The organism is Vibrio barjaei, from assembly GCF_001639065.2.
Lineage (GTDB): Bacteria > Pseudomonadota > Gammaproteobacteria > Enterobacterales > Vibrionaceae > Vibrio > Vibrio barjaei.
Genome location: NZ_LQXO02000005.1, coordinates 287576 through 387279, shown reverse-complemented (window position 1 = coordinate 387279; position 99704 = coordinate 287576). Strand labels below are relative to the sequence as shown.

Annotated in this window: 84 protein-coding genes (1 of these 84 cut by a window edge); 40 read left to right on the top strand and 44 right to left on the bottom strand. The window is 42.9% G+C overall.

Going from position 1 to position 99704, the window contains the following annotated elements; translation table 11 throughout:
- The first annotated feature begins 346 nt into the window (after positions 1-346).
- Complete coding sequence (locus tag AWH66_RS02665) at positions 347-1288, top strand: substrate-binding domain-containing protein (protein ID WP_063605138.1); 942 nt, start codon at positions 347-349, stop codon at positions 1286-1288.
- Positions 1289-1350: 62 nt separating this feature from the next.
- Positions 1351-4104, top strand: coding sequence for a bifunctional diguanylate cyclase/phosphodiesterase (locus AWH66_RS02660; RefSeq protein WP_063605137.1), 2754 nt, complete (start codon positions 1351-1353; stop codon positions 4102-4104).
- A 346-nt stretch (positions 4105-4450) separates the two neighbouring features.
- Here AWH66_RS02660 and AWH66_RS02655 read toward each other — a convergent pair whose 3' ends face one another.
- Together AWH66_RS02655 and AWH66_RS02650 are read right to left on the bottom strand one after the other, a co-directional pair.
- On the bottom strand, positions 4451-6622 hold the full coding sequence (locus AWH66_RS02655; RefSeq protein ID WP_063605136.1) for an immunoglobulin-like domain-containing protein: 2172 nt from the start codon (positions 6620-6622) through the stop codon (positions 4451-4453).
- Positions 6623-6956: 334 nt separating this feature from the next.
- Positions 6957-7439 (bottom strand): Lrp/AsnC family transcriptional regulator, encoded by a 483-nt coding sequence (locus AWH66_RS02650; RefSeq protein ID WP_063605135.1) that lies wholly within the window; start codon positions 7437-7439, stop codon positions 6957-6959.
- A gap of 119 nt (positions 7440-7558) precedes the next feature.
- Here AWH66_RS02650 and AWH66_RS02645 point away from each other — a divergent pair, with 119 nt between their 5' ends.
- Positions 7559-8158, top strand: a complete 600-nt coding sequence (locus tag AWH66_RS02645) for a LysE family translocator (protein ID WP_063605134.1) — start codon at positions 7559-7561, stop codon at positions 8156-8158.
- A 64-nt stretch (positions 8159-8222) separates the two neighbouring features.
- On the opposite strand, the gene AWH66_RS02640 is transcribed toward AWH66_RS02645, so the two are convergent.
- From AWH66_RS02640 to AWH66_RS02625, 4 genes are all read right to left on the bottom strand, one after another.
- Positions 8223-9053: a hypothetical protein gene (locus tag AWH66_RS02640; RefSeq protein ID WP_063605133.1), complete on the bottom strand. Its 831-nt coding sequence runs from the start codon at positions 9051-9053 to the stop codon at positions 8223-8225.
- Positions 9053-9910 carry an ABC transporter ATP-binding protein gene (locus AWH66_RS02635; RefSeq protein WP_063605132.1) on the bottom strand — a complete coding sequence of 286 codons (858 nt, stop codon included), beginning with the start codon at positions 9908-9910 and terminating at the stop codon, positions 9053-9055. The genes AWH66_RS02640 and AWH66_RS02635 overlap by 1 nt, the downstream gene beginning before the upstream one ends.
- Complete coding sequence (locus tag AWH66_RS02630; RefSeq protein WP_006069497.1) at positions 9907-10278, bottom strand: GntR family transcriptional regulator; 372 nt, start codon at positions 10276-10278, stop codon at positions 9907-9909. Before AWH66_RS02630 ends, AWH66_RS02635 begins: the two co-directional genes overlap by 4 nt.
- A 148-nt stretch (positions 10279-10426) precedes the next feature.
- Entirely contained in the window at positions 10427-10948 is a 522-nt protein-coding gene (locus tag AWH66_RS02625; protein ID WP_063605131.1) for an RNA methyltransferase, read from the bottom strand.
- Positions 10949-11273: 325 nt separating this feature from the next.
- Here AWH66_RS02625 and AWH66_RS02620 point away from each other — a divergent pair, with 325 nt between their 5' ends.
- The 3 genes from AWH66_RS02620 to AWH66_RS02610 all read left to right on the top strand — a co-directional run bounded on the left by AWH66_RS02620 (position 11274) and on the right by AWH66_RS02610 (position 13061).
- Entirely contained in the window at positions 11274-11807 is a 534-nt protein-coding gene (locus tag AWH66_RS02620; protein WP_038227067.1) for a YbhB/YbcL family Raf kinase inhibitor-like protein, read from the top strand.
- A gap of 18 nt (positions 11808-11825) precedes the next feature.
- Positions 11826-12605, top strand: coding sequence for a helix-turn-helix transcriptional regulator (locus tag AWH66_RS02615; RefSeq protein ID WP_063605130.1), 780 nt, complete (start codon positions 11826-11828; stop codon positions 12603-12605).
- Positions 12606-12704: 99 nt separating this feature from the next.
- Entirely contained in the window at positions 12705-13061 is a 357-nt protein-coding gene (locus AWH66_RS02610) for a DsrE/DsrF/TusD sulfur relay family protein (RefSeq protein ID WP_038227068.1), read from the top strand.
- A 104-nt stretch (positions 13062-13165) separates the two neighbouring features.
- Here the strand turns inward: AWH66_RS02610 and AWH66_RS02605 are convergent, their stop codons facing one another.
- Both AWH66_RS02605 and AWH66_RS02600 read right to left on the bottom strand, forming a co-directional pair.
- The gene (locus AWH66_RS02605; protein ID WP_006069492.1) at positions 13166-13633 is read right to left on the bottom strand and encodes a hypothetical protein; all 468 of its coding nucleotides are present in this window, start codon (positions 13631-13633) and stop codon (positions 13166-13168) included.
- Positions 13634-13753: 120 nt separating this feature from the next.
- Positions 13754-14179, bottom strand: a complete 426-nt coding sequence (locus AWH66_RS02600) for a MarR family winged helix-turn-helix transcriptional regulator (RefSeq protein ID WP_006069491.1) — start codon at positions 14177-14179, stop codon at positions 13754-13756.
- A 97-nt stretch (positions 14180-14276) separates the two neighbouring features.
- Here AWH66_RS02600 and AWH66_RS02595 point away from each other — a divergent pair, with 97 nt between their 5' ends.
- Together AWH66_RS02595 and AWH66_RS02590 are read left to right on the top strand one after the other, a co-directional pair.
- Positions 14277-14768 carry a DUF2798 domain-containing protein gene (locus AWH66_RS02595; RefSeq protein ID WP_006069490.1) on the top strand — a complete coding sequence of 164 codons (492 nt, stop codon included), beginning with the start codon at positions 14277-14279 and terminating at the stop codon, positions 14766-14768.
- 35 nt (positions 14769-14803) lie between these two features.
- A complete protein-coding gene (locus AWH66_RS02590) occupies positions 14804-15109 on the top strand; it encodes a DUF3861 domain-containing protein (RefSeq protein WP_063605129.1) in 306 nt (101 codons plus the stop codon).
- On the opposite strand, the gene AWH66_RS02585 is transcribed toward AWH66_RS02590, so the two are convergent.
- From AWH66_RS02585 to AWH66_RS02575, 3 genes are read right to left on the bottom strand one after another with little or no spacing between them, the layout of a single operon-like run.
- Complete coding sequence (locus AWH66_RS02585; RefSeq protein ID WP_063605128.1) at positions 15106-15579, bottom strand: hypothetical protein; 474 nt, start codon at positions 15577-15579, stop codon at positions 15106-15108. The genes AWH66_RS02590 and AWH66_RS02585 overlap by 4 nt on opposite strands.
- Entirely contained in the window at positions 15576-16391 is an 816-nt protein-coding gene (locus AWH66_RS02580; protein WP_083399932.1) for a hypothetical protein, read from the bottom strand. Before AWH66_RS02580 ends, AWH66_RS02585 begins: the two co-directional genes overlap by 4 nt.
- The gene (locus tag AWH66_RS02575) at positions 16378-16620 is read right to left on the bottom strand and encodes a hypothetical protein (protein WP_063605127.1); all 243 of its coding nucleotides are present in this window, start codon (positions 16618-16620) and stop codon (positions 16378-16380) included. Before AWH66_RS02575 ends, AWH66_RS02580 begins: the two co-directional genes overlap by 14 nt.
- 229 nt (positions 16621-16849) lie before the next feature.
- Here AWH66_RS02575 and AWH66_RS02570 point away from each other — a divergent pair, with 229 nt between their 5' ends.
- Positions 16850-17116 (top strand): DUF5062 family protein, encoded by a 267-nt coding sequence (locus AWH66_RS02570; RefSeq protein ID WP_062462198.1) that lies wholly within the window; start codon positions 16850-16852, stop codon positions 17114-17116.
- A gap of 55 nt (positions 17117-17171) precedes the next feature.
- Here AWH66_RS02570 and AWH66_RS02565 read toward each other — a convergent pair whose 3' ends face one another.
- A complete protein-coding gene (locus tag AWH66_RS02565) occupies positions 17172-18920 on the bottom strand; it encodes an SgrR family transcriptional regulator (protein ID WP_063605126.1) in 1749 nt (582 codons plus the stop codon).
- 278 nt (positions 18921-19198) lie between these two features.
- Between AWH66_RS02565 and AWH66_RS02560 the strand changes: the two genes are divergently transcribed.
- A complete protein-coding gene (locus tag AWH66_RS02560) occupies positions 19199-20590 on the top strand; it encodes a glycoside hydrolase family 1 protein (RefSeq protein ID WP_063605125.1) in 1392 nt (463 codons plus the stop codon).
- 50 nt (positions 20591-20640) lie between these two features.
- On the opposite strand, the gene AWH66_RS02555 is transcribed toward AWH66_RS02560, so the two are convergent.
- The 4 genes from AWH66_RS02555 to AWH66_RS02540 all read right to left on the bottom strand — a co-directional run bounded on the left by AWH66_RS02555 (position 20641) and on the right by AWH66_RS02540 (position 26816).
- The gene (locus AWH66_RS02555) at positions 20641-22986 is read right to left on the bottom strand and encodes an exo-alpha-sialidase (protein ID WP_063605124.1); all 2346 of its coding nucleotides are present in this window, start codon (positions 22984-22986) and stop codon (positions 20641-20643) included.
- A 281-nt stretch (positions 22987-23267) separates the two neighbouring features.
- Positions 23268-24269 carry a LacI family DNA-binding transcriptional regulator gene (locus tag AWH66_RS02550; RefSeq protein ID WP_063605123.1) on the bottom strand — a complete coding sequence of 334 codons (1002 nt, stop codon included), beginning with the start codon at positions 24267-24269 and terminating at the stop codon, positions 23268-23270.
- Positions 24266-25312 carry a substrate-binding domain-containing protein gene (locus AWH66_RS02545; protein WP_063605170.1) on the bottom strand — a complete coding sequence of 349 codons (1047 nt, stop codon included), beginning with the start codon at positions 25310-25312 and terminating at the stop codon, positions 24266-24268. Before AWH66_RS02545 ends, AWH66_RS02550 begins: the two co-directional genes overlap by 4 nt.
- An 88-nt stretch (positions 25313-25400) precedes the next feature.
- A complete protein-coding gene (locus tag AWH66_RS02540) occupies positions 25401-26816 on the bottom strand; it encodes a GH1 family beta-glucosidase (RefSeq protein WP_063605122.1) in 1416 nt (471 codons plus the stop codon).
- A gap of 394 nt (positions 26817-27210) precedes the next feature.
- Here AWH66_RS02540 and AWH66_RS02535 point away from each other — a divergent pair, with 394 nt between their 5' ends.
- The 6 genes from AWH66_RS02535 to AWH66_RS25855 all read left to right on the top strand — a co-directional run bounded on the left by AWH66_RS02535 (position 27211) and on the right by AWH66_RS25855 (position 34044).
- On the top strand, positions 27211-29319 hold the full coding sequence (locus AWH66_RS02535) for an ADP-ribosylglycohydrolase family protein (RefSeq protein ID WP_063605121.1): 2109 nt from the start codon (positions 27211-27213) through the stop codon (positions 29317-29319).
- Positions 29320-29437: 118 nt separating this feature from the next.
- Positions 29438-30688 carry an ABC transporter substrate-binding protein gene (locus tag AWH66_RS02530; protein ID WP_063605120.1) on the top strand — a complete coding sequence of 417 codons (1251 nt, stop codon included), beginning with the start codon at positions 29438-29440 and terminating at the stop codon, positions 30686-30688.
- Between the two features lie 76 nt (positions 30689-30764).
- On the top strand, positions 30765-31850 hold the full coding sequence (locus tag AWH66_RS02525; protein ID WP_063605119.1) for an ABC transporter ATP-binding protein: 1086 nt from the start codon (positions 30765-30767) through the stop codon (positions 31848-31850).
- A 26-nt stretch (positions 31851-31876) separates the two neighbouring features.
- Positions 31877-32881, top strand: coding sequence for a carbohydrate ABC transporter permease (locus tag AWH66_RS02520; RefSeq protein WP_063605118.1), 1005 nt, complete (start codon positions 31877-31879; stop codon positions 32879-32881).
- The gene (locus AWH66_RS02515; protein ID WP_006069476.1) at positions 32871-33707 is read left to right on the top strand and encodes a carbohydrate ABC transporter permease; all 837 of its coding nucleotides are present in this window, start codon (positions 32871-32873) and stop codon (positions 33705-33707) included. Before AWH66_RS02520 ends, AWH66_RS02515 begins: the two co-directional genes overlap by 11 nt.
- A 163-nt stretch (positions 33708-33870) precedes the next feature.
- Positions 33871-34044, top strand: a complete 174-nt coding sequence (locus AWH66_RS25855) for a hypothetical protein (RefSeq protein WP_167360924.1) — start codon at positions 33871-33873, stop codon at positions 34042-34044.
- A 41-nt stretch (positions 34045-34085) separates the two neighbouring features.
- Here AWH66_RS25855 and AWH66_RS02510 read toward each other — a convergent pair whose 3' ends face one another.
- Both AWH66_RS02510 and cra read right to left on the bottom strand, forming a co-directional pair.
- Positions 34086-35753: a glycoside hydrolase family 9 protein gene (locus AWH66_RS02510; protein WP_063605117.1), complete on the bottom strand. Its 1668-nt coding sequence runs from the start codon at positions 35751-35753 to the stop codon at positions 34086-34088.
- A 152-nt stretch (positions 35754-35905) separates the two neighbouring features.
- The gene (gene cra / locus AWH66_RS02505; protein ID WP_063605116.1) at positions 35906-36883 is read right to left on the bottom strand and encodes a catabolite repressor/activator; all 978 of its coding nucleotides are present in this window, start codon (positions 36881-36883) and stop codon (positions 35906-35908) included.
- A gap of 311 nt (positions 36884-37194) precedes the next feature.
- Between cra and fruB the strand changes: the two genes are divergently transcribed.
- The 4 genes from fruB to AWH66_RS02485 all read left to right on the top strand — a co-directional run bounded on the left by fruB (position 37195) and on the right by AWH66_RS02485 (position 41833).
- Positions 37195-38328, top strand: a complete 1134-nt coding sequence (gene fruB / locus AWH66_RS02500) for a fused PTS fructose transporter subunit IIA/HPr protein (protein WP_063605115.1) — start codon at positions 37195-37197, stop codon at positions 38326-38328.
- A gap of 10 nt (positions 38329-38338) precedes the next feature.
- Positions 38339-39289, top strand: coding sequence for a 1-phosphofructokinase (gene pfkB, locus AWH66_RS02495; RefSeq protein ID WP_063605114.1), 951 nt, complete (start codon positions 38339-38341; stop codon positions 39287-39289).
- 57 nt (positions 39290-39346) lie between these two features.
- Positions 39347-41083: a PTS fructose transporter subunit IIBC gene (gene fruA / locus AWH66_RS02490; RefSeq protein ID WP_063605113.1), complete on the top strand. Its 1737-nt coding sequence runs from the start codon at positions 39347-39349 to the stop codon at positions 41081-41083.
- 168 nt (positions 41084-41251) lie between these two features.
- The gene (locus tag AWH66_RS02485) at positions 41252-41833 is read left to right on the top strand and encodes a mechanosensitive ion channel family protein (RefSeq protein WP_063605112.1); all 582 of its coding nucleotides are present in this window, start codon (positions 41252-41254) and stop codon (positions 41831-41833) included.
- A gap of 1 nt (position 41834) precedes the next feature.
- On the opposite strand, the gene AWH66_RS02480 is transcribed toward AWH66_RS02485, so the two are convergent.
- From AWH66_RS02480 to AWH66_RS02465, 4 genes are all read right to left on the bottom strand, one after another.
- Complete coding sequence (locus AWH66_RS02480; RefSeq protein WP_063605111.1) at positions 41835-42890, bottom strand: S1 family peptidase; 1056 nt, start codon at positions 42888-42890, stop codon at positions 41835-41837.
- 126 nt (positions 42891-43016) lie between these two features.
- Complete coding sequence (locus AWH66_RS02475) at positions 43017-44090, bottom strand: S1 family peptidase (protein ID WP_063605110.1); 1074 nt, start codon at positions 44088-44090, stop codon at positions 43017-43019.
- A 245-nt stretch (positions 44091-44335) separates the two neighbouring features.
- On the bottom strand, positions 44336-45469 hold the full coding sequence (gcvT, locus tag AWH66_RS02470) for a glycine cleavage system aminomethyltransferase GcvT (RefSeq protein ID WP_063605109.1): 1134 nt from the start codon (positions 45467-45469) through the stop codon (positions 44336-44338).
- A 391-nt stretch (positions 45470-45860) separates the two neighbouring features.
- The gene (locus AWH66_RS02465; RefSeq protein ID WP_006069464.1) at positions 45861-46481 is read right to left on the bottom strand and encodes a helix-turn-helix domain-containing protein; all 621 of its coding nucleotides are present in this window, start codon (positions 46479-46481) and stop codon (positions 45861-45863) included.
- Between the two features lie 394 nt (positions 46482-46875).
- Between AWH66_RS02465 and AWH66_RS02460 the strand changes: the two genes are divergently transcribed.
- The 3 genes from AWH66_RS02460 to gcvP all read left to right on the top strand — a co-directional run bounded on the left by AWH66_RS02460 (position 46876) and on the right by gcvP (position 51692).
- Entirely contained in the window at positions 46876-48183 is a 1308-nt protein-coding gene (locus AWH66_RS02460) for a serine hydroxymethyltransferase (protein WP_063605108.1), read from the top strand.
- A 34-nt stretch (positions 48184-48217) separates the two neighbouring features.
- A complete protein-coding gene (gene gcvH, locus AWH66_RS02455) occupies positions 48218-48598 on the top strand; it encodes a glycine cleavage system protein GcvH (protein WP_006069462.1) in 381 nt (126 codons plus the stop codon).
- Between the two features lie 229 nt (positions 48599-48827).
- Positions 48828-51692, top strand: coding sequence for an aminomethyl-transferring glycine dehydrogenase (gene gcvP, locus AWH66_RS02450; protein ID WP_063605107.1), 2865 nt, complete (start codon positions 48828-48830; stop codon positions 51690-51692).
- A 183-nt stretch (positions 51693-51875) separates the two neighbouring features.
- Here gcvP and AWH66_RS02445 read toward each other — a convergent pair whose 3' ends face one another.
- The 3 genes from AWH66_RS02445 to AWH66_RS02435 all read right to left on the bottom strand — a co-directional run bounded on the left by AWH66_RS02445 (position 51876) and on the right by AWH66_RS02435 (position 56297).
- On the bottom strand, positions 51876-53624 hold the full coding sequence (locus AWH66_RS02445; RefSeq protein WP_063605106.1) for a UvrD-helicase domain-containing protein: 1749 nt from the start codon (positions 53622-53624) through the stop codon (positions 51876-51878).
- Complete coding sequence (locus tag AWH66_RS02440) at positions 53624-55744, bottom strand: ATP-dependent nuclease (RefSeq protein WP_063605105.1); 2121 nt, start codon at positions 55742-55744, stop codon at positions 53624-53626. The genes AWH66_RS02445 and AWH66_RS02440 overlap by 1 nt, the downstream gene beginning before the upstream one ends.
- A 151-nt stretch (positions 55745-55895) precedes the next feature.
- Positions 55896-56297: a hypothetical protein gene (locus AWH66_RS02435; RefSeq protein WP_063605104.1), complete on the bottom strand. Its 402-nt coding sequence runs from the start codon at positions 56295-56297 to the stop codon at positions 55896-55898.
- Between the two features lie 450 nt (positions 56298-56747).
- Here AWH66_RS02435 and AWH66_RS02430 point away from each other — a divergent pair, with 450 nt between their 5' ends.
- The 11 genes from AWH66_RS02430 to AWH66_RS02380 all read left to right on the top strand — a co-directional run bounded on the left by AWH66_RS02430 (position 56748) and on the right by AWH66_RS02380 (position 70078).
- A complete protein-coding gene (locus AWH66_RS02430; RefSeq protein WP_063605103.1) occupies positions 56748-57611 on the top strand; it encodes a heteromeric transposase endonuclease subunit TnsA in 864 nt (287 codons plus the stop codon).
- Positions 57601-59778, top strand: a complete 2178-nt coding sequence (locus AWH66_RS02425; protein ID WP_009696734.1) for a Mu transposase C-terminal domain-containing protein — start codon at positions 57601-57603, stop codon at positions 59776-59778. Before AWH66_RS02430 ends, AWH66_RS02425 begins: the two co-directional genes overlap by 11 nt.
- The gene (locus tag AWH66_RS02420; protein WP_063605169.1) at positions 59768-61162 is read left to right on the top strand and encodes an ATP-binding protein; all 1395 of its coding nucleotides are present in this window, start codon (positions 59768-59770) and stop codon (positions 61160-61162) included. The genes AWH66_RS02425 and AWH66_RS02420 overlap by 11 nt, the downstream gene beginning before the upstream one ends.
- The gene (locus AWH66_RS02415) at positions 61155-62069 is read left to right on the top strand and encodes a TniQ family protein (RefSeq protein WP_063605102.1); all 915 of its coding nucleotides are present in this window, start codon (positions 61155-61157) and stop codon (positions 62067-62069) included. Before AWH66_RS02420 ends, AWH66_RS02415 begins: the two co-directional genes overlap by 8 nt.
- A 4-nt stretch (positions 62070-62073) precedes the next feature.
- On the top strand, positions 62074-63657 hold the full coding sequence (locus tag AWH66_RS02410) for a TnsD family Tn7-like transposition protein (RefSeq protein ID WP_063605101.1): 1584 nt from the start codon (positions 62074-62076) through the stop codon (positions 63655-63657).
- A gap of 11 nt (positions 63658-63668) precedes the next feature.
- Entirely contained in the window at positions 63669-64262 is a 594-nt protein-coding gene (locus AWH66_RS02405; RefSeq protein ID WP_063605100.1) for a hypothetical protein, read from the top strand.
- A gap of 41 nt (positions 64263-64303) precedes the next feature.
- Positions 64304-64792, top strand: a complete 489-nt coding sequence (locus tag AWH66_RS26110) for a hypothetical protein (protein ID WP_240495588.1) — start codon at positions 64304-64306, stop codon at positions 64790-64792.
- A gap of 187 nt (positions 64793-64979) precedes the next feature.
- Entirely contained in the window at positions 64980-66338 is a 1359-nt protein-coding gene (locus AWH66_RS26105) for an SNIPE associated domain-containing protein (protein WP_063605099.1), read from the top strand.
- Between the two features lie 9 nt (positions 66339-66347).
- Positions 66348-67583 carry an SNIPE associated domain-containing protein gene (locus tag AWH66_RS02390; protein WP_063605098.1) on the top strand — a complete coding sequence of 412 codons (1236 nt, stop codon included), beginning with the start codon at positions 66348-66350 and terminating at the stop codon, positions 67581-67583.
- Between the two features lie 359 nt (positions 67584-67942).
- Positions 67943-69811, top strand: a complete 1869-nt coding sequence (locus AWH66_RS02385) for a hypothetical protein (RefSeq protein ID WP_063605097.1) — start codon at positions 67943-67945, stop codon at positions 69809-69811.
- A 57-nt stretch (positions 69812-69868) separates the two neighbouring features.
- Positions 69869-70078, top strand: coding sequence for a hypothetical protein (locus AWH66_RS02380; RefSeq protein WP_047103481.1), 210 nt, complete (start codon positions 69869-69871; stop codon positions 70076-70078).
- Positions 70079-70268: 190 nt separating this feature from the next.
- Here the strand turns inward: AWH66_RS02380 and AWH66_RS02375 are convergent, their stop codons facing one another.
- The 4 genes from AWH66_RS02375 to AWH66_RS02360 form a co-directional block, all read right to left on the bottom strand.
- The gene (locus AWH66_RS02375) at positions 70269-70898 is read right to left on the bottom strand and encodes a DUF7281 domain-containing protein (RefSeq protein WP_063605096.1); all 630 of its coding nucleotides are present in this window, start codon (positions 70896-70898) and stop codon (positions 70269-70271) included.
- Between the two features lie 227 nt (positions 70899-71125).
- Positions 71126-72367 carry a hypothetical protein gene (locus tag AWH66_RS02370; protein WP_060989096.1) on the bottom strand — a complete coding sequence of 414 codons (1242 nt, stop codon included), beginning with the start codon at positions 72365-72367 and terminating at the stop codon, positions 71126-71128.
- Entirely contained in the window at positions 72368-73009 is a 642-nt protein-coding gene (locus AWH66_RS02365) for a condensin complex protein MksE (protein WP_063605095.1), read from the bottom strand.
- Positions 73006-76764 carry an ATP-binding protein gene (locus AWH66_RS02360; RefSeq protein WP_167360923.1) on the bottom strand — a complete coding sequence of 1253 codons (3759 nt, stop codon included), beginning with the start codon at positions 76762-76764 and terminating at the stop codon, positions 73006-73008. Before AWH66_RS02360 ends, AWH66_RS02365 begins: the two co-directional genes overlap by 4 nt.
- 284 nt (positions 76765-77048) lie before the next feature.
- On the opposite strand from AWH66_RS02360, the gene AWH66_RS02355 reads away from it, so the two are divergent.
- The 4 genes from AWH66_RS02355 (at position 77049) to AWH66_RS02340 (ending at position 82981) form a co-directional block, all read left to right on the top strand.
- Positions 77049-77915, top strand: coding sequence for a BrxR family helix-turn-helix transcriptional regulator (locus tag AWH66_RS02355; protein ID WP_042766510.1), 867 nt, complete (start codon positions 77049-77051; stop codon positions 77913-77915).
- 74 nt (positions 77916-77989) lie between these two features.
- Positions 77990-79645, top strand: coding sequence for a hypothetical protein (locus tag AWH66_RS02350; RefSeq protein ID WP_042766511.1), 1656 nt, complete (start codon positions 77990-77992; stop codon positions 79643-79645).
- Positions 79642-82125 (top strand): phospholipase D-like domain-containing protein, encoded by a 2484-nt coding sequence (locus AWH66_RS02345; protein WP_063605093.1) that lies wholly within the window; start codon positions 79642-79644, stop codon positions 82123-82125. Before AWH66_RS02350 ends, AWH66_RS02345 begins: the two co-directional genes overlap by 4 nt.
- Positions 82126-82642: 517 nt before the next feature.
- The gene (locus AWH66_RS02340; protein ID WP_063605092.1) at positions 82643-82981 is read left to right on the top strand and encodes a HopJ type III effector protein; all 339 of its coding nucleotides are present in this window, start codon (positions 82643-82645) and stop codon (positions 82979-82981) included.
- A 63-nt stretch (positions 82982-83044) separates the two neighbouring features.
- Here AWH66_RS02340 and AWH66_RS02335 read toward each other — a convergent pair whose 3' ends face one another.
- From AWH66_RS02335 to accD, 5 genes are all read right to left on the bottom strand, one after another.
- Positions 83045-83872, bottom strand: a complete 828-nt coding sequence (locus AWH66_RS02335) for a CPBP family intramembrane glutamic endopeptidase (RefSeq protein ID WP_063605091.1) — start codon at positions 83870-83872, stop codon at positions 83045-83047.
- Between the two features lie 206 nt (positions 83873-84078).
- Entirely contained in the window at positions 84079-84582 is a 504-nt protein-coding gene (gene tpx, locus AWH66_RS02330) for a thiol peroxidase (RefSeq protein ID WP_063605090.1), read from the bottom strand.
- 316 nt (positions 84583-84898) lie between these two features.
- Entirely contained in the window at positions 84899-85375 is a 477-nt protein-coding gene (locus tag AWH66_RS02325) for a hypothetical protein (RefSeq protein ID WP_240495587.1), read from the bottom strand.
- A gap of 163 nt (positions 85376-85538) precedes the next feature.
- On the bottom strand, positions 85539-86858 hold the full coding sequence (locus AWH66_RS02320) for a ferredoxin reductase family protein (protein ID WP_063605088.1): 1320 nt from the start codon (positions 86856-86858) through the stop codon (positions 85539-85541).
- A 78-nt stretch (positions 86859-86936) separates the two neighbouring features.
- On the bottom strand, positions 86937-87806 hold the full coding sequence (gene accD, locus AWH66_RS02315; protein WP_063605087.1) for an acetyl-CoA carboxylase, carboxyltransferase subunit beta: 870 nt from the start codon (positions 87804-87806) through the stop codon (positions 86937-86939).
- A gap of 110 nt (positions 87807-87916) precedes the next feature.
- On the opposite strand from accD, the gene AWH66_RS02310 reads away from it, so the two are divergent.
- Together AWH66_RS02310 and bla are read left to right on the top strand one after the other, a co-directional pair.
- Positions 87917-88816, top strand: coding sequence for a LysR family transcriptional regulator (locus AWH66_RS02310; RefSeq protein WP_063605086.1), 900 nt, complete (start codon positions 87917-87919; stop codon positions 88814-88816).
- A gap of 64 nt (positions 88817-88880) precedes the next feature.
- Positions 88881-89732 carry a class A beta-lactamase gene (gene bla / locus AWH66_RS02305; protein WP_063605085.1) on the top strand — a complete coding sequence of 284 codons (852 nt, stop codon included), beginning with the start codon at positions 88881-88883 and terminating at the stop codon, positions 89730-89732.
- A gap of 111 nt (positions 89733-89843) precedes the next feature.
- Here the strand turns inward: bla and AWH66_RS02300 are convergent, their stop codons facing one another.
- The 10 genes from AWH66_RS02300 to AWH66_RS02255 form a co-directional block, all read right to left on the bottom strand.
- Positions 89844-90536, bottom strand: a complete 693-nt coding sequence (locus AWH66_RS02300) for an ABC transporter ATP-binding protein (RefSeq protein ID WP_063605167.1) — start codon at positions 90534-90536, stop codon at positions 89844-89846.
- Positions 90537-90555: 19 nt separating this feature from the next.
- The gene (locus AWH66_RS02295) at positions 90556-91839 is read right to left on the bottom strand and encodes an ABC transporter permease (RefSeq protein WP_063605084.1); all 1284 of its coding nucleotides are present in this window, start codon (positions 91837-91839) and stop codon (positions 90556-90558) included.
- A gap of 2 nt (positions 91840-91841) precedes the next feature.
- The gene (locus AWH66_RS02290; RefSeq protein ID WP_063605083.1) at positions 91842-93056 is read right to left on the bottom strand and encodes an ABC transporter permease; all 1215 of its coding nucleotides are present in this window, start codon (positions 93054-93056) and stop codon (positions 91842-91844) included.
- Positions 93053-94324: a TolC family protein gene (locus AWH66_RS02285; protein ID WP_063605082.1), complete on the bottom strand. Its 1272-nt coding sequence runs from the start codon at positions 94322-94324 to the stop codon at positions 93053-93055. Before AWH66_RS02285 ends, AWH66_RS02290 begins: the two co-directional genes overlap by 4 nt.
- On the bottom strand, positions 94317-95453 hold the full coding sequence (locus AWH66_RS02280; protein ID WP_063605081.1) for an efflux RND transporter periplasmic adaptor subunit: 1137 nt from the start codon (positions 95451-95453) through the stop codon (positions 94317-94319). The genes AWH66_RS02285 and AWH66_RS02280 overlap by 8 nt, the downstream gene beginning before the upstream one ends.
- Before the next feature lie 198 nt (positions 95454-95651).
- Complete coding sequence (locus AWH66_RS02275) at positions 95652-96089, bottom strand: hypothetical protein (protein WP_063605080.1); 438 nt, start codon at positions 96087-96089, stop codon at positions 95652-95654.
- Complete coding sequence (locus AWH66_RS02270) at positions 96079-96921, bottom strand: winged helix-turn-helix domain-containing protein (protein ID WP_240495586.1); 843 nt, start codon at positions 96919-96921, stop codon at positions 96079-96081. The genes AWH66_RS02275 and AWH66_RS02270 overlap by 11 nt, the downstream gene beginning before the upstream one ends.
- Before the next feature lie 52 nt (positions 96922-96973).
- The gene (locus tag AWH66_RS02265) at positions 96974-97654 is read right to left on the bottom strand and encodes a hypothetical protein (RefSeq protein ID WP_063605078.1); all 681 of its coding nucleotides are present in this window, start codon (positions 97652-97654) and stop codon (positions 96974-96976) included.
- Positions 97655-97670: 16 nt separating this feature from the next.
- On the bottom strand, positions 97671-98027 hold the full coding sequence (locus tag AWH66_RS02260; RefSeq protein WP_063605077.1) for an antibiotic biosynthesis monooxygenase family protein: 357 nt from the start codon (positions 98025-98027) through the stop codon (positions 97671-97673).
- A 1041-nt stretch (positions 98028-99068) separates the two neighbouring features.
- A protein-coding gene (locus AWH66_RS02255; RefSeq protein ID WP_063605076.1) for a hypothetical protein crosses the window boundary here: on the bottom strand, positions 99069-99704 show its 3' portion. Its footprint extends 1860 nt past the window's final position; 636 of the gene's 2496 nt are visible here — the last part of the coding sequence; its start codon lies off the right edge, out of view; it ends in the stop codon at positions 99069-99071.

Sequence of the window (99704 nt, the reverse complement as noted above, 5' to 3'; positions counted from 1 at the left end):
TGTGAAAAATCATACCAATTTCATACTTTTTGGTGTGTGTCCTTTAATTCTTGTTCGGGATGAACAAGCAGTAGACTTTAAGTTCATTTCGAAAGAGTGGGCTGACTTTTTGCTAGAAAAGTGGAGATAGTACTTCTTTGCAAATGTTCTGCGTGATAAGGAGGCAGAAGCTGATTAGGATCGACCTCGGTAGCGCAATATGGTGATCACTTCAAGGGATGGGGAGTTTCTTTTGTTATTAAGACAGTAAAGACATTACATTAATTTATACTAATATAATGTTAGTTCTATGTTGCTAAGTCCAGCGTTACATGTGTTGCTAACTAGAGTTTGGTAGGAGACCATTATGAAAAAGATGATCGTGTTATGCTTGCTCTTTCTCTCTATGGATGGAGAAACGTCTGAAAAGCAACTGGTTTATCTTGTTTCAGATTTGAGAATACCCTTTTGGGAAATTATGAGTAGAGGAGTTACTTCGAAAGCAAACGTCTATGATTACGACGTGCTTGTCCTCTCTGCCAACAATGATGCTAAACAAGAATTAGAAAATCTTGTAGTGGCCATCGATATGAAGGCTGATGCCATTATCATGTCTCCTACGAATTCTTCTGCCGCGGTGACCTTGCTTAATTTGGCAAAACAAGCCCAGATCCCTGTTGTCATTGCCGATATTGGAGCAGAGAGTGGCGACTACTTGTCCTACATAAAATCAAACAATCTCCAAGGAGCCTATGATTTAGGAAAAATGCTTGCAGCTAAGATGGAGCGTAGCTCAAGTGTTGACGGCACCGTCGGTATTATCGCAATTCCCCAGATGAGAGTGAATGGTCAACAGAGAACACAAGGTTTCATTGCTGCTCTTGATGAAAGTGGTATTGACGTTAATGGCCTTTATCAGCAAGTGGATTTTAGCCATCAGGAAACATTTGATTATACAATCGAAATCTTAACAAAAAATCCTAGAACGCGTGCTATTTGGCTACAAGGTTCGAACAGGTATCAAGCTGCTCTTGATGGTATAGCGAAAATGGGTAAAGAGAAGGAGGTTTTGTTGATTTGTTTTGATGCAGAGCCAGAGTTTCTGGAGCTGCTCAGAACGGATGTTATTGTTGGATCTGCTATGCAACAACCTTTTAAAATAGGAGAGCGTTCAGTCGAGACTGTTTATGAGTTTTGGCAGGGCGCGAAGATTGAATCCACACAAGAGCTTAAGGTGCTTGCTGTGGACAAAAATACCCTTGATAGCCAAGAAGAAGAAATTAAAAGAAATGTCCTCGGTTTGGATTAGAAAGGAACCTGATGGGGAAAATGAACGCTTCTTCCAAGTCCGTCGCTCTCATAAGAGTGACCATGTTAGTTATCATGCTCAGCATCAGTCTCGTGATAGCTATCTATACAACGATTACTCTTTCAATTGAAAAACAAGCACTCTCAAAGCACATCAATAAACAAGTTGAAATGAGCTTAATTACACTGAGTAATAATATTGCTCCTTTGATGCAAGCGTATGCTATTAATGAATATAAAAAAATCATCTTAAATGAAGCAAGAGAAAGAAATTACCAAGCTATTGTGGTTTATGACAATCAGTTCGCCAAAATTCTTAATCGAGATAACTATGTTTCGGGTGTAACAAAAGTCAATGGTGAAATTTCAGAGTGTGACGAGGAAAAGGGCTATTTGTTTGGTGATGAGTTTGTCATAACAAGCATGCCTATTGAATCACCAAACGGTGAGGAGATTGGCAAAGTAAAGATCAGTGTTTCTGATAGCATTATTAAGGATAAGATGTATGAGTCGCTTTTTCATGCCGTACTCTCAGGTCTAATACTTAACGCTGTTATCTTATCGATATTATATTTTCTTTTACAACGGTTTGTATCGAAACCCTTAGCGAGTTTAAAGCTTCAGTTAGAAGTTGATGAAGTCAATGCCATTCCCAATCGGGAATTGAAGCTCAGTGGGTATAATGAAATTGATGGTTTTATTCGGGTTGTCAACCAGATGTTTTCAACAATCAAAGCAACGCGAATGAAGCTGCTGGAAGAACAGAGAGATTTGAATAGTGTTATTGCAGCAACCAAAATTGGCACTTGGTACTGGAATATAAAGTCGGGTGAAGTTAAATTTAATGAAAGATGGGCAGAGATGCTCGGCTATCGCTTAGCAGAGCTTGAACCACTCACTTTCAAGACTTGGGAAAAGCTCTGTCATCCAGAAGATTTTGTTCAATCAGAAGAACAATTAAAGCGCCACTTTGAAGGTTCTCTTGAAGTTTATGAATGTCAATGTCGTGTTCAACACAAATCTGGACAATGGCTTTGGATACTCGCTCGAGGACAGGTGGTGAAATGGGAAAAGACTGGTGAACCGATAGAGATGTTTGGGACACATCTTGACGTAACGGAAAAGAGCCATGCAGAAGAAGAATTGAGAATGTCAGCGAGTGTTTTTGACAACACGAGAGAAGGTATTTTAATTCTTGATAATTTGGGGTTAGTTCGAAGAGTTAATGAAGCATTTATTTCAGCTAATGACTACAGTAGAGAAGAACTATTGGGTCACTCTTTAGAGTCAATGATAGATGAAAGTGAATCTCAGGTTCGCTATGCCGAACTGAAACAAAAAGTGTTAAGTAATGGGTTTTGGCGTGGTGAATTATGGCTCGTAAGAAAAGATGGTCAAGCTTATCCTGAACTTGTCAGCATAACGGCTGTTAGGGACTCTCAAAATAGGCTATCTAATGTTGTTGCTCTGTTTACCGATATATCACGCCTTAAAGAGCAAGAGAAGCAACTAGAGTTACTTGCACTCTATGACCCCCTCACGAAACTGCCTAATCGTAACCTATTGGTGACCAAAGTCAGTGAGTTACTAAAATTCAATGAATTCGGTCGATATATGGCAGTTCTTTTTATTGACCTCGATGACTTTAAAAAGATTAACGATTCTTTTGGACATGAAGTTGGCGATGAGGCGCTAAAATTACTCGCTTCTACCTTGAGTAAAAACATTCCTTCAAACGATATTCTAGTAAGGTGGGGGGGAGATGAATTTATTATTATCCTTAATAATGTTCGGAATGAAACTAAAGTAAAATCGTACGCTTCAAAGCTACTCAATATAATTTCTACAATGAGATTTAAAACAGATCTGATTCACCCACAGTCCTTCTCTGCGAGTATTGGTGTAACTATGACGGAGGCGGATAGTGTCACAGATATAGAGCACCTTATTCGACAAGCTGACCTAGCTATGTATGAATCGAAACTGCAGGGGGGGAATAGTATGGCATTCTTTAACCCTGAGCATGATAGAAGTAAGCGAAAACAACATGCTAAAAAGCGACAGTTGGAACAAGCCGTTTCTGAAAATGAGCTGGAACTATACTTTCAGCCAAAAATGAACCTGAGAAGCAATGAGGTGGTAGGAGCAGAAGCCCTTCTTCGTTGGAATCACCCCGACAAAGGAGTGTTAACCCCCGAGCAATTTTTGTTTGATATAGAGACTCCCTCGCTGCAATGTGAGATTGGTGACTGGGTAATGACTCAAGCCGTTCATCAAGTGTCCGAGTGGATGAAATGTGGCATGGATATACAATTGTCTATTAACGTATCCAGCTATCAATTGGATGATATCAATTTTACCAGTCGCCTAAGAGCGCTATTGTCTCAATATAAGGTTCCTCCAAGCTATGTGCAGATAGAAATTCTTGAATCGAGTGCTCTAGAACTGGTAGAAAGAGCTCAGGCGGTGATCGAGCGTTGTCAGTCGTTTGGGGTGAGTGTGGCAATTGATGATTTCGGAACTGGCTATTCAACCCTCTCTTATTTAAGAGATCTTCCCGCTGACGTGTTGAAAGTCGATAAGAGCTTTATTATTGGTTTGCAAAAAGATAGTAAGAATTGGGGGCTTTTGAAGGCTGTGATGAGTTTGGCCTCAACCTTCGACAAAACGGTTGTGGCAGAAGGTTTAGAAGATTGGGACGCAAAGGAGTTGTTATTGGAAGTAGGATGTGAAATTGCCCAAGGTTATGCGATAGCGCGGCCAATGAAGATAGAGCAATTTAACCGTTGGTATCGACAAGAACAGGTAGCGGTATGAGAAAGAAGAGCCATTGTTACGTATGACTAAATGGAGAAATGATTTCGAGTTGCCTTTCTGCACCCTATTTCGCAATTTTCCTTACTTTAGATATTTTGAAAATATCCATTTTGATTTGGTGCTCTAACTGGCTTCTGTCCTGAAATGAGTCATAAATTGCTCAATCTTTGTTGTTAGTTCCACAATGTTACCTACAGCGATGCACCTCAAAAATGATCAGACTTTCACTTTTATAATCTACGAACCACTTAAAAAAGCACATTTCCGCTCAAAGTTCACTCTTCTCCAACAAAAAAGCCCCTCTGATATTCAGAGAGGCTTATCTTTGGAACTCAGAAGTTAATTATTAGAGTTTGTCCCAAGCGTCTGACCAATGCACCGTTTCACCCGGTGCATACGATGGGTTTGAGCACCAACCTGTATAAGGCCATGGTTTACATTGATATAAACCGCCATCAGAGCCAGTGACGATATCCCCTTCGGCATAGGTCGCGTTAGGATCGTAAGCAGGATGTTCTCCCGGAGGAGGTGTTACTGATTCATCCACCACTTTAAATCCATGAGTCACCAACTCCGAGTTACCGTCACCGTCTGTCGCGGTGGCTCTGAATACAAAGTTACCGGCTTCAATAGCTGACAATGTCACAGTTAACGTCGATTCACCATCCACCTGATGGGTTTGCTCGTATATCTTAGCGCTAGAGCTGTCTTCAACTGTAACGGCGACAGAAGCAGATTCACTGGTTTTTATGACTGGGTTTAAAGTAACACTACCACCAGTCAAAGTGTACTGAGAGCTCAATCCATCGATAGTGAGGTCAAAACCCGGCGCTGGCGTTCCGCAACCATTATCATCCACTTTTCGCCATACTCCCCACTCTCCGGTAGTGCCTGGTTCATCACCACGAGTCCACCATTCAGCACGCCACGTTGAGCCATTATGAGAAACGAGATCTCCTTTAGAGTATGTAGCGCTAACATCCCATGCGTTAGCACAAGAACTGCCATCAGCGACCGTTACCACACGATTTGCCGTAGTAGTTTGATTAGCACTGTCTGTTACTCGGTAAACTAAGTCATATTTACCTAGTTTGTTTACATCCACGCTGCCTTCTACATGCACTTGAGAGGTTAAGTCACCATCTTCTGCGTCAATGGCTTTTACCCCTTGCATTGGATCAAAGCTATCGCCCAATTTGATGGTGACGTCGGCGACGCCTTCAAACTCTGGAGCTAAGCTATACACTTCCACATTCCGGCTCTGTTTGGTCTCGTTGCCATCACTGTCTGTCACACTATAAATCAATACATAAGTACCGATGGTGTTCGTGTCGACCGAGCCTTCAACAGAAATGCTATTGGTTAAATCTCCATCTTCTTTGTCTTTTGCGGTCACGCCTGCATAAGGGTCGAACGCGTTACCATGACGAACACGAACATCAGATACACCACTAAATACAGGCTTACCTTCACTTGGTGGTGGCGGTGTCTGACCATGTACAAACGCACCGTAGTCGTTAATAAACTGTTCACCGTAAGCCTGACCTGAAGCGTTGGTGCCCATGTCCCAGTTTACTGACCATGTCATCACACCTCTCAGCGCCTGACCTTGAGCCTTTAGTTGGTTAAACGCGTTATAGAGGTCTTGAGGATCTTGGACAAAACCAGTCGCCGCAGCGTCAATATTGGCAGGAATACCAAATACCAATTTATCATGTGGAATCTTGTGGAACCCTCGTGTTCCGTTAGCCAGAGAATCCGAGATGTAATAAATAAACTCTTGTTTCAAAGCGTCGTTGTTCTGAGCAATCCAGCCAACGCCGTCCACCCATATCCCATCCCCACCCTGGTTATAAAACTGTGGGTTTATCCAATCGTAGTAGCCTTCTAGTCCGGTGATATAAGGAACGTATTTGCCACCTTCCGTTAGGTAAGGAAACTCTGGGGCCATCGTGATTAGGAAGTTCTTACCTTGCTGCTGGTAGTGCTCTTTTACAATACGTAGCGCAGCAGGAATGACAGTTTGGTTGTCAGAAGCGGTTACCGCCGACTGTTCTAAGTCGATGTCCAAACCATCAAAACCGAACTTGTCAGTCAGTCGAATGATCTCTTGTGCGAATGCTTGTTCATCACCTGTCTTTAATTCGACATGAGCATCAGCACCACCTAACGCGATCAACACTGCTCGGTTTTGCTGATTAAGCTTCTCAATTTGTGCGATAAATTCCGGTTCAGAAAGGCCAATAGCAGGGTCTAGTTTAAAAGTGGGAATACGGCCTTCGCTGGTGTTAAACACCTTCATAAATGAAACGTTGACAACGTTGTACATAGGGTCAACATCATCCAACGTAATACAAGGCGAATTACCACCTTTATAGCCAGCGCCATCACACCAGTTATGCCAATAACCAACTACAACACCAGCTTCCGGGTTCACCATCTCATTCGCTGATGCTGCACTCGCAATACTGCCTAAACCTAGAGCCACAGCAAGATAGAGCGTTTTTTGCTTCATCATATTACCTCTTATTCATTCAATTTTATTACGGGATTCACTCAGCATTTAGATACAGCAACGCATTGAGTTCCATAGGAATTATATGATTGAAGTAAGAAATTAATCACATGATATACAGATACTTTTTGTATAGATTTTCGATATCGTGATCTTAATTCACGATGAAAAATCAATTAGTGAATAATTCTAGACCAAGGTAGTAAAATGAGGCATATAGGCGAAATCTGCTTATATTTCTATCAAAGAGTAGGAAATTTCCACCAAGCAACCTATTGATAGTTTTCTCTAGAAATTAAGTGGCAATGGTCAACGTTTGAGCTGAAATTGATCGTGTTCAGCCAATCGGTAAGTGGGAGGTACTCTTTATTTCTTTTATCGACATATTCGACTGTAGCGCCGTGACACCTTTGACACGTCGCAACTCGCTAAGCCTGTCGTAGTATTGCTCAAGGCTTTGGGCAACTATTTGGACAATGTAATCGGCGCTGCCAGCAATGCAGCTACACATAACCACCCACTCTACTAAACCCACAAACTCTTCAAACGGCTCTGTACTTTCAACATCGTGATTACCTAGCGTTACCAATGTAAAGCCTGACACTTGTAGGTTGAGTTTCTGTCGATTGAGAACCGTTGTGTAGTTGTCGATATAACCCGCTTCTTCAAGTCGTTTCCAACGCCTCCAACATGGCGTTTCACTCAAATTCACTCGTTCAGCAAGTTTATTATTACTAATTCGACCTTCACGTTGAATGATCCTCAGTATGGAAATATCTATATCATCCAACTCATATGTAGCGCTTTCTTTCTTATTCATGGTTAATTTGGAAATTTTCTGCTCAATATGGATTCGATATTAACGTAAATGGCAATTCTATTTCTAGTGGTTTCGATAAGCTAAATAGAGACTGCAACATTACACTATCAGGGGATTTTATGAGTGCACAATTGCTCTTTGCGTTTATCGTTTTTTCATTTTCTATATCGATAGCACCTGGCGCTGGTAATATCGCGCTACTTAGTTTGTCGAGTCGGTATGGCTTTGTTGCTGTATTACCTTTCATCGCAGGCAGTGCTTTAGGTGTGTCGATTATTCTTGTTGGCTCAAGTCTCGGACTGACAAACCTTTTGAGCTCCGAACCAATGTTATACACAGCGCTAAAAGTACTAGGGACCTGTTACCTACTTTATCTCGCCTGGTCGATTTCAACCCTCAAACTCAGCGATAGTGAGACGGACAAACAAACTGGCTTTTTCAGTGGTACGCTGGTTCAAATTCTGAACCCCAAGGCTTGGGTTGCGTCTTTAACTCTACTGACGCAGTTTCTGCCTGGTCAAAACAGAGTTCTATCGGATGACGCGGTGATTATGGCTATTTTCATTGCAATTGGAGTGTCGTCTATGTGCATTTGGGCATACTGTGGCTCAGCACTCAATAAGCTACTGACATCGCCTAAATACTTCTTGTGGGTCAACCGCGGCCTTGGAGCAAGCTTAGGAGTTGTTGCCATTTTGATGGCTGGACAATCTATTTAACCTCAATACAAAACAGCCGTCCCTTGTTCAAGCAGGAGACGGCTGTCAGTTAGAGTGATATCGATTAGCTAACGGTTTTACTAAACCTCAAACTCAATGTCCAAGCAGCGAGCCCGATAATTGCGTACACACTAACATTCATCCAACCGGCGGCTGGAATCGCACTCAACGGATTTGGTGCCAAGATCGCATGTAATGGCAGATAGAAAATGTCCGAAAAGAACTGGTCGACACCGTAAAATCCAAACATGGCTATCGGCATCCATCGAAGTACATAGATTGCAATAAGCATAATCAATAATGGAGAGTTTACTTTTTGCGATATTGCCATAGCGCTAAGGGCCAATGGGAGCAAGAGTACACCGGCCATCACCATTCTCAAGTAGAAGCCTACCCAACTAAACATAACTGCTAGTAAAGAAGACTGTTTATGTAACAATGCCAATTGATGATCGGTTGAAGTATTGAGTAGCCACAACAGAAAATCGGCAAAAAACACCAGTATTGAACACACCAGTGGAATCACTAGCAATCCAAAGGCTAACTTAACTAGGTGCGTTTTCACATCACTCACTGGCATACTACGCCAAAACATAATGCTGCCTTCAGTACGTTCTTTACGCAGTGTTCGCGGAAAATACTGAGTACCCAGCAGTATTGATAAAAGCCCCGCACCACCTGCAATCAGCATGTTGACGTCGTCAGCCATTTCTTTATGGATGTCGCTCACATCACCACTAAAGTTTATATGAAAAAACATATTGTGTTGCAAGGTCGAACTGCTCATTAAGCTAATAAACAAAAGTAAACCACAAGCAAATAGGAATAACGGAACTCGCGTTACAAGCGGGTTTTCTATCCACTCTTTACGTAGCATTGCCATAATAGAACGCATTACACCGCCTCCTTTTGCAAAGCCAAAAATAAGTCTGCCAATTTCACGCCGTATACCGCCCCTAGCGTTTCTGCCTGTTCTGAAAAGTGTGAGTGCAGTAACCACTTGGTGCTGCCTAGTCCTTTCTGAGAAGAGAGCGGCTTCATAGCTTCAATTTCAGCGCGATATTCATCGCTAGCATCCAGAATGAAGTAATCTTCGCTGATGGCTTCCATTGAGCTTTGTAGCACTGTACGCCCTTGTTTAAGAATCAACACATCGGTAAGTAGATGCTCGATTTCACTCACCTCGTGGCTGGCGATAATTAGTACTCGATCACCATCATGGAACCACTCTAGAAGGTGGCGGTAGAAAGTATCTCGATAAACCAAGTCGAGTCCTAATGTCGGTTCATCTAAAATCAGTATTTGGGTATTGGTCGCGATGACTACCGCTAGGTGCAATTGCACTTTCATACCTTTAGACAAAGCTTTGATTCGAGCACGTGGTTTGATATCAGTTTGACGCAGTAGTTCATCCGCTTTACTGCGGTCAAACCCTGTGTGCACCCCTTCGGTGTAATCCAATAACTGCGCCACGGTCATCCACCCAGGAAGCACATTAACATCCGAAATGTACGACAAGCTTTGCATGATCTTGTCACGCTGAGTTATCGGTTCGAATCCATTGATACGGATGGTTCCATTGTAATCGTGTGCGCCGAGTAAGGCGTTAATGAGTGTCGATTTACCTGCACCGTTGTGTCCAAGCAAACCTAGTACCTGACCAGCCTGTAACTCAAAACTGATATCGTGCAAGCCTTCACCTTGCTTACTATATTGCTTGGATGCATTTTGCACACTGACTAAAGCGCTCATTGGTCACCTTTAATATGGGGTTTAATTTGCTGGACAAACTCGTCTAATGACATATCCAGACGCTGCAAAGTTACAGCAATTTGAGGGATTTGCTGCTCAAGAAAACGGGCTTTTTCATCAGCCAATAATTTGTTTTTAGCCCCTATCGCCACAAACATGCCTTGGCCACGCTTCTTTTCTACTAGCCCTTCATCTACCAACAACTGATAACCTTTCATTACCGTTAAATGGTTAATCTTCATGTCTGCAGAGACATTACGAACTGACGGTAACGGCTCGCCTTCTTGCCATATACCTTGGAGTATTTGTTGAGTAATTTGATCAGCCAACTGACGGAAAATCGGTTGACGATCATGCCAATGCGTCATTAGCGCCCCTTGACTGAAATGGTGTTATATATATGTATAACACCTAAGCTAACAGATTGGAAGGTAATTGTTTTTCACATAGGATTAGTGAAAACAAAGCCCACCTTAGAAAGTGGGCTTTACTCAACTATTTGAGGTCTTGAAGTCGTCACACGGCGACTGTTTTCACCTTTAGACGATTCTTATTATCTCGATTGCTAATGACTTGTTGATGATCGTCGATCGGTCCTAACGACTTGGCCAAACGGTCATACAAGACAACATTGACGGTTGCCGCAAGATTCATGCAGCCATGGGTAGGCACATAAACCACATGGTCGGCTTTATCTACTAGTTCTTGTGGTAATGAGCCATCTTCAGGGCCAAATACATAAACGGCATTGTCTGGATGATTAAATGAAGGAAGCGACGTCGCGCCGACGGCGAACTCGACACAAACAACTGAAACGTTATCTGAGACGTCAGCCGTTAAGTCATTCATCTCAACCAGCTCAATCCGTTCATGGGTGTTTTGCGTGTCCGTTTGAAATCTCACAGCTCGACTATAACGGGTTCCGCTATAACGAACTTGGGTTGCGTTATAACACCCTGCTGCTCGCATTACGGCACCGACATTCGTTGGGCTCTTCGGATTGTGTAATCCGATAATGACGGTAGATTCTGTTGTCATTGATAGGGTTCTACTTGGTTTGTCAGATAATAAAAAGCGTACTTTGATGGCGCAGGATTATGCCATAGAAACGTTATTCGTGCTGTTTTTGGTGCGCGTCAATATCTAGTCACCGTTCAGAGTTAGGGGTCTTCCTACTACAGCAATATCTTTCCTATACAACAAAAGTGGCACCCCAATTCGTTTAAACCTCTATTGAGGTGTTTGCCTTTATCATTAAGTATCATAAAATTATTAATTACCGTTAACTTTGATACTTTTTGACAGCCTGAAGTATGGATGAAGGAATACACTTAACTTCGAACTCACACAAAGGGACACCACAATGAAAGTATTTACTCAGTCAGTATTAGCGCTAAGCCTGCTAGCCATGGGATCAGCACACGCCTTTGAATTAAAAAGTAATGATATTCAAGAAGGCCATCCAATGGCTAAAACCTTTGAATATAACAGTTGGGGTTGTGATGGTGGCAACCAGTCACCGCAACTGACATGGAGCGACGTTCCAGAGGGAACAAAGAGCTTTGCAATCACCGCCTATGACCCAGATGCCCCAACCGGCAGTGGTTTCTGGCATTGGGTCGCCTTTAATATTCCAGCTTCTGTGACCGAGTTACCGCGAGGTGTGGACATCAAAAAACTAGGGGGCCAAGAGTCTCGAATCGATTATGGTAGTGTTGGATTTGGTGGTGCTTGCCCACCGAAGGCCGATGGTATGCATCGTTACCAATTTACCGTCTGGGCGTTGCCAACAGAGAAGCTCGATCTTAATCAGGACACACCATCTGCGGTTATCGGCTTTACGCTTAATAATATGGCGATAGGCAAAGCAAAACTGACTGCTACTTATACACGCTAACTTATTCAAGGGGGAATGATGAACCATCCATACCAAGTAACGTTATTTCGAGCCGAACAACTTCAACGACTCAGAAATGTGCGGATTCATTCCCCGAGTATTATTCAAATCATTTCTGGCAGTAAGCGACTTTTTTGGAAAGACAATGCCATGGATGTGTCGCACTCTCAATTGCTGCTTTGCGAAGCCTCCGCATCACTCAGCTTTGAAAACCTACCACAGAAAGGACGATTTCTTTCCAGAGTATTCAGTTTCCACTGCTTACCTACACAATCCATGTTAGAGACAAGCAGAAATCGTAGCCAAGAAGACGACCTACCAATCTTAGAAGCGACAAACGCATTACAAGACATACTCAATGCTTTGTTCTCATTTGAACAACACCACATGAGTAACGCAACCCAGACTTTCTGGGTGATGGGGCTTTACCAACAATTAGCGGAATACGGTGCGTTGCATCAGTTGTTCTCTGACTCAGAGACTCGATTTAGTCAAAAACTGAGTCGCTATCTTTCTCATTCCCCAAGCGAAGAACATGCCCTAGAAACCGTCGCACAACATTTCGCTATGAGTCGTGCTACTCTGATTCGTCGCTTAAAACAAGAAGGTACACAGTATCGAGAAGTGCTGGCAGAAGTGCGTTTAAACCATGCTCTGTTTTTAATCCAAAACGGCTCTTATAACGTCGCACTATTAGCCCAATCGTGTGGATATCAATCCGAGGGTCGATTCAGCCAACGCTTCAAAGGAAAATTTGGTTTATCGCCTCGAGACTATATTAAGACAGTGGCAGTCTAAGCTTGCGAACAGAACCTATAACGTGATCCCATTAACCCTTTAATTTGTGAGGTAATGTTACCCTTCTTACGGTTATTTTTTGCGAGAGGGAAAATTCAAATGCAGCAGGTCCTGATTATCGTCAATGATGCACCTTATGGTTCCGAGAAGCTCTTTAATGCCTTGCGACTCGCCATTCAACTCAATGAGCAAGACAGTCAGAACGTTAAGGTGAATCTATTTTTGCTTTCCGATGCTGTCACTGCAGTCTTACCAAGACAATCCCCGAACGAAGGCTACAACATACAACAAATGCTAGAGATAGTGATTGCCCAAGATAGTGAGGTCAAATTCTGCGGCTCTTGTATTCAGGCGCGTGGATTATCAGGACTTGATGTTATTGAAGGCTGTGAACTCGCCACAATGGATGATTTGGCAAATTGGGTATTAATGGCGGACAAAACAGTCAGTTTTTAGCTAGGTAATCATTCGGCTCTGAGCGATAGCTCTACCTAGCTATGCATTGAGAAGGCGCGACCACCTTCTCAATTCATATATAACTAAACTCTATATGCCAGCAATTATTCGGCGTCTTGTTGCGGATTCTGTTCAGCGTTTATCTTCGCGTACGTGTGCAGCAGCTCAGTGAGTATTTTGACCCAGCCAAACGCATCTTGTGGCGGATCAATCAGCAGTTTTTCGACCTGTTCACAGTGCACCTCTAGGGTAATTGCCTGCTCTAAATTGAATGAGATGGCATAGAAATGCCACAAAACAAGTCGTGTCATTCGCTCACTGTTCTGTTTTGCATTTTCAGAATCATCAAATGCCTGTTGAATCTCGCTCAGAGCAATTGCCGTCATTCGCAACGTTGCGTCAAGACGGGCCGACATCATGCGCTCTTCGCTGTCCACTTCTTCTTGTTCAAAGGTAAACAGCTCACTCATAACATCTTCTGGCACCATTCGGCTAATCATTCGAAGGCTGAATTCTTCCAGTTCATGACGAGGCATGGTCACAAGGCAGTTAAAGGTGTAATCACGAAGCATAGTAAGTTGCTCTGGTTAACGATCAAATTGAACCGCGCATTCTAATCAGATTGCAGCAATTTTCCAATTTTTCCTATATTGCGGACCGTTTAGGTAACCCACACTATCAGGACTGCTACGCTAGTTTGTTAGGTTATCCGTCATCGCGTCCGCAACGGCAGCAAACTTGGCCAAGTCTTGCTTATCAATACCCGCGGTCATTTGAAGCAACATCGCTTTATCAATCTCAGCCACTTTACTCATGATGGTTTCACCTGCGGGCGTCAATATCAGGAAGTGGCTTCGCTTGTCTTCAGGGTTTGGAGCTTTCTCCAACAACCCTTCTGAAATCAAAGTATTAATAAGCCTTGTAACCTGAGCTTTATCTCTGCTTAGCAGGTTTGCAATATCAATTGATGTACAAGGTGCTCGCTTAGTAATGATCTTCATTACTCTGATATGCATCGGTGCTACATCGCAATCAAGGCTTTCAATTTGTTCACTCATTTGACGCTTCAGCGTATGGACGAGGCGGAAAATCGATTCAAGTGAGGTGTTTTCAGACATAGTGATCCTTAAAAATATAGTTGACATTATCAACCATTATATTTATAGTTGACATTATCAACTTAATTCTAAGCAATTTCAAGACCGGAGAACCTAAATGACGACACAAACAATGCCTGCTTCCCCTGTCACCAATGATGCAAGCACCCCTATCCTATATAAGGTGCTTGTCATTGTCAGTTTGATGACAGTGATTGGAGGAACTCTGACAGGTGTGATGACTTACATGAATGTCGGTTTAGGTGAAACCTTTTACAGCGATTGGTTATCTTCATTTGCCCTAGCCGCTATCGTAATGATGCCTTTCGGGATGGTGATGATGACTTTACTTACTAAGCTCGCCAATCGACTGCTACCGTCAATAAGCGCGACATTTCGTAACCTCATCGTTGGGATAAGTATGGCGGTCGTAATGGAATCGCTATTGGCTTTCGTTACCGCAGCCAACAACATTGGATTTGCTGATATGACAGTATTCACCAATGAATGGTTCAAAGGCTTTATTGCCGCACTACCTGTTGGCTTAACGATCATGGTCGTTATGTCAATGACAGTGAAACCTAAAATCGAAACCTTCTTAAAAAGCTAGACTTTAGAATAATGATCCCCCTACAGGAGCGCACAATGAATTCCCTCACAAGTAAACACAACACTTATCGAATCACTATCGAAGAAACTAATACTAAGGCGGTTCGCGAGTTTCAAACCATAACGTTTGAAATTGAGGATAGAGAAGATATGTTTGCCATTGTCGAAAAAATGAAGCAATCGAGTGGACTGGATGAGCAAGCGGCGACTCGTCTTGGAGTCAGTATTCGTCTATTGGGTCCTTTGATGATGCAAGATCGTAAGCACCCACTGTTCGCAGATTTTATGCCGCACTTCAAAACGTTCATGCAGAACCTAAAGAAACGAATCAAACAGAGCTAGTATAAACGACAAGCTTCGGTATCGATTGGTCCATAAACAGAGAGAGGAAGTGGCAACTGTATCTTAGTCGAAAACATTCTTAGTACGTTCGTCACTGCCGTCATGGCGTATAAAAGCGGACTAAATAAATAGTCGACTTTATTGCCATTGATTAGAAAGACAACCTCATCACTCCCCATATATTGGGACAGTTGATATTTATCACTAGCATCCTTGCCGAGGATGCTGACCAACACATCCTTTGGACAGGTAGAGCTTTGAAGTACATAAACAAAGCTCGCTTGATTGGTATTTAAGGGTACTTTGAGTTTAACTTCCCAGCCGTTTTCCCGTGTCACTTCAAACAGTTGCTGTTCCAGTAAAACATTCTTTGGCGTAGACACTTCCATGGAATAACGTTGTATTTTTAATGAGAGGCTGACGGTTGCCAGTACGACAAACATTAAACCTGTAAACAATACTGTTTTCATACATCGCCCTTAATATTGAAAAACGACAATATCAGAGGCGAAGCGGAGACTAAGATTAAAAAAGTGTTGTAGACGGTAGCACCCACGCCTTCATGAACAAGTAAATAAGTCTGATAATCAATCGACATCAAGCCAATACGAACGATATTGGTAACAATCAAAACGGCTAGAATACATACAAACCACAAAACGTTCATTTTGCGATACCCTAGTAGATAGTAAATAGACATCCAACCCAGAATCACCAACGACAAGTTACAGAATACTGAACAACCCACCCCAATCGAGAGGTTATGGGCTTCACTAAGTAATAAGTGATTTTTATAGACCGATAACTCGGGAAAAAAAGGAGATAACGTCACTCCAATTAGCCAAGTCTCGGCGTTTAATATAAAACCACTGGTTATTTTAAACAGGCTATCACGCCACAAAAAGCTCAACGCCAACATCACCAGTAACATGACCTCACCATTGAAACTTCCCGTTTGTTTTCTGTAGGCTAGCGCCGCAAACAATATCCCTACCCATGAAAACAATGAACTGGGTACTAGAACACAGATGACCAAAATAGCAATAGGCACAAAGAGAGAGTGAGGCGTCGTTTTTTCAGAGGTGTGAACAACAACAATTGAAAAGAGCGCTAACAGAATGATTGGAGTTAATGGAAACGGACCTGCGTCTGCTGACCAAGCAATGAAGTTGTTGGTTAGCCCATTGGCAACGGACAACATCGAAAGAACAATAAACGAAGTGCCATTTAAGGCACCTCGCCACCACTTTAGGTTTGTGGTTTTTTGGTTAATGATTGTCAAAACCTTGATTCCGTCTTCTCAATATCAAACCTACCCCACCAGCGACAACAAGCATCCCTGCACCCAACCAACCGGAGGCAAAATCGCCAATGGGTGCTGCCGAAGAGCTGTTACAATGAGGGTTTCCGACTGCATTACCGTTACCGCAAACTGCATCGGGTAAAGCAAAGCTATAAGTCGAAAAGGCTAAAGCTAGAAAAGCTACGGACGAACGTAGTGCTATCTTCATCTTCATCTCCTTGAAAATAAATAGTCATTCCTGATTTGACTTTCACATTGAGACAAATTCGCAATATGGCTAAATAAATGAACTCCTTATCAACAAAACCGTCTCACTGGGAGATACCTGCAATATTCAAACCACCTTATCAAAAACAGGGATATCGCTCCGTTACTAAGGCATACTCTTGTATGAGTGCTATATACTAGATCCATAACACTGGCTTTCAGGAAGACTTATGACAAAAACAATCAAGATTCAAAATGAAGAGAAATTGTTCAAAAAAGCGTTGGAGGTCGGCTGTAAAATGGCGGCAATGCAAGGTTACCCGGTTCAAGACCTATCAGCGACACCAGCAACGAAAGCAAAAGCTCTCTATCACTTTCTCGTAGAAGTAAAACAAATCGTCCCTCTACCGGAAGACAAAGAAGATGGACCTCACATCAAAAAACGACTCGCTATTTGGCTCCACAGTGCCTTACCCGACAATGACCCTCTGAAATAACGAATACGTCATGGAGCACTCTCTTTTTAAACGCTCCATGGCATCTTCTCTATTGCTATTGCTCTAACTCATCTTCTATCCAAACATTTCTAAAATCTGGCCACGACCAATCCGTAATGGATACTCCCTGCAACACCCCTTTCCAACGCAGTGTCTGTCTGTGATGAAACATCGGCGTGAGCCAGTTCTGATAATGCATCGTTGTAGCAATAGACTCTAGCTTCGCTAAATACTGAGTTACTTGGCTACTTTCACGAAGGTTGCTCATTTCTGCCCTTAGCCACGCAGAGGCATCGTCCGATAAGCCTTGGTGTAAGATAGAATCTGACATCAACCATCGATACACAGAAATCGGCAAGTTGTCATCTACATTAAAACTTGCAATCACTAAAGGCTCACTGAGCTGACGGTGTTGCGACAACTTATACATTTCTTCTAGCGAGTAGACATTGATGGTGCAGTCGATACCCATTTGATTCAAAGTATGTTTCATCACCTGAGCGCAATCTTTTATTACCAGATGGTCGTAGACTGCTATATCCAGACAACTTGGAAGCGATGCTGGCTCTGGTTGACAAGGTTTAATCTGTGTCCAACTAGGAAGAAAGTTGTGAGCTGGAATCGACGCCATTAACAGTTCTGACAATTGATCATGCTGTAATATCGTTTCAGGTGAGAGCACACTCGCCAACCAACGCCGCTGTGCGAGCGTTAACTGTTGCTGACTGGCTGTATTGAACAACATATACAGGCAACCATTTTCGATTCTGGTCTGGGTACTTTCCCGAACATCACTACGGTTTTCTATTAAATAGTCAGGCCGATCTAGAAGATTAGGCTGATCATAATGACCTAACTGAATGCGTTCACTTGGTGTATTGGCTAATTGCCAAATCGTCACAGTGTCGGTCAAAGAACGCAGACCAAAATAAAAGTCGTTCGCTTGTAACCTTAAACGCTCGTCCGATTGCTCAACGACTTGGAATGCTCCAGAGCCGTCTATGGTTGCTACTATGGGAGAACTGATTTGCTTAGGAGGTTGAATGGAATAGCGCAAGTCAGAGAGCAATGCTGCAAAGCCTAGATCTGGACTACTAAGTTCAAACGTCACACTTTGCTTTGTAAAGGAGATAGCCACCACATGCGACAGTTCTTCGCGGTATTCTGGAAGCCCGCACAACTGCTCAAATAGCTCTTTGATGAGTGCGGCGGTGATAACCTGACCGGAGTGAAATTTAAGTTGCGGGCGAATATAAAAGCGCCAAATGGTAGCATCTTCATTGCTGGTCCACGCGTGAGAGAGCTGAGGGGTTAACTGCCCTTCTTTGTCACACCCCGTCAAACAAGCATAAACCTGCCTTACTAAGAATCGCTCGCTGTTTCTCAATGGAGTGTGAGGCAACAGTTCATCGAATACTCGCTGATACGTGAGTTGAATATGCAGCTGCTCTTCACGCACGATCGCACCTGAAGTTTGGCGCAGTAAAGCGGCAAACTGCTGTTGGTCATCTTCGAGGAACGTCATCGCATTTTCATAGTATCCAGCTTCAATCTGCACTCGAGCTAATACTTGGCGAATTTCGGCACGTTCAAAAGCAAGGTGTATTACCGAACGTTGATTTCTACCTACTTTAGGCTGCCAAGTAAGCCATTGTCGCTGTTGAAGCTCTTGCAACAAAGTGCGGCTATGGCGGGTTGTAGTGCAGAGTTTTTCCGCCACTTCAGACAGAGAAACCGACACATCCCGTTTGGCTCCTAGAGGCAGTAAACGTTCATAATAATGCAGTGCGCGTTGGTCTTTCATTTCATCCCTCAATTACCGAAGAATACTGGTTTCGAAGCACAATCAGGAAAATTACCATACATTTTATTCCTCATATAAATCCCACAACCCCTATTTAGCACTAACCATCGCTCAAAAACACATATTGAGGAAGATTATACAAAAACATTCACTCTTTTTTCATTCCTCATATTAATCAATACTAGGTCTATAGTAGTTTTACTTACGGATTGTTGCTTGCAGCAAGCTCATTAGCGACAAATCCAAATCAATAAAGCAAATAAGCTTAGAGGTTTCATATGACTCAATTTCCGGATAACTTTCTGTGGGGTGGTGCCATTGCCGCCAACCAAGTTGAAGGTTCTTATAACCTTGATGGCAAAGGGCTCTCGACCTCAGACATGCTGCCTTCAGGCATTTTGAGTCCTCACCAAACTCGCGATGAACGCACACCGGGTATCAAAGATCTTGCTATCGACTTCTACAACCGTTATCCAGAAGACATTGCGCTTTTTGATGAGATGGGCTTTAACTGCTTAAGACTTTCAATCGCTTGGACTCGCATTTTTCCAAATGGTGACGACGCGCAGCCAAACGAAGCGGGACTCGCTTACTACGACCGTCTATTTGATGAGTTAGCGAAGTACAACATGACACCATTCGTGACGTTGTCTCACTACGAAATGCCTTACGCATTAGTAGAAAACTATGGTGGCTGGGGTAACCGAAAACTGATTGAGATGTTTGAACGTTACGTTACAACGGTGTTTGAACGTTACAAAAACAAAGTAAAACTGTGGCTGACATTCAACGAAATCAACATGTCATTGCACGCACCTTTTACGGGTGTAGGTTTGCAAGAAGATGCTACAGAACAAGAAATATATCAGGCTATCCATCATCAGTTGGTCGCCAATGCCAAAGCGGTAAAACTGTGCCAAAAGATCGTTCCGGATGGCAAAATCGGTAACATGCTGTTAGGCGCGTTAAACTACCCATACACGTGTAACCCTGATGACGTTATCGCTGCGATGCACGAAAACAACAAATGGCTGTTCTTTGGAGATGTACAAACTCGTGGTCAATACCCTGGCTATATGCTGCGTTACTTCCGTGAAAACCAAATTGAACTCGATATTCACGATGGTGACCTAGAGACCATCGCACAAGCGTCTGTCGACTTCATTTCGTTTAGCTATTACGCCAGCGGCTGTGCAAGTGCCGATCCAAAGCAAAAAGAAGTAGGTAATATCGTTGACAGTGTGCCAAACCCATACCTTGAAAAAAGTCAGTGGGGTTGGTTGATCGATCCCAAAGGACTGCGCATTTTGCTTAACTTCCTGCACGACCGATACCAAAAGCCGTTGTTTATTGTAGAAAATGGTTTAGGAGCAAGAGACGAAATTGATGCGAATGGCAACATTGAAGATGACTACCGCATCAAGTACCTAAATGACCATTTAGTGCAAGCGAGAGAAGCGATTGAAGATGGTGTTGAACTAATGGGATTCACGAGTTGGGGTCCTATCGATCTTGTAGCGAACTCCACCGCAGAAATGAGTAAGCGTTACGGTTTCATTTATGTCGACCGTCATGATGACGGCAACGGCACGCTAGAACGTAAGCGTAAAAAAAGCTTCCATTGGTATCAAGAAGTGATTAAAACCCAAGGTAAATCATTAAGCGAATAACCCAAAAGAAAAAAGCCAGACAACACGTCTGGCTTTTGTTTGCGCGCTTTTTAAGGCAGCGCCAGCGCCTTTTGTTTTAGCAAAGTGACAGGCACTCGCAGTATACGCATATTGGAACTATTGGTTTCGACAATAATAATTGCTGTCTCAGCATCAAGTTGATAAATATCGGAATAAGCCGATGCGCCTTCGACCAATTGAATTGGCCCTTTCCAGCTGTCACCTTCGTCAAAGCTAAACCATAAACCTAAGTCTTGACGATTGCTCGCTCCAGACGGACTACCCTGAGGATTGGTGAACAGCAAATATCGACTACCATCAGCTTCTTCGAAGCGAGCAATTGAAGCATCAACGGTTCCGGAGCTTATACCAGGGAAAACATCGGCATTGTTACCGCTAAGCATCGCCCATGTTTTGCCTCCATCTTCACTCAAGAACTGTTGGCGCGGGCCGTGATTTACACCACTGACGGTCTTGTTAAAATCAAGGCGTGCAGTCAAGAGCAAATGACCATTATCTAACTCAACGAGATCCGATTCACTCGGCTCAAGCGTTTCCAAACTGCTCGCACTCTTCCAACGATAGGGAAGCGGTAAGCTTGCCCCTGTTTGCCAGTTTTGACCACCGTCGTCACTGTACACAGACATGACGTTTAAGAAGTATCGGTCTAGTGTAATTGCTGGATATATTAGGCGTCCATTATGACTACCGGCAATCGCTTGCTGTCGCTCAAGCTGGATCCCGTGACCGGGCCCAGGGTTCACACTGGCATGTCCGTAAAAGCTCATGGTATTGCCGGACTTCTGTTTGCTCCAACCTAATTGTTCTAGGTCAGTCGTCGTATTCGCTGGATCTTGTTGAGCTAAATAAGCCGCATCTAGGCTAACCAAAGTCACGCCTGATTGCTCAAGAGCGATATCCTGTAGATGAATTCGGCCATCAACACTGCTATCTGCGTTACCAAACTCCACAAGGTTGCTACTCGACGTTTCACCTGACCAGCTAGCCAGCGTATTGCCATCAACCAATAGAGACGCTTGATTATTCACGGCTGAATAGGCAATTTGGTAATTATGAAAACCATACACATCACCACTACTTAGCGCGACAACAACAGGCGAAGACTCACCATTTAATTGCGCGGTGAGCTGTCCTGAAGGGTCAACAGCAAATGTCACTACAAAAGCGCGAGAGCCATCTGCCGCCTGTATTCGGTTCGCAGCACCGTCAAAGATTCGTAGTGTGGCATTCAACTGCCAGTCCTGATTACTGTTTAGGGTTGCTGATTTACTATAGAGCTCTGAACCTCCCCACCCTGCAATTTGGTAGCTGTGCTCCTTCACTTGATGAGTCACATCCACCGGAGCCAGCCAGTTTGAAGCGGCAATATCATAGGTACTGTAGAAGACACCACTTGGCATCCATGACTTGATCTTATCGCCATTCTGCGCGGCGTCTGTAGGCCAACGGACATAAGAAACAATGACACTGTCAGACGCCGAATCGTATATAGGACGAGGATCCGAGAAATCATAGTCATCGTTAGCGTTGATCTGCTCGGTTAAATTCAGCTCTGTATTCCATGTCACACCTGAATCGGTGGATACGCGAGTAATAATATCATTGGTGTTGGCTGTTGAACCTGGGTCACCTCCCCCTACTCGCTTCTCAGCAAACGCAGTCACCACACCCGGAGATTCTGTGCTCGCAACCAAAGATGGAATGCGATCGGGACCATGGAAAATCACATCACCTTGTACTTCGAACTCAATATTCTTGTACGCTGAAACGCCATCTGTATAGGTAGAGCCATTCCCCCACACCAACATATTCTGTGACGTTGGTGAAGGGGAGATCTGATCGAGAATTAGTTGGCCATCAAAGTAAAAGCTCGCTTTAGGGGCATCTCCCGGATGAAAGACCAGTTCGTACTTATGGTAATCCGTTGCCGCCGCGCCTGTCGCCAGTACAGTAGTGCCACTTCGGCCTTCAAACTCCACTACCAGTTCGCCTGCACTGTTTATTGACAAAATAGGCAACACACGCTGGCTGCCATCGGCATAATAGTTAGTAATCATACCGCCGCTTACCACGCGCATTTCAGTCGATAACCTCCAGCCATAAGCCGCAGCTTGACTCTTTAACGCGTCAGGTAACACCGCTTTCCACTGCGCTCGTCCGCCTTCACCTTGAGCGACCCATGCTGTCACGCCATCTACTGTTGATAGCACACCACTGCCACTTTGACTATGGTCTGCAATCCAACCTTGTTCACTTGGCTGGTCTTTTGCTGGATCAGTTGTTGCCGTATAGTCAAACAACTCCGCATTTGCTAGCGGAGCTACACCAATTGCCATTGCAAGCCAAACTGCCTGTCGGTTTTTCCTAAAAACCATATTTGTTCCCTTCTGTCTAAATCCAAACTAACTTATGGTGTTACTTTGCGACAACGACTCGACTACGCCCTGAATCACAGCAAAGCAGGCCCAAACTGAATACTGAGTGACGCCAATCTGTCACTACCGTGTCATTCAGCCTAGCTTACTTTTGCATTAATAAAAATTTACTTCATAGATCAAGATCGCAAAAAAATATATTTTCACTTAATAACTAAAAGGACAATAGCAACGTTTAGAAGGTAACGAAAATGCGCCCAGATCCACTAAGGGCGCATCAATTAACTGTGTGCTTGGGTGCTGTCTCGAATGATGACTTGCACTGGAGGGATGTCGTAGTTTGGTTTATTGCCACTAATGAGGTCGAGTAGGTACCTGACGCCGATCTCTCCCATTTCCGCAAATGGTTGGCGTACTGTAGTTAGACGGGGAATGTAGTATTCATCAATAGGAAGATCATCAAAACCAATTACCGAAACGTCTTCAGGGACTCGCAAACCGTACTGATGCAATGCTTGAATTGCGCCAAATGCACTATGATCATTAGCTGCAAATATTGCAGTGGGTTTGGCACCACTTTTTAAGGCAGTCGTCAGATTTTGGAAAGCATTTCTTGATTCAAAGTGACCGTCGATAACCATACCTGGTTCTGCGACCAGTCCAGCATTTTTGAGCGAGCGCAAATAACCGGCCACACGATTTTCAGAGTCAATATTGCCACTTGGGCCCGTCAAATGCATGATTTTCTTATGACCTAGCTGCACCAAATGGTTAGTGGCAAGGTAACCACCCATTTCATTATCAACGTTTATAAGAGGTAGAATTCCCTTACCTCTACGACACATCAATAACGTTGGGATTTTCCCTGTTAGTGCTGCGATATCTTCTTCAGCCAAATCACCACCGACAACGATAATGCCATCCACTTGTCGTGAAACCAGATCTTGAAGCTCGTGACGTTCACGGCTCTGTTCCCAGTTCGTGGTTTCGATAATAATGTCGTAACTGTGGTTACGCATTCTTCGGTCCATGCCATATAGAATACGACTTACATAGGGGGTATCAAAAGAAGGTGCGACGACACCGATCTTCATGTTCCGTTTTGTCTTAGGCTGGGCTTTACGACCTTTAGGTTTAAAACCAAGATCAAAGATAGCCTTTTCAATGGTATCGACTTTATCTTTAGCAATGAAAGTCGTTCGATTTAAATAACGTGAGACGGTACTTGGCGAAACGCCAGCCTTTCTAGCGACGTCGTATATGGTAGTTTTTTTCTCTTTCATATGGCCGATTTCACCGCATTCCTTTGTGTACTATTTCGGACAATTACCTCCACAGGAGGGACTTGATAGTTTGGCTTAATTCCACTAATCAAATCAAGAGCATAACGTATCGCAATAGATCCCATGATTTCGAGTGGCTGTTTAACCGTGGTGAGTTGTGGAATTAGGTAGCTGGAAAATGGCAGATCATCAAAACCTATGAGTGAGATGTCATTCGGAACAGAATAGCCCTTTTGGTCTAACGCCTGAATCGCCCCATAGGCGCTCTCATCATTAGATGCGAAGATAGCCGTAAACTCAATCCCTTGCTCAATTGTCTCTTTAACCACTTCAAGCGACTGCTCCGACTTAAATTCACCTTCAACAATTAACTCATCCAGTACTTCGATTCCCGCTTTTTCTAAGCTCCGTTTATACCCCACTACCCGTTCATCAGAATCATTATTACCAATGGCTCCGCGAAGATGAAGGATTCTGGTGTGACCTAACTGAATCAAATGATTAGTCGCTAAATAGCCACCAAGCTCATTATCGACTAAGACTTGAGGAATACCAGTAATGCTATCTGTAGGAGCAAGGTAGACTGGGCTTCCCAATAGCAATACCGGCGTTTTGCCAAGGATCGTTTTTACTTCAGCATCATTGAGATAGCTACCAATTAACACAATAGCATCGGCATTTCGCTGTTTAAACTGTTTGAGGATCTCAGTTTCGCGCGCTTTATTCCAATGGCTCGTTTCAACAATGATCTGGTACGAATGGTTGAGCACAGTGCTGTCCATGCCCTTTAATATTCTCGCGATATGTGGACTATCAAATGATGCAGCGACGACACCAATCGACATACTGCGCTTGCTGATAGGTTGCGATTTTCGAGGTTTACTTTTGAACCCAGACTCAAACATCGCTTCTTCGATAGCACGCACTTTATCTTTGGCAATGAAGCTGGTTCGATTTAAGTAACGAGAAACAGTACTAGGAGAGACACCCGCTCGTCTTGCTACCTCGGTTAAGGTAACTTTGCTTTCCTTTTCTTTTTTCATAGTCCTACCGACATCAGCGCCCATAAAAAAGCGCCTAAACATAGACGCTTTATAACTTACTCGAAACGGCGGGGTCAAACCGAGAGCGTTAACAAGTATTTCGGTTAAAGTCGCTCGGTTTCATCCAGCCTTGCAACGCACTCGCCTCTCCCAATGACTTGCCATTTGATTCGATCACTGACTTATACCAAAGTGCAGAGTCCTTCGGCGTTCTCTTCATCGTTTCATAATCAACGTGAACCAGACCAAAGCGCTGCTTGTAACCTTCCGCCCATTCAAAGTTATCGAGTATTGACCACTGGAAGTATCCCATGATGTCGACACCATTCGCGGCCGCTTCTTTCAAACCTAATAAGTAACGATGCAAGAAGTCGATGCGAGTCGTATCATGTACTCTACCGTCTAAACTGACCCAATCATTGGTGCTAAGTCCATTTTCGGTGACAATAATCGGCTTGTTATAACGCTCATATAAAAATTCAGTGCCCCACTTGAGTGCTTCAGGCGTAATCGGCCAATCGAAATGGGTCTTCGGATAGTTATTCGGATACTCCACAACTTCCGGTGTCCCATCAGCTGCTGCCCGTACCATTTCCGAGCTGTAGACATTAATGCCAACAAAATCCAAAGGCTGACAAATGGTTTCCATATCACTGGGTTTGATAATAGGTGCATCAGCGCCAAATAATGCCAATCCATCCTCTGGATATTCACCTTTAAATGCAGGGTCCATCCACCAACTCGCGTTAAACATTTGTTTATTAACAACATTAAAGGTATGCGCTCTTGCAGCAGCAATATCTTCTGGGCTGTTGGACATAGGTACGGCGGTTCGGAAACAAGGTGCTGCCCCGACCTTAGCTGGGCGTTTCGAATTCGATCGAATCACTTGTGTCGCTTTACCATGGGCAAGTAGTGCATTGTGCCATGCACGATTTACTTCCTTCACTGGGAGTTCAAGACCTGGAGCATGCATTCCGGTTTGGTGGCCAAGCCCAATGAAACATGCTTGCTCATTTAACGTAAACCAGTTTTCCACTCGGTCTGATAAACGGTCAACAATCACTCGGGTATATTCAGCAAACCAGTCGCTAGAATCGTCGTTTAACCATCCTCCTTTGTGGAACAGCGCCATTGGATAGTCCCAATGAAATAACGTCACCCACGGTGAAATACCTTTAGCTAGCAATTCATCAACCAAACGGTCGTAAAAATCCAACCCTTGAGTATTCACTTTGCCTGTTCCCTCTGGCATAACCCTTGGCCACATAATGCTCAATCGATACGCCTGTAGAGCGATTGACTGCATGATTTTTACATCTTCTTCATAACGATTGTAGTGGTCGCAAGCCATAAATCCGGTGTTTCCACCTTTTACAAAACCATCACGGCGAGAGCACATGTCCCAGACTGAATCTGCACAGCCATCAATACCTTGGGTATTGCCCTCAATTTGATAGCTGGCAGCAGCTGCTCCCCAAATAAAATCATCTTTAAACGCCATTGTCTCTCCTTAATCTCATCTGCTTTGGTTTGTGTGACTTACTACACTTCACGCTTGCTTTGTAATCACTCAAGGCTAAACAAATTAGTGCATTAATTGAGTGATGTTGGTCTCACTACTTTTGCCGCACGTTTTATTTGTATCGAAACCATGAACAATATTTGGAAATACAACAACGCCATGAAATATATTTTAAATGATAGATTTAAATACAAGTATATCAATTACTTATCATGAAAAATATTTCACATTAAGTTAGGTTTATAAGTTATACATGGTGGATTAGATCACAAAAAATCTCATTATTGTCCGCTAGCATAAATTTAGAAATTCACTCGCTGCATGTTTGTCATGTCCATATTCAGTCGGATTTATAGAGAGACCTTAAGCAACAATGAAATTAGATGATACGTATTACGAAAAGCTGTACGCTGGTATCTTAGGCAAGATAATTGGAGTGTATGCAGGAAGACCTTTTGAAGGTTGGGTTAACGAACATATCGTTGACCAATTCGGTGAGATAAACCGCTACGTCAACGAACAAGTTAATCATCCTCTTATCGTCAGTGATGACGACATTACCGGCACCTTTATGTTCACCCACGCTTTGGAAGATCATGAGTATCGCTCTGACTTTTCTAGTCGGCACCTTGGTCAATCTTGGCTTGATAATTTAATCGAGGGTAAAACCATTCTTTGGTGGGGCGGTTATGGGCAATCGACCGAGCACACCGCTTGGCTCAATTTAAGAAATGGCTTTGAAGCACCACATAGCGGCTCAATAGAGACCAACGGTAAAACCGTCGCAGAGCAAATAGGCGCGCAGATTTTTATTGATGGCTGGGCGCTCATCAACCCTGCAATGCCTGATAAAGCCGCGCATATGGCAACTGAAGCAGCTAAGGTTAGCCACGACGGTGAAGCCGTTCATGCCGCAGTTCTACTTGCCGTTATGGAGTCTCAAGCGTTTATTGAAACCGACTTGCACGCTCTCATCGACCTCGGCTTGAGTTATATCCCCAAAGAATCGAAAATTGCTGAAGTCATTAACGCTGTTCGTGGCTGGCATGAAGAGAATCCACGTGATTGGAATTGGGCATTTTCGCAGCTTAAAACTCACTATGGTTACGACAAGTTTGACGGCACTTGTCATGTAATTCCCAACCATGGATTAATCATTTTATCTCTTCTTTACGGAGGTGAAAGCTTCCACGAATCAATGAAAATTGTGAATACATTAGGTTGGGATACCGACTGTAACGCGGCGAACGTAGGTTGCCTCAACGGAATTCGATTAGGCTTAGCCGCTCTTGATGATGGCTTTGATTGGCGCACACCGGTAGCGGATAGAATCCTTCTTCCAAGTGCCAATATTCAAGATCATATTTTCGATGCCGTTCAGGAAGCCGATAAGCTCTACGCGATCGCTCATCAGTTACACTATAATGAGCGCCTACCCAAACGTCCTAGATTCCACTTTACACCTAAAGGGTCATTGCAAGGTTTTGCTATTAACCCTAACTTGAACTATAACCAAAACGCACGCCTTAGCAACTATGAACAAGCGCTGCGCCTAGACTTCTCGCATTTGGTATGTGGTGTCCCGTTGCAAGTGAGTACCGCAACACATACGCCACTTGACAGTAAAGTAAACGAATCGTCATATCACATTGTCGGCAGTCCTACACTCTACCCGTCTCAAACTATCGAGGCGAGCGTGTCAGGCGCAACCGATTATGACCACGCCAGTGTCAGTTTCTACGTCGAAACTTACGACAGCCAAATGAACGTTGAGCGTATTTTTAGTGAACCATTCACTTTGTCAGCGCAGCCACAAACTCATCAGTGGACACTACCAAAACTCGATAACGTAATGATTGCCACCATTGGGCTGCAAATTAGTAACCCACATTCAGGAAACGATGCTGGATATATAAAGCTGCATTCATTGGACTGGCAAGGCACACCATCGCAAACCATAGGCATTGATAGCAACCCTATCCATGAAATATGGGAAAGCAGCTTTATCAATACTATGGATACCTGCATCAAGTTCGACAATCAAGATATCTACCGCTTAGTCAATAACGACGCGTCTCACCCTGGGCTCTACATATACGGCAGTAAAGACTGGCACGACTACTCTTTATCTATCGCGCTTAAGCCTCAGATAAAACAAGCTTTTGGTCCTATAGTTCGCTACCAAGGGTTGGAACGTTACTACCGAGTCGAGCTCAATACGGATGATCAGATTTCATTGATACGTAGAGAGTTTGGCAAAGACGTCGTTATCGCCATCGAGCCATTCCAATGGCAACCACACAAGCGCTATCACTTCGACATATCAGTGAACGGCAATTTGTTTGCTTGCTCGATTAACGGTAAACAAGTTCTGACGTCAATTGATGAAACCATGCCTGAGACCTATCAGTCTGGCGGCGTAGGTTTTTATAACCAATTGGGCCCGGTGCACTTCACGGACATGACGGTAGTCGCACTCTAGAACAAACTAACGCTTACCTGACCTAGCGGCCATATTGGTCGCTAGCATCAACCGCAAAGTGACTCAGCACTGAAGAACAAAAACTGAGCGCTTACCCTAACAAGAAAGAGATAGAGCAATGAAAACAGCATTAAAATACTCCAAACTTGTCTCTGCTATCGCGCTAGCAACACTGTCTGGCACGGCATGGGCGCAAACAACGCTAAATGTGGCAGCATTTGCAAACTACGACCAGGCAATTCGTATGGCGATCCCGATGTTTGAAAAAGAGAATCCAGACATCAAAATCAACCTAACCTCCTTGGCATTCGATGATCACCACACAGCGATGACAACCTCACTGTCGACGGGTGCGAACGTACCCGATGTAATGGCAATTGAAGTGGGCTATATCGGACGATTCGCCAACGCAGGCGGCTTGGAAGATCTTAATCAACCACCTTACAACGCAGGCGCATTTGCTGATACTTTCTCACCATTTACAGTACCTCTAGGCCAAAACAACAAAGGCGAGCAATCAAGCTTACCGGTTGATATCGGTCCGGGTGCGATTTTCTATCACAGTGAAGTATTGGCCAAAGCTGGTGTGACCCAAGAAGAACTGCTGCGTGACTGGGACTCATTCATTGAGTCTGGCAAGAAAATCAAAGAGAAAACAGGCTCCTACCTTGTTGCAGACGCAGTGGACATTAAAGATATCGTTATCCGCTCTGGCCTCAAAGACGGCGAATCTATCTACTTCGATCAAGACAACAAAATCATGGTCGAGTCAGATCGTTTTAAAGAAGCTTTCAAACTCGCAAAACAAGTGCGTGATGCTCATCTCGATGCGCAGGTAAAAGCATGGAGCACGGAGTGGACCGAAGGTCTGCGTCGCGGTGATATTGCCAGCCAGATGATGGGCTCTTGGCTTGGTGGTCACTTTAACGGCTGGATTTCTCCGGGAGAAAACGTCTGGCGCACCGCAGACCTTCCTGCCAATACATTTGCAAGCTGGGGTGGCTCATTCTTGGCAATTCCAAAGCGCGCGGAGCACAAAGATGAAGCGTGGAAGTTCATTGAGTTCATGAGCCAACGTGTTGATATTCAGATGGAAGTGTTCGAGCAGCTTAATATCTTCCCTTCTCTTATCGAAGCGCAAAATTCCGAATTTATGGAACAACCTGTTGAATACTTAGGTGGTACTCAAGCTCGCATGCAATGGAAACTGGCCGCTGCCAACATCCCAGCAATTAAGGCACATCGACATGACCCTATCGCCGAGCAGATCGTCGATGACGCGCTTCAATCGGTACTGACTCGTAATGTAGAGATCGATAAGGCGCTATCAGATGCCGCGCGTCAAATTAAGCGCCGCGCTCGTCGTTAATCCCGTTCCATCAATTTTTAAGACATACTCCTAGCGGTTGCTAGGAGTGATGCTCGATTTAGGTAAGTAGAAAACTATGGCTTCTGTAACATTTAAGAACTTAAAAAAGCGCTACGGCAAAACTGAAGTCGTTAAGCAGTTTGATCTGCATATTAACGATGGTGAGTTTGTCGTATTTCTAGGGCCATCTGGCTGCGGCAAATCCACGACGCTACGCATGTTGGCAGGATTAGAGGAGATTTCTGAGGGCGAGATCTATATCGGAGACCGCTTAGTCAACGACCTTCACCCAACAGATCGTGATACCGCTATGGTGTTTCAAAGCTATGCCCTATACCCACATATGACGGTAGAGCAGAACATTGCTTTTCCTCTTAAAATGGCTGGTCGCAGCAAAGATGATATCAAACAACAAGTTGCTGCCGTAGCGGACTCCTTGGAACTCACTCCGTTACTCAAACGTTATCCTAAAGCCTTATCTGGTGGCCAAAGACAGCGCGTAGCAATGGGACGAGCGATGGTACGTGTCCCTTCCGTATTTCTGTTTGATGAACCACTATCAAACCTAGATACCAAATTAAGAGGCAGCATGCGCGCTGAAATCAAAGCGATGCATCAGAAGTTAAAAACAACCACGCTATACGTTACCCATGACCAAGTGGAAGCCATGAGCCTCGCCGATAGAGTCGTGATTTTAAAAGATGGCTACGTGGCACAAATTGGCACACCTAAAGAGATTTTCGACGCACCATCGTGTCGTTTTGTCGCAACCTTTATCGGTAGCCCTGAAATGAACATGATTCCCGCGACTATGCCTCACTCACGTGGACTGAATATCAGCAATCAAGTTGTTGAACTTGACCGCTGTTTGCACAATTCACATGAAGGCATCGAGTATGGAGTACGTCCAAGCGATTTGTATCTTAATAAACAAGCCATTGAATCAGATAGCATAGCCAGCGTTAAAGTACGCTTGATTCACGCTGAACTTCTTGGATCTATGTATCACTTACACTGCCAGTTAGGTGACAACAAAATTCTTGCCGAAATCGATTCGTCAGACTCCCTCACTCGACTTGAAGGTGAAGACATCGAACTGTTTTTCGATGTTAAACGAACGCATGTATTTAATGCCGAAGGCAAAGTTTTACATGCAGCCTAATCGAGTATCGTTACAGGAAGTCCAACATGTCTGTTAGCATAACCTCTACCAATAAACCCAGTGAAAATACTGGTACTTGGCATCAATGGCGAGCCAAGAGTCATAAATGGGTACCCTACCTGTTTATTAGTCCATTTTTCATTATTTTCTTAGCATTTGGTGTATTCCCAATGCTGTTCTCTCTCTACCTTTCCTTTCATTATTGGGAGCCAGCGGCTGGTCTCAGTGCGATGGAATGGGTGGGCTGGGAAAACTACCAATTTGCGCTTACCGACGATTGGTTTCACAAATCACTCTACAACACATTCTGGATGGCACTGGCGTCAGGCGTTCCGCAACACCTAGTCGCTATTCCGCTGGCTTTCTTCATCCATACCAGTTTTAAGCGTGCCAGAAATGGAGTCATTGGCGTTTACTTTTTGCCTTACATTACTTCAACTGTTGCCGTGGCGATGATCTTTACTACGCTATTTTCACGAGATTACGGCTTAGTAAATATGGTACTTACCTCTATAGGTACGATCTCCATTGGCGGCATAGAGCCGTTTGCGTGGATCTTCCCAACGCAAAACATTGACTGGAATCAGCCCGAATATACTAAAGGCATGATTTCATTCGTGGTGTTTTGGCGCTATGTGGGTTGGAATACCATTCTCTATCTCTCAGCGATGCAAACCATTCCAAAAGACCTGTATGAAGCTGCCACCATCGATGGTGCAAGCAAAATAAAGCAGTTCTTCTACATTACGCTGCCAATGCTTAAACCGATGATGTTCTTTGCGATTACGCTGTCGATCATTGGTAGTCTACAGATTTTCGAAGAACCCTTCATCATTACTAATGGGACGGGCGGTATAGACCAAGCCGGTAAATCTGCGGCTATGCATATGTACATTACTGCATTCCAAGAAGGTGATTTTGGTACTGCCTCCGCGATCTCTTGGATTCTATTTATGATTATTGCCGCTCTATCTTGGGGCAACAACAAACTGTTCTCTGAGAAAAACCGAGGAGCAAACGATGAAGACTAATTTCTCTGCAGGACAAATCACCGCCTACAGTTTCGTCGCCTTTGGCGCGATCGTTATGTTAGCTCCGTTTTACTTTATGTTCGTTTTTGCGACTCACGATAATACGGCCATTATGTCCGTGCCGCCTCCACTATGGTTTGGTGACGAGTTAGGCAACAACTTGACCGCGCTCATTGATTACTTACCCTACTTTTGGAAAAACTTAGGTTGGAGTTTCTACATTGCCGCCATTACAACAGCCTTGAATCTGCTGTTTTGTTCACTTGCTGGCTATGCATTTGCTATGTTTGAGTTTCGATATAAAAAGATGCTGTTCGTGTTCATTATGGGCACACTCATGCTACCCGCGTTTTTGAGCATGATTCCGACCGCATTGATCATGTCGATTCTCGGTTGGATGAATACGCCGAAAGCGCTCTATGTCCCTATGGCATGTGGGGCGATGGGCATCTTCTTGATGAGACAATATATCGGCAGTGCTATTCCAAGAGAGCTGATTGAAGCGGCAAGAATGGACGGCTGTAGCGAGTTCGGAATTTACTGGCGCATTGTCGTGCCATTGATCAAACCTGCGTTGGGTACGCTGGGTCTTGTGGTATTCATTGGTCAATGGAACAACTTCATGGGTCCACTGGTTGTTATGAATGATATGGAAATGTACACCGTTCCGCTCGCGTTGCGCGCGTTGCAAGGCAGTACAGGTCTGGTTCCATACGGCGCAATTTTCAGTGGTGTCGCCATCGCCGTGCTACCGCTCATGGTGATGTTTGTGATCAGCTCTCGTAAGCTCATCGACGGCTTAACCGCAGGAGCCGTGAAAGGTTAATCCTACCTAGCTGGGCGCTTAATACCTAAGCGCCCTTTGTTCTGTCCTCCGCCGCTCAATTCACCAGCAACCAAATTTCATATGGTTGTATAGCCATCTCTTTCAATCTATAGTGTTTGCCTATAACTACAATATAAATGACCCAAGGATTAGGAGTGGTAACATGAAAAAGTATCAAGCATTATTGGCAATGAGCGCTCTTATAGTGATTGCAGGTTGTGCACCATCAAATGAATATCGCAATAACCAAGAAATTGGAAACAAAATGGAGCAAGACGCTCAGCGTGAAAAAGAGATTTGCACCGCACTAGGCGATATTAACTGTGCTCAACAGTAACCAATTCTACCCTCTTACGCGTGGTAAGAGGGTGACTTCTCTTACTCTTCCTGATAGTAGTCAATTACGGCTAGCAAACCGATTAATGCCGCATTGTAGTCAATGGCAAACTCATTCACGGCGTATGACTTTTCATCATCAACATAACTCAGCATTCCCAAGTCTTTAGGCGCGATGCCTGCTTGCCCTTTTATATTTGGTCCTCCTACCAAGAAACCCGGTAGACTTACGCCTGTACCAATTCGATACAAATGATGGAGATGTCTCACTGCATGCGTCCCAAAGTGGGTCACGTAACTCATATTAAAACCATTCGCACCAAGCAAGTAATCTAGCTGCGCTTGAACCAACCACTGGTAATCCCGTTTACCAGAGATAATATCGCTCCAAGCAAGCAAGATACCAATCTCGGCAACCATTTTGTTGGAACCCCAAATGAACTTTCGGTTGGCAACATGGAAGGGTGATTGCTGAGCGCTCTTAGCATAATCACGCGCGACACTATCGAGATCCCTTTTCATAGATTCAACCAACTTGGTGTTGGTTTCAGTCATAATGTGCCATACCCCCATAAGCGCTGGATTTTTCCATTCAAAAAAATCGAGCATTGGGCGTCCGGTGGCAACAAGCTGGGAATAATGCGACTCAACATAGGACAGATAACTCTCTTTGTTAGCTGTGATATAGAGTTCTGCTGCCGCCCAAATTCTATCGTCGACGTCGGTCTCCAGCGCAATTTCTTTATCAAACTGGTTGTAAATGTAAGGGCCAGAACCACTGTCGTCCTCTTTTTGCCAATCGATATATTGCTCAGGTTGAGTCTCTAAATAACGCCATGCCAATTCTGCCGCAGCGAGCATTTGCTTTGACAAGGTTTTATCAAATGGTTGATAGATGCGCGATGCGAACGCTAGTGTAGCGGCTAACTTTGCGGTATCTGGCGTACTGACGCCATAGATATATCGAGTTTGGGTATCCAACCAAGGTGGAATTTTAGCAGGCCACGTCGCACCAGATAGCTTGCGATACACTGCTCCGTCTTTGCGCTGCATCTTCATCATCCAGTTCAGCTCATATAGCGCTTCAACTAAGATTGGGGGCATTTCTCCGTTAGGAGAATCAAACTGATTCGGTGACTGTCGATAAGCTTCAAGCATTCTCGCTACGGTAATTGTCGCCGTGGCGATATATTTACCAAAGTCACCAGCATCATACCAACCACCACTGGCATCAATAACTGTCCCTTTAGGATTAAACTCATCACCACGAAAAATCTCACCATCTTTGATATGACTTGGCGGCCTTGCCATGCCTGTCACGGGCGAATACACGGCCTCACCAGAGCGCTGCAAAAACAACGCGTGAACTAAAGCAGTTTGCAATCCTTGATAAACATTGGGTTTTATTTCGAAGGGAACCGAACGCTTCTCTATTGATTTTAGGACATACCAGCCAGGTTCGGTGACAACAGAAAAATCAGCAACATAAACCGGTTTGCCGTTGGGTAAATGGCTATTGTAGGTCAGAGGAAACCGAGCGACCTTAGCGTCCTTGGGAAGGGCGAGCAGATCAAGGTGCTTGTTTTCTGGATCGACCCAATACGCCCGTTTATTTGCGGTAGGCTCATAACCTAATTGGTTAACGACAATCTCGTTGGCGTACGTCACCCAAGACAGCATCACAGTAGCCCAGACCAAAAAACCTTTCATCGCGACTCCTATGCTGTTTTCCACCGAGAATATCGTTTGAAAGCAGTCTAGTAGTCGGTTGATTGGTTTCCAGTAAACCCGCGATCAATTGCTTTAAATATTGCGGGAAGTCAAGGGAGGCAATGACTTCAGATAAAAACGGCTACGCTGACCTATCTCATCTTTAGTTTTCTTGGGATAAGTTCAACTCCGTGCTTGTAACGTTTCGCAGACGCATTTAAAGCAAGCTCCAAAGCACTATCGCAAATTAGCTCAAACTGCTGAGGCAAAGAATTTACTTTGGTCGGAAGAAAATCCAATAAACGGTTGTCACCAAATGTGGCGAGTTTAATCTTGTTCATTAATTCAGGCTGTTCAATAAGGACATCCAACACACCCTCAAGCAAGGTATAAGACGTTGTGACAATAGCATCAGGAATAGAGTTCGACTCAACCCAGTCACTAAACACACGCTTACCTTCGTCGTTGTTAAAGTGCTCACCATAAGTTACGTAACACTCGATACCCGCATCTTTCGCCGCAGACTCAAAGCCCAACTGACGTTCACGAGAAATATTCAGTTCAGGCAGTGCTCCGATAAGTCCAACCGATTGAGTGCTGCTATCGATAACCGAGTTAGTGAGTTCAAACGCTGCACCAAAATCTTCACTGATCACGCAACTAAAGTGTTCATCATCCAACGAACGGTCAATCGCAATCACAGGGGTACCACGATTTTGGATCGTAAGATAAAAGTCACTTGCTTCTGTAATAGCACTGGCAACAAACAACGCATCAATTCGACGAGAAACTAAGGCATCCGCTACAAGTTTCTCCGTTTCTGGATCATCATCTGAGCAACCGATTAGAATTTGGAAACCTGCTTTACGAGAGTTTTGTTCGAGCAGTTTTGCAATGCGTGCGTAACTGGTGTTTTCCAAATCAGGAATGATTAGGCCAAACGAACGGCTATGACCTGCACGTAATGATGACGCAGCATGATCTGGACGGTAATTATGCTGTTCGACGACTGCCATTACCTTTTTTTGGGTTTTTTCAGAAATTCGATATTTCTGTGCTTTACCGTTGATTACATAGCTTGCTGTGGTCTTTGAGACCCCCGCTAACTTCGCTATTTCATCTAAAGTCATAACTCGATCCTTTTTGTGCGATGGATCATATAAATGAATTCCAACCTAACTGACAAGTTGAATTATAAGCTGAATCGGTTCAGTATAAAAGCTGAAAGGATTCAGCAAAGTTCACAGTTTTGAAAACTGACCTATATTTACAGTGACGTAGTCAGAGAAAAATGTCAGTAAACATAGGAACTAGCGCGGCAAAGTCGGTACAGCAAATACGCTTTGCTGAATTTTTTTAAAATTTTGCTGAATCGATTCAGTTGAGCTTAAAGCAGAACAAAGAGTCGATTCAAGAACAAGAATAACGTGGGTGAGCGAACATGCTTGAACTAAACAGTAACAACATCAAATTAAATCAATCGTCGGACGACAAACTAAGCGCAATCAAGGTGATTGCTGCTGATCTAACAGAAAAGGGCTTAGTTCAAGAAGGTTATGTCGACGGTATGCTCAATCGTGAAGGCCAAAACTCTACCTTTTTGGGCAATGGTATTGCCATTCCACATGGCACAACAGACACACGCGACCTTGTAAAACAAACTGGCGTTGCTATTCATCACTTCCCTAACGGTGTTGATTGGGGCGACGGCAACACAGCATACATAGCGATTGGTATTGCAGCAAAATCAGATGAGCACTTAGGCATCCTAAAACAGCTCACCAAAGTGTTGTCTGCAGATGGCGTTGAACAAAAGCTTAAACAAGCAAAGTCAGCAAACGAAATCATCGCACTACTTAATGGTGACGTTCAGCTTGAGGCAGATTTTGACGCATCACTTATCCAGCTGAACTTCCCTGCAAGCGACATGGTTCAAATGGCAGCAGTCGCAGGCGGTCTGCTAAAAAATACTGGCGGTGCTGGAAAAGAATTCGTTGCGGACCTTGTGACTAAATCCCCTACTCATCTAGGTAAAGGCTTGTGGCTAGTGAGCAGCGATAAGGCGGTGACTCGCACAGGTATGGCGTTTGTTTCAACCATCAATCAATGTGAGTTAGACGGCACGCCAGTACACGCTCTGATCGCATTCGCAGCTTGCAACAACGCTCACCAATCTATGCTTAACAAAATCACGGAAGTGGTATTTAAGCAAGAGCAAGAAAAGTTACTGTCACTATCCGCGGAACAGGTGCTGGGTTTCTTCACTGGTGAAGAGGTAGCAAGTGCCGATGCGACTGACGGAAACGTTGCCGTATTTAAGATTAAGAATGCACATGGTTTGCACGCTCGTCCTGGTGCAATGCTAGTGGCAGAAGCGAAGAAATTCGAATCAGCCATTACGGTTTCTAACCTAAACGGTGAAGGTAAAGCGGTTAACGCGAAGAGCCTAATGAAAGTGATTGCTCTAGGTGTGAAACATGGTCACGAATTGCAGTTCTCTGCTGAAGGCCCAGATGCAGCAGAGGCATTAGAAGCCATTGGTAAAGCGATCGCTTCCGGCCTTGGTGAAGGTTAAGGAGCTCGTCATGACAGCACAAACTAATAAAGTGGTAACCATCACACTTAACCCCGCTCTCGATCTAACAGGTAGCTTAGATACCTTAAACACGGGCTCAGTCAGTCTGGTTAATCAAGGTTCTCTGCACGCTGCGGGAAAAGGTGTCAACGTAGCAAAAGTGCTTAGTGATTTAGGCGCAGACGTTACTGTGACTGGTTTTCTAGGCAGTGACAACCAAGAGTTGTTCTGCCAACTGTTCGAACAAATGGGTGCCAAAGACCATTTTATTCGAGTCTCAGGTTCCACTCGTATCAACGTGAAATTGGTCGAGCAAAACGGCGCGGTAAGCGACATTAACTTCCCTGGTGTAGAAGTCAACGAAGCGGCAATCCGTCAATTTGAAGCCACGCTTGATGAGTTAATGCAAGAGCACGATTACTTTGTCTTCGCGGGCAGTTTACCTCGCGGTATTAGTAGCGAGCAATGTGCAAATTGGATTGAACGATTAGAGCAAAAAGGTAAACGCGTACTGTTCGACAGCAGCCGCGATGCACTCGCCAAAGGTCTAGATTCTAAACCATGGCTAATCAAGCCTAACGACGAAGAACTGTCTCAGTTCGTTGGTCGTCATTTAGACACTCAAGAACAATGTTTAGAAGCAGCAGAGTCGCTTTCAGACAAAGGCATTGCCAACATTGTTGTTTCTATGGGTGCCGATGGCGTGCTTTGGCTTGAAAACAACCAATGGCTACAAGCAAAACCACCAAGAATGAATGTCGTTAGCACCGTTGGTGCGGGCGACACTCTGGTTGCAGGACTATGTTGGGGTCACATGCAATCATTCGCTAAAGAAGAATTACTCTCTTTTGCAACTGCACTATCTGCTTTGGCGGTAAGTCAAGTGGGTGTTGGAGTGCCAAGCATTGAAGAAGTTAAATCACTACAACAACAAATACTGTTACAAGAGCTGAGCCGCTAATCGATCCGAATCTTTGATTCTGATTTTGTGGCACTTATGGACACAAAGGTCAAACCTATGAAAATTTCAATTATTACAGCCTGCCCTAGTGGGGTAGCAAATAGCATTATCGCAGCCGGATTGCTCGATCAAGCGGCTAAAGCACTTGGACACGATGCGACTATCGAATGTCACTCAAGTGTTGTTGAAACACAAACACTAACTGACGCGCAAATTGCTGACTCGGAAGTGGTGATTGTTGCTGCAAACGCGCCTGTGGATACACAGCGCCTAGTTGGTAAGAAAGTCTACCAAGCGAACATTTCCGAGTGCACAACGGATCCTAAAGCGTTCCTAGCTAACGCAATCGAAAAAGCAACTGAGCTAACCAAAGGTACATCAGTTACTCCAGTTGCAGTTGAACAAACTGGTGGCGCGAAGAAAATCGTTGCTATCACGGCCTGTCCAACAGGTGTTGCACACACCTTCATGGCAGCAGAAGCACTAGAAGAACACGGTAAACGTCTAGGTCACACAATTAAAGTGGAAACTCGCGGCTCAGTAGGCGCTAAAAACCAGCTGACTGCTCAAGAGATCGCTGATGCTGACTTGGTCATCATTGCCGCTGATATTGAAGTGCCGCTTGATCGCTTTGACGGCAAGCTTTTGTACAAAACCAGTACAGGTCTAGCACTTAAGAAAACTGAACAAGAAATCGATAAGGCCTTCGCTTCAGCGACTACTTACACTCACTCTGGTGCAAGCAACCAAGCAGGCGCAACGGAAGAGAAAAAAGGCGTTTATAAGCACCTTATGACTGGCGTATCTCACATGCTACCTGTTGTTGTAGCCGGTGGTTTGATCATCGCTCTGTCGTTCGTATTCGGTATTGAGGCATTTAAAGAAGAAGGCACACTAGCGGCTGCGCTTATGACCATCGGTGGTGGCAGTGCATTCGCTCTAATGATCCCTGTATTAGCGGGTTTCATTGCTTTCTCAATCGCAGACCGTCCGGGTCTTGCTCCGGGTTTAATCGGCGGTATGCTTGCAAGCTCTACAGGTGCAGGTTTCCTAGGTGGTATCGCAGCAGGTTTCATTGCGGGTTACTCAGCGAAGTTGATTGCTGACAAAGTGTCTCTGCCACAGTCAATGGAAGCGCTTAAACCTATATTGATCATCCCATTCCTAGCAAGTTTGTTCACTGGTTTGGTCATGATCTACATCGTTGGTGGTCCAGTTGCTGGCATCATGGCAGCAATGACTGACTTCCTAAACAATATGGGCAGCGCTAACGCAGTACTTCTAGGTATTATCCTTGGTGCTATGATGTGTTTCGACCTTGGTGGTCCAGTTAATAAGGCAGCATACACCTTTGGTGTTGGTCTACTAGCTTCTCAAACGTACGCTCCAATGGCAGCAATCATGGCTGCAGGTATGGTTCCTGCGTTAGGTATGGGCTTGGCAACGTTCCTCGCTAAAGACAAGTTCGAAGCAGGTGAGCGTGAAGCGGGTAAAGCATCTTTTGTACTAGGTATGTGCTTCATCTCTGAAGGTGCAATTCCATTCGCAGCCAAAGACCCAATGCGCGTTATCCCATCTTGTATGATTGGTGGTGCGTTAACTGGTGCTCTATCTATGTTAGTCGGTGCAAAACTAATGGCACCACACGGTGGTCTGTTTGTCTTACTGATTCCAGGTGCGATCTCACCAGTGCTTATGTACTTAGTGGCTATCGCGGCAGGTACTGCAGTAACTGGTTTCACCTACGCTTTCCTAAAACGCCGTGAAGAAAGCAAAGAAGTGGCGACTGCCTAACCATTTAAAAGTCCAAGTGAGCCCGCTCACTTGGCACAATGCCACCCCCCAAAATAGGCATTTTCAGCGCTGCTCCTCGCAGCGCTTTTTTGTTTCTTTACCAATTACTTGTATTCCCACCCTCTTGACTCCATATTTCTAATAGCTTTTTAACTAACTATAAATTCCATGGAACACCTACTGCGTTTAGCCAACTCAATTCCGCATACCCTCTCGGTCCAAATCCTGCTTGCGATCGTACTATTTCTTGGTTATTACCTGTTTACTAAGTTGGTAAATAGCTGGATTAAACGGTTAGCAGAAACCAAGAAAGTATCTGCCGCTAGAAGCAGTTTTATCCTGAGAACTTTCAATATCGCCTTTGCTTTCATATTTATCGCCATCTTCTCTATCACGGTGGGCGTTGGATATGGCGACTTATCACTGTTCTTCTCTTCAGTATTTGCTGTACTGGGTGTCGCTCTCGTTGCACAGTGGTCAATGCTGAGCAACATAACCGCGAGTTTCTTGATATTTTTCGTCTTTCCCTATCGAGTCGGTGATCGTATCAAGGTGGTTGATAGAGACGAAGATATTTCTGGCATTATTCAAGACATACGAATGTTCCACGTCTTAATTAAGCACGACAGTGGCAACTTAATTACCTATCCAAATAGCCTAATGCTACAGAAAAGTGTTATTAAACTTGCACCCAAGAAAAAGCCGAGTACAACGACTCGACTTTACACAAGAATTAGAAAAGACTCATAAATTAGCTAAGGCGACGTCGGTATGCCGCGATGACAATTAACGCAAGCGATGCGAGCCAAGTGAGAGCCCCTCCACCACCGCCACCAGAGGACGTGTTGGTGGAAATCGTGCCACCAGTGTAGATGACCTGACCATTAACTGATAAATAATCCAATCGCGCTTGTTCATCGGAAACAATAAACGGTGTTTCCGATCCAGCTAACACACTATCAATCCACGTCGCATAATCCGCTATTTCTGTATAGGCCGCCGTAACCAAAGATTGAGGATCACCACACGTCGCTGGACCAAAACTCGTAATACCAACTTGCTGGTAACTACCATTATTGTTCCAGTAAATAGGGCCACCTGAATCTCCTTGACACGTCCCCGCTTTCAGCCCGGTTGATTGACTAACATCGCCACTGAAACAAACCTGCTTATCTGTTAAATTGTTGCCATTCTGAAAGTTTGAAGCACAAACAGCATTGCTTACCCAGAACAGATTCGCCTTTTGCAAAATCGGTGTACCATCTACCCCTGAACGTGTGTTGCCATGCCCTACAGCTACAAAGGTTTCATTAACGTTTCGATAGCTTTGCGTCGTAACACGATTGACATTACTCCCTGAAGAAGCTGGCGATTCCAGTTTCAAAATAGCGATATCGTTAGGGAGTAGTAAGGTAATGTTGTTGTTAAAATCAGGATGAATATATACTTCGGTGACACGGCGTCGGTCCGCGTTCAAGAAATCTCGTTCACTTTCCAACATGGCAACAGCGGATGTGAACAGTAACGCCCCCATATCACCTTCGAGACAATGAGCCGCCGTCATCACATATTCCGACGTTAAGAAGGTTCCCCCGCAATAGGCTCCCCCTGAGTAACGACCATCGTAATCCGTAGAATCAATGTATAAACTGGCAAAAGAGTCAAAATCGTTGATTGAAGCATCTTCACCACCAACAATCATCGGTGCGATATCAATTTCAGCCGCGTTAGATGGCAACGTCACAACACTTAGTGAGCTTAAAAGGGCAAGTACAGCACCGGAATGGTTGGCGAACCATGATTTCATAAAAAACTCCCTTTGCAACCCAACTTATCGACGACGCTATCGGAGCAGTCGTTCATAAATAAGTATAGAGCTCAACTAAGGGAGTTCGAGAAATTGTTGTTAAGTAAGCAGTATCGAAAGTAAGACTCAGACTAGAATTGTCTTTCGGCGTCTCACCCAGCCCAAACTAACCAGTAACGCAACAAAAGAAAAATGCACCGCTCCACCGCCACCAGAGTCCGAAGAAGAACTTGAAGAAGAACCACTATTGCCAGATGAACCAATGTTATAGCCTTTACTGATCAGATAATTACGTCTCGTAGTATCGTTAGACACAAACTTAGCTACTTCTTGCCCATTAAGGACACGGTTAATCCAATCAGAATAATCCCCTATTTCGGTAAACACCGCAGTTACAGAGCGTTTTTTGTCGCCACAAGGTACAGGCCCAAAGCTTGTAATACCAACCTGAACTTGTTGACCATTGTTATCCCAATAAATAGGACCGCCTGAGTCGCCTTGGCAAGTACCTGCTAACAAGTTCGTCGCGCTGCTGTAATCACCTGTGAAGCAAATTTGCTTTGGCGTTAGGTAACTACCATCCGAGAACGCACCTGCACAAACAGTATTGTCCACATAGGTTAGATTCACTTTCTGCAGTACATCAAACGCATCGTGACCATAACTTGTATTGCCATGGCCAACAGCAGTAAACACGCTCGCAGGATTGCGATAGCTTTCATTATTTGGACGGTTTATTGCCGTCCCCACTCCTAATGCAGATTCTAGTTTAAGTATCGCGATGTCGTTGGGTACTAATTTATTAATATCATCAACATAGTCGGATGGATAAAATACCTCAACCACTCGTCTTTTTTCCGAGTTAACGTAATCTGACTCATACTGCAAGTTAGGTGCAACCATTGTAAGTAACTGCGAATCGCGATTGCTATAAACACAATGCGCCGCCGTCAAAACATATTCAGAATTAAGAAGTGTTCCCCCACAATAAGGAGAGGAAGAATAGCCCACCCCATACTCTTGACCGTCCAAATACAAACTGACAAACGACGGATAGTCGGCGACATTCGCGGTATTGCCGTTGACAATATAAGGAGCAGCTTCGACCTGCGCATTGGTTGATGGTGCAAAAGCAAACGCTAACGCGGTATAAGCGAGCGTTGTATAAGCTGACCGTTTAAATGGTAATAATAGAATCACTAGACAGTTACTCCTTGTACACTATCGACGAACTGAGATTCATTCTCTTTTGATATCACTCTCGCAAAAAACATGCAAACAAGATATAGCTTTTGTGTGGGGTTACCTCACTAATTATCTAACACCATACGGTTTTTTCATTTTGTGGCCTTTTCTATCGTTAATAGAAACAATGTCCTAAAACGAAAAAAAGCACCGCTAATGCGATGCTTATTATAATCTAGTTCTGTGTTGTAGAACTGTGTTTAGCCACGGTAGTAGCGTTGAGGAACGAATGGCATTTTCTCTACAGTCATAGCCAACTTCTTGCCACGAACATCAGCAAACACTTCGGTACCGATTGCCGAAAATTCAGTCGCTACATAAGCCATTGATACTGGTTTGCCCGCTGTAGGACCTGCTGTACCACTTGTCACGATGCCGATTTCGTTATCATTAGCATCAAACAGCTTCGCACCTTCACGAACCGGCGCTTTGGTTTGACCAACAAGCCCAACACGTTTGCGTGCCACATCTTTAGTTTCGATTTGCTTAAGGATAATGTCTGCACCAGGGAAGCCACCAGCACGCTCACCATCAGCACGGCGAACCTTTTGAATGCCCCATAGCAGGCTAGCTTCAACTGGTGTCGTTGTCGTATCCAGATCATGACCATATAGACACAAGCCACATTCCAGACGAAGTGAGTCACGGGCGCCAAGACCAATCCACTCTACTTCTTCAAAGTCTGTTAGTGATTTCGCCAGTGCTTCTGCATTTGCAGATGGAACTGAAATTTCATAACCATCTTCACCAGTGTAACCTGAACGGCTAACAATGCACTCAACACCATTGATATCGAGTTTTCTCACGTCCATAAACAGCATATCTGCTACTTCAGGTTGTACACGAGCCAATACTTCAGCGGCTTTTGGCCCTTGAAGCGCAAGTAGCGCACGATCTTCAATCACTTCCATCTCTACGCCATCAGTAAGGTGCGCTTCTAAGTGAGTGATATCTTGTTCTTTACATGCAGCATTTACGACTACAAACAAGTGGTCGCCTAGATTCGCAACCATCAAGTCGTCCATGATGCCACCTTCTTCATTAGTAAAGAAAGCATAACGCTGCTTACCTTCCGGTAAATCGATAATATCAACTGGCACCAATGACTCTAGAATCTTCGCTGCGTTTTCTCCGTATAGACGCACTTGTCCCATGTGAGACACATCGAACAGGCCAGCCGCATCGCGACAATGCAAGTGCTCTTTCTTCACACCAAGTGGGTACTGAACTGGCATATCATAGCCAGCAAAAGGAACCATCTTCGCCCCCACTTCCACGTGTAATGCATGCAGTGGTGTTTTCAACAAATCTTGGGTTGCTTGTTCTTGAGCCATTGTATTCTCCATTGGGTTGGGCTGTATTTACGAGCCCTGCTCCTAAATCGGGGATGTCTAAATTCCGCTATTCCTTATTTATCTGCTTTGCAGTAGGAATGGCAGAGCATGAGTTATCGCACCTTACGTCTTGTTGTTGACGCCTATACGAAGTTAGATTTTCGTCATTTGGAAACCTTGTTTCCTATAATAAACAAGAATGCGCCCATTTTTCACCTTTAACAAGATATGAACACTCAAAAATGTGACATTTAACATTCCATTCACAGAATGACAGGCATGAAAAAAGCGTGGTTTCGACGACATTTTCGTCAAAACCACGCTCGTTCACAACTTTTAAGCACCAGAGCAAACGTTTGCCTTTATTATAGGAAACTGTCTCCTTTGACGATTATTTCGCCGTCACCCACAAAATATGGGCGTCTTCTTCACTGACGGATATCAACATATGACCCATATTTGCGTCGTAATACACACTATCTCCGGCCGACATAATCATCGGCTCATAAAACTCAGAAAAGAACTTCACTTCTCCTGAGAGAATCAGTAAAAACTCCTCACCATCATGTCGTACCCAGTCACCATACTCTTCGAAGGTTCGAGCCCTCACAGTGCTCTTAAAAGGCATCATCTTTTTGTTTGATAACTGAGTGGCAAGTAACTCATGCTCATAGGTAGGTGTTGGGTGAGGTTTACCTTCACCTCGACGAGTAAAATCACGGCGACCTGTTGCCACCTTTTTCTTAGGTGGTTCAAATAGTTGCGGCATATCTATATGCAAGCCCAATGCAAGTTTTTGCATGGCTTGAAACGTTGGCGATATCTGTTCGTTTTCAATCTTACTTAACGTAGAACGTGCAAGACCAGTTCTTTGACTCGCCTCTTCTAACGTCAGTCCTAGTTTGGCGCGAATATCTTTAATTCTTTCGCCTAGTTTTAGAGGCTCAATGTTCTCATCACCTTCCTTCGCTAAAGTCAGCGATGGGTATTCATCATAGATGTCTTCTGACATGCTTTCCCTCTTCTACTAGTAACTTCCTGTGACTCATTTTCATTGTTGCATGAAGCTGTGTCTTTATTAAAGACCATGTACAAAAATAAAGCGTGCTCTCCGTAACAGTTTTGGAAACTGTGTTTCCTATAGGAAATTTTTGATTGATTGTTGGTGCCGAGCGAGGTATGTTATCGGCTTGTTAGATGAAGAGATGCATTAGCGAGTACAGGTCCGTTGCGTTGTTAACCTCAACCTGTGCCGTTTTTATGAATGATTTAGTCCTACTTTTTGGGACATTCTCGCGCTGCAACATTGGACTTATGTTTCGTCCAAGCAGTACTAAGACAAGCCTCAGTCAGTACCAACAATAGGTAATATAAGGCACTGATTGAACAATGGAAGGTTCACCGCCATGAATGCTCAGTACTTGAAAAGCTACCAAAATCACAGCCTAGAAAGCTTCTTCTCAACCAACCTGTCTGCTACAGACGACGCAGTATTCACCGGAATACAAGCCGAGTTCGTCCGTCAAAATGAACAAATCGAGCTTATCGCTTCAGAGAACATCGTTTCTAAAGCGGTAATGCAAGCACAAGGCACCTGCCTAACCAACAAATATGCAGAAGGTTACCCAAATCGTCGCTACTACGGTGGTTGTGAGCACGTAGATACTGTCGAAGCTATTGCTATTGAACGTGCGAAAACCCTTTTTAAGTGTGAATACGCAAACGTTCAACCTCACTCTGGCGCACAAGCAAACGGCGCCGTTAAGCTAGCCCTTTTGCAACCGGGCGACACCATTATGGGTATGTCGCTTGATGCGGGTGGTCACCTAACTCACGGTGCACGTCCAGCACTGTCTGGTAAATGGTTCAATGCTGTTCAATACGGCGTTGATAAAGATACATTAGAAATCAACTACGACGACGTTCGTGCCCTAGCCGTTGAACACAAACCAAAAATGATTATCGCAGGTGGTAGTGCCATTCCACGTGTTATTGATTTCGCGAAGTTCCGTGAAATCGCTGACGAAGTGGGCGCAATCCTGATGGTTGATATGGCACACATCGCAGGTCTTATTGCGACAGGTGCTCACCCTAGCCCACTACAACATGCGCATGTTGTCACTACGACAACGCACAAAACACTTCGCGGCCCTCGCGGCGGCATGATCCTGACTAACCACGAAGACATCATCAAGAAGATCAACTCCGCGGTATTCCCGGGTCTTCAAGGTGGTCCACTAATGCACGTCATCGCGGCAAAAGCTGTGGCATTTGGCGAAGCTTTAGGTCCTCAGTTCTCAACTTATATCGATTCAGTGATCGCAAACGCAAAAGTTCTAGCCGAAGTGTTGCAAACTCGCGGTTGTGACATTGTGACTGGCGGTACAGATACGCACCTTATGCTTGTTGACTTACGACCTAAGGGTCTGAAAGGCAACAAAACAGAAGAAGCGTTGGAGCGTGCGGGGATCACATGTAACAAAAATGGCATCCCGTTCGATACAGAAAAACCTATGATTACTTCTGGTATTCGCTTAGGGACGCCAGCTGGAACCACTCGTGGTTTCGGTACTGAAGAATTTAAACTCATCGGTGAGTGGATTGGCGATGTTCTTGACGGTCTGGTAGAAAACCCTGAGGGTAACCCAGAAGTCGAACAACGTGTTCGTAAAGAAGTGAAGGCACTGTGTGCTCGCTTCCCACTTTACACTTAAAGAATAAAACATCCTTAATATTGGAGATAAAGCAATGGATAACACTTTGAAGTTTTCTGACAGCCACGAATGGGTACGCGACAACGGTGACGGTACTGTGACTATCGGTATTTCAGAGCACGCTCAAGAGATGTTAGGTGACGTAGTATTCGTTGACCTACCAGAAGTAGAAGACGAAATCGAAGCGGGCGAAAGCTTCTCTCTAGTAGAGTCAGTGAAAGCAGCTTCTGACATTTACGCGCCAGTTTCAGGTGAAATCGTTGAAATCAACGAAGAGCTTGAAGACAGCCCAGAGCTTATCAACGAAGAGTCGTACGAAGGCGGCTGGATTGTTAAGGTGAAAATGTCTGACGCCTCTGAGCTAGAAAACCTTAAGAGCGCAGAAGAGTACCAAGCTTCTATCGAAGACGAGTAAGCAACATACAGACGTTGCTCGTCTGTTTTAGTGTCGCCTAACTTGAACCGACGCATCCGTAAAGAGCGTTATCATCCCTGCGTAGGCAGGGATCTTGTTTTAGTTGGGCACATGCTTTTGGTAGATTCCTGCCTGCGCAGGAATGACATAAAAAAGCGGGTATGACGTAAAAAATTCGAGCAACGATTTTAAAGATCTCGCAGAGGATCTTTGAGAAGGTAAAGGAATCATGACTGAATTACTTCAAAGCCTAAGCACACAAAATGAATTTGTTGCACGCCACAATGGGCCAAACAAATCTGACCAACAAAAGATGCTGGACGCGATTAACGTACTAAATCTAGATACGCTAATTGAAGAAACTGTCCCAGCGCAAATCCGCCTTGAAACGCCAATGACGCTAGACGCTCCAATGAGCGAAGCGGACATGCTGGTTGAAATGAAAAAGTTCGCGGATTTGAACCAAGTTAAACGCACATTCATCGGTCAGGGTTACTACAACACCTTCACGCCAAACGTGATTCTGCGAAATGTTCTGGAAAACCCAGGCTGGTACACAGCCTACACACCTTATCAGCCTGAAATCTCTCAAGGCCGCCTTGAGTCACTTCTAAACTACCAACAAATGGTCATGGACCTAACTGGTATGGAAATCGCTAACGCGTCGCTACTTGATGAAGCAACCGCAGCGGCAGAAGCGATGACCCTATGTAAGCGTGCTGGTAAGAGTAAGAGCAAAGTCTTCTTTGTCGCTGACGATGTACACCCACAAACACTAGAAGTCGTGAAAACTCGTGCTGAGTTCATCGGATTCGAGGTTCAAGTCGGTTCACTAGAATCACTACCTGAACAAGATGTGTTTGGTGCACTAGTACAGTACCCTGGCACAACCGGTGAAGTACGTGACCTAACTGACATCATTGCTAAAGCACAAGCAAACAAAACACTAGTGACGGTAGCCACCGACCTTCTTGCCTCTGCCCTACTTAAGCCTGCGGGCGAAATGGGTGCAGACGTAGTTATCGGTTCTGCACAACGCTTTGGTGTACCAATGGGTTACGGCGGTCCACACGCAGCGTTTATGGCAACAAAAGATAAGCATAAGCGTACTATGCCGGGTCGTGTTATCGGTGTTTCGATCGATACTAACGGTAACCAAGCACTTCGTATGGCGATGCAAACTCGTGAGCAGCACATCCGCCGCGAGAAAGCGACATCGAACATCTGTACTGCGCAGGCACTGCTTGCCAACATGGCTGCGTTTTACGCGGTTTACCACGGTGAAGAGGGCCTTAAAACCATCGCTCGCCGTACACACCACATGACGGCTATCCTAGCAGCAGGTCTGACTAAATCTGGCTACGAACTGGCCCACAACAGCTTCTTCGATACCATCACAGTCAACACTGGTGACAACACAGATAAACTGCTTCAAAAAGCCATGGCGTCTGACATCAACCTACGTCAACTAGATGGTCAAATCGGTATCAGCTTCGATGAGACAACGACGATTGAAGATATCAACGTCCTGTTTGCAGTCTTCGGAGTTAAAGAGAAAGTAGAAGCCCTATCTGCTGAAATCGCAGGTAATGAGTTTGCTGCTATTCCAGAGAACTGCCGCCGTACTTCTCGCTACCTAACTCACTCTGTGTTCAACACGCAACACAGCGAAACACAGATGATGCGCTACCTAAAGCAGCTTGAGAACAAAGACTTCTCACTGACGCACGGTATGATTCCACTCGGTAGCTGCACCATGAAGCTAAACGCAGCAGCTGAAATGATTCCTGTGACTTGGCCAGAGTTTGGCTCTATTCACCCATTCGCACCAATGGACCAAGCGGCGGGCTACACAGCTCTAGCGAACGATCTTAAGAAGAAGCTATGTGAAATCACTGGCTACGATGAGTTCTCACTGCAACCTAACTCAGGTGCATCTGGTGAGTATGCTGGTCTAATTGCGATTCAACGCTATCACGAAAGCCGTGGCGAAGGTCACCGTAATGTTTGTTTGATTCCAAGCTCTGCACACGGTACTAACCCTGCGACAGCGTCAATGGTGTCAATGAAAGTGGTGGTAGTGAAGTGTGACGACAACGGTAACATCGACACTGATGACCTAGCAGCGAAGATTGAAAAACATCGCGAAAACCTATCAAGTATCATGATCACCTACCCTTCTACACACGGTGTGTACGAGGAACACGTGAAAGAAGTGTGCGAAATGGTTCACGAAGCTGGCGGTCAGGTTTATCTTGATGGTGCGAACATGAACGCACAGGTTGGTCTGACTAACCCTGGTTTCATTGGTTCTGACGTTTCTCACCTGAACCTTCACAAAACTTTCTGTATCCCACACGGTGGTGGCGGTCCGGGCATGGGTCCTATCGGTGTAAAATCACACCTAGCACCTTTCCTTCCAGGCCACATCGAAAATGGTGTTGAAGGTAGCGATTACGCGGTATCCGCAGCAGATCTAGGTAGCGCTTCTATCCTACCAATCTCTTGGGCATACATTGCAATGATGGGTGAAGCGGGTCTAACTGACGCAACTAAAGTCGCGATTCTAAACGCGAACTATGTAATGGAACGTCTACTTCCTCACTACCCTGTTCTTTACCGTGGCACTAACGGCCGCGTAGCGCACGAATGTATTATCGACATTCGTCCACTTAAAGAAGAGACAGGCATCAGTGAAGAAGACATCGCTAAGCGTCTAATGGACTACGGTTTCCACGCACCCACGATGTCGTTCCCAGTGGCTGGTACGCTAATGGTAGAGCCAACAGAGTCAGAGGACCTTGAAGAGCTAGACCGTTTCTGTGATGCGATGATTGCTATCCGCAACGAGATGACACAAGTTAAAGAAGGTGTTTGGCCACTAGATAACAACCCGCTTGTTAACGCGCCTCACACACAAGTAGACCTATCGAAAGAAGAATGGGATCGCCCATACTCTCGCGAACTAGGCTGCTTTCCTTCAAGCGCAACTAAGAGCTGGAAATACTGGCCAACGGTTAACCGCGTAGACAACGTGTACGGCGACCGTAACCTAATTTGCTCTTGCCCTAGCATTGATAACTACGAAGACTAGTTTTCTATGTGATCACAGATAACCAAGTTGGAAACTGTGATAACCGAGTTGGAAACCGATAACTAAATTGGAAACTAACTTCAGTAAAAAAGGCGAACCGTTTGGTTCGCCTTTTCTTTGTGGGTCGTTGTAGCTCATATGAACAATCAACTTAATAGCGTTAACTTAACTACCATACCGTCCTTAAAGCTGACTGGTTGGTCGGTAAGGATTTCCGTTGGTCGTTTTGTGCCCACTTTCAGAAATTAGATATAAGTGCTTCCTCGCTCTAGACGAAATAACATAAAGTAATCTTCTAGCAACATAGTCCTGATGTGACCTACTACAATCGATAATGTCATTCCAATGCGGGACTTTACCATTAAGCAGGCCTGTACAGATAACAACGTCATATTCATCCCCTTTCGTTGAATGGCATGTAGTGATTTTTACTCCATTCGAAGATGAAAAGAATCTGCTCAAGTCTGACGCCTTGTAATCCATCCCATACTTAGCCATTCGTTCAGTAGTAGCACTTAGTATGCTTTGTTTGGCTTTATAAGCTTCCGTCGTCTCATAAAGATCAATCTCCAGATTTTCGCAAGCTTTCTCAATAACTAACGCTATCCAAGGTTCAATTTCACTATTCATATTGAGCGATATGGAATTAACAGTTTTTAGTAGCGCTCTTGGGTCAATTCTCTCCTGCGTAGAACCCGCATCATACAATTTATCGGATAGTTCGATAGCTAACCGACGACGCTTAACAAAGTTGTTCATATTAACTTTAAGCAATACTAGCCGAATCAATGGAAGCCATAGGTTGTCTTGATTCTTTGGAATTGGTGAAATCAAAAACCCATCAATGTCGAAAGATTTCGCTAGTGCATCAATTCCTGTAGATAATGCCATCACATCGAACCAACTAGGACAAACTACTGCTATCTCTTGTCCTTCAATCCCCTGCGCTAAATGAGTCTCAACAATGCCTTTGATATACTCAGGCAATTGAGTTTTATCAACAGCAGACTCTAAGTGAACCACCGACGGGAAGTCCTTAAGTTCAGATAGAGCACTAACCGCATAACCAGCATCTTGATACCTAAGATAGTGGTTGATAACTCTTTGGCTGCTACGAAAACAACCAGTAAGGCGTTTCTCTTCTATTCCCTTATCTAGATCAAAAAACTGTTCTAGTTCTTTCTTACCTTTTACTACAGCCCCTAATCCCGTGTAAATAGCCTGCTCTTTATCCCCAATAACAGTGAGTTTAGTTTGTTTGTGAGAAATAATTAGCTTGAGAATCTCATACTGCATGGCCGACGTATCCTGATATTCATCGACTAGAACGTGGTATAAAAGTTTTGCTAAACGGCGTGCTATCTGTGGGTTGGCGACAAGTAATCGGTAACTGATGTTGAGAATTAGGTCAAAGTCGATGTAATCGTTAGTGGCCAAATAACGATGGTAATCAATCACGATCTTATACTCTACCGAGCCTTTTTTATACACGGGTTCATAATCGCAGTTAAGTGAAGTAACTATCTGGTCATAACCTTTTTTCTTGTAGTGTGTTTTGAGCTCAACTAACTTGGCTTCTCGTTCGTGCTCATCTATGACCACAAACCCGCCACATAAACGAGGTATATTATTAATATTGGGTCTAACAATCCATTGAAGGCAAAAGGCGTGTATGGTTCCCACCCATAAAGAGTTACTTTCTACTCCGTACGAAAGTAACCTTTCAGTGATAGTATCTGCTGCGATGTTTGTATAAGTTATAGCTACTACTTTACGCTTACCTATTAACAAATCTTCAGAGTTATCTAAAATATGATAAAGCTTAGAAACCAGAGTTTTGGTCTTGCCTGAGCCAGGACAGGCAGAAAGTAGCATGTCATCGACGTAGGTAACTGCATCCATTTGCTCTGGAGTTAGGTTTCGATATGGCATTATATTTCGACAAACCTCACAAAAGTATCATCAGCATAAAAAGACTTATACACGGTCAACTTACTCTCAAATGAATCTTCTTTGTCTACTGCGGCTTTTTCCTTTGCTTTCATAAGTTCCAGATTAAATTCCATCATCTTCAAACAAATATCGTCTAAGTTTCTACCAGTAAGAGAAAACTTAATCGCTTGTAAAATATAATCAGGAAGGAGATTATCAACGTGCGTGTGCTCTACCATTTGAGTAGCTAACCAACCCTTGCCAATCTTCTTAGCAAACTTAAGAGCACGGTTATATCTAACACACAGATCCTTATCTTCGATTTCACTCTTGACATTATTCAGGTGTTTACCTTTTTTATAGTTAGAATCCATAACTTCTGTAAATAATTCAGAGTTTTGATCAAATTTTACTAACTCTGTTTCAAAAGTATTTTGAGCATAGAATGCTTTAACGTATGGATTATCTCCTATATACATATCTAAGGCTTTTTTGCGTTCTTTCCCTGACTTGTCCGCATTCATTTGAGACTTTACAAAGTCATCTGTCGCGAATGTATCATTTGTTTCGGTTGCAAAAGCTTCGTCTAGATCGGTAAGAATCGCACAATAACTTCTTATTCGTTCCTTATGGAATAGGTCAGAGATATGTTTAAAAACTGTACCATCCATCTTAATTAGACTAATACCCATCTCATCTAAACTTATTCCAAGAGTAGATTTAACAAGCGCAGGTATCAGGATGAGCTCAGCATCCCCTTCAACTAAAATTACACTCTTTGCAAAGAGTATGTCGCTCCTCACCGCATCTAAATAACGCTCAATACATTGAACATGATTAGGTTCTAGCTTATTGGAAGGTAAATACACCTCAGTTTTTGTCTGCTTTCGTGACAAAATGTTCATAGATGAAATCTTGGATACAGAGCTAATCTGAGTTGAATGGGTCGACACAAATACCTGAGTGTTTTTGAAGTTGAAGTTTTCAAAGAGAGTTTTTTGAATGTGCGTATGTATATGAGCTTCAGGCTCCTCAATCATCAAAAAGTGTGTGATGTGGTCATCACTATCTCTGACTACCTCGTATTCGTAGAGTTTTAAAGCCAAGTATATTAAATTTGCACCACCTAAGCTGAGATCTTCAATTCTTCCTGTACCTTGGTAGTCCAACGAATCTTCAACGACCAAGCCTAGTGATTGAACTAGCTCTACAAAATCTTCAGGTAGTTGAGATGACACTCTGATCTTCGGAGAATACGTAGACCCTATTGTACTAACTAAAGAACTTGATATATCTTCACTTAGAGCTTTAATCTCAGGGATCGACGATATCTTTTTGTTTACATCTACAATGTCGTCTACAACACTCTTATCATCTTCAATCTCTTTGCTTTTTAGAGTTAGTAACTTATAAAGTGGATTCGTTTTATAATAACGAAGGTCTGCGACAACATTTCTTAATGCTTTGACGTAAGTACAAGCAACTTCATTTAACAACGAGAAATACGGTGGTTTCTTATTACCGAGTGTAGCTTCACTTTCCTTGCTTGGGTCAGGGAATTTATACTCATCAAAATCGCCCACCATAGCTTTATACGTATTTTCATCGGTGAAATCGAGCTTAGTTCTAACGAAAGCGAGTGGCTCATAGGTATCGCGTGTGATTGCCTTTGATTTTAAATAGCCTTGGATTGCTTCAGAGCGAGCAATCTTATCATCGTGCTTACACGTAAGCTCATACAAATCTTGTCTTATAGAAAACTTGGGGCGATAGATAAATGAGTATGTACCATCAGAAGAGTCAACTTTTTTGCCTTCATCATTCAAGATATAGTTCGACAAAACTTGTTGCTCTTCAGAGTCAGTCAACCCTTCAAAGTACAGAGTTATTACGACCCAATGCCCAAACGGCTCGTCGATTCCACGATGGAAATCCTCGGCAGATAGAAACTTTGAATTGGCTGGTAATGAGTCATCTAGAATAAGACGCATAGCTTGAAATGCGTTTGTTTTACCAGACGCATTTTCTCCAATAACTGTATTAACTGAGTCTTTTTCGAAGTAAAAGTTTGAACGTTCAAAGTTCTTGAAATTAACAATGGACAACTGACTAATATGCATGAGGAACAAGGCCTTAAGGCTAGTTTTTGACTAAGTCAATGATACTAATCGACCTTGCAACTTCTACATGTGACAAAGCTCAATTTATTGCATATTACTCACTCAGTATCCTACACACAAAGGACTAAATCATCTGCATCGAGACTGAAGGCTAATTCAAGTTTAAGCAATCTCGATAGAACGCTCCCTCAGTATCCTGAAACAACCTTACCTTCCCCTCACTTGTAACCAAGAAAATAACAACAAGCTCACTAGCATCGCTATTAACCAGTAAAGATCTTAACCAAAACGTCTCATTACACTCCAAAGGTGCCAGCGCGTCAGCTCCTTCAAAGATGACAAGTGTCTTGCGTCTACAACCTTCCAAAGTAGCAACCAGTTCTCGATTCTCTTCTGCTGCGAAAGCAGCTAGGGGGGATTCATACTCATTAAAGTTCAGATTAAAGACATCTATGCCTCTACTCTTAGCTCGGTCTCTACACACATCCAAGTAGCCCTCTGGTGTATGCTCAGCTATCAATGAGCAGATGGTGAGCTCTAGTTCCCATGCCATACTGATAAATCTTTCTGCGCTAACCATAACCAAGCCTAACTAATCATCACACGTTTGTAATATTAGCCCCTTTAAAAAAGATATCTAACTCTGTCGAAAATAAGCAACCAGACCAATAAATTTGCATGTTTTATCAGTTTTTTTTGAGTCAGAGTTCCAAATGTACGATCCGTGAACAATTCTTTTTTAAAGCAATGAAATATAAGGACATTAGATTCTATATCGATTTATATAAGGAATAATAAATAAGCCTAATGAAAAACTGCAAATTCCATGTATCCCTTCAAATATCACATTGAATTACAAGCTATTCTAATTCAGCTCCCTAAGCTCTAAGCTAATTATATAAGTTATAATAAATCCTTTAATTACAACAGCTTAGACGAACAACCAGTTAGACAAAACCTAGAAAGGCTGCTAACAATATATTAGTAAGTGAGGGTTAGGCATATGAAAATAGTTAAGCAACCATACATAACAAACTATGAGCTCAGAAAATTAGAAAAACACCTAAAGAAGATTAAGAATGGTGAGTACGAGCCATATATTACAGTTCGACGTTCAAATAGTGTCGGTCTATCTCATATTGTTTTCAGTCACAAGACGAAACGCTGCCATCACTTATTCAGCTTAGGTGAGCTTGCTCTATTCTTTCATCTTGAGCACGATCCTGAAGTCTTGGATATACAAGAACAATACCCATTACCGATAAATGAAACTCTCAAGTGGGCTAAACATCTGAATTATCGGCACCCTGCTAAATACAAAGAAAGGGATGGTAAAGATATTCCTGCTGCAACCATGACCACGGATTTCGTTGTCACCTTATATGATGCGACGAGAGACCAGCTTGGCATTCAGCCGTATAACTATAAACCGAGCTCAGCTCTAAGTACTGAATTTGAGTCTCCCCAAAAAGTCACACGAACCCAACAAAAGTTCAAAATTGAAGAGATGTACTGGGGGCGTTATAACCATCATCTAACGCAAATAACAGATGAAGACTTAAACCCCAACAAAACATACAACCTTCAATGGCTTAGAGAGACCTACCATCATATACGCGAGAGTCAAATCGAAGGCCCACTGTGCGAAGGGATGTTAAACACTCTAACCAGAAGCCTTATAAACACCCCAGAGAAAACTCTAAAGCAGCATTTGAATCACGCATCATTAGTACACGATGTAACCGAACTTGCTGCATTGGAGATCTTTCAACATCTTGCGTATTCAGGTCAACTAGACGTTGACCTGAATGAGCGCATAGAAGTTTTTCGCCCTGTAATGATGATTACGCAACACGATGAGAATTAATCAAAAATTGGTCGATGACAAAAAAGGGCTTGAATATCTTATCGTAGATATTTGCCAAGACCTCGACCTGATTGCTGTCACTCAGCTCAATGTTGAACGACCTAAAAGGCCTCATACGATTATGCTAAGTGATACGTTGAGCCAAATAGAACTGGGCAAATGGAAAGTGCTAGAGCATTCCTTTAGCCCTTACCTATACATGTCGGACGAAGAGTTACTGAAGGATAAGAAGCGCAGAAAGTGGTTACAACGCAGAGATAGCAGCTTCAACATTATTGCCCCGTTAATCGATAACGACGAACTACGTTACAACTATCTTTTTATCGATAGCTGTTCAATCTTACATCGATTGATAGAAACATCAGGTCGCAGCCGCAGTTATGTAGCAAAAATTTTAAATCGTTACTGGTATTACGGCTCTCATGTCAATGCTCTACTCCCTCTGTGGAGAAATTGCGGAACGAATCAGTCTTTACCTGAAGCACCGTCATTTGACCAAGACCCTGAGTTAGGCAAAAGTGGCCCGAAAACCAGATATGGAAGTCCTTATCGTGGAGTCACTCAGCAAGACATTAAACATATTCGACGATTTGCTAAAACCATTCCAAACGGTGGCAAAGCTAGGCTGAGTGACCTTTACGATCAGTTTACACGCAAGTTCATGTATGCACGTGTTAAACCAATGATTGAAGAAGCACATGAGATAGCTTTACCTGTTCCAAGGGCCAAACTCATTTCACGAAATGCATTTAAATATCATTTTAAACAAAACGTAGATCAACTTGAATTGATAAGGAAGGCTGTCGGCACGACCAATTTTCAAAAAGACTTCCGAGGCCGTGCGGGCCTCGCTCGACAGGGTGTTCGTGGCCCCACAAGCCGCTATGAAATAGATGCAACAGTCGTTGATCAATACATACGCTACCCCTACGACAAAACCAATCAGTTAGCCACGGGACGCCCTGTGATTTATCTAGTTGTAGATACGTGGTCTGGCATGTTTGTTGGCACTCATGCTTGTTTTCACGGCCCAGATTGGACTGGAGCATCACAAGCCCTTTTCAATGCTTTTACCAACAAAGTCCAGTTTGCTAAACGCTATGGCGTTGAAATCACTGAAAACGAATGGCCGTGCCACCATGTCTGCTCACAGTTAGTCATGGATCGAGGTTCCGAGTATACAGACCGTAATATTGAAAGCATGCTTAAGGGCGAAATTGGCTTATCAATCGCCAGTTTCGCTCCGTATCATCGCGGGGATTGTAAAGGAACTGTCGAGAAAGCATTTGATATCTTTCATCAAAATGCTGTTCGATTTGTGCCTGGTCAAGTCATGAAAGTACCCAGCAAGGAAGAGCAACACGCTTCTAGAAAAGCGTCGATGTCCTTCGAAGCATTCATGGAAAAGCTCATAAGAACAATCATTTATACCAATAACAACCGCCTTAGAAAGAACAACCATAACTTCGAGATGTCTCGTGATGATGTTGGTTTCTCTCCTAGAGACTTATATCTCTACGGGCTAGAAGAAATGATGATACCGCCAGCTCAGATTCCTGAAGAGCGACTTCGTTTCGCCTTGCTACCTGCTGACAAGGCGACTGTGAGAATGGAGGGCGTTTACTTTAAGGGGCTGTATTACAGCGCTAACAAAATCATTCATAAACAATGGTTAGACAAAGCTCGTAATTTTGGCCGATACACAGTGGAAGTTCGATACGACCAAAATTCAACGAACTTTATTTGGTGTAAAGACCCTGAATCTAACGAACTAATTACTTTAGAACTCACTGATCGCTCTGAAGCGTATCGTAATCAAATTTGGCAATCGACCCTTCATGAAATCGAATTAACCAAACAAAAACAAAGCCTTCATGAAGAACATTCATTCGCTAACAAAATTGAGTTCTTAAACAAACTGGATGAAATCGATAAACAAGCAAAAGCTGACGCTCGATACTTAAAAACATCGTCAGCAAAGTCTATCCAGACAGGTATCAAAGAACGAAAGAGTATTGTCTCTTCTATTGAACGCAGCAAACAATCTGAGCAGATAGCAGCAACCTTAAGTTCCGAAGATAACGCTAGCTCCACTGCTAAAAAGAATACCCAACACTTGGAAACACCTGATTTTTTTGACTTTGATGATGAACAAGATGATAGCTAATTATATACCTCACCCTAACTCTCAGATGGCACAAAATCCTCTGATTGAAGCGCTTGGAATGCCATTGCTACCTAAACAATTTATCCAGGCAACAACACTATCTCCTGACATGATGATTGATGTCAGTTCGCTCCCTACTGAGCATCATGGTTACTACACCAGAACATTCATTGATAACCTATCTGAGTGCTATGTTGTTCAGGATGAAGCCCCACGCCTTTATGACACCGTATTTCGCATGATTGAGCGAGGCTATATCTATCGCAACCCTTTGGTGTATGGCGATATTAAACAATTGCAATTTGCCGACTCTATTGAAATACCTGAAGGGCAAGAGCGCATTCTAAAGCAAACCGCAAATCAGCAGAGTTTTTTGGTAGCAGGTCTATCAGGTCGCGGAAAGTCAGCGATGGTAGAAAGCATCTTGTCTGCCATTCCTCAAGTCATTTCACATCAAGAGTACCAAGGACAAAGGTTCATCTACGAACAAATTGTCTGGCTTAAGATCGATATCCCAACAGCCCGCGGGCAGCGTGCACTACTCTGGAGGATTCTTGAGTCCATCGATTCGGTAACTGGTGAGAATTATTATGAGTCACATCAGAAAAGCTCAGTTACGGCGCTCATGATTGCGGTTCGTAAGGCGCTACTCATCCATGGTGTTGGGATTATTGTTCTAGATGAAGCTCAGAACCTATCTGAAACTCGACAGTACGAGAAAGTTGGTAACAATGAGAACGCCACACTAAAGTTCGTGGAAGAGTTGTTTAACAAGGTTGGTGTACCACTATTACTCGTCGGGACACTATCAACACTCAATCTGTTTTCTAAAGAGATGACTGCCGCTAGGCGAATTGGAAAGACAGGGTCGCTAATCTTAGAGCAATGTGATGTTGAAAGCTCGTTTTGGAAACGCTTCATTAAGCAAATGTGCCCGACACAATTACTTAAAAATCAGACAACTGACATTGATACTCTAACGCGCCATGTTCACTACTTATCAGCAGGGATCCCTGCTATCGCAAGCAGCCTAATAAAGGCCACATTGTCTTATCTGACTTATCTAACACCAAACAATCAAGACCTAAGCATGGCTGCTCTAGACCATGTATTTAAAGAGCAATTTCTCTTGGTCTCAGGCGCATTAACGGCACTAAAGCGAGGTCAGTTTTATAAATATGAGGATTGCAATCCTTTATCTCAATTGCACTCGGTTCAACAGGATTTGTTTTCAGAAAGTGGCTCAAATATTGACGGCAACCAAGTCTGTAAGCAATCCCCAAGAAGCTCTCGTTCTGCCGTAAGCCTTACTGAGAAAGACCAAGAAATGCTAGAGAGCTTAACTCCTGAAGCCTTACTAGCGCAGGCTAGAAAGTATGAATAACATCTTGTACCTGCTACCGAACGAACACCTAAGAAGCTTCCTTAGCCGAGTTCATACTATGTCCCCTTTTGGCACTTTTGCTACTTCAGCAAAACGTGTAGGGCTGGCAAATTTCAGTGCGTCGCCAGTTACAGTCATGTCTGACCTAGACGCCATACTGATGAATATTCTTAATGATGACAATCGTTCGATTTGGCAAATGCATATGCACGGTAACGTCATCGAGTCTTTCCTCAACGAGCGAGAGAAACGCGAGCTACCATTGTTTTTGAAAGGAAAGCCATATTACATCGACTTCACACAATCCCAAACGGTACATAATCGTTTTTGGCGTTACTGCAAAGACTGTATTTCTGAAGACTTAGATACTGTTGGTATTTCATATTTTCACCAACAGCACCAACTACAGGGTGTTTTTCACTGCTACAAACACGGAACGAGGCTCATTAATAGCTGTTCTTCATGCACTTACACTGTAAAGAATCTTAGTCGAATGCAAACCCCAGCATTAATCTGTCCGAGCTGTGGTTCCAGCATGACAAGTCAGGGAGCGTACTATGATGAAACAATGCTAAAAGTTGAACAGCTTATGTTGGCGTTAAATGATCAAACGCTCACCCTATGCCTTGAATCAGTGCAACAAAATACGTTGGCACACATCGGATTTACGCTTGAGCAAACTGAAACGTTGGCTTTTAAGAAAGCTTGTGGCGATTGGTACAAAGAGATTTTCGTGACTCTAGGGAAAGGCGCTCTAGAGCAGTACTTCTCGAACACGAGGAAGGTAAATGATCACATAATTTCTCCCACTATGAGGACTACACGCTTATTTTTATCGACTTCAACAAACAGATTTAGTCCACCACTGATCTACATTCTCATGCTGGTTGCTACAGGACAGTTATAGACTTATGTACCTGCACGAAATAGCTGGTGAAGCCTTTTATAGCCTTGTTGCGCGACACCACGCAGCCTCACCAAGACGCTCGCTACGCGAAAAAAACCGAGCTCTCCTAGGGCGCACAGATGTTCGCATTAACCCCCAGCTTCCTTGCATGCTCGAACAAGTTGCCAAACAGACTTCAATAGATGCAGAAAGGTTGTTGTTTAACAGTACTTGTTTCCCTGTTGTCGGCGCTTGCCTTCAAGATAACAAAAGCAAAGCAAGACTTAGATTGCACCTGTTGAGCAATGATGGCAGTCACATCGCGGTCTTATCACGTACTACTTCTTCTCGGTTAAGGTTTAGCAGCGCACTAAAGTTCTGTCCGCAATGCCTTGAGGAAGACACATTGAAATGGGGGCATGGTGTTTGGCGTACCGTACATCAGTATTGCGGTATGTTCGTTTGTCCAAAGCATGCTTGTTGGCTGCAATATGCACCGACAGATGCCGATGGCCTTAACAAACGCATCGAACTACCACCAACACCTTACGATAGATGTTTCCATGGTTCTGATCTTTGTTTAGAACGAGCGTTGAGGTTATCGCAATTCATCAGTAGTTGGCATCGCTATGAATGCGAACGTCGATACGAGCATATTGCTACACCCTCTCACTCATCTTGGATGATTAAGACCCATTTGTTAACTCCGAAAGGACAGATCAGGCAATCAGAAGCCGTCAATCGTCTACAAGACTTTTGGGCTCCTCTATTTACTGGTGCAAAGCTACTGCCTTCGAAGCTATATAAATTCAATTTCTTAAGGTGCCTTCTCCTAAACGACCACTACAACCATTACATACAGCATGCATTGGTTGGTGCTTTCTTTGCGAAGAACGCCAAGTGTTACTTTCGACAAACTTCTCAGGTCTCGAACTATTGTAGTCGGGAATCTCATAAGCCTCGTGTCTGTCTATCCGAGTTGGCCTCAGGAAACTCGCTTCGTTCTGTCGCCAAGGCGACAGGATGTTCGGTTGGCTTTCTGGCAGCCATGGCGCAGCGCAATGGGGTGACAATCAAGCATCGATTTAAAAGACTCAACGATGCATTAGTCGACCAAATATTGAGACTCGCTTTTCGCGGGATTCATAGACGAGATATCGCCAAATTATGCGGTGTTAGCGTTGGTACTGTAGAACAGCAAATAAATGCGATGTCAGGATTATCCGCATGGAGAAAACGACTCTGGTTCTGCCAAAAACGACATCAATATCGTCAAACACTCCAGAAGATCATTTCCCAGAATCCAACATTAACTAGGACAGAGATTAAACATTCGAGCAGTTGCTACATGTGGCTATTTCGATATGACAAGGACTGGCTAAACCAGCACTTACCAAAACGAGAGCCTGCTAAGTACCATCAATCTATTGATTGGAATCTGGCAGATAAAAAGCTGGCTAAACAAATTAAGCAACACGTAAAGAAGGCAACTTCGGTGTCAGACGTCGAAAGACAGGTGGACTCACAACACTCATTAATCAAAAACAGAAAACGCCTCCCCGTTTCGATTGGGCAAGCAGAAGAAATCGTCTCAAAATCCAAAAATTAGGAACAATTACTATGAAATTTCTCGGTACATTCAAACAAATTTTCGAAGCACACGAAGTCAAACCTCACTTACGTGACATCGCGATGTTTGTGACTCTTAATAATACAAGGCTCTATCCGAGAGAGCAGTTTGATGAAAATGGAGACATTCATCCGTACCTAGCACCACGTCTTAACCTGATTAAGATCATCAAACAAGAAAACTCAGTTAAGTGGTTCTTTACTGAAAGAACTTATCAAATTTGGGATTACAAAGTACCTGCTAGGCGCCCAGTTTTCCTCAAGGCACGCATGAAACAATACATGAAAGCCGAAAAGTTGTTTGAGCAAAGTCGTAACTATGTCACAACTAGCCCTGCATCACTCTTAAGAAGAGACGATGAAGCGAAAGTGTTCAACATGTTCTGTGATTACATGCTCACATTTAATCAAATCGCTGTTGAGAGCAAATCTATAACATTGAATGAATGGCTTGTGTGGTATTCAGACATGAGGCGTATTGAAGCAGAAAAAGAAGAAAACAAAGAAAAACAAAGACGTCACCGAGAAGTTATCGCTGAATGTAACAAATTGGAAAATGACCAAGACTCAACCGACGAAAATTAACCGTATGATGACCAACGCAATGATCGCTGTGAGGAGTTCTGATGAAAAAGCTCGAAACTAAGCGATTAAAAGCTATTGTCTCGCTTCTCAACGGCCTAGAACTCATTTCTCATGAGGAATTACCCGAAGAGCAGCACGACGCTCTTTGTATCAATGTGAACGGCTGGAGGTACTACCCGTCCTTTCAGTTCGATGAGCATTTTAATCTTATAGATAATCTCAAAAACAATCTTAGCCTCATGCGAGAAGGCCGAGACGACACTGATATTCTACTTTGGATGATCTCCGAGAAATCGGTATTGGTGGAGCGAGCTGTTGCTCCACCAGCATTAGTTTCTAAATACTTAGATAAAGGAGACTTAGAAGGCTACGAGAGATTAGTCTCAACAGAAGCGCGAAGTCATAAATACGTAACCGCCAAACCCTGTGACTTGATTGATGACCCTTTGTTTGAGGTGTTCGTTGAGGACTGGTTGAACTCAGATGAAAGAATGATCAAAGCCAAGCTAGTGCAACTTCCTAGAGAATAAACAACTTTTACGCTTTGCTAGGCTTCCAAATGCAAACGTAAGCACAATTCCCTTCCGACCTAAACCTGTACAATGAGCCACATACAGGTTCCTTAGATCCTTCTCATAATATAAAGTATGATTAACCATAATTATGCAATGGGTATCATTGCATTTGCACGCTTTAACATTTACAAAAGGAATATCAATGCCTGAAACTGCTGAATCCTACCAGTTAGTATGGATCGTACTAGCATTGCTGACGCTAACCTTCTTGTTATCCACTCGCTCTACAAAGAAAAAGCATAAAAGTCTTCTGGAAGATATTGATAAAAAGCAGAAAGCTCTAGCTGAAAAGTCCGTCGAGGAATTGGTTCAAGATTTGAATAATCAAATTAGCGACGTTGAAACAAAAATTGAGTATGGAAGGCCTATCTACTCAAGGCTTAAAGACGAAGCAACTAAAAACAAAGAGCAAATGAAATACATTAACGTCGGCCTCTTTCCACCCGCTTACAAGTTTGATGACAGCCAGTCACTAAAAGATAAAATTGCCACTTGCATTGAACATCAGTATCAGGTTATTGAATCGGGTCGAGCTACAAGTGCCTATTCAGACTGGGATTGGTTTGGTAGTAAAGCAAAAGGAGCGCAGATGGTCACTTCATACCGACGCCTTCTTCTCAAAGCATTTAATGCTGAGTTCGATATGATTCGAAAGAAAATGCGCCACTCGAGCTTCGACACCGCCTTAAATAAACTAGACAGATTAGAACAACAATTGGAGAAGCTCGGTGAAACAGCAAACGTGGCTATTTCAGAAGAATACTTCAATTTAAAGGTAGAAGAACTCTCCATCTGGCATAAAGAGATGCTTCACAAAGAGAAAATTAAACAAGAAAAGAAGAAACAACAAGCACTCCTGCGAGAGCAAGCTAAACAGGCTAAGCAATCTGGAGGTGATACGGACGATCTGGAAGACGAGATTTACTATAAAAAATCAGATCTTGTGAAAGCACAAAAACTCGCGAAAGAACTTCACGGTACCGATGCTCTAGGTATGGAAGAAAAGATCGCCAAAATGCAAAAAGAGATCGAAAAGCTAGAAAGTAAGTTTGAACGCGCAACCTCTCAAGCTCAAATTACGAAAGCTGGTTATATATATGTAATCTCTAACATCGGTAGCTTTGGGGAAGGTGTCTTGAAAATCGGAATGACGCGCCGATTAGAGCCTATGGATCGAGTCAACGAGCTAGGTGATGCCAGTGTGCCATTCAAATTTGATGTGCATGCCTTAACCTTTGTAGAGAATGCGCCGAAAATAGAGAAAGAGCTTCACCGCAAGTTTAATAAGGCACGGGTGAACATTGAAAATCATCGCAAAGAGTTCTTCAGAGTGACTCCTCAAGAAGTTGCAACAGCAATGGAAGAACTTAGTGTTGAATGCGATTGGTACTTCGACGTAGAAGCCAAAGAATATCGTGAGAGCCACCTAATCAGAGAAGCTCGCAAACGAGAAACAGTGGAAACAGCTTCCGCTTCTAACCAGTTACCACAGTCAATTTAAGGAGTGTCTATGTTCGTTACTATCGCCTTAGCTGCGTTTACTGTGCTCTCACTGGTTTTATTAATAAGGTCTCGTTCTTCACTGAAAGAACTACAACTGCAAGATGAAGATATTGAGAAAGTTTATGCCCCAGTAACTGAGAAAGAACAACTACTCTCAGATATTGCAAAGAACTACCAAGCTCTACAAGAGAGTTATAAAAAAGAGCTGTTCCTCCTGAAAGAAGGTGAAAAACAACTCTCTCATTACTACCTTGGTGTCGGCACGACTGACTCAATATCTTACACCAACCTATCCCAGTCACGTGACCTAGTAAGTCTTGAGAGCAGATACTCTGAGACTAAGTTGGCAATAAAACAACTCGTTAGCGATAAACGGGCATGTATCTGCTCTATGGGCAAAAACGTCGCTGTTAATGGTAAAAAATCAGAGGCTAAAAAACTGTTTAACAGAGAAATCAAATTAAGATTACGATGCCTAGATAACGAGTTTAAAGCGGCTTCAGCCTTGGTCGATTGGAACAATATCAACCGACTTATAGAGCGCACTCAAAAAACCTTTGAGGAGATTAATTCTTCAGCAGACTTAGTTAAAACACACCTAAAAAATGAATATTTGCAGCTGAAAATTAAGGAACTAAGGTTGGGTTACGAGATCGCCCAGCTCAAGCAAGAACTCAAGGATGAAGAACGCCAAGAGCTTCAGATTCAAAGAGAAGCTGAACGTGAGGAAAAACGAATAAAAGCTGCTGCGGAGAAAGCAGAGAAAGAACGACAAGTTATGGAGCGCTTGGTTGCTGAAGAACTTAGTAAACTTGAATCCAGCAGTTCAGAGCAAAAGGCTTTGTATGAATTGCATAAGCAAGAACTGGAAAAGCTTCGTGAAAAAGAGAAAAGAGCAGTTTCTCTAGCTCAGCAAACAAGAGCTGGGTATGTGTATGTGATATCAAATAAATTGTCGTTTGGCGATAGCATCGTCAAGATAGGAATGACACGACGTGCAGACCCAAATGACCGAGTAAAAGAGCTAGGTGATGCTTCAGTACCTGAACTATTTGATGTCCACGCATTCGCATTTACTGAAGATGCACCAACATTTGAGCGATTCTTGCACACAAGGTTTGCCGAACAAAGAGTAAACCTTGTTAATGGTAGGAAAGAGTTCTTCTTTGTTTCCGCAGATGAAGTCCTGGAAGAAATGAAAAACTACGAAGGTAACTACGAGCTAAATGAGATAGCAGCATAACTTAGTGACACAATGTTCTTACTGGCAAAGGCGAACCAATTGGTGCGCCTTTGTGTGATTAAGTAAGCTCTGATTGTTAACTCGAAAACACGACGCCCGTTTCGAGCCTACTGCTTACACAATCGACTATTATCTAAATTACCCACACGTTGTGCTTACAATAAACAGACTTAGCTCATCACGACCGTCTTTAAGAATATCATCAGATCTATTAATCACTGTGCCTCGCATCACCAATACGGTGCAAACTGTTGAGTAAAGACCCTAATCAGTATAATGTTAAACAATTAATTGCATACGATATACTTTCCGATATTGAAAGAATGTAGAAGTTTGAATCTGATAGGATAATTAAAACAATGACTGGTCTAGAGACAATCTACAAAGAGCGAGCCAAGTTCATAATACTAGGGCTTACTGGAAGAACTGGTTCTGGGTGTACAACTCTTTCAAAGTTACTGAAACACAATACTTTCTCCGATCTCAACCCGCCAAAACCGCATCAAGCAGCGTTTCCTAATGACGAAGAAAGAAAATATAGAATTGTATATAACTACCTATCTGAACATTGGTGTAAGTTCCACCATATTAGAATGAGTGACGTCGTATCGACCTTCTTATTAGAACTACCTTTTAAAGATTTTGACAAGCTTTATAAGGCAACGCTAGATAATGAGCTCGGAACAAATAGTGAATCTCTAGATGAAAAGCTCGAACAATGCTACTCCGAGTACTACAAAAAAAGAGACAGTGCTAAAAAACATGCTGAGAAGTGTAAAGACAACCTATACAACAAAGAAATTTATGACTTTTACTTCAATGAGTTACCCGAATTTACAGATAAACTACGAAAAATCCTTCATAGAGTTCAACCAGGTTCATTTACGAAGTTTTATCAGATAGTAGGCAATAACATCAGAAAATCTGGCACTGCCGTGTCAGATGATTACGATTCTAGTAAAATCTATATGTTCTCACAGAGAGTGAACAAACTGATTAAGGTATTAAGGCATAAGTCAAAGAGCGACGGGGAAAATGTCTGTGTAGTTTTAGATGCAATAAGAAACCCTTACGAAGCATTTTTTTTCAGAGAAAGATACTCTGCGTTCTACTTGCTTTCAGTAACCACTGAAAATGACAAACGAATCAATAGATTACTGTCAGAATCAAGTATTTCCAAGGAAGATATTAAGGCCATTGATTCAAGAGAGAACCCTGATTCATTAAAAGGTGAGGATCGTTTTTGGTCTCTAGACCTCCAGAGATGTATTGAAATTTCAGACATCCACCTCTACAACCCAGATGACAACTACAAGTTGAAATCCCTTAAAAGGCAACTCATTAAATATATATCTCTGATAATGCATCCAGGTCTAGTTACGCCTTCTCAAGATGAGCGCTGCATGCAGATAGCTTACAATGCAAAACTAAACTCAGGTTGCCTTTCTCGCCAAGTTGGCGCTGTAGTTACAGATTCAGACAAGTCAATTAAAGCTGTTGGTTGGAACAATGTGGCTCAAGGTCAAACGCCATGTAATTTACGAAGGGCGGAAGACTTATTGACCAATGAAGACGAGTCTGCATTTAGCCTTTTTGAACGAGAAAACACTAAGTTCAGAACAAGCCTCGGAAACATTTATTCATTTACAGAATCCACTAACAAATCATTCCGTGGAAAACCAGTCTCCTACTGCTTTAAAGACATTAAAAACTCTATTGATGGAGAAAAGAACCAAGTTCATACAAGAGCTCTTCATGCCGAAGAGAACGCTTTTCTTCAAGTCTCTAAGTATGGTGGGATGCCAGTAAAACATGGATATTTATACACTACAGCTAGCCCATGTGAACTCTGCGCAAAAAAAGCGTATCAGTTGAAAATTGATAGTGTAATCTTCATAGATCCATACCCTGGCGTGGCAAATGACCACATAATTAATTGTGGTGTAGATACGCCTAAACTGAAGCTTTTCTCAGGCGCTATTGGTAGAGCCTATCAACAATTATTCGAACCGATCATCCCTTACAAAGATGAGCTAGAAATAGGTCTACAACTAAATGTACCAAACCAAAAAAAGATCTTAGTAGAGCAAAATAAAGAGCTGATACATAAGGCTAACTCCTTAGAAGAAAAGACTAAAGTCCTAGAAAAAGAGTTGGAGACCCTTAGAAATGAACTAACCACAGCTCAAAAATCAAAGGCGAAAGCATCACAAGATACTGCTAAATAACACTCAAGTATTTGTCGTGTCGCTGGACATAGACATCTAAAACTCAAGGACTACAAAATGAATGATGAATACATAAAAGAGCTTCAGCTTAACCCTGATCACGAGTATAGACTCATAAAATCTGAATCAAAAGACAAAGGAAGGCTTGACTCCGACTACGAAACATACGAAGAGTATGACTTAGAGGGGAACCTAGTTCGGACATTTACAATAAAAGACGCCACCGAAAAATATCCGCCATTTTCAAGAACGATTTCATATGCGTAGCAGTGAAATGATATGCATTTGTAAAAAATTAGAGCTTATTGCGGTAGCAAAGCCGCAATAACACTCACCTAGCATCTGTATCATTGCAATGGTCGACAAGCTAGTCGTGCTATTGAAGTACGATTGAGAAGACCATTGCACTAAAAAGTGTCACCCCTTATAAGAACGGGGGATTTTTTATGTGAAATGACTAACTAAGCTCACAGCTCACCAACTGGCACTGATTTTTAATCAAGTGCTCTTGCGTTATTGCCAATGTATTCTTCTCAATGAAAGTTAAATGCTCTCGTATCGATACGCTGACATCTCTGCTCTTGAGCCTGTCAAGCTGCTCTAGTTGTTTCAAAAATTCATCGAGCTTATTGATACTTCGAAATAACTCCAGATTTAAAGCAGGGACAACCCAATAGTGCTTAGCATTGCTTAGCTGCTCAACCATATCCAAGCCTGCTGGATCGTAATCATAGAAAAAGCCTACTTCAACGGCATTGTTGTCAAAGCATTCAATCAGAGTAGGTAGATCTTTTTGGTTTTTTCCGTGACCACGGTAAACGAGCACAGCGGATTGCCATTCATCTGGCAAAGAGAGTACAACGTCTTTCCATCGAACCATTAGCTCGCCATTTTCGATAATAAGTACTCGGCTAAAACGCGGGAAATCTAGATCATCCAACTCTACAGAAGCTACATACCTAGCTTCTTTGGGTACATCTGGCTGGTTCTTTAAAGGGACATTCACATTACCAGCTAAGCTAATGAGCTGCTGAAACACACCACCTTTTGCAGACTTCTCGCTAATACCAGGGCGTGCAGTATCCATCCGAGAGTTGCTACTCTGTTGAAAGGTCAGAAGATTTTGTCCCAATGTTGAAGTAAAATACTTTTCAATTTCCCTCAATTCTGAACGGGATAAAAGAATTGAATTGCCACTAACAGCCCCGACTTCTACGAGCCTGCAAACTTCAGTATTGGACTTGTTGGCAGGAATCCTCTCCCTCGAATTAACAACAATCCTCTTAGCAGCATTAATTAGCGATAGAGATAGCGTCATTTAGCACCTCCGATTGTTTCAAAAACAATATCACTAATAATAACATTACCGTCATAAGGTAATACGACTTCTCTTTCTTCCTTAATTTGGACGATACTCTTCAAACCGACTTTTTGCGCACTAATGTAACCATCGACCAGTAAAAGCCAGTCCTCCAGTTCTATATCGAGATCAAACAGTGTATAGCTTTGCGCAGCAGATAGAGGGAGAATGTTAGGGTTGGATTTTATTGCCTCAAACATTAACTCTAGCGCTTCATCTACCTCGTTTAGTTCAAACTCTTCTTCATCTTCACGGACATCCGTAACTTCGATACTGTCTAAATCTGAAGCTTTACCTTTTTTCCTCTCACAGCTAGCAAGAGCCCTTACAGCCAGAACAATTAAGTCATCAGCTTGAATGTCACTGTTAGTATTTCCGTAGGCTCGTACTTCTGTTTCCGAAACCTGAGACAAGCAGTCAGGCAAACATTCAATGGAATCTATAGATGGCGAAAAGGTTTTGTCATCTTGGAACTTAGCTGCAAAAACATCAATAATGCGATTAAGCTTGGAAGATTTCTTATCTCGCTGAAGCTTTGCCAACATATCGACCATTTTTTTGTTTGATACATTTAAGTCCTTCAATGCTATATCGATTTTAGATTTAAGTAGCTTCAAAAGAATTCGCTCAAGGTGAATGTCAGTTTGTACCCACTCCCTTAGCTTTTTCACACTTAAATGCTCGAAGATACTATTGATTCTACCGATCTCACGTTTGCATCGACCGATTTGACGAATTTTGTCATCAACATCAGTGACCATGCTGAATTCATCAGCAACGATCCTATGAAAAGAAGATACGGTCTCAACTAAGGCGTCATTTATCTCGACTGTTATCTCTCGAATTTCATCTAAGTAGTGTTGTTTTTTATCGTCATTAAAGTCCTTAACTCGTCGGTAACTGTCAACGGCATAATCCAAGTTTTCAATCTGATTAGAAAACTCACCATGACGTTCTCTGAATCTATAACGACTAGTTACCCTATCCAGTAAACGTTTAACAGAAGAATGAACTTGGACTCCATGCTCATCATCTAAGTGATATGCCAACTGATGTTTTGTAAGTGCTGCAATTGCAGCTTTATTGCTTTCACTATGATGAAGTACTCCAGCTTGCTCATAGCAAGCCTCGTCTACTACCTCAGTATGAGTGCTTAAAGCTCGCACAGCTTCTTTTGACTCCACTTGTCGAGACATCTAAATCAACCCCATTTGAGTATCTAATTCATTTCCACCATCAGCTTCACTTTCCAGCATCCCTTCATTAGTAGCGATAAACTCCAAAGTCTCATAAAGCAATGACCATTTCGCTGTAGCGATAAAGAGAGAACCAGTTGATGATGGAGATACAAAGTATCCTTCTTGGACAAGATAATCTAAGATAGACCTCAGCTTCGTTTTACTCTCTTTGCTTTTATGGGCTCTTTTAAGCTTGTGTGCAATATGATCAAGCTGATTTTGAAGTGAGTTACTTTCCTCTATTGCTGCGAGTAACTCTGACTCCGAAAGCTTGCCACCAGCCATGATAGGTCTGGAGTCTGAATCAATATTTCGGGCTAGTTTGAGCCAAGCGATTATTCCTTCCATCGTCTGCGAAAAAACTTCAAAGTCTTTGAGAACTTCGTTTTTCTTTCGAGTGTTATCGATGTTCTCGTATCCACAGTAAAAACCTAGGCCGTCTTGTGTTTCGACTGTTGTCATGCTTATTCGAGACAAGTATTGGTTCATGTCACTTCGATTTCTGGTATCGGATAAGTATGTGTACTCAATAGGAGATGCATATTCACATATCACCTTTTTACTCATGAGCATTCGGAAAACCGATTCAAACTTATTCATTCAACCACCTCCGTAGACTGATTTTGTTTCGACTCAGAAAGCAATGGATTGACTCTGCTTCTACGTCCACCAATAAATGATTTGACACCTACATTCTTCACGATGTGATTTTTAGTGGCGAAGTACTTGTAAGTAGCTGGATGCAGATCTGGCTGAGCTGTGAACAAGCAAATACCTTTTTGAGCCATCATGTCGAATAAAATAGCCAGGTTAGAAATAGAAATTTTCCCTAATTCGTCGAGCGGCCAGTGAATGGCAACGTCTTCATCCTGACACAAGAATCGAGTCATCCCACAGAAAACAACGATAATAGCTAGTTTGGAAATCCCTTCGGAGCCGACCTTTTCTAAATCTTCATCATTCCGAACCACTGCTGGGCGTCCATTCTCAACAATCGTTATCTCCATCTCGACCAAAGACTCTAGGTTTTTAGATATCTGAGCCTCTTTAAATGAAGCCAACAGTTGCTTGAAGGAAGCAAGAAACGCTTTGGAAGGTAGACCTCTTGAGGTTGCACCTGACCATCTATCCAATTCGACACTAAATAGATTAAGGTCTTTCCAAAGATCAAAAGTATGTATCTTGCTTGATAGTTTGATGTGTATGCTGTCGATAGCAGGGAAAGGATTGCCCGTTTCAATCGACTTGTCCAAAGTGCTCGAAACTGAATCTACTTTACTATTCACCTGTTTAAGGGTTTGGTGATAGTTAGAAATCTGAGTCGATATTGAACGAAGTGTCTCAATTTTAACATCCCTAACATCTGGAATCACGTTAAGGACAAGCTCTTCAAGATCTCCCAAGCAAGCAAGGGAAAATTGAGGACTATCGTAGTTGATAGCATAGTCATAATTTTCTGAAAGCTTCGTCATGGTGGCAGAGCGCATCTGTTCCCACATCATCTTTATTTCATTGTTGTCGTCCAACCCTAAGATTGTGTTACTTACGTCTTTTACTTTACTAACGATTTCTTTCTTAAGAGTGTTAATCGCAGTGATTTTATCCGTCACTAGACTCACTGCGTGCTCAACAGAATGAAATTCCGAATCTACAGAGACATCCTCTACGTTAACTAAATCCGATTCATCGACCGCTTTTTCTAGACTGTTAGTACAAGTAGTAAGCTGCGCTATGGCCTCCTTGACTGTAATGAGATCGTCTTCATCTAATTTGATTGAAGACGATATTTCATCAATTCTTTTGTTTACCGACTTCTCATAGTCGTCTCTCTTCGCTTCACCTCCCTTGATCTGTCGATCTAAAACCAAAATTTCAGAATTGTAGCTATCAATATATTTCCATTCTGATTCTAGCCAAGTGTCATAGTCGTGAATTAAAGCTTGAAATGTTTTTATTTCCTCACATTGGCGTTCGAGAAATTCCCACTTCGACTTGGCTCTTTCGATACTGACTGGATCTACTCCTTTACTCATCAAGGCTTGGTTGAACGCTAACTTGTAGTCACTAACTCTGTCTGAAGTTATGTTTTCTTTATTTTTGATCAGCTCATCAATAGCATTTTTTTTCGCGTCCTCTTCTGACAAGCGATAATCGAAGTTAGCTTTCACCTGAACACGCTCTTGTTGATGGCGCTGTTCTTCGTTTTCAAGTTTTTCTTTCAGCTCAGACTTGATGGTAAAAAGTTCAGACTCTAGTACGCTTTTCTGTTTCTTAACTTCAGATGTACGACTTTCAGCATCACTTTCAAACTGGACTGTTTTTTGATCTTTCAGGAGATTGAGCTTGCTCAGTTCTTCCTCAAAGACTTTTGTTCTTTGACTTTGAATTTTTATTTCTTTGTGAAGCTTATCTACTTCTTGCTCATCACTTTTGGCCCTGCTCTTCGCTTTACCTTGCCGAACTTCTACTTCTGACTCCTTGATTTTTAGAGTCTCTAATCGCTCTGAAAGCTTCTCTTCACTCAGACAAAAATCAGGAAGTGCGATTGAATCCAGATCCAAATAAAGACCAAAAATCGACTCCGTAGCTTCTGGGTCGAAAAATGGTTTCAAGTTTTTCGCATTTAACAAACTAGGAGTGATTACTTTGCCTATATTGCCGCGCCAATCAGGCACTTTTTGATCTAGGTACTCGTTGAGCGATCCTTTTGCTGGCAATAATGCACGACTAACAGAAACAATTTCATCTGAAATTTCTTTTAATTCGCTAGTACATGTATGGTAAGTAGAAAGACTGTTCTCATGATTTTTCTCTGCCTGACGTAGTTGCTCATTCAAATGAATTACTGCATTGTGGGAAGCGTTAAGTTGTTCACGCTTACTCTCAAGATCACTTTCCAGACTACGTAGTTCGCCTTTTTGTTCTGGTGTGAACTCTAAAGACTGCCCTTCTAGAATTGCAAGTCGGAATTGTTCTTGTCTTATCTTGTCAGACTGTTCATCAAACTCATCTTGCAACTTTTTCTTTTGAAGGTTGAGGTCACTCTGCATCGCCTCTAAACGGTCGTTTTTTTGCTCGAATATCTCTTCCTTAGTGTTAAGTATGTTATTGATCTCTTTTTGCTTACTGGAGCGGAAATTAGCACATTCGAGTTCCAATTTTTGTACCTGACTGTTAAACGTACTTTCTTCGGTTTCTACATCTTCCAGTAAGTTGTCATAATGTTTCCTTGCAGATTCTGCTTCCTTCAGCAAGTCACTCAAGCTATTGTAAAGCGTGATTTTTTCTAAAATATCATCCTCGTTCTCGTACTTGTCACGCTTATTGTAAATAGCATCAACTACTTTGGATTTCCTTTCAAACTCAGTCCGATGAATGCTTAACTCAGTATCAAGCTTTTGAAGTCTATCTTTCCTCTCACTGACTAGGGAGCCGTGCAACTCCTTCTGCAAACGAATTTTGTCAGACAACTGAGTGTCATTTAGTGCCAGTTGACGCAGATAAGAAGCGATTTGAGCTCGATAGGAGTTTAGTTGCTTGATGTACTCATCAAGGCTGTCTTTACTTGCAACTGCTTCATCGAACTTGCTCTTTTTAGTGTCTAGTTGAACAAACACATCTAGGCTATTTGCTAGGTTGATATACTCTTTCTTATATGGAACATCGTCCATCGATGTATTGTTCAAGAAACAGTCCACAATCATCGTCTTAAAACGGCTCAACATCTTCTTGTGACGCATCATTGTCGCCGTCAAAATGTCGATATGATTCATGTTATGGCTCGCAGAACACAACGAGTACTCATGGGCGATTGCTACTAAGTTTTTACCCGCACTGCGTCTTTGGGCCAAACGCTTTTTATTGTTTAGAATTACTGAACGGTAATCGACACTAGTTTCAATTTGCGAACTTACTGACATTGACTGAGACACAAGGTTTTTAAGCCATGTTCGAGTTTCACTTCCTTGCTTAATTAGCTCGTCGTACAAATGCTGAGAAAACAATTGTTCAGCGGTTCCTGTCAAAAACCTATAAGCGACACTGGAGCCATTTCGATACATTACAGAACACTTTCTCTCACCAAGCTTTTCATATTCGAACACGATGACAGATTTTGGGGTGGGCAAGTAGTAATCAACAAAGGAAACTTTATCCGCTTGTCTATCTACCAGCTTACTCGGATCGGCTCCATAGAACGCTGGAAGTAAGCTTAACAAAGTGGATTTACCAGCTCCGTTATCACCCGTATTGTTGCTATGCCCGATAGCCTTGACCTTGAATAGTTTCCCAGGGATAAAGGAGTGGAAAAGTACGATCCCTAGTAGTTTTGAGCTTTTTGTTTCAGATTTATTCATTTCTTTCATCACAGCGCGGTAGAGATATTCTCAACCCCTCGGTTAGTGAATGTTCTACAACAAACTTACTGACTCGGCTGCCACTAAGTAAGTCCATTATTTGTGCTTCCAACTTCCACCAGAGTTAAGAGGCTGCGTTTAAGATAGAAATGCCTCAACACCCAAAAGAGCCAAGTGTGTCGTGTCTACTAGCGGTCAAAGAATCAACTAGTGCCATATTACACTGGAATCAAATGATTCGTTAGAGTAAATTAGTACAGTTCATTTTGATAAGGGTAATCATTGTGCGTTGTGTCGAATCTCCACAAACCAAACGACTAAGGCTGATTGATTTCTATCTCTGCTTCTTTGGGAAAGTGAATCGCTCCGACCTTATTCAGCACGGTGATATTGCCGTTGCAACAGCAAGCCGCTCTTTTAATGCTTACAAAGAACGTTTTCCCAACAACACGGTTTTCAACGAAAGCCTGCGAGCATACATGAGGTCAGCATCGTTTAGCCCAGCTTTTGAGCATGACCCAGAAGCAGCTCTGAGGTTAATAGCATGGGGTCAGGAGCTTAACTCCATTCCAGTAACAACTTATGGTGTAAGCAGCTTTGCGACAGTGTTGGATTCACTATCTATTGATATCGTCTCTCAAGTCACAAGGTCGATTCTGAATAAACACTGTATTTCTGTCCTGTATAGTTCCTCAACTAGCACCGAGACTAGAACCCTGACGCCTCATTCTCTATTCAAAGGACTTGGGGCTTGGCACATCCGTGCTTGGGACAGCAAAAGACGTAAATTCCTGTGCTTTAGAGTCAGTCGAATTCTTAAGGCTCAGCAAACTGACAGCTCATACGACAAGACTATAAAGGACGATACTCTTTGGAACCGTGACGTTGTCCTAAGTGTTGCACCGCACTCTAAGCATGAAAATAGAAATGACTTAGCTATTGATCTAGGTATGGAGGGGCAATACGTGCGAAACATTACAACCAATGAAGCGTTAGCTGGTTACGTGCTCAATGACCTCCACGTAGACTGTACGCCTAATGCTTCGTTGCCGCCGCATGCCTTCAACTTGCAGTTGATGAATAGACACGAGCTAGAGCATGTTGACTCTATTCGAGCCCTAGTACCTGGATTTAAATCAGGAAACCGATGACCATCACTAAACAACCAAATTAGCGTATAGACAGCTATACATATTTGTTTTGTATATTCTTAACGAGTAGGACAATGAGCTTGAAAGCTACCTCAGATACTGGCTGGGTTAAGCCGATTAATCAGATTACTGGCCTCGACCATTTAGGAGTGCAAGCTCCATGCATCGAAGTCTACGGTAAACTTCTTCCTGGGATAACTAATGTTACCGATAGAGCTCGGTACTATTCGTTCTACGCATGGGTGTTTTATGCCTTCGAAAGGAAAAAGTGGTTAGATAGTGACACTTTTTTAAAAATGTTCCGAAGAGCAGACTGTCTATTCACACTTGCTGCTATGGCACATGAAACAAGTGATAACAGTACAGTTAATCACTCTGGAGCTCTTGTAGGCAAGGATACATTTCAGAAACACTTCGAAGAGATCACCTCAGGGAAAAAATTCAAGCTATCGCAATTTAGCCATACTAATCCTGATTCCTCTCGATACTTTAAGAACTCCTTTGGCGGCCTAGGACAGTATTACTTTGGCACACTTTGCAACCTAAAAATACTAGCGGGCGAGTCTCCTAAAAACGGGAAGCTCATTGAAGAAGTAGGACTAAAACTAGCCAAAGCATTTGACCAAAACGTCAACTCATCACTTTTTTTGGAAACTATTGAAAATGATGAGTTTACCTACGAAACTCTGACTCATTTAAAGTCATTCTGCCCATGTAATCTATCATGCGACAGTGAAGAACGAACTCTTTTAATTAGCCTATTCACCAAAGGTTTCGCGTCACTTTATCAAACAGAGTACGAAACTGACTTTCAAGCTCTCAACCGCGTTGAATCAATGGCTTACATCCTTGCTCTCACCGAGCATATTACTAAAACAGACACATCTCAAAGTTTTGATGTGGCGGTCTTCCGAAAACTTGCTTATACAAATGCTCTTCAATACTCAGGTAAATACGAGCACCTTTGGAACATTGAATCTAGCTGGCAAGATTACGCTAGAAATGAGATAGCCTCTATTGCCATGCAGGGAATATTTTACTGTGTTCTAAAAGCAACTGAATCTCGCAGACCAAACTTCAAAGACACTCGGTCAATAGCTTTGTGGTACTGGCAAGAAGGGCCTGGTAGCAAGGTAACATCAAATTATCATCACCAACAATTCGATCAAACCTTGTCTCAACTTTCTGTTCAGTTACCTAACTATGAGCGATGGGATGAAAACAACCATGAAGTGACTCTTGCCCACAGAGTGGAGAAACTTACAAAGAATGGCAGTAACGATTTAGAATCCATAACTAAAAATTGCTTAATGATCTTGGCAGCACTGGTTTCCCGCACTCAGAATAAGTCGGGGTATAACAGTGTAGAGCTCCAGAAGAGCTTTTTAGATAGATACCCACTCAATCTGCTAGCTATCTGTGAAACTTTAAATACCCAATTGAATAAACAATCTACTCTGTCAGCGTTGATACAATTAACTCACCATGGCTTACTTGAGAACCACTTTCTTGTTGCTATGAGAAAGCTAAGAAACCAACAACAGATGACCTTCCGTTTCCTACCCAGTGAATTTGGTATCGAAATAATAAAGCCACCCCCAGCAGTTTTTACGTCACCAAGGTTTAAGCAAGTTATTCAAATTATGGCAGATCTTGGCATGGTTCGTATAACAGAGAACTCTTTTCTAGTAGAACCTGCGGGCTATGACATTCTGAAGGTGAGCTCATGAGCAGCCCTATTTCACTCATAGAAGAGCTGAAGAAAGGTGGTTATGATTCATGCCTAATGACAAGCTACTCTATTAACTTTGCATTTTATGAAGAGTACCTTCTTCGAAAAATGCAAATTGCTGGTGTGACAAATCATTTACTGTTCGTTGATAATCGCATGTTAAAAGCGGCTATCCAGAATTTTCCACCTAAGTTTGCTGGCTACGCATACGGCATTGCACCTATGAAATGTAACCAAGCATTTCACCCCAAAGTGTATATGCTCCTTGGTAAAAAGAAAGGCTTGCTTGTAGTTGGAAGCCACAACATGACTCTATCTGGTTTCGGCAGCAACTTAGAAGTTACAAATGTAATTAGGTTCGATGAGAAATCTAACGAAGAAGATCTTTCTATTTTTAAAGATGCTTTTCATGCGTTTGAGGTATGGCTCAATGATTATGGGCAAAGCTCGCCTCAGATAGTTAGAGAGATGTTGGGTAAAGCCAAGGCTTTAGCTCCATGGATTAAAAAGAAGCCGAAGCTACCTAGTAGCAATAGCTTCCTATTTTCGTCCTATTCCAATAAAGAATGTCTTTGGAGAAGTCTCCAAACACACCTACCAAAAACAGTTGACAAAACATACGGCGTTTCAGCGTTCTTTGACAACTCGGGACAATTCGTTTCTTCTCTTTCTGAGTTATCTGTAGCTAAACCCATTATTGCAATACAGCCTAAAAGCGTTTGCCTGAGTACCACAATACTTCATAGCGGCACCGTAAAATTTGTGGATATAAAATCTATCCAACCTGATGGTATGTCAAAGTTCACGACATACGCTCATGCAAAAGCTTTAGTATTTCTCGCCAATCAAGAAACATTCTTCATATCTGGTAGTGCTAATTTCAGTAGCAATGCATGGCTTAAAACTGGCAGTAATACTAACGCTGAGGCAATGCTTCTCCTCCGAAATGGAGATGCAAAAGAGGCAATAGTCTCGACTAACTTTTTGCATATGGAAGCGTCAGAAGAAGTACTGGAAGTAAATAGTAAAGAGCTTAGCGAAGGCTCTACAGACACTACACATATAGAGTTGGTGTTTGTTGAACTACAACTTAAACAGTCTCTAGAAATCGAGCTTATGGATAGCCAAAGAGGTTGTCAGCCGTTTTACAAGGATGAGTTTGGCGATTATTACCAAATTGAACATACTCTGGAAAATCAGGTCATTATTATATCTGAGCAGTTGTTAGACTGCGGGAGACTGATCTATCTACTCCGTAATGAAGAGTTAATCGCTACTGTCGTCACACATAACGTCCCCTCGCTAGAAAAACTATGCGAGTCTTCTGAAGAACGCCAGTTAAGACAGGCTGTTTCATCATTAAGCACTGATTACCCTCAATTTGATCTTCTATTTAACTGCATTGAGAAGCTAACACCTCAATTACGCCGTCCTGTTGGTGCATCTGAAAAATATATACCACAAACTCATGATGATACGGATGAGAGAGATTCGCTCATTGTTAGTATTGTTCAAGAAAACGACGCCAGCACCAAGTCAGGAAGGCGTACCATATCGTCGGATGGATTAAACCTAATCTTAGATATGTTTCTTCACACCATACCTTCTATCCAGACAGGCAGCAATTCTCTATATAGAGAAGATCATTTAGGACGCAATGAGGAAGAACTTGTGGGAACTGATGATGAAGATACCGCTGAAAGCCCAAGTATTTCTCCTGAGCAAGTGGAATATGTACATAAAAAGCTCACGAAAATACTTAATAAGCTTGAAAAAGTATATGTTTCGAACTCGGATAATGAAGCCAATAAATTGAGTTTTCTACTAATGGCCTTCGTTGTGATTCATAACCTTAGCCGTCACGAATTTATTGTCGGTTCACATGAAATCAAAGTACAGCCGACTCTAGACAATGCCACCAAAGCAAAACCAATAGTTGATGAGAAGCACCTTAAAAAACTTAGAGAAATCTCTTTTGTCCGTTTCTTTAATGAAAAAGAATCTCCAATTCAGATCCTCAATGACAGTGAAAATATCTACAACAGCAACGAATACACCCAGTTGTTAGCATACGTCTCGTGGTTGCTTTTTAAGTTGGGCATAAGCTATAGCGATGCTCCACGGCTATCAAAAAGCGTAAAAGAATGTGAAATCATTCACCGAGCAAACGCTCAAATGTTATTCCTGATGCAAAGGTTAGATGGTGATGAAAAGGCTTTTAAAACTGCGGAAAGCTTACTTGAAGAGGATTCTCCAAATGCTCTAGAGTGGTTATACAGATCGATATCTGAAACTGAGCTCTTACTTTATGAAGACAGGCCCCTTTATCCTGGATATCAATTAGTTAAATCGAAATGCGGTGGCTTTAACGGATTCTGTTTCGTTGACAAGAAAAGAAATAACAGCCCATCAGTACAACTTGCCACTGTAGGTTCAAGCTTAATATTTAGCCGAAAATCATTAGATATTGCATTTTAACAAGAAAATCATAGAGTTATAACCAAACCTAATAAAACTATTACTCGCTAAATAATCATTCGTAAACGTTCAGTTCGTAAAACGCGGTTCGCAAAGTACGGTTCGGGTTTTACGAACTGAACAATCACTCTAAACGAGAGAATTCTATTAAAGAGAGAGTTTCCAACTTAGTTAACCAAACCTACGGGCTTCATTTGCCATTAAGCGGTGGAGTTTCCAACTTGGTTATTTTTAAAGAGTATTCCAGATCGTTGATTTAGATGGCTGGCAAGTTTCCATCTTAGTTATCTGTGATCACTATGCCACAAGTGATACTCAAAAGCGAACCTTAATCGGTTCGCTTTTTTATTTTAAGGACTAATGGGCCAATTCTAAGAGCTCCAACACCAAACCACCAAATGGCAATGGGCTTGCCGCAACGTCCCGTAAAGCGGCACTTTTCTATTTTGATATTGTCACATTCTGTTGACCGAATGTTATAGTAGCGACTCAAATTAAGTATGAAGGACAACATAAAATGGATAAGTTTCTAAAGCTTCTGGCGACCAAACCTAATGACGTCATGTTTGAGCAGACGATGCAGGTGATCGACGAACATTTTGACTTCAGCCCAGTCAGCTTTGTAAACGGAGAAACAGAAAATCAGGCAGGACAAAACAATGGTTCTTGTAAGATTTTTGCTTTTGCGCAGATACAAGGGTTAGACGAGCCATCAACACTGGCTTGCTTCGGCCAGTTCTATCGTGATGACGTGTTAAAGAATCCAGATGGCAGCGACCATGCCAATATTCGCAATTTTATCCAGCATGGCTGGGCTGGCATTCGCTTTGATGGTGTGGCGTTAACAGCGAAGTAAGGTTAAGTGGTGATGGATTTGGTCTGCAATATAGATACTGCAGACCAACAATTTCCGCCACTTTTATTTCATAATTGGATAAGTGAAGAATAATAGGTGAGCCAAATTAAATAAGAAGTGGAATAACACTGTAACCCAAAGTCGTGAACTGTAATGATAAATCAAGCCATAGCCCACACCAGCTAACGTTGCAAAAGAGACCAGTAGTAAACCACCATTAAAGTGCGCTATACCAAATAACAAACTCGCCGCAGCTACGCCCACAATCCAACCAAATCGTTTACTTAGTGATTGCTGTACAAAACCACGAAAGAAGGCTTCTTCTGCTGTACAGGTAAGCAGTAAGTTATTTAACGAAAATAACCACCACCAATAAGGGATTGTGAACTCTGGCTGCAACGCACCTAGTTGCCATGCAATGGGTAACAAGCCAAATAACGGGATTGCGGTAAATAAAACAGCTTTGTAATTAAACGTAGCCTTACTTCCTAAAATAGCCGGATAAGCCAACAACAAACCGAAAAAGATGAACGGCTTGTCAAGGTTTAAGTACATAGTAAACGGGATGCTTTGAGGGCCTGCGATAACAGAATCAAGCACTTTGGCATTGCCGAAGCCTGGCACTAAATGCAAGAAAAGAATCACGCACCAGAGCAGAATAAATAGGTAACTTCCTAATTGCCATTTACGTTCTAGGCTCGGAGTTTTATAAGCGATCGCAAGGCCAGCAAGCAGTGTAATAAAGCCGATTATGTTAAGCCTGTTCTCTATCAAGCCGCCAATCAAACTGATAATAACAAGAGCGATACTAAGTCTAGTTTTATCAATAAAAGCAAATATAATGGCCAAAGAGAGTGGTAGCCAAATCCACATCGAGGTATCTAAAATCATCGAAAGCCTTTAGAAAAATTGCAACACCGAAGTACTTCTTTAAGACAACGTGCAGTTAGGTTCGACACATTAGTAATGTTTAGATTGCCTAAACAGTAAAGCGCCCTGCAAACCAAGGCGCTTTAATTAACATATTCAGTACAGCTAAAGATGGAGTAGCAATAAACTGCAAATACGCTTCTCAGCTCGTACTGCTTGTTTTAGTTCTATTGCTTTACCGCGGCAATTGCAGCATCGTAATTTGGTTCATTGGTGACCTCTGAAACCAACTCACTGTGAATCACTACACCTTCTTTATTCACACACACGATTGCACGAGCTGTCAAACCTCGTAAAGCACCTTCTGGAATTGCCACTCCATAGGTTTCTGCAAAATCTGCGCTACGGAAGGTCGATGCGTGCTGAACATTCTCAATACCTTCAGTTTCACAGAATCGACCAGCGGCAAAAGGTAAATCAGCTGAGATACAGAGCACTTGTGTATCTTCTAGCTGGGCAGCTTCTTCATTGAAACGTCTTACACTGTTTGCACACACAGGCGTGTCAATACTTGGGAAGATATTAAGAATCACATTTTTACCTGAAAGGCTTGATAACGTTAGGTCCGATAGATCAGATGCAGCAAGTGAAAACTCAGGTGCAGAATCACCAGCTACAGGAATCGAACCTGCAATACTTACAGGGTTACCTTGGAAAGTTACTTGTGCCATATTTATACCTTTACTCTCTGTTATGTGAATACATAGATATAACATCTCATTAGCATAACTTGTTCAAGATCAATTTCTCAGATCAGACCTGACACTTCTATACAGACATGATGCTCTTGATATGTGCAAAGCTGCATTTATTAACCAACATACTAGTTCTCGCCTAACATATTTCATGTAAGCCTGTACTGAAGTTGCTGATACAAAAATGGACAGAACTCGTTTTGGAATACCTAACATTCGCAACTTATGTATTCTCTTTTATTAAGCTTATTTACCATTCTCAGAGGAGCTACGTTTCCCTTCGACCTATTTGTTAACTGGTAGCTATCCGTTTACTAGATTTCCCTACGAGTTTGATGTCTGGATGCTTATGAGAAACAATTTCTACACACTCATCGGAGGTTGCAATTAAGTGAGACCATTCATCTTCATAACCAGAAATGAACGTTATTGGACTTTCTTTACTCCATAGATGTCCCTTAATAAGAGCACAGTTTGGGAATCTCTCCCCTACCGCCCAAAGTTCGAGTAAACCACCTTCATCTAGTAGGCGAAATCCACTTACCGACTCAAACATGACATCGTATAAACTCTCAGTTTCTTCATGCAAGACGCTTACTATCAATGCGTAATCTTTATGCCGCTCACTTCCTTCAAGCTCGTAACCACTACCATCCGGATACGTCACTGAAAAATGCCTTCCATTCCATGATAAATCAACGATATATATCGTCCCTTCACTAAATGGAGTGTCCCAATCTTTAACTTCCATATGTCTTATCCTATTCACTGACTCAAGCGACCTAGTGATTATTAGCTGATTTTTCGTCAATTTCTTCGTTCAATATTGCAGCCTTTTTATATCGATTCAATTAGCAACCAATAGTTCGCTTTTAATTAGAGGCACCAAACAGCGCCTCTGAACTCAATAAGAGAATCCAAATTAAACGAGATCAGCGAAAGTTGAACAGCTCTGAGTGAAAGTTTTTTGTGTTGAATTTGATTGCTTTTAGCTGACCAAGCAACGCCTTCCTAAATCCAGCAGGACCGCAGAACCAAATGCTTCGCTGCACAATATCAGGATGTTTTTGGCGTATCTGCTCAATAGACAAAAAAGGGTTCAGCCGATTATCAATTACATGAAACTCAACATTTGCTTTTCTGGCTGCACTTTCCATCTCTATTATCAGAGAAGGCGATGGGCTCTCAGTGCAGTAATAGAAAACAACTCCACCTTTATTTAGTCGTTGAGCGAGCTCATCTAAACGGGCTTTAAACGCCGCACAACCAATCCCTCCTGCAATCCATACTTGCTTATTACTATCGTCAAAATCGAACTTGCCATACGGACCTTCAACTTCGACCTGTTGACCTATTTGAACTTGTTTATGGATGCTGCCAGTAAAGTCGCCAAGAGCCTTAATTAAAAAGCTTACACTGTGCTGTTTACTATCTACGGAAGAGATTGTGAACGGGTGAGGCTCTTCATTGCCAATCTTAATAAACGCAAACTGACCAGCCAAATGACCTCTCCAACTTGGCAGATGGACTGAAAGTCGTGTCGTGTGGTTCTCTTTGCTATAAACCACTTCACTGATAGCGCCAGCATGTTTGTTTTTTCTACCAATCCTCCCGCTAACACTCAAAATGGCCGCCACAACTCCCGCCAGAACAACGACTACAGTGATCGGTGTGATAAAGTTATCCCAGTATGAGTGCTTGAGAAGAATCAGCGAGTGATAACCGATAACGATAAAGGCGATCGCCATCAGTTTATGAGTCCATCTAAAAACCTTATAGCGAACAGGAGCAAATAACGCCATTAACGTTAAGCCGACAAATAGGTACAACGTCCACTCGCCCATTGTTTCGGCACTGCCACGCAAAGGACGAATTAAAGCATAAAAAGAGTCAGGGTCGATGGAAGAAGCGCCACGCTGAGGACGCTCAAGATAACCTGCACTCACCATTTGCTTTGGTACGATGGCAAGTAGCCAGTGAACAGCGCCTATAATAACAGCATAGATTGCTACCCATTTATGCAGGCGATAAGACTTATCTAAACCTCGGGTAAGATTTTCTATTAGTGGCAATCTCAAGGCGAGCAACATTGCTAGAGTTAATAGAAGTACTGAAACGATACCCGTGATTTGGATTAAGGCGCTTCGCCACTGCATAAAGGTTTCGCTGGCAATCAGTGAAGGCTCCGCTTGAAGCCAAATAAAAATGATAGCCAGGACGAGGGCGAGCACCATTGAATAGAGTTTGTTCATAATAACGCTCCTGTTGAGCTTTAACTCTACTCCTTCCAATGTAACCCTACGTCAAGGAGAGTAAATCAATGTAAATACTCATTCACTCTCTTCCACCAGCCGAGTATTGGTCATCTTAGATAAGAGCTCAGCGATTCGATTTCTCATATCGCGCCTATCTACAATCATATCTAAGGCCCCATGTTCCAAAAGAAACTCGCTTTGTTGAAAGTCTTCTGGCAGTTCTTCACGTACGGTTTGCTCGATGACTCTACGTCCAGCGAAGCCAATCCTTGCTTGGGGTTCGCCAATATTAATATCACCTAGCATTGCGATGCTGGCAGATACACAGCCAAATGTTTGGTCAGTGAGAACTGAAATATAAGGTAATCCAGCCATTGAGAGTTGATTCAAAGCGGCACTGGTTTTGGCCATTTGCATCAATGCCATTAAAGATTCTTGCATTCGTGCACCACCACAAGCTGAAAAACACACTAGGCCACAATTGCTATCTCGCGCGACGTTAACAGCGTGAACAAACCGAGCGCCTACTACCGACCCCATAGAACCAGCCATAAACGAAAACTCGAACGCGCAGGCGATAACAGGTAACCCCATAAGCTGTCCCTTTATTGCAACGAGAGCATCTTTCTCCCCAGTTTCTTTTTGTGCTGAAGCTATGCGGTCGGTGTAATGCTTTTTATCTTTAAAACCCAAGATATCCTCTGGCTGATAGTGACTTGCAATTTCAACCTGTTCCTCGATATCTAAGAAACTAGCGAGGCGCCGACGTGCTGTTATTCGCATATGGTGACTACATTTTGGGCATACCTCCAAACTCACTTCTAACACTTTTTTGTAAAGAATGTGGCCGCATTGAGGGCACTTTCTCCACAAACCTTCTGGTATGTTTGCTTTGCGATTACTAACCAGTTTTTTTCTATGTAATAGCTTTTCAAGCCAATTCATGCGCGTTTATACCTTCGTAATTTAACTGATTTCATCATTGTATAAACTCATAATTAGCAATAAAGTATCGATATTGAGTTACTTAATTCAACATTTTGGGACAATAAGTCATGCTTGAGAGAATTGACCAACAATGGCTAAAGAGCTTTCATTGTGTGTATGAAAACATGAGCTTTAAACGTGCCGCAGAGTTTCTCCAATTGCCAACCTCCAATCTCAGTCGCCATATCAGCTTGCTTGAAGAGCGACTTGATACCCGGCTCTTCGATAGAACGACTAGGAAAATTGCGCCAACAAGTGCAGGGGAGCAGCTATATCTACTCACACAGCCACTGCTAAATAAGCTTAATGATGCACTTGAAGAGGTTACGTATCATTCTCAAGAGGCCGTTGGACAGTTGAGAATACTGATGCCCGATTCCCCTGTGTTGGCTAGTGCCGTGGTAAGTTTCTGCGAAAAACACCCCTCAATATCGCTTAGTTGTGATACCAGCGTCAGCCCCAAGGAGGACTTATTCGACGGATTCGATGTGATTTTAAAATTCCATCGAGGGAATCTTGACGATACCAATTTGGTAGCGAGGGAAATTAAGCGCTGGCCTAGTATTGTAGTCGGTGCTCCGGAACTTCTTGATCGTTACCCAATACCCTTTAAGACCACTGACTTACAACACATTCCTTGCATTAGCAGTCTGACCGCCATCAATGGCGAACCGTGGCTTTTCAAAAAGGACAGCGGTGAACGAATTACCCAAAAAGTTAAGTCTTCTTTTAAGGTCAATAGCGGACATCTCGCTAAAACAGGCGCGCTCTCTGGTATAGGGCTGGCAATTCTCCCCAGAGACACATGCCAAAATGAACTGAGTTCTGGTGCTTTGAAAGTGATAGAAATGGAGCATCAACCTGATGACTTGGTGCTATATGCATTTTACGCGTCAAGAAAGCATGTAGCCAACAAGATACCGTTGTTCATTGAACATATTAAGCACTATGCGCATTTTGACGGTTGAATAATACCGTTTCTCTAGTAATACTCCGTTCCGTAAATTCGCTTTCCTATAAAAGACTCAAACCATGAAAAAACCTGTTTTGCTCTTGAGCCTCATACTTATATCTTTCTTTTCATCTGCCTCAACGCTCGATGAGTCTATAGCATCAATTGAGCAACGAATCTCAGGACGCATCGGTGTCTCCGTTTTCGATTCCAGCAATCAACAGCAATGGCACTATCGAGGCAATGAACGGTTTCCTATGATGAGCACGTTTAAAACTCTGGCATGTGCAAAGATGTTGCATGACGCTGACTCCGGAGAGCTAGACAAGAACACTTTGGCTCCCATAACGTCTGACAAACTTATTCCTTGGTCACCGGTCACAGAGAAAATGGTGGGCAGTTCCATTACCATCAACAAAGCTTGTGAAGCGACGATGGAAACGAGCGACAACACCGCTGCTAACATCGTTCTGCATTCCATCGGCGGACCTCAAGCACTCACTGAGTTTCTGCGTTTGAACCAAGATGACGTGACTCGATTAGACCGCATTGAACCAGAGTTAAATCAGGCAGTATCAGGCGATATACGGGATACAACCACACCAAATGCGATGAATACCACGCTGCATCGTCTTCTATTTAAAGGGGCCCTGAATCAAGATTCGAAAAATCAGTTAATGGCTTGGATGCAGGGGAACACGGTTTCAGATTCATTGCTACGATCGATTCTACCGCAAGGATGGTCTATCGCAGACCGCTCTGGTGCAGGAGCTAATGGTTCACGTGGTTTTACTGGTGTTCTTTGGGCTGACAATCGCAATCCATTGATCATCAGCATTTATCTAACCCAAACCGATCTATCGATGTCTGAACGTAACCAGATCATCAACGAAATTGGTGGGTTGATTTTCCAGACGTATGCTATCAAGTAACGAACTAAGCACAGCGCTAACTTAATAGAATGTGTGCCGCCACTATATAGATTCCTCCACTAAGATAGTGGTCGGCATGTTAACTTATTGAAGAGATCTTACGCAGAAGCTCTAAGTCGGCGCTCTATCTGAAATAACCTTACCATCTTTAATAGTAATAATACGTTTAGTACGCTCTGCTAATGCATTGTCGTGAGTAACGATAATGAGTGTTCTGCCTTCCTCATGAAGTTGATTAAACAATGCTTCAATCTCAGCGCCTGACTTCGAGTCCAATGCGCCTGTGGGTTCATCAGCTAGGATAATTTGAGGGTCATTTACCAAGGCTCTAGCAATAGCAACTCGCTGTTTTTGACCACCGGATAATTGGTTCGGTTTGTGGTCAAGGCGATCACCTAGACCCACCTGTTCTAGCAGTCTTGCCGCACGTTGGCGACGCTCTTTGGCTTTAATTCCGCCGTACACCAGAGGTAACGCTACATTGTCGAGTGCGGTAGCATATTCAAGTAAATTGAAGCTTTGGAACACAAAACCAATCTTCTGGTTTCGAATTGCAGCTAGAGCGTTAGCGGTTAGACTCGCGACATTCTGGCCTGCTAATAAAAAGTCCCCATCGCTAGGTTTATCTAGGCAGCCAAGCATGTTCATTAGGGTAGATTTTCCAGAACCCGAAGGACCAAGAATCGACAGGAATTCACCTTGGTTAATGGTTAGGTCAACACCACCTAATGCACGTACTTCCATTTCACCACTAGCGTAGTATTTGCAAATGTTGGTCAGCTCAACAAGCGGCGTGTATGCCAAACTTTGTTTCGCGTTATTGTTACTCACTTTGTAATGCCTCCAACGGGCTGACTTTTGCCGCTCTATTGGCGGGTAACCAAGCTGATGCGACACCGATAATCATTAGGGTAACGATAACAATCGCGACCACAATCCAAGACAATTCAGGAACAGGCTTTCCAAGCTGTTCATAGAACGCATTACCCTCAAGGCTGATAGTGCTAATTGCAGAAATCAGAGCGTAAGTGACACCTAACCCTAACGCACCACCCAGCATCATAGTCATAAGAGATTGAACTAAATAATGAACACGGATAGCCGTAGGAGTTGCTCCCACGGCCATACGAACGCCAATGTCTCGAGTCGAACGCTTTACCGTCGCATACATAACATTGGCAATCCCAACACCCGCCACCGCAAGAGTGACAAAACCAATAATGCCAAGGAAGCTTTGCAAGCCAATAAGAAACTGCTGCATACTTTTTTGCCGTAGGAACATGTCCTCCACTTGAACTACTTGCTCGTCATGGACGCTTGCTCCGTGTTTACGAGCGATGACTTGGCGAATGATTTGCGCCAACCTTTTACGGTCTACATTGGCTTTAGGTTCGACATTTATGCCGCCAATATCTCCATTGGTGTGAAACCGTTGCCAAGTATCCAGCGGTACAAAGCTCGAATAGTTAATACCATCGCCTTGCTCAACTCGTCCGCTATTCTTAGCTAAAACCCCAACCACCGTAAATTCCTCACTGCCAATTTTCACCTTTTTACCAACAGGATCCGCTTGTAAAGTCACAGTCGTAAACCAGTTATAGTCGTCAGTTGGATTAAACAGATCTGCAGCTAGTGAATAGCCAAGCACAATCACTTTACGCATCTGCTTTTGGTCAAGTGGGTTCAACCATCGTCCTCCCGGTAACGGGGTTAGGTTTGTCATCGAGGCAAAATCTGTCGGAACGGCTATCGGCTGTTGCCATGAACCTCGATCGCCAACCGTGATGCTTTCATCCCATTTAGCAGTAGGAGCGACACTGGCTACTTCAGGTAACGCCTTGATAACTTGGACATCCTCTTTTTTAAGCTTGAGAAACTTACCTTGGTGGAAAGCCCCATGGTCGATACTGGCGATACCTCCAGTTAAGTAGATCAAGTTGCCATTGCCATTTTGCGCCGTTTTTAGAACCCCCTGCCGGATACCCTCACCGACGGCAAGCATGGCTGCAATACAAAGCGTTGCCCACGCCACTGCCAATATGGTTAAGCCCAGACGTAGCTTTTCTGCTGACATTTCCTGAAAGATTTGTCTAATTGGTAACAACATCGCTACGCCCTCGCATTTAAGGCAATAACCGGAGTAAGGCGTGAACCTCGCCTCGCGGGGAAGTAAGAGGCCATCAACGCTAAAATCAGAGTAACCAGTAGCGACCAAGCAATGGAGCCTCCGGTTATCACTGGTGTGCCTAACCACTCGGGAAGAGCGATGGAGTTAAGTAGCATCACAGTTGCAAAGGCGAACGCCAACCCTAACACTGTTCCAACGGTAACAAGAATAAGCCCTTCAAGGATAAACTGATTCAGAATCAATTTTTGCGTTGCTCCCACTGCTAAGCGCACACCAATTTCTCTGGTTCTTTCGGTAACAGACAGGAACATAATATTAGCAACACCAAGCGCACCAACTGCCATGGTCATAGCGCCACTTGCGCCCAAGAATATCTGGATCCCTCTAAAGATCCCCTTAATCATGGAAGCACCCTCGCTAAAGTCAGGCATATCAATAGCGTCTCTATCTGTGGGATCAAAATGAAGCAGTTTCGAGTAAAAGTCAGCAACGCTTTTTCTAAACGAATACGCATCCATGCCCTCAATAGGTTTCATCAACAGCATCCAAGGTTTAACGTTCCATAAATCACGATAAGTAGTTTGAGGAATGTACACAGTGCGACTATCACTGAAAAAGCTGCCGGAATCTTCATCTTTGAGCACGCCAATCACCAGAAAAGGAATGCCGTTCACTTTGACGGTATTACCAATTGAGAGACTTCCCATTTTGGCAATTTGGTTACCCAAAACAGCTACACGAGTGTGATTGGCAATATCACTTGGCGAAATATGGCGTGAGGTAGGCTCGAACTTACTTTGCATCAGAGTGAAATAACTCGAATCAATACCGTTTACACTGCTTGATAGGTTCTGCCCTTTTTCATTGGTAACGCTGGCATCCCACTTGGCGTAAACACTCGACACAGCGTCGACAAAGCCGGTATTTTTGATTCTTTCAACTTGCTCTTGGGAAATAGTGATTTGGCGTCTGGAAGGTAAGCCTTGCCACGCCTTGCTGGTGCTCGAGGGAAATGCCACCTGCACATTATTCATCAAGAAAGAGAGCTGTTGAGTTTGGTGACGATAAAAGCCCTCTCCAAGTGCAATCAACACCACCACGGATATTACGCCCCAAGCAATGGCAATAATCGCGAGTGCACTTTTCATGCGGTGCGCCAACAAGGTTTGCCATGTTTGCTGCATCAGATTGGTCATGAATTAAGAGCTCGAGATATCAATACAATAGTGTCGTCATCCAGCTTTCCTGCTGTTTGTAATAAGCCGATACGCTGTCGCCAATAATTGTACAAATTGTTTTGTAGACTGTTTTTGGCTTCAAACAAACTGTTGTGGGCGTTTATCACTTCCGACACTTCCAGCAATCCAGCATCGTATAGTTTCTCTTTACTGCGCAGAACTTTCTCTCGAGATAGCACCAGTTTGTCTGCCATCAGCACTTGATTCCAATTGATCTCCACTTGAGTAAATTGCTGCACCACTCGTTTATGGATATCGTTTTCTACTTTGCGAAAGTCCTGCTTGGCGCTGAGAATATTAAGTGATGCTTCATCTACTTTGGCACGCGTCGAGCCATTAAGGTCAATAGGGACACTCAGGGTAATACCGGCACTAAACTCTCCATCTTTGCGTTGGTCACCACCGTTGTATCCCACATCTCCCTTTAGTGTTGGGTAATAACCACCTTTAGCTGAATCTCTCGCAAATTCGCTCGCTTTAACATTTTGCGCCGCCACCAGCAGCTCTGGACTACTGTCTTTCGCAAGCTTTAACCATTGTTGTTGTGAGTTCACCAACATGGGAGGCTCTTCAAGTGACTCGGTACGAATTTGATCAACACTTTTCGGTGTTTGGTTGATAAGTTCGGCAAGCGTTGCTCTTTTCACTTCTAAGTCAGCCTGCGCACTCAAAATAACAGCTTGTTCAGATACTTGAGTCGCGCGAATCTCTTCTACGTCCACAGATTTTACTTTACCGGCGCGGTAGCGCTTCTCGATAATCTTCAGCAGCTTGTTACCTTCCTCTAGCTTAGACTTAGCCAGTTGAAGGTCTCCCTGCGCACTTGCTACGTCCAAATATGAAGACAACAGTCTTTGCGCCAACTCGTTGTGTGAGCGAGAAAGCTCTAATTGTGCTTTGATGTAATTCGCATTCGCCAGATCTAAATCTGACCATAAACTGCTATCCCAAATGGTTTGAGACAGTGTTGCTCCGTAGCTATTCGAATTGTCTGTCGATTCGCTCCAATTCGCCGAAGCATTCGCACTTAAGCCGGGTAGTAAGGAACTGCGCCTTGCATCAATCCCCACTTCACCCAGTTGCACTCCAATCTTAGCTTTTTCATAATTCGGGTCGTTTTGTTTTGCCTGTTGCCATGCTTGCTCTATAGAAATCGCATAGCTTGGTAAACTCAAGGTGGTAATTAATACCGCACACCCTAATTTCGACAACGATAACTTAGCCATGAGTGACTCCTGCCATCATGCTGTTATCGATAATCTCTTCATTCAATTCGACCCCATCTAGCACCTCTACATTGATGCCATCCGACAGACCGAGTTTCACCGGTTGTGTATGGAAGCCCTGCTCAGAAGTATCGGGTATCAGTACATTTGGTGTCTCACCATTAAATTGCAGTGCTCGCTCTGGCAGTGTTAAGACATTTTCTGACTTTTTCAGGGTAATTTTGGCTGTCGAAGAGAAGCCTGAACGCAGCACAACCTCTTTGGGGATAGATAGCTCACCCACTTCAACGCCAAATCCATTGTCGAAGCTCTTTGCCGATGAGTTACTTGCTGGTGAATTTAAGTTTTCAGACTGAATAGCAACCTTAGTCAGTACTCCGGTAATTTCCACATCAGGGTACGGTGCGACCGTCAATACGACAGGCATCCCGGCAGACAGTTGAGCCGCATCATGTTCGCTGACACTACCTTTGAAAATTAAGCTCTTCATATCCGCTAACGACATCATTGCGGTGGCTTCTTGGCTGGATTGAGTGGAGATAATTGGTTCACCAACCTCTACTTTGCGATTAAGAACAGTGCCATCAATTGGCGCGTATATGGTTGATGTCAAACGAGCATTGCCGATGGAGGCTTCACCGCTGCGGATAAGCTCAAGGTTTTGACGCTTTTGTAGAACATTGGCTTGTGCTGATTTAACTGTCGAACGAGCGCTTACGTACTCATCGTAGTTCTTAGGAATGATGTCCTGTTCAACTAAACTTTTTAGGTTTGCAAGCTTTTGCTTTGCTGATTCAAGCTCGGCTTCACTGCGCATCAAATCGGTTGAAGCATCTGTTAACGCTTGAGGTGTTGGATTAGGGCGAACCTTAATGAGCGGTTGACCTTGTTTGACTTTCTCACCGACGCTGACATAAATCTCACCTACAATGCCATCAATCTGAGATTTGATGGACACTGAGTGAGCAGGCACGATATTACCTACGGCCACCGCCTGTTTCTCAATGGTTCCCGTTTCCACCGTCAGAGTAGGAAAAGCTAACGGCTGATCCGAAGATTGTAGATAGAAATACGCACCACCGCCGAGTAGCGCCACACACACAGCCGACACAATCCAAGTTTTCGCCATTATTCACACCAATTATTGCTACACGAACTTGTGACCAGCTCATGAATATAAAGTTCTAGGATAATAGCGACTTTAGTGCATGAAATTTGTCATGCTTGGTATGGTTTATGTCATCGGTTATAGCGTGACTCTTGTGATTTCAATCATTCAATCTGCGGCGATGTTGGTAATTAAACTAGTAAAAGAGTCATACTACGGTCAACGTAGAGTTCTCCCGTAGAGAATGCCTTTCAGCGATAGGATCTTTCCACTCTTTGTGACATAGACACCACGCTGATCAGAGACCAAGATACTCTTGTTGTTCCCTCGCTGTTGAATAAACAGATTCTTAACATTGAAAGTCTGCTGTCCATGGGCTTGATCTTGTTCTATTTGATAGAAAAAATAATGATTACCCCATCGCAAAAATACACCAAACAACTGCTTAGTTTGCACAACGTGCCCATCAGCATCGTAGCCAACATAGCGCATTTTGGAGCGGCCATTCTTTAGCTCAAGGGTTAGAACATCTGAACCGATGTTTTCATAGGTAACTGCAAATTGATGGGCTCCTTTAGTCATCACGCCAGAAACGATCCCAAACGCCAAAATGGTAAACACCGTCACCATGATCGGTAGCCAAAACTCATACTTCATCTGGCGTCGCCTCCGTTGCTTCTAACGCTTTTTGTTCCTTTGAACACAGTTTTGATTGAAAATCCGAACGGCTAACCTCTTGCCAACCATTCGAGTCCAGCAACACGACTTGTATATCGAAACACTCGATGCCGATACGATGAACATAGATAGCCTCGACTCCGGGCTTAGCAAGTGAAGAGAAATCCGCCATCACCTGTGAATCAAGAGCCGTATTGTCATGGTATACATCAATACCGTTTATCGCGGTTCTCTCCATAAAGAATCCAAGACGAAAAAACAGTGCTATCAACAATATGCTTACAGCAACCCCAGCGCCAGCGCCAAGTGGCGCAAACTGATGGTTGAACGTCAACAGCTTGACCCGTGAATTATGTTTCGAGGGCGAGGTATCGGATGCTTCGATATAGGAATTCACTGCATCTAATTTGGGTTGGTCTGATTTTACTGTTGAGCGATTTTCATCGATGCTTGCATCGAAACCTACTACTTGAACATCGCCTTGTTCAGGGACAACTAAGCAATACCCTTCTTTTTGAACAGTAATGACCTTACAGCAGGAATCTACTTCTAATAGGGCGTTACGAATGTTTTTAATTGCGACATTAAGGGAGCTGTTTGTTACTACCCTCCCCGGCCAACAATGAGTTAGCAGATAATCACGTCCTAACGTTTGTGACCCATTATTCATCAAGTGCTTTAAAATTAAGCACTCTGATAGCGATAACGTAACAACCTTATCGCTAGATTTTTTCGTCAACTTTCGGTTATCAAGATCAATAACTAAATCGTGTCTTTCATGATAGTTCATAAGGTGAGTAAACTTTGTCAATAAACTCACCTTAGAATAACACGTGAATTTATATTACTTTAAAACTTTAAAACTACAACTGCAATTTAAATCCTAACTCACTGACATTAACACCTGCAAAACCTAATTTAACTGCATTAAGTTCATTGGCTATATCAAGAGCATGCTGTTCATCTTTTGCTAAAACAGCGATAGAATAAATTGGTCTAATCATCGCTTTTTGGTTAGCGGTTGGTTTAGCAATAGCTTGGTTCTTTAAATAAGCTGATGTGATTACACCTTTGGAACTCCAATCGACCACTTTTTGCAAATCAGCACTGATTATTTTATCCGCAAAAAGTTGGTCTTCCGGCTCTTTCCAAGACAGTTCAATGGCATAATTTTTAAATGCAACATCCGTATCTAGCCACTTACTACCAATATCTCTAACTTCTGTTATTTCGGCTAGTTCTTTATATTGAAAAGGAAGGTTTCCAATAACTCTCCTTACTTCCTCTTCACTATCGGCTTCCATAACAAACTTAATTATAGGGAATGCTTTGCCACCGATAAAACTCTCCGAAACAAACATATCGTGTATTAATCCAACATCAATAAGATTTGCAAAGGCTTTCTTCTGATTAGGCATGACGTCAAATACGGCTTGTGCGTCTTGTGTTTTCCAAGCTACCGAGACTCCGTATGCTACCGCGTAACAATTTATAGAAAATAAAAAGCTAAAAATAGCTAAAATGATTCGTGTTAGATGATTCATTTAGACGAACTCTCTATTAGTTTCGAATTACTTCGTAAAGATTGGGATCAGCGACAACATCACCAAGATGATTCTCCGGTAGCTGTTCTCTCATTGCGGATATGGCGGTGATGAAATGTTGCTTGCTTTCCCAATTTGCAACATTCACATACATGTAGGTTGCGTCTTTACTCAATGCTTTGTGCAGTGTGGTATTGATGTATCCTGGTTGCTGTACAAGAATGTCTCTGGCACTTTCCCAATACGCTAACGCTTCTATTTCACTAGCAGCGTCAACGGCAAAAGTGTTAATTAGTACAACAGGTTGTGCAGATAAAAAGGGACTAACGGTAAACAAGCTGAGCGTGATCGCTTTTTTAATAAAACTGTTCATGTGGTTCTCCTTTGATTAGAGTTGCATACACTAAACAGAGTAGGAGCCATCAACAAGACTAAAACGAGCTATTTAATATTAATTAATCGCTCAACTATTCGTCAACGTTAAATAAAATAGTTTTGTTGCCAAAAGGAGATCTGAGTAAAAGTCTCCTCTACACTAATTACCTTTTGCATTGTAGCTATCAACTTTTCCGGTAGCCACTTTCCTTTCGACATCCATCTTCTAGGTTGTTCGCTATTACTACATTTCTTATGAACTCAGCTACAATGAAATCGAAAGGTCGTCACGGAGCGTAGCACTCAAACTGATCACTCGAACAACTATTGATGCGTCATTGATATGAGTCATTGCTATAGCTCCGAATTCACAAACGAAAGAAGCCTGTCGCCTCTTCGTACGCGGAGAGAGACCTACATTAAAGTCAAAGGCAGACGGAAGTTTTACAACTGTGCTTTTGATAAGTACTGAATGTGATTCATTTATAACGTGATATACAAGATGGAACACCCATCTGGTGACATGGATTACCCGAAAAGTGCCAATTAACCTCAACCATTCCAACGGGTTCGCACTACATCTTATAAATGTTGAGTTTTGACGTAACGACCTGATTCGCAGCCTCATTAAAGTTCTTCAAGTAAAATACCTATACAATATTGTCGAACAAAGTCGACGTAGAATAGAAAGGGAAATGAACTATACGTTGAACTGGAAACCTAAAAGCATCTGGAAATAAGTACGTTTGTATATCACCATAACTTTTCTACAGAGCCAGAGAAAATATCATCGTTAAGTGCGAAAATGATTTCGTTTCTGAAGGTAAGACTGGTCACTAAGGTGAAGCTATAAAACCCCTACACTATTGCCCAGAAAATCTTTAGCCACTAACCGCTTAAATACACTAAATATGAGTTGGTTTAAAATAGTAGCTCGAAAAATAGAAAATGCCACGTCTAACAATTACCTAGATGTGGCACCTAAACATTGATTTAACCTAGTCTATATATCCCTCTTCTAAAGGGAGAAATTTGCCTACTAAGGGATAATATTACATTGAATAATTGTAGACATCACACCATCTTCAAATACGTTACAGACATCTAATAGACGGTTTGATAGATTTTCTTCTATCAGTAAATTATTTCGATAACTGCTACCTATAGGACCAATCTCGTCTAACACGTCGCTATCTGCAATAAGTACTCTTCCTCCTGAGCTTGCGAATAATTGTGCAGAAGCTTCAAGACCAAACCTCCAACTATCAACATTGTTCATCACACCTAAAGGGAATCGAATTTTCTTACCAGACAGTTCAGTTAACTCGAGCGAAATATTCTTGCCTGTACCAAATTTTCCTGTTTTCGCTTTTAGATTAAAACGTGTAGTCAGGTTAATAGGCGAGTCCAATACTTTAATATCGAAATTTGTAATAAATTCATCTGAAGGTCCATATATATTAACCGGATACATCATAGGTGATAAGTTAGTGTCAATGATGAGTCTTTTACCATAAATATCAAAACCTAAGCTTTGTGACGTTGATTCAACATAAATACGCTCTGAAATATCATGAACCTTCCCAGTTGTATCATCTAACACTAACAGACCCACTTCAAAATCGCGAACCTGATCTACATTATTCGATTTAATACGTCGCACTCCGTCAACAAT

Excerpts from the sequence above, each read along its gene's own strand:
- AWH66_RS02665 (WP_063605138.1), top strand. The coding sequence starts at position 347 with ATGAAAAAGATGATCGTGTTATGCTTGCTCTTTCTCTCTATGGATGGA.
- AWH66_RS02660 (WP_063605137.1), top strand. The coding sequence starts at position 1,351 with ATGTTAGTTATCATGCTCAGCATCAGTCTCGTGATAGCTATCTATACA.
- AWH66_RS02655 (WP_063605136.1), bottom strand. The coding sequence starts at position 6,622 with ATGATGAAGCAAAAAACGCTCTATCTTGCTGTGGCTCTAGGTTTAGGC.
- AWH66_RS02650 (WP_063605135.1), bottom strand. The coding sequence starts at position 7,439 with ATGAATAAGAAAGAAAGCGCTACATATGAGTTGGATGATATAGATATT.
- AWH66_RS02645 (WP_063605134.1), top strand. The coding sequence starts at position 7,559 with ATGAGTGCACAATTGCTCTTTGCGTTTATCGTTTTTTCATTTTCTATA.
- AWH66_RS02640 (WP_063605133.1), bottom strand. The coding sequence starts at position 9,053 with ATGCGTTCTATTATGGCAATGCTACGTAAAGAGTGGATAGAAAACCCG.
- AWH66_RS02635 (WP_063605132.1), bottom strand. The coding sequence starts at position 9,910 with ATGAGCGCTTTAGTCAGTGTGCAAAATGCATCCAAGCAATATAGTAAG.
- AWH66_RS02630 (WP_006069497.1), bottom strand. The coding sequence starts at position 10,278 with ATGACGCATTGGCATGATCGTCAACCGATTTTCCGTCAGTTGGCTGAT.
- AWH66_RS02625 (WP_063605131.1), bottom strand. The coding sequence starts at position 10,948 with ATGACAACAGAATCTACCGTCATTATCGGATTACACAATCCGAAGAGC.
- AWH66_RS02620 (WP_038227067.1), top strand. The coding sequence starts at position 11,274 with ATGAAAGTATTTACTCAGTCAGTATTAGCGCTAAGCCTGCTAGCCATG.
- AWH66_RS02615 (WP_063605130.1), top strand. The coding sequence starts at position 11,826 with ATGAACCATCCATACCAAGTAACGTTATTTCGAGCCGAACAACTTCAA.
- AWH66_RS02610 (WP_038227068.1), top strand. The coding sequence starts at position 12,705 with ATGCAGCAGGTCCTGATTATCGTCAATGATGCACCTTATGGTTCCGAG.
- AWH66_RS02605 (WP_006069492.1), bottom strand. The coding sequence starts at position 13,633 with ATGCTTCGTGATTACACCTTTAACTGCCTTGTGACCATGCCTCGTCAT.
- AWH66_RS02600 (WP_006069491.1), bottom strand. The coding sequence starts at position 14,179 with ATGTCTGAAAACACCTCACTTGAATCGATTTTCCGCCTCGTCCATACG.
- AWH66_RS02595 (WP_006069490.1), top strand. The coding sequence starts at position 14,277 with ATGACGACACAAACAATGCCTGCTTCCCCTGTCACCAATGATGCAAGC.
- AWH66_RS02590 (WP_063605129.1), top strand. The coding sequence starts at position 14,804 with ATGAATTCCCTCACAAGTAAACACAACACTTATCGAATCACTATCGAA.
- AWH66_RS02585 (WP_063605128.1), bottom strand. The coding sequence starts at position 15,579 with ATGAAAACAGTATTGTTTACAGGTTTAATGTTTGTCGTACTGGCAACC.
- AWH66_RS02575 (WP_063605127.1), bottom strand. The coding sequence starts at position 16,620 with ATGAAGATAGCACTACGTTCGTCCGTAGCTTTTCTAGCTTTAGCCTTT.
- AWH66_RS02570 (WP_062462198.1), top strand. The coding sequence starts at position 16,850 with ATGACAAAAACAATCAAGATTCAAAATGAAGAGAAATTGTTCAAAAAA.
- AWH66_RS02565 (WP_063605126.1), bottom strand. The coding sequence starts at position 18,920 with ATGAAAGACCAACGCGCACTGCATTATTATGAACGTTTACTGCCTCTA.
- AWH66_RS02560 (WP_063605125.1), top strand. The coding sequence starts at position 19,199 with ATGACTCAATTTCCGGATAACTTTCTGTGGGGTGGTGCCATTGCCGCC.
- AWH66_RS02555 (WP_063605124.1), bottom strand. The coding sequence starts at position 22,986 with ATGGTTTTTAGGAAAAACCGACAGGCAGTTTGGCTTGCAATGGCAATT.
- AWH66_RS02550 (WP_063605123.1), bottom strand. The coding sequence starts at position 24,269 with ATGAAAGAGAAAAAAACTACCATATACGACGTCGCTAGAAAGGCTGGC.
- AWH66_RS02545 (WP_063605170.1), bottom strand. The coding sequence starts at position 25,312 with ATGAAAAAAGAAAAGGAAAGCAAAGTTACCTTAACCGAGGTAGCAAGA.
- AWH66_RS02540 (WP_063605122.1), bottom strand. The coding sequence starts at position 26,816 with ATGGCGTTTAAAGATGATTTTATTTGGGGAGCAGCTGCTGCCAGCTAT.
- AWH66_RS02535 (WP_063605121.1), top strand. The coding sequence starts at position 27,211 with ATGAAATTAGATGATACGTATTACGAAAAGCTGTACGCTGGTATCTTA.
- AWH66_RS02530 (WP_063605120.1), top strand. The coding sequence starts at position 29,438 with ATGAAAACAGCATTAAAATACTCCAAACTTGTCTCTGCTATCGCGCTA.
- AWH66_RS02525 (WP_063605119.1), top strand. The coding sequence starts at position 30,765 with ATGGCTTCTGTAACATTTAAGAACTTAAAAAAGCGCTACGGCAAAACT.
- AWH66_RS02520 (WP_063605118.1), top strand. The coding sequence starts at position 31,877 with ATGTCTGTTAGCATAACCTCTACCAATAAACCCAGTGAAAATACTGGT.
- AWH66_RS02515 (WP_006069476.1), top strand. The coding sequence starts at position 32,871 with ATGAAGACTAATTTCTCTGCAGGACAAATCACCGCCTACAGTTTCGTC.
- AWH66_RS25855 (WP_167360924.1), top strand. The coding sequence starts at position 33,871 with ATGAAAAAGTATCAAGCATTATTGGCAATGAGCGCTCTTATAGTGATT.
- AWH66_RS02510 (WP_063605117.1), bottom strand. The coding sequence starts at position 35,753 with ATGAAAGGTTTTTTGGTCTGGGCTACTGTGATGCTGTCTTGGGTGACG.
- cra (WP_063605116.1), bottom strand. The coding sequence starts at position 36,883 with ATGACTTTAGATGAAATAGCGAAGTTAGCGGGGGTCTCAAAGACCACA.
- fruB (WP_063605115.1), top strand. The coding sequence starts at position 37,195 with ATGCTTGAACTAAACAGTAACAACATCAAATTAAATCAATCGTCGGAC.
- pfkB (WP_063605114.1), top strand. The coding sequence starts at position 38,339 with ATGACAGCACAAACTAATAAAGTGGTAACCATCACACTTAACCCCGCT.
- fruA (WP_063605113.1), top strand. The coding sequence starts at position 39,347 with ATGAAAATTTCAATTATTACAGCCTGCCCTAGTGGGGTAGCAAATAGC.
- AWH66_RS02485 (WP_063605112.1), top strand. The coding sequence starts at position 41,252 with ATGGAACACCTACTGCGTTTAGCCAACTCAATTCCGCATACCCTCTCG.
- AWH66_RS02480 (WP_063605111.1), bottom strand. The coding sequence starts at position 42,890 with ATGAAATCATGGTTCGCCAACCATTCCGGTGCTGTACTTGCCCTTTTA.
- gcvT (WP_063605109.1), bottom strand. The coding sequence starts at position 45,469 with ATGGCTCAAGAACAAGCAACCCAAGATTTGTTGAAAACACCACTGCAT.
- AWH66_RS02465 (WP_006069464.1), bottom strand. The coding sequence starts at position 46,481 with ATGTCAGAAGACATCTATGATGAATACCCATCGCTGACTTTAGCGAAG.
- AWH66_RS02460 (WP_063605108.1), top strand. The coding sequence starts at position 46,876 with ATGAATGCTCAGTACTTGAAAAGCTACCAAAATCACAGCCTAGAAAGC.
- gcvH (WP_006069462.1), top strand. The coding sequence starts at position 48,218 with ATGGATAACACTTTGAAGTTTTCTGACAGCCACGAATGGGTACGCGAC.
- gcvP (WP_063605107.1), top strand. The coding sequence starts at position 48,828 with ATGACTGAATTACTTCAAAGCCTAAGCACACAAAATGAATTTGTTGCA.
- AWH66_RS02445 (WP_063605106.1), bottom strand. The coding sequence starts at position 53,624 with ATGCCATATCGAAACCTAACTCCAGAGCAAATGGATGCAGTTACCTAC.
- AWH66_RS02440 (WP_063605105.1), bottom strand. The coding sequence starts at position 55,744 with ATGCATATTAGTCAGTTGTCCATTGTTAATTTCAAGAACTTTGAACGT.
- AWH66_RS02435 (WP_063605104.1), bottom strand. The coding sequence starts at position 56,297 with ATGGCATGGGAACTAGAGCTCACCATCTGCTCATTGATAGCTGAGCAT.
- AWH66_RS02430 (WP_063605103.1), top strand. The coding sequence starts at position 56,748 with ATGAAAATAGTTAAGCAACCATACATAACAAACTATGAGCTCAGAAAA.
- AWH66_RS02425 (WP_009696734.1), top strand. The coding sequence starts at position 57,601 with ATGAGAATTAATCAAAAATTGGTCGATGACAAAAAAGGGCTTGAATAT.
- AWH66_RS02420 (WP_063605169.1), top strand. The coding sequence starts at position 59,768 with ATGATAGCTAATTATATACCTCACCCTAACTCTCAGATGGCACAAAAT.
- AWH66_RS02415 (WP_063605102.1), top strand. The coding sequence starts at position 61,155 with ATGAATAACATCTTGTACCTGCTACCGAACGAACACCTAAGAAGCTTC.
- AWH66_RS02410 (WP_063605101.1), top strand. The coding sequence starts at position 62,074 with ATGTACCTGCACGAAATAGCTGGTGAAGCCTTTTATAGCCTTGTTGCG.
- AWH66_RS02405 (WP_063605100.1), top strand. The coding sequence starts at position 63,669 with ATGAAATTTCTCGGTACATTCAAACAAATTTTCGAAGCACACGAAGTC.
- AWH66_RS26110 (WP_240495588.1), top strand. The coding sequence starts at position 64,304 with ATGAAAAAGCTCGAAACTAAGCGATTAAAAGCTATTGTCTCGCTTCTC.
- AWH66_RS26105 (WP_063605099.1), top strand. The coding sequence starts at position 64,980 with ATGCCTGAAACTGCTGAATCCTACCAGTTAGTATGGATCGTACTAGCA.
- AWH66_RS02390 (WP_063605098.1), top strand. The coding sequence starts at position 66,348 with ATGTTCGTTACTATCGCCTTAGCTGCGTTTACTGTGCTCTCACTGGTT.
- AWH66_RS02385 (WP_063605097.1), top strand. The coding sequence starts at position 67,943 with ATGACTGGTCTAGAGACAATCTACAAAGAGCGAGCCAAGTTCATAATA.
- AWH66_RS02380 (WP_047103481.1), top strand. The coding sequence starts at position 69,869 with ATGAATGATGAATACATAAAAGAGCTTCAGCTTAACCCTGATCACGAG.
- AWH66_RS02375 (WP_063605096.1), bottom strand. The coding sequence starts at position 70,898 with ATGGATACTGCACGCCCTGGTATTAGCGAGAAGTCTGCAAAAGGTGGT.
- AWH66_RS02370 (WP_060989096.1), bottom strand. The coding sequence starts at position 72,367 with ATGTCTCGACAAGTGGAGTCAAAAGAAGCTGTGCGAGCTTTAAGCACT.
- AWH66_RS02365 (WP_063605095.1), bottom strand. The coding sequence starts at position 73,009 with ATGAATAAGTTTGAATCGGTTTTCCGAATGCTCATGAGTAAAAAGGTG.
- AWH66_RS02360 (WP_167360923.1), bottom strand. The coding sequence starts at position 76,764 with ATGAATAAATCTGAAACAAAAAGCTCAAAACTACTAGGGATCGTACTT.
- AWH66_RS02350 (WP_042766511.1), top strand. The coding sequence starts at position 77,990 with ATGAGCTTGAAAGCTACCTCAGATACTGGCTGGGTTAAGCCGATTAAT.
- AWH66_RS02345 (WP_063605093.1), top strand. The coding sequence starts at position 79,642 with ATGAGCAGCCCTATTTCACTCATAGAAGAGCTGAAGAAAGGTGGTTAT.
- AWH66_RS02340 (WP_063605092.1), top strand. The coding sequence starts at position 82,643 with ATGGATAAGTTTCTAAAGCTTCTGGCGACCAAACCTAATGACGTCATG.
- AWH66_RS02335 (WP_063605091.1), bottom strand. The coding sequence starts at position 83,872 with ATGATTTTAGATACCTCGATGTGGATTTGGCTACCACTCTCTTTGGCC.
- tpx (WP_063605090.1), bottom strand. The coding sequence starts at position 84,582 with ATGGCACAAGTAACTTTCCAAGGTAACCCTGTAAGTATTGCAGGTTCG.
- AWH66_RS02320 (WP_063605088.1), bottom strand. The coding sequence starts at position 86,858 with ATGAACAAACTCTATTCAATGGTGCTCGCCCTCGTCCTGGCTATCATT.
- accD (WP_063605087.1), bottom strand. The coding sequence starts at position 87,806 with ATGAATTGGCTTGAAAAGCTATTACATAGAAAAAAACTGGTTAGTAAT.
- AWH66_RS02310 (WP_063605086.1), top strand. The coding sequence starts at position 87,917 with ATGCTTGAGAGAATTGACCAACAATGGCTAAAGAGCTTTCATTGTGTG.
- bla (WP_063605085.1), top strand. The coding sequence starts at position 88,881 with ATGAAAAAACCTGTTTTGCTCTTGAGCCTCATACTTATATCTTTCTTT.
- AWH66_RS02295 (WP_063605084.1), bottom strand. The coding sequence starts at position 91,839 with ATGTTGTTACCAATTAGACAAATCTTTCAGGAAATGTCAGCAGAAAAG.
- AWH66_RS02290 (WP_063605083.1), bottom strand. The coding sequence starts at position 93,056 with ATGACCAATCTGATGCAGCAAACATGGCAAACCTTGTTGGCGCACCGC.
- AWH66_RS02285 (WP_063605082.1), bottom strand. The coding sequence starts at position 94,324 with ATGGCTAAGTTATCGTTGTCGAAATTAGGGTGTGCGGTATTAATTACC.
- AWH66_RS02280 (WP_063605081.1), bottom strand. The coding sequence starts at position 95,453 with ATGGCGAAAACTTGGATTGTGTCGGCTGTGTGTGTGGCGCTACTCGGC.
- AWH66_RS02275 (WP_063605080.1), bottom strand. The coding sequence starts at position 96,089 with ATGAAGTATGAGTTTTGGCTACCGATCATGGTGACGGTGTTTACCATT.
- AWH66_RS02265 (WP_063605078.1), bottom strand. The coding sequence starts at position 97,654 with ATGAATCATCTAACACGAATCATTTTAGCTATTTTTAGCTTTTTATTT.
- AWH66_RS02260 (WP_063605077.1), bottom strand. The coding sequence starts at position 98,027 with ATGAACAGTTTTATTAAAAAAGCGATCACGCTCAGCTTGTTTACCGTT.